General features: G+C 37.7%; 94 protein-coding genes and 1 tRNA gene (1 of these 95 cut by a window edge). 80 read left to right on the top strand and 15 right to left on the bottom strand.

Annotated elements, in window-relative coordinates; translation table 11 throughout:
- From BW727_RS00830 to BW727_RS00840, 3 genes are all read left to right on the top strand, one after another.
- Positions 1-1,329, top strand: the 3' portion of a protein-coding gene (locus BW727_RS00830) for an MATE family efflux transporter (protein WP_062467940.1). 51 nt of this gene lie to the left of the window's left edge; the window shows 1,329 of its 1,380 coding nt (coding positions 52-1,380); its start codon lies off the left edge, out of view; it ends in the stop codon at positions 1,327-1,329.
- A 249-nt stretch (positions 1,330-1,578) separates the two neighbouring features.
- Positions 1,579-2,439 carry a nuclease-related domain-containing protein gene (locus BW727_RS00835; protein WP_062467942.1) on the top strand — a complete coding sequence of 287 codons (861 nt, stop codon included), beginning with the start codon at positions 1,579-1,581 and terminating at the stop codon, positions 2,437-2,439.
- Between the two features lie 37 nt (positions 2,440-2,476).
- Entirely contained in the window at positions 2,477-2,950 is a 474-nt protein-coding gene (locus BW727_RS00840; RefSeq protein WP_062467944.1) for a SixA phosphatase family protein, read from the top strand.
- A gap of 47 nt (positions 2,951-2,997) precedes the next feature.
- Here BW727_RS00840 and ftsH read toward each other — a convergent pair whose 3' ends face one another.
- Entirely contained in the window at positions 2,998-4,845 is a 1,848-nt protein-coding gene (ftsH, locus tag BW727_RS00845) for an ATP-dependent zinc metalloprotease FtsH (protein ID WP_062467946.1), read from the bottom strand.
- Positions 4,846-4,970: 125 nt separating this feature from the next.
- Here ftsH and BW727_RS00850 point away from each other — a divergent pair, with 125 nt between their 5' ends.
- Complete coding sequence (locus tag BW727_RS00850) at positions 4,971-5,447, top strand: methylated-DNA--[protein]-cysteine S-methyltransferase (RefSeq protein ID WP_149025701.1); 477 nt, start codon at positions 4,971-4,973, stop codon at positions 5,445-5,447.
- Between the two features lie 69 nt (positions 5,448-5,516).
- Here BW727_RS00850 and BW727_RS00855 read toward each other — a convergent pair whose 3' ends face one another.
- The 4 genes from BW727_RS00855 to BW727_RS00870 form a co-directional block, all read right to left on the bottom strand.
- Positions 5,517-6,197 (bottom strand): amino acid ABC transporter permease, encoded by a 681-nt coding sequence (locus tag BW727_RS00855; RefSeq protein ID WP_062467950.1) that lies wholly within the window; start codon positions 6,195-6,197, stop codon positions 5,517-5,519.
- 3 nt (positions 6,198-6,200) lie between these two features.
- Entirely contained in the window at positions 6,201-7,043 is an 843-nt protein-coding gene (locus BW727_RS00860) for a transporter substrate-binding domain-containing protein (protein WP_062467952.1), read from the bottom strand.
- Positions 7,044-7,175: 132 nt separating this feature from the next.
- Complete coding sequence (locus tag BW727_RS00865; RefSeq protein WP_062467954.1) at positions 7,176-7,835, bottom strand: hypothetical protein; 660 nt, start codon at positions 7,833-7,835, stop codon at positions 7,176-7,178.
- Between the two features lies 1 nt (position 7,836).
- A complete protein-coding gene (locus BW727_RS00870; RefSeq protein ID WP_062467956.1) occupies positions 7,837-9,321 on the bottom strand; it encodes a DUF1538 domain-containing protein in 1,485 nt (494 codons plus the stop codon).
- Between the two features lie 98 nt (positions 9,322-9,419).
- Here BW727_RS00870 and BW727_RS00875 point away from each other — a divergent pair, with 98 nt between their 5' ends.
- The 12 genes from BW727_RS00875 (at position 9,420) to BW727_RS00925 (ending at position 23,890) form a co-directional block, all read left to right on the top strand.
- On the top strand, positions 9,420-10,268 hold the full coding sequence (locus tag BW727_RS00875; protein WP_062467958.1) for a metallophosphoesterase: 849 nt from the start codon (positions 9,420-9,422) through the stop codon (positions 10,266-10,268).
- Positions 10,269-10,374: 106 nt separating this feature from the next.
- A complete protein-coding gene (locus BW727_RS00880) occupies positions 10,375-11,937 on the top strand; it encodes a response regulator (protein WP_062467960.1) in 1,563 nt (520 codons plus the stop codon).
- Positions 11,934-13,682, top strand: coding sequence for a cache domain-containing sensor histidine kinase (locus BW727_RS00885; RefSeq protein WP_062467961.1), 1,749 nt, complete (start codon positions 11,934-11,936; stop codon positions 13,680-13,682). Before BW727_RS00880 ends, BW727_RS00885 begins: the two co-directional genes overlap by 4 nt.
- Before the next feature lie 95 nt (positions 13,683-13,777).
- Positions 13,778-14,830 carry a galactose ABC transporter substrate-binding protein gene (locus tag BW727_RS00890; protein WP_062467963.1) on the top strand — a complete coding sequence of 351 codons (1,053 nt, stop codon included), beginning with the start codon at positions 13,778-13,780 and terminating at the stop codon, positions 14,828-14,830.
- A 73-nt stretch (positions 14,831-14,903) separates the two neighbouring features.
- Positions 14,904-16,394, top strand: coding sequence for a sugar ABC transporter ATP-binding protein (locus tag BW727_RS00895; protein ID WP_062467965.1), 1,491 nt, complete (start codon positions 14,904-14,906; stop codon positions 16,392-16,394).
- 13 nt (positions 16,395-16,407) lie between these two features.
- Positions 16,408-17,469, top strand: coding sequence for a galactose/methyl galactoside ABC transporter permease MglC (mglC, locus tag BW727_RS00900; protein ID WP_227807204.1), 1,062 nt, complete (start codon positions 16,408-16,410; stop codon positions 17,467-17,469).
- 14 nt (positions 17,470-17,483) lie between these two features.
- Positions 17,484-17,624, top strand: coding sequence for a hypothetical protein (locus BW727_RS10590; RefSeq protein WP_156179548.1), 141 nt, complete (start codon positions 17,484-17,486; stop codon positions 17,622-17,624).
- 142 nt (positions 17,625-17,766) lie between these two features.
- Positions 17,767-18,750, top strand: coding sequence for a Gfo/Idh/MocA family protein (locus BW727_RS00905; protein WP_062467967.1), 984 nt, complete (start codon positions 17,767-17,769; stop codon positions 18,748-18,750).
- A gap of 15 nt (positions 18,751-18,765) precedes the next feature.
- Positions 18,766-20,025, top strand: coding sequence for a DEAD/DEAH box helicase (locus BW727_RS00910; RefSeq protein ID WP_062467969.1), 1,260 nt, complete (start codon positions 18,766-18,768; stop codon positions 20,023-20,025).
- 108 nt (positions 20,026-20,133) lie between these two features.
- Positions 20,134-21,138, top strand: coding sequence for a LacI family DNA-binding transcriptional regulator (locus BW727_RS00915; RefSeq protein WP_062467971.1), 1,005 nt, complete (start codon positions 20,134-20,136; stop codon positions 21,136-21,138).
- 12 nt (positions 21,139-21,150) lie between these two features.
- Entirely contained in the window at positions 21,151-22,584 is a 1,434-nt protein-coding gene (locus BW727_RS00920; RefSeq protein ID WP_062467972.1) for an FAD/NAD(P)-binding protein, read from the top strand.
- A 172-nt stretch (positions 22,585-22,756) separates the two neighbouring features.
- A complete protein-coding gene (locus BW727_RS00925; protein WP_062467974.1) occupies positions 22,757-23,890 on the top strand; it encodes an AI-2E family transporter in 1,134 nt (377 codons plus the stop codon).
- A 44-nt stretch (positions 23,891-23,934) separates the two neighbouring features.
- Here BW727_RS00925 and BW727_RS00930 read toward each other — a convergent pair whose 3' ends face one another.
- A complete protein-coding gene (locus tag BW727_RS00930) occupies positions 23,935-24,579 on the bottom strand; it encodes a YczE/YyaS/YitT family protein (RefSeq protein ID WP_217994404.1) in 645 nt (214 codons plus the stop codon).
- Between the two features lie 196 nt (positions 24,580-24,775).
- On the opposite strand from BW727_RS00930, the gene BW727_RS00935 reads away from it, so the two are divergent.
- The 9 genes from BW727_RS00935 (at position 24,776) to BW727_RS00975 (ending at position 36,609) form a co-directional block, all read left to right on the top strand.
- Complete coding sequence (locus BW727_RS00935; RefSeq protein WP_062467976.1) at positions 24,776-25,606, top strand: aldo/keto reductase family protein; 831 nt, start codon at positions 24,776-24,778, stop codon at positions 25,604-25,606.
- 109 nt (positions 25,607-25,715) lie between these two features.
- Positions 25,716-27,479, top strand: coding sequence for an ABC transporter ATP-binding protein (locus tag BW727_RS00940; protein ID WP_062467977.1), 1,764 nt, complete (start codon positions 25,716-25,718; stop codon positions 27,477-27,479).
- Entirely contained in the window at positions 27,469-29,265 is a 1,797-nt protein-coding gene (locus BW727_RS00945) for an ABC transporter ATP-binding protein (protein WP_062467979.1), read from the top strand. Before BW727_RS00940 ends, BW727_RS00945 begins: the two co-directional genes overlap by 11 nt.
- Positions 29,255-29,854 (top strand): ribonuclease H1 domain-containing protein, encoded by a 600-nt coding sequence (locus BW727_RS00950; protein WP_062467981.1) that lies wholly within the window; start codon positions 29,255-29,257, stop codon positions 29,852-29,854. Before BW727_RS00945 ends, BW727_RS00950 begins: the two co-directional genes overlap by 11 nt.
- 259 nt (positions 29,855-30,113) lie before the next feature.
- Positions 30,114-31,643, top strand: a complete 1,530-nt coding sequence (locus BW727_RS00955; protein ID WP_062467984.1) for an AbgT family transporter — start codon at positions 30,114-30,116, stop codon at positions 31,641-31,643.
- Between the two features lie 27 nt (positions 31,644-31,670).
- Positions 31,671-32,870, top strand: coding sequence for an amidohydrolase (locus BW727_RS00960; protein WP_217994405.1), 1,200 nt, complete (start codon positions 31,671-31,673; stop codon positions 32,868-32,870).
- Between the two features lie 100 nt (positions 32,871-32,970).
- Positions 32,971-33,597 carry a GntR family transcriptional regulator gene (locus tag BW727_RS00965; protein WP_062467986.1) on the top strand — a complete coding sequence of 209 codons (627 nt, stop codon included), beginning with the start codon at positions 32,971-32,973 and terminating at the stop codon, positions 33,595-33,597.
- A 101-nt stretch (positions 33,598-33,698) separates the two neighbouring features.
- The gene (locus BW727_RS00970) at positions 33,699-34,886 is read left to right on the top strand and encodes a quaternary amine ABC transporter ATP-binding protein (RefSeq protein ID WP_062467988.1); all 1,188 of its coding nucleotides are present in this window, start codon (positions 33,699-33,701) and stop codon (positions 34,884-34,886) included.
- A 1-nt stretch (position 34,887) separates the two neighbouring features.
- The gene (locus tag BW727_RS00975; protein WP_062467990.1) at positions 34,888-36,609 is read left to right on the top strand and encodes an ABC transporter permease/substrate binding protein; all 1,722 of its coding nucleotides are present in this window, start codon (positions 34,888-34,890) and stop codon (positions 36,607-36,609) included.
- Between the two features lie 38 nt (positions 36,610-36,647).
- On the opposite strand, the gene BW727_RS00980 is transcribed toward BW727_RS00975, so the two are convergent.
- On the bottom strand, positions 36,648-36,908 hold the full coding sequence (locus BW727_RS00980; protein WP_062467992.1) for a metal-sensitive transcriptional regulator: 261 nt from the start codon (positions 36,906-36,908) through the stop codon (positions 36,648-36,650).
- 167 nt (positions 36,909-37,075) lie between these two features.
- Here BW727_RS00980 and BW727_RS00985 point away from each other — a divergent pair, with 167 nt between their 5' ends.
- From BW727_RS00985 to BW727_RS01015, 7 genes are all read left to right on the top strand, one after another.
- Entirely contained in the window at positions 37,076-37,390 is a 315-nt protein-coding gene (locus BW727_RS00985) for a rhodanese-like domain-containing protein (RefSeq protein WP_062467994.1), read from the top strand.
- A 1-nt stretch (position 37,391) separates the two neighbouring features.
- Positions 37,392-39,050 carry an FAD-dependent oxidoreductase gene (locus tag BW727_RS00990; protein WP_062467996.1) on the top strand — a complete coding sequence of 553 codons (1,659 nt, stop codon included), beginning with the start codon at positions 37,392-37,394 and terminating at the stop codon, positions 39,048-39,050.
- Positions 39,043-39,342 (top strand): rhodanese-like domain-containing protein, encoded by a 300-nt coding sequence (locus tag BW727_RS00995; protein WP_062467997.1) that lies wholly within the window; start codon positions 39,043-39,045, stop codon positions 39,340-39,342. The genes BW727_RS00990 and BW727_RS00995 overlap by 8 nt, the downstream gene beginning before the upstream one ends.
- 130 nt (positions 39,343-39,472) lie before the next feature.
- On the top strand, positions 39,473-40,711 hold the full coding sequence (locus tag BW727_RS01000; protein WP_062467999.1) for an EAL domain-containing protein: 1,239 nt from the start codon (positions 39,473-39,475) through the stop codon (positions 40,709-40,711).
- 41 nt (positions 40,712-40,752) lie between these two features.
- Complete coding sequence (locus tag BW727_RS01005) at positions 40,753-41,493, top strand: SDR family NAD(P)-dependent oxidoreductase (protein WP_062468001.1); 741 nt, start codon at positions 40,753-40,755, stop codon at positions 41,491-41,493.
- A 75-nt stretch (positions 41,494-41,568) separates the two neighbouring features.
- Positions 41,569-42,405, top strand: a complete 837-nt coding sequence (locus BW727_RS01010) for a Cof-type HAD-IIB family hydrolase (protein WP_062468003.1) — start codon at positions 41,569-41,571, stop codon at positions 42,403-42,405.
- Positions 42,406-42,407: 2 nt separating this feature from the next.
- The gene (locus BW727_RS01015; RefSeq protein ID WP_062468005.1) at positions 42,408-42,812 is read left to right on the top strand and encodes a GtrA family protein; all 405 of its coding nucleotides are present in this window, start codon (positions 42,408-42,410) and stop codon (positions 42,810-42,812) included.
- Positions 42,813-42,942: 130 nt separating this feature from the next.
- On the opposite strand, the gene galT is transcribed toward BW727_RS01015, so the two are convergent.
- The gene (gene galT / locus BW727_RS01020) at positions 42,943-44,415 is read right to left on the bottom strand and encodes a UDP-glucose--hexose-1-phosphate uridylyltransferase (protein WP_062468176.1); all 1,473 of its coding nucleotides are present in this window, start codon (positions 44,413-44,415) and stop codon (positions 42,943-42,945) included.
- Positions 44,415-45,578 (bottom strand): galactokinase, encoded by a 1,164-nt coding sequence (locus BW727_RS01025; RefSeq protein ID WP_174446765.1) that lies wholly within the window; start codon positions 45,576-45,578, stop codon positions 44,415-44,417. Before BW727_RS01025 ends, galT begins: the two co-directional genes overlap by 1 nt.
- A gap of 237 nt (positions 45,579-45,815) precedes the next feature.
- Between BW727_RS01025 and BW727_RS01030 the strand changes: the two genes are divergently transcribed.
- Entirely contained in the window at positions 45,816-46,850 is a 1,035-nt protein-coding gene (locus BW727_RS01030; protein WP_062468010.1) for a GMP reductase, read from the top strand.
- 109 nt (positions 46,851-46,959) lie between these two features.
- The gene (gene nagA / locus BW727_RS01035; protein ID WP_062468012.1) at positions 46,960-48,108 is read left to right on the top strand and encodes an N-acetylglucosamine-6-phosphate deacetylase; all 1,149 of its coding nucleotides are present in this window, start codon (positions 46,960-46,962) and stop codon (positions 48,106-48,108) included.
- A 398-nt stretch (positions 48,109-48,506) separates the two neighbouring features.
- On the opposite strand, the gene BW727_RS01040 is transcribed toward nagA, so the two are convergent.
- The 4 genes from BW727_RS01040 to BW727_RS01055 all read right to left on the bottom strand — a co-directional run bounded on the left by BW727_RS01040 (position 48,507) and on the right by BW727_RS01055 (position 49,977).
- A tRNA-Arg gene (locus BW727_RS01040) sits at positions 48,507-48,579 on the bottom strand.
- A gap of 61 nt (positions 48,580-48,640) precedes the next feature.
- On the bottom strand, positions 48,641-48,898 hold the full coding sequence (locus BW727_RS01045) for a hypothetical protein (protein WP_062468014.1): 258 nt from the start codon (positions 48,896-48,898) through the stop codon (positions 48,641-48,643).
- Positions 48,899-48,929: 31 nt separating this feature from the next.
- On the bottom strand, positions 48,930-49,307 hold the full coding sequence (locus BW727_RS01050) for a RidA family protein (RefSeq protein WP_062468016.1): 378 nt from the start codon (positions 49,305-49,307) through the stop codon (positions 48,930-48,932).
- A 109-nt stretch (positions 49,308-49,416) separates the two neighbouring features.
- Positions 49,417-49,977 (bottom strand): DUF937 domain-containing protein, encoded by a 561-nt coding sequence (locus tag BW727_RS01055; protein ID WP_062468018.1) that lies wholly within the window; start codon positions 49,975-49,977, stop codon positions 49,417-49,419.
- 137 nt (positions 49,978-50,114) lie between these two features.
- Here BW727_RS01055 and BW727_RS01060 point away from each other — a divergent pair, with 137 nt between their 5' ends.
- From BW727_RS01060 to BW727_RS01075, 4 genes are all read left to right on the top strand, one after another.
- Entirely contained in the window at positions 50,115-50,606 is a 492-nt protein-coding gene (locus BW727_RS01060; RefSeq protein ID WP_062468021.1) for a PH domain-containing protein, read from the top strand.
- Positions 50,599-52,032, top strand: coding sequence for a PH domain-containing protein (locus BW727_RS01065; RefSeq protein ID WP_062468022.1), 1,434 nt, complete (start codon positions 50,599-50,601; stop codon positions 52,030-52,032). Before BW727_RS01060 ends, BW727_RS01065 begins: the two co-directional genes overlap by 8 nt.
- A gap of 144 nt (positions 52,033-52,176) precedes the next feature.
- Positions 52,177-54,294 carry an alpha-galactosidase gene (locus BW727_RS01070; RefSeq protein WP_217994407.1) on the top strand — a complete coding sequence of 706 codons (2,118 nt, stop codon included), beginning with the start codon at positions 52,177-52,179 and terminating at the stop codon, positions 54,292-54,294.
- Positions 54,295-54,365: 71 nt separating this feature from the next.
- Positions 54,366-54,731 carry a hypothetical protein gene (locus tag BW727_RS01075; RefSeq protein WP_149025704.1) on the top strand — a complete coding sequence of 122 codons (366 nt, stop codon included), beginning with the start codon at positions 54,366-54,368 and terminating at the stop codon, positions 54,729-54,731.
- A 14-nt stretch (positions 54,732-54,745) separates the two neighbouring features.
- Here the strand turns inward: BW727_RS01075 and BW727_RS01080 are convergent, their stop codons facing one another.
- Together BW727_RS01080 and BW727_RS01085 are read right to left on the bottom strand one after the other, a co-directional pair.
- Positions 54,746-55,444, bottom strand: coding sequence for a class A sortase (locus BW727_RS01080; RefSeq protein ID WP_062468029.1), 699 nt, complete (start codon positions 55,442-55,444; stop codon positions 54,746-54,748).
- Positions 55,441-56,991, bottom strand: coding sequence for a helix-turn-helix domain-containing protein (locus tag BW727_RS01085; protein WP_062468031.1), 1,551 nt, complete (start codon positions 56,989-56,991; stop codon positions 55,441-55,443). The genes BW727_RS01080 and BW727_RS01085 overlap by 4 nt, the downstream gene beginning before the upstream one ends.
- Positions 56,992-57,184: 193 nt before the next feature.
- On the opposite strand from BW727_RS01085, the gene BW727_RS10515 reads away from it, so the two are divergent.
- The 42 genes from BW727_RS10515 (at position 57,185) to BW727_RS01350 (ending at position 115,327) form a co-directional block, all read left to right on the top strand.
- Complete coding sequence (locus BW727_RS10515; protein WP_062468033.1) at positions 57,185-66,763, top strand: Spy0128 family protein; 9,579 nt, start codon at positions 57,185-57,187, stop codon at positions 66,761-66,763.
- 886 nt (positions 66,764-67,649) lie between these two features.
- Entirely contained in the window at positions 67,650-68,768 is a 1,119-nt protein-coding gene (locus BW727_RS01150) for a DegT/DnrJ/EryC1/StrS family aminotransferase (protein ID WP_269466550.1), read from the top strand.
- A 16-nt stretch (positions 68,769-68,784) separates the two neighbouring features.
- The gene (locus BW727_RS01155; RefSeq protein WP_062468179.1) at positions 68,785-69,393 is read left to right on the top strand and encodes a sugar transferase; all 609 of its coding nucleotides are present in this window, start codon (positions 68,785-68,787) and stop codon (positions 69,391-69,393) included.
- A 30-nt stretch (positions 69,394-69,423) separates the two neighbouring features.
- A complete protein-coding gene (locus BW727_RS01160) occupies positions 69,424-69,945 on the top strand; it encodes a GNAT family N-acetyltransferase (protein ID WP_062468037.1) in 522 nt (173 codons plus the stop codon).
- Complete coding sequence (locus tag BW727_RS01165) at positions 69,938-70,879, top strand: 1-aminocyclopropane-1-carboxylate deaminase/D-cysteine desulfhydrase (protein ID WP_062468039.1); 942 nt, start codon at positions 69,938-69,940, stop codon at positions 70,877-70,879. Before BW727_RS01160 ends, BW727_RS01165 begins: the two co-directional genes overlap by 8 nt.
- The gene (locus tag BW727_RS01170; protein ID WP_062468041.1) at positions 70,872-71,846 is read left to right on the top strand and encodes an ATP-grasp domain-containing protein; all 975 of its coding nucleotides are present in this window, start codon (positions 70,872-70,874) and stop codon (positions 71,844-71,846) included. Before BW727_RS01165 ends, BW727_RS01170 begins: the two co-directional genes overlap by 8 nt.
- An 8-nt stretch (positions 71,847-71,854) precedes the next feature.
- On the top strand, positions 71,855-72,955 hold the full coding sequence (locus BW727_RS01175; protein ID WP_062468044.1) for a glycosyltransferase family 4 protein: 1,101 nt from the start codon (positions 71,855-71,857) through the stop codon (positions 72,953-72,955).
- Between the two features lie 81 nt (positions 72,956-73,036).
- Complete coding sequence (locus BW727_RS01180; protein ID WP_062468046.1) at positions 73,037-74,074, top strand: glycosyltransferase; 1,038 nt, start codon at positions 73,037-73,039, stop codon at positions 74,072-74,074.
- A gap of 126 nt (positions 74,075-74,200) precedes the next feature.
- Positions 74,201-75,238, top strand: a complete 1,038-nt coding sequence (locus BW727_RS01185) for a glycosyltransferase family 2 protein (protein WP_062468048.1) — start codon at positions 74,201-74,203, stop codon at positions 75,236-75,238.
- 104 nt (positions 75,239-75,342) lie between these two features.
- On the top strand, positions 75,343-76,380 hold the full coding sequence (locus BW727_RS01190) for a glycosyltransferase (RefSeq protein WP_062468051.1): 1,038 nt from the start codon (positions 75,343-75,345) through the stop codon (positions 76,378-76,380).
- Positions 76,381-76,389: 9 nt separating this feature from the next.
- On the top strand, positions 76,390-77,520 hold the full coding sequence (locus BW727_RS01195; RefSeq protein WP_062468053.1) for a polysaccharide pyruvyl transferase family protein: 1,131 nt from the start codon (positions 76,390-76,392) through the stop codon (positions 77,518-77,520).
- 55 nt (positions 77,521-77,575) lie between these two features.
- Positions 77,576-78,835, top strand: a complete 1,260-nt coding sequence (locus BW727_RS01200; protein ID WP_062468055.1) for an O-antigen ligase family protein — start codon at positions 77,576-77,578, stop codon at positions 78,833-78,835.
- Positions 78,836-78,970: 135 nt separating this feature from the next.
- Positions 78,971-80,509, top strand: coding sequence for a lipopolysaccharide biosynthesis protein (locus tag BW727_RS01205; RefSeq protein WP_227807207.1), 1,539 nt, complete (start codon positions 78,971-78,973; stop codon positions 80,507-80,509).
- A gap of 65 nt (positions 80,510-80,574) precedes the next feature.
- The gene (locus BW727_RS01210; protein ID WP_062468057.1) at positions 80,575-81,588 is read left to right on the top strand and encodes a nitroreductase family protein; all 1,014 of its coding nucleotides are present in this window, start codon (positions 80,575-80,577) and stop codon (positions 81,586-81,588) included.
- A gap of 67 nt (positions 81,589-81,655) precedes the next feature.
- Positions 81,656-82,402, top strand: a complete 747-nt coding sequence (locus tag BW727_RS01215) for a YveK family protein (RefSeq protein ID WP_062468059.1) — start codon at positions 81,656-81,658, stop codon at positions 82,400-82,402.
- 11 nt (positions 82,403-82,413) lie between these two features.
- Positions 82,414-83,151, top strand: coding sequence for a CpsD/CapB family tyrosine-protein kinase (locus tag BW727_RS01220; protein WP_077795685.1), 738 nt, complete (start codon positions 82,414-82,416; stop codon positions 83,149-83,151).
- A 5-nt stretch (positions 83,152-83,156) separates the two neighbouring features.
- Entirely contained in the window at positions 83,157-83,927 is a 771-nt protein-coding gene (locus tag BW727_RS01225) for a tyrosine-protein phosphatase (RefSeq protein ID WP_062468060.1), read from the top strand.
- 19 nt (positions 83,928-83,946) lie between these two features.
- The gene (locus tag BW727_RS01230; RefSeq protein WP_062468062.1) at positions 83,947-85,761 is read left to right on the top strand and encodes a polysaccharide biosynthesis protein; all 1,815 of its coding nucleotides are present in this window, start codon (positions 83,947-83,949) and stop codon (positions 85,759-85,761) included.
- A 163-nt stretch (positions 85,762-85,924) separates the two neighbouring features.
- The gene (locus BW727_RS01235) at positions 85,925-87,052 is read left to right on the top strand and encodes an LCP family glycopolymer transferase (protein ID WP_062468064.1); all 1,128 of its coding nucleotides are present in this window, start codon (positions 85,925-85,927) and stop codon (positions 87,050-87,052) included.
- 18 nt (positions 87,053-87,070) lie between these two features.
- Complete coding sequence (locus BW727_RS01240; protein WP_062468066.1) at positions 87,071-88,033, top strand: LCP family glycopolymer transferase; 963 nt, start codon at positions 87,071-87,073, stop codon at positions 88,031-88,033.
- Between the two features lie 14 nt (positions 88,034-88,047).
- Positions 88,048-89,061 (top strand): UDP-glucose 4-epimerase GalE, encoded by a 1,014-nt coding sequence (gene galE, locus BW727_RS01245; protein ID WP_062468068.1) that lies wholly within the window; start codon positions 88,048-88,050, stop codon positions 89,059-89,061.
- 181 nt (positions 89,062-89,242) lie between these two features.
- Positions 89,243-89,851 (top strand): class D sortase, encoded by a 609-nt coding sequence (locus BW727_RS01250; RefSeq protein WP_062468071.1) that lies wholly within the window; start codon positions 89,243-89,245, stop codon positions 89,849-89,851.
- 48 nt (positions 89,852-89,899) lie between these two features.
- Positions 89,900-90,934: a hypothetical protein gene (locus BW727_RS01255; protein WP_062468073.1), complete on the top strand. Its 1,035-nt coding sequence runs from the start codon at positions 89,900-89,902 to the stop codon at positions 90,932-90,934.
- Between the two features lie 151 nt (positions 90,935-91,085).
- Entirely contained in the window at positions 91,086-91,967 is an 882-nt protein-coding gene (galU, locus tag BW727_RS01260; RefSeq protein WP_062468075.1) for a UTP--glucose-1-phosphate uridylyltransferase GalU, read from the top strand.
- A gap of 65 nt (positions 91,968-92,032) precedes the next feature.
- Complete coding sequence (locus BW727_RS01265; protein ID WP_062468185.1) at positions 92,033-93,199, top strand: nucleotide sugar dehydrogenase; 1,167 nt, start codon at positions 92,033-92,035, stop codon at positions 93,197-93,199.
- Between the two features lie 100 nt (positions 93,200-93,299).
- Positions 93,300-94,391: a glycosyltransferase gene (locus tag BW727_RS01270; protein WP_062468077.1), complete on the top strand. Its 1,092-nt coding sequence runs from the start codon at positions 93,300-93,302 to the stop codon at positions 94,389-94,391.
- Positions 94,392-94,395: 4 nt separating this feature from the next.
- The gene (locus tag BW727_RS01275) at positions 94,396-95,172 is read left to right on the top strand and encodes a glycosyltransferase family A protein (protein WP_062468079.1); all 777 of its coding nucleotides are present in this window, start codon (positions 94,396-94,398) and stop codon (positions 95,170-95,172) included.
- Positions 95,169-96,476 (top strand): O-antigen ligase family protein, encoded by a 1,308-nt coding sequence (locus BW727_RS01280; RefSeq protein ID WP_062468081.1) that lies wholly within the window; start codon positions 95,169-95,171, stop codon positions 96,474-96,476. The genes BW727_RS01275 and BW727_RS01280 overlap by 4 nt, the downstream gene beginning before the upstream one ends.
- 9 nt (positions 96,477-96,485) lie before the next feature.
- Positions 96,486-97,517, top strand: a complete 1,032-nt coding sequence (locus BW727_RS01285) for a hypothetical protein (protein ID WP_062468083.1) — start codon at positions 96,486-96,488, stop codon at positions 97,515-97,517.
- Between the two features lie 48 nt (positions 97,518-97,565).
- Positions 97,566-98,552: a glycosyltransferase family 2 protein gene (locus BW727_RS01290; RefSeq protein ID WP_062468086.1), complete on the top strand. Its 987-nt coding sequence runs from the start codon at positions 97,566-97,568 to the stop codon at positions 98,550-98,552.
- A 17-nt stretch (positions 98,553-98,569) separates the two neighbouring features.
- Positions 98,570-99,442, top strand: coding sequence for a glucose-1-phosphate thymidylyltransferase RfbA (gene rfbA / locus BW727_RS01295; protein ID WP_062468089.1), 873 nt, complete (start codon positions 98,570-98,572; stop codon positions 99,440-99,442).
- Between the two features lie 12 nt (positions 99,443-99,454).
- Positions 99,455-100,027 carry a dTDP-4-dehydrorhamnose 3,5-epimerase gene (gene rfbC, locus BW727_RS01300; protein ID WP_062468091.1) on the top strand — a complete coding sequence of 191 codons (573 nt, stop codon included), beginning with the start codon at positions 99,455-99,457 and terminating at the stop codon, positions 100,025-100,027.
- Positions 100,024-101,016 (top strand): dTDP-glucose 4,6-dehydratase, encoded by a 993-nt coding sequence (gene rfbB / locus BW727_RS01305; protein ID WP_062468093.1) that lies wholly within the window; start codon positions 100,024-100,026, stop codon positions 101,014-101,016. The genes rfbC and rfbB overlap by 4 nt, the downstream gene beginning before the upstream one ends.
- Before the next feature lies 1 nt (position 101,017).
- Complete coding sequence (gene rfbD, locus BW727_RS01310; protein WP_062468095.1) at positions 101,018-101,866, top strand: dTDP-4-dehydrorhamnose reductase; 849 nt, start codon at positions 101,018-101,020, stop codon at positions 101,864-101,866.
- Between the two features lie 6 nt (positions 101,867-101,872).
- Positions 101,873-102,799: a glycosyltransferase gene (locus BW727_RS01315; protein WP_062468098.1), complete on the top strand. Its 927-nt coding sequence runs from the start codon at positions 101,873-101,875 to the stop codon at positions 102,797-102,799.
- A gap of 93 nt (positions 102,800-102,892) precedes the next feature.
- A complete protein-coding gene (locus BW727_RS01320; protein ID WP_227807209.1) occupies positions 102,893-104,317 on the top strand; it encodes a lipopolysaccharide biosynthesis protein in 1,425 nt (474 codons plus the stop codon).
- A gap of 144 nt (positions 104,318-104,461) precedes the next feature.
- On the top strand, positions 104,462-107,152 hold the full coding sequence (locus tag BW727_RS01325; protein WP_062468101.1) for an N-acetylmuramoyl-L-alanine amidase: 2,691 nt from the start codon (positions 104,462-104,464) through the stop codon (positions 107,150-107,152).
- A 26-nt stretch (positions 107,153-107,178) separates the two neighbouring features.
- Positions 107,179-109,125, top strand: coding sequence for a glucosaminidase domain-containing protein (locus BW727_RS01330; RefSeq protein WP_062468103.1), 1,947 nt, complete (start codon positions 107,179-107,181; stop codon positions 109,123-109,125).
- A gap of 160 nt (positions 109,126-109,285) precedes the next feature.
- Positions 109,286-110,176 (top strand): Ig domain-containing protein, encoded by an 891-nt coding sequence (locus BW727_RS01335; protein WP_062468105.1) that lies wholly within the window; start codon positions 109,286-109,288, stop codon positions 110,174-110,176.
- Between the two features lie 58 nt (positions 110,177-110,234).
- Positions 110,235-112,061, top strand: coding sequence for an LTA synthase family protein (locus tag BW727_RS01340; protein WP_149025705.1), 1,827 nt, complete (start codon positions 110,235-110,237; stop codon positions 112,059-112,061).
- A 105-nt stretch (positions 112,062-112,166) separates the two neighbouring features.
- The gene (locus BW727_RS10860; protein ID WP_062468109.1) at positions 112,167-114,296 is read left to right on the top strand and encodes an Ig-like domain-containing protein; all 2,130 of its coding nucleotides are present in this window, start codon (positions 112,167-112,169) and stop codon (positions 114,294-114,296) included.
- Between the two features lie 80 nt (positions 114,297-114,376).
- Positions 114,377-115,327: a glycosyltransferase family 2 protein gene (locus BW727_RS01350; protein WP_174446764.1), complete on the top strand. Its 951-nt coding sequence runs from the start codon at positions 114,377-114,379 to the stop codon at positions 115,325-115,327.
- Positions 115,328-115,343 lie beyond the last annotated feature (16 nt).

The following is a 115,343-nucleotide window of genomic DNA, read 5'->3' on the forward strand; positions in this document are numbered from 1 at the left end:
GACATTATTAAAATAGCCTGGCCGGTCTTATTAGAGCTAATATTGAGTTCTGTTTTCGGAATGATTGATATGATGATGCTTGGAAATATAGCTGATCCTAGTTATGCAGCGACTGCCGTTGCCTCAGTAGGGATAACCAACCAGCCTCTCTTTCTCGGCTTAGCAGTTGTTCAAGCCCTGAACGTCGGTGGTACCGCCATTATTGCGCGCTATTTTGGTGCCGGGAAAAAAGACAGAATGGAAAATATCACAAAACATGTCTTAATTATTAGTATGGTTTTAGCGCTTCCTATAGCAGCGTTTGGATTTATTAATGCTCCTGCGATTCTTTTGTTTATGGGCGCAGAGCCAGGGCTGCTGGATATTGGAGTCGATTATTTCAGGATTATCTGCATTAGTTACTTATTCCAATCTTTTAACTTTGGTGTTACAGGTTCCTTACGTGGAATTGGTGAAACTAAAGTTCCTATGAATATCAATATTCGTGTGAACTTCCTAAACGTATTAGGAAATGCGATTTTAATTTATGGTCTGTTTGGTGCACCAGAATTACGTATTGTTGGGGCAGCGATTTCAACTATGCTAGCTAACTTTGTCGCAAGTATTTTTATGGTTCGCTACTTAATGTCCGGAAAGAGTGAGTTACGCTTTTCCTTTAAAAATAAATTTAGATTTTCAAAACATACACTTAAAAACTTAATTCGAATTGGATTGCCTTCAGCCTTGGAACAATTAGTCATTCGAGTAGGTGTTATCTTGTTTGTTCAAGTCGTTTCCGGTCTAGGGACAGTCGTCTTTGCGGCTCATCAAATCGGTATGAGTATCTTATCTCTGACTTTTGTTATCGGCCAAGCTTTTGGGATTTCTGCTTCTGCTTTAGTCGGTAGAGCTTTAGGAGCCAAGGACGCTAACCGTGCTGAAAAGTATGCCCATAATAGTTCCATGATGGGGAGCGCCAGTGGGTTTCTTGTAGGTGTTATCCTGTTTATCTTTTCAGATTTCTTCGTTGGGTTATTTTCGCAAGATCCAACGATTATTGAAAATGCTTCAGCAGCTTTGAAAATTGCAGCAGTTATTCAACCTTTCCAAGCCAATCAACTGATTGTCGCAGGCTCTCTACGCGGAGCGGGAGATACACGTTTCCCGCTTGTATCTTCAATTGTAGGGATTTTGGTTATTCGGGTTGTCTTAGCCAATATCTTTATTGGCGTATTCGGCTGGGGCCTAACTGGTGCGTGGATAGCTGTTGTAATCGATCAATTTGTTCGTTGGATTCTGATTCGTTTCCGTTTTCGTTCTGGAAAGTGGAAAAATATTCATTTCGCTTAACGTTTTAAAGCCACTTGTCTCTGACAAGTGGTTTTTTTCATCACTAGAAATAGACATACGTGTTGGGATGATGAAATAAAGGTAAATCTCATCATAACTAGTCATTTGTATGTTCCTTATGATGAAAAACGCTCTAATTTCATCATTAGCCACCTAAAATTTTAAAAAAATGATGAATCTAAAAGAAAAAAATGGATTTAGCTTCTTTTTGCACATATATATGTAGAAGACTCGGGGAGGAGAATAGAAATGCTTATTAAAGAACGGAACGAACCGATTAATCTTAAAATTATGACAGCTTTGAATACGCGGATGTCTTTGTCAAAGGAACACCAACGGTATTATCACAATTTAAAAAGTGGCTATGAAGGAGAGTGTCTATTTGATCAATATGTTAAGGAATATGTGCCTCTTTCTTGCGACATTTTAAATGATCTTCAATTAAAAATCTATACAACTGACTTTCAGATTGATGCCCTAATTATTCATGACCAAACGATTAGCATTTATGAAATAAAAAATTATCAAACCGATATAACCTACCACCATAATAATTTCATAACAAAATCGGGAACCATTATTACGAATCCACTTGGACAGTTAAACCGAACTGAAACTGCACTTAGAAACTGGTTGAAACTAAACCGTTTAACATATGAGGTAGAGGCCTATGTGTGCTTTATCAATCCAGAAGCCATGATATATGGCGCCCCTTATCATCCTAATATTATTTATGCCTGTCAATTAAGTCGTCATCTTAAAAACTTGAACCCCAACACCTCTAAGGCAGAACAATTAATGAAAACCTTAATGGAGAACCATATTGCAGATTTTCGTTCTGGAAAAGACTTGCCCGATTACCAAAAGGAAACGATAAAGAAAGGAGTTGCCTGTCGTTATTGCCACTCCTTTGAAACCAAGATAAAAGATCGAACCACTTACTGCTTAACGTGTGGGCAGACTGAATCGACTCAAGAAACCATGAACCGACAGATTGCGGAATTCCAAGTCTTATTCCCCGAAGAATTACTTGATACTGCTGTCCTCCATGATTGGTGCAAAAAACAGGTGAGCAAACAACGCCTGTACAGACAATTAGCCAAAGCATAAGGGGATAAGGTACAATAAAGAAAAGGAGGCGATGACTATGGAAGGAAGTTTGTACCTTATCCGTCACGGTAAAGCAGGGGCTGCACAACGGGGGAAAAATGATTTTTATCGTCCACTAACAGAGGTAGGTCAAACCGAGTGGCGTGAATTTTTACAGACCATGAAACCACTTATTGAAACAGAAGATTTACATGTATGGACGAGCCCGCTTCTACGTGCCAAACAAACAACAGATATATTTAATGAAACCTTTCAGATTGATAGTTCTACAGAAAAGGATTTCTTAGTAAATGGAGATTTACAAGCTTGTTTAAAAAATTTACAGGAATTAGAGCAACCGTTTCGTGTAGCCTGTATTGGGCACGAACCATATTTGACTGCTTGGCTATCTGAATTAACCGGTAAACGTGTAAAAGTAGACAAAGGAACAATTCTTAAAATCGATTTTAAAGATAACCGTGCCACCTTAGATTGGCGACAATCTTCTAATCGTAAAAGTTTATTCAATTAAGAAAGAGAGACCTCATTAAAAATGAGTGTCTCTCTTTCCATTAACTTTTAATCTTCTAATATATCCATAAACTGTTGCCCGCTAATTGTTTCTTCAACCAGTAAAAAGTGAGAGAGTTGATGTAATTTTTCAAGGTTTTCACTCAAAATTTTAACCGCTTCTTGGTGTGCTGTTTTTATTAAAGCAATCACTTCACGGTCAACACGTTCAGCTGTCCCAGAAGAAACATTCATGGTCATGTCACCGCCAAGGTAAGGATTTGCTTGGCTCTCAATCTGCATCATGCCAAAGGTATCGCTCATGCCGTAGCGCGTGATCATAGCACGTGCAATTTTAGTCATCTGTTCAATGTCATTAGAGGCACCAGTTGTCATGCGGCCAAATATGATTTCTTCAGCAGCACGTCCACCCGCTAGTGTAATCAGCTTGTTGGTTAATTCCTCTTTACTCATCAAACTTTTTTCGCCTTCTTCAATCTGCATGGTGTAGCCTAAAGCACCAGAAGTTCGCGGAATAATGGTGATTTTGTGAACAGGCGGCGAATCGGTTTGTTTAGCCGCAACGAGGGCATGGCCTATTTCGTGATAAGAAACAATTTCTTTTTCTTGCGGAGAAATAACCGCATTTTTACGTTGGTAGCCCGCAATAACTGTTTCAACTGATTCTTCTAAATCTGATTGCGAGACACGAGCGCGCCCCTCACGAACCGCTCGCAGAGCACCTTCGTTAATAATATTAGCCAGTTCAGCCCCTGAAGCACCACTGGTAGCACGGGCGATGGTATTGTAGTCAATATCGTCTTCCATTAAATAATCTTTACTATGAACTTTTAAAATGTCTTCGCGTCCGCGAATATCCGGCAATTCAACGGGCACACGGCGGTCAAAACGGCCAGGACGTAGAAGCGCAGCATCCAAAGTTTCCGGACGGTTAGTCGCTGCTAAGACAACGACCCCTTTATTGGCTTCGAAACCATCCATTTCAGCCAAAAGTTGGTTGAGGGTTTGTTCGCGTTCGTCGTTACCGCCCACCATACCACCACCATCACGTTTTTTACCAATCGTATCAATCTCGTCAATAAAAACAATACAAGGTGCTTTTTCATTCGCTTCTTTAAATAAATCACGGACTTTGGCAGCACCGCGACCGACAAACATTTCTACAAATTCAGATCCGGAAATACTAAAGAAGGGAACGTCTGCTTCACCAGCAACTGCTTTTGCCATCAAGGTTTTACCTGTACCAGGAGGGCCTACTAAGAGAACACCTTTGGGGTTTTTAGCACCGATATCTTTATATTTCTCAGGTTGATGTAAGTAATCAACAATTTCCGACAAGGCTTCTTTGGCTTCATCTTGTCCGGCTACGTCTTTAAAAGTTTTAGAGTCTGTTGCTTTTACATAAACTTTGGCATTGGATTTTCCAAAAGACATTGGACCGCCTCCACCAGCGCCACCCATTCGTTTCGCTAGTTGACGGCCTAATAAGGAGAAGAGACCCCAAATAATGAGCACCGGAACAACCCAAGATAATAATAACGAAAGGATAGGGGAAGCTTCCGTGGGGATGTCAGTCGCAAAAACAATTTCTTTTTCTTCTAAGCGAGAAACAAGTTGCGGATCATTAACGATACCAGTTATATAAACTTGACGCTTATCATCTTCATCCGTTGCGACATAGGTCAATTGGTTATTTTCAATTTTAACTTCAGAAACGGTTCCTTTATCAACTTCTTCTATAAAAGAACTATAAGGAACTTCTTCCACGCTACGATTGGCAATAGATGGGAAAAGGAAAGAATTCCAAAATACCGCACCTAATAGTACAAGGAGAATATAATATATCCATGATTTATTATTTGGTCCTGTAAACTTTGATTTGTCTTGATTATCCATATTCAGATTCGTCCTCTCTTATTAACTAATAATTATAAGGATTAATAGTGTGTTACTATTGTACCGGATAAGTTTGAAGAATATGTGAAATTAAGCAGATAACTCTAAAAAAAGGAGAAATAAGGATGAATTATTTAATCTACCAGTCCCCCATCGGCGCCTACTTGATTGGAGCGGATGATACTAATATTCTGGCTATTGATCGAATCGATGAAACGGAAACGATTATCCAAAAAGAGACACCGCTTTTACGAGTAGCTAAACAACAATTATCAGAATATTTTGCAGGGCAACGGACCGTATTTGATTTGCCAATTAAAACAGCAGGGACAGCTTTTCAACAGCAAGTTTGGCAAGCTTTAAAGGCTATACCATATGGTGAAACAAGAAGCTATAAAGAGATCGCCACTGCCATAGATAACCCTAAAGCAGTACGCGCAGTCGGGGGAGCGAATAATAAAAACCCTATTTCCATCGTCATTCCGTGCCACCGGGTCATTGGATCAAGTGGACAGTTAGTGGGATACGGGGGTGGGCTGGACGCCAAAGTTTTTTTGTTGGCACTGGAAAGTCAAAACAAGAAAAACGACTCAGCTAAATAGCCGAGTCGTTTTTTGTGAGGTAACAAAAATCTTTCGATTTCTATTACGCTCTCCATTATATCAATAAAGTTAGTAAGAACCAAATTCTTTTTCTAATTTAGCTTGTAGCACTTCATAAAGCGAACAAATTGCCCAATATATAAGGGCTACCATAATATAAACCGTCATATAATCGTTTTCCCGGCCGCCGACAATTTTGGCCTTTTGAAAAATATCTGGGACCGTAATCATAGCCGCCAAAGAAGAACTCTTTACCAAATCTAAAACAACGTTCGATAGTGGCGGAACGGCAATGCGAAGTGCTTGCGGGACGATAATTCGCCATAAGACTTTACGACGTGACAAGCCAAGCGACATTCCTGCCTCCCATTGCCCTTGGTCAATCGCATTGAGGGCCGAGCGAATAATTTCTGCAATATAAGCAGCGGAACTTAAGCTAAACCCAATAATCGCCGCGACCACAGCTTGGAAATAAATCCCAATAAAAGGAAATCCAAAGTAGAGAATAAATAATAAAACTAATGTGGGTGTACCACGCATAAAAGAAATATAAAGCTTTGCAAACCGGCTAACTAATTTAATAGAAGAAATTCGCATGAGCGATAAAAGGAAACCTAATACCAGCCCTAATAAAAACCCAACTGCAGAAATTAAAAGCGTATATCCAATCCCAGAAACAACGTAACCAAAGTTATCAATGGCTAAGCGAATGTTAAAAATATATTCCCACTTTATATCTGAAAAGGCCATTTCCTAATCCTCAGGTTGGAAAACAGGCAAATCATCAAGGTTGTCAAGAGGCTCAGAGACATTTTCTCCTCCAAAGAATTCAGCAGACAAATCTTTTAGAACGCCTTCTTCGCGTAATTCTACAAGAGCCGCATCAAATTTTTCTTTAACGGACTCATCACTATCGTTTAGTACAAATGCTTGTGAGGAAGGATTGTATTTCAAATCGTGCATTTCAACGCCCAAATCCTTATAAAATTGGACGGCGACATTGGACACATAGTAATCGTTGGGAATAAAATCCGTACGACCGCTTGCAACATCACGGAAGAAAACATCGTTAGTAGCATTATCATAAGTGACTGGCTCTGCTCCTAATGAACGAGCGATTCCCATATAAGTAGTCGTTGCACCACCAGCAGCTTTTTTACCTTCCCAATCATCAAAACTTTCAATACCCGACTGATCTTCAGAGCGAACAACAAGACCACCAAAGGAATATTTTACGGGTTCAGTAAATAAATAATCTTCTTTACGCGCATCGGTAATATCAAATCCATTAGCTGCTAAATCTGCTTGACCACTTTGCACAGCAGTTAAGATGCCATCAACGCCCATTTCGGTAAAGGAAACGTCTACATCTAATTTTTCAGCAACAGCTTTTACAATTTCAATTTCATAACCCGTTAACTCGTTATCATCGCCGTAGTAAGAAGTGGGAAAGAGTGTACCAGAAGTTGCTACAGTTATTTCGCCTTTTTCTTCTATTAAATCCCATGCTGTTTTTTCCGTATTACTTTCATTTGATCCACAAGCAGCTAAAAATAATCCCGATACAGCAAAAATAATACTTAATTTCTTTTTCAAGTCGATCGCTCCTTTTATCTTTAATTATGTAAAAGATTAACACGTTACTCTTTTTTATGCAACAGTTTTAACTTTCTGTTTTAGCTGGCAAAAAGTAAAAAAAGGGAGTAGGACAAAAGTCCCACTCTTTATTTAACCTTCATAGATACCGCGAACATTTTCAACGTCAATACTAAATAAAATCCCAGAATCCTTATCGCTGAAATCAACTTTCTTCACAAGGTGTCTTTCAATTGAATCGGCGAGGTGTTTACCAACTAAGTTTAAAACAATATCTTTTTCGGAACTAATTTCAATACCAAAGACTTTTGTCACGGTTTCAGCAAAAGCACCTAAGCCAGAAATGATAGTCCCACCAGCACCACCAGCTTCGCGTACCGCATCGACCACATTTTCACCTTCATCAGCAGAAACAATCGAGACGAAAAGTTCATGGGTTGCTTCAAGACTTGTATCATCCATATGCATATCATAACGTTGCCCTTGTGTCCCGACTAAAGAAGAGACACGCGTGGAGAAGACAATACCACGATTCGACTCTTCTAAACGGAAGGTCTTTTTAATGTGAGCAATGGTGGGTAACGTAAGATCACGCTTACTCACCATTAAGAGGACTTCTTTACGAACTTCTGACAATCCCATACGTCTTAAAAGACCGCTATTAACGGTCCCATGACCCAGTGTAATGGTTCCACCTGTTATACCAATCTTTTTAGCTTCAGCTAGCACACGGCTGGCTTTACCGATGTTTACAATCACAAAAATCAAATCAAAGTATTTTTTTTCTGGCATCTTATACACCTTCCTTTTTTGTTCTTTTCGCATAAACTGCTCCAAGTAGTTGGAGAGAGAGAATTGGCATCATAGCCACCATAGCAATCATTCCAAATCCATCAATCAAAACATTTGCGTGTGGGGTAATTTCTGCCACACCTTGAATAAAAGCTAAAATAAAAGTAGCAGTCATCGGTCCGGAAGCAACGCCCCCTGCATCAAAAGCAATTCCTACGAAAAGATTTGGAACACGAAAGGCAAGGAATAAGGCAATGATGTAACCCGGAACCAAGTAGTGCCAAAGTTGGATGGCTGGCACTAGGACACGAACAACTGACAAGAAGACGGCCAAACCAACGCCTACTGATAAGAAAACTAAAACAATCGATCGCCGAACCGAACCGTTCGTGACGGATTCAATTTGGTGAGTCAAAACATAAACAGCCGGCTCTGCTAAAATAACCACCAACCCTAGTAAAAGTCCGATGAAAAGAACAGGTAGTTTACTATCCATTCCCGCAATCATCATCCCTAATTGACGTCCAACGTTTAGGAAACCAGCATTTACACCTGTTAAGAAAATAACTAATCCCACATACAAGTAGATAAGACCTAGTAATACATTTTTAAATTCCCGTGTATTCATTTTTCGCTTGGAAATATAGAGATTATAAACAACAAAAATAATTAAAATAGGGGAGATGGATAGAATGGTTTCAAAAGCCATATGCGGGAAGGTATCCGTAAAAGGTTTAAGCCAAGAGGTATAAGCACCCGCATCCCCATTTAAAGAACCTGAAATACCACCATTTCCGGTAAAAAGGCCAAGAATTAAAACAGCTAAAATGGCACCAGCCGAAGCAATCCCAACTAACCCGAAACTATCCACTTCAGCAGACTTTGAGTCCTTATTGAGAGAAGCAACCCCCCATGTCAAAGCAAGCATAAAGGGAACAGTTAAAGCACCAGTCGTTGATCCCGAAGCATCAAAAGCAATCGCGAACAAGTCATTGGAACTAAAAATAGAAATCAAGAAAATAGCGGCATAAATAATGGCGAAGAGATAACGAAGGGGAAAACGATAAACAATCCGAAATAGTCCCAATGTCATCATAAAGGCAATCCCCACTGAAACGACTACTAATAAAAGAGTACTGGGTATGGCGCCACTCGTGACTTCGCTTACCTGATTTGATAGAATAATTAAATCAGGTTCCGCGATTGAAATAAAAAAACCTAGAATCACACCCATAACTAATACAAATTTTAAGCTATTACTGCGTGCAATTTCTTTTCCCAAATAATTTCCAATCGGAGTAACACCAATATCAACTCCAAATAAAAAAATAGCGAGTCCTAAAATAATGAGCAAAGCTCCGAATAGAAATCGTGGAAACTCTATTCCTGGTAAAGGGGCAATGGTAAAATGAAGAATGACTACCAAAAAAGTAATCGGTAAGACAGATTGCAAGACTTCTTTCAGCTTGTCAACAAATACTTCCATATCAAAACTCCTTTCAGTCAAATGTTTCAATATTACATAAATATTAAGATATCACAACTATAACATATTTTACCCTTAAATTATAGGAGGAACCCTAAATGAAACTCAGAAAAAAACTCGTCCATACAGCTGCAACTGGCGCAAGTCTAGCAGCCTATCTCTATAGCCAAAACACACGCTTTCAAACCACTCACTATCGCATTCCAATCCATCAACTAGCAGTCGAAAATGTAGGAATAAAAGTTGCTCAGCTATCCGATTTACACTTTCCTTATATTAAAATTAACCAGAATAAATTAATCCAAAAATTGGTTCAAGAACAGCCTGATTTAATCTTTTTAACCGGTGATCAAATGGACGCGGCTGAACCAGAACGCTGGTATGAGCTACACACTTTCTTGAAGCGAGTGTCCGCAATTGCGCCTAGCTATGCGATTATGGGGAATCATGATCATGTTAATCCGAATAATGAAGCCATCTATCAAGGGACTGGTGTGACTTTTTTAAATAATCAAGCCGAATCGATTACCTTACCAGATCGTTTGCCTCTTTTGATTATGGGTGTATCCGAACCATCTTTTGTTGCCAAACGCAAAGCTAAAAATCTAATTAAAAAGGTATATGTGCGACCAGAGTGGCAAGAACAGACAAAGTTATTGCTGGCTCACCGCCCAGAACTATTTGAAAAGTACCAAGCTGATGCAGAAAAGGCACCTGATCTAACCTTTTCTGGCCATGCACACGGCGGACAAGTACGCATCAAAGGGATTGGAGGACTCTTTGCCCCGGGACAAGGACGGTTACCTAAGCACACGGCGGGTGTTTTTTCATTAGCGAGCGATACCCATAAAAAACTAGTCGTGAGTCGGGGCCTGGGACCTTCGCATTTTCCTCTACGGGTTAATAACCGTCCCGAGTTAGTTATAGTGACTTTAGTCAGAGAATAGAAAAAAACCGAGTGTTTATCTCGGTTTTTTCAGTATTGCAGAGTGAGTCAAGAAAGACTATGATAAAAGAAGTTTTTAAAGCGCTTTATTTTAGGAGGAATCCAATGTGTATACTGTTTTATTAGTCGATGATGAACGCTCGCTACGCGAGTCCATACAAGAACTAGTTGACTGGGAAGGGAATGGGTTTAAATTAATAGGAACAGCTGAAAATGGCTTAGACGCTTTGCAATTAATGGAAAAGGTCGGAAGCCCAGATTTACTTATTACGGATATTAAAATGCCAGTGATGACGGGTATTGAACTGGCCCAACATGTCAAAGACGAGTATCCCACTACTAAGGTTGTCTTTTTGTCTGGCTACGATGAATTTCAATATGCTAAAGCGGGAATTGAGCTGAATATTTTTCAATACCTTCTAAAGCCCATTTCAGAACAAGAGATTGAAAAGACCTTGGCAACAATCGAAAAACAAATAAGTAATGAGATAAGAGCAGCCAATGATTTAACGCAAGTTAAAAAAGAATACTTAGATCAACTCGAAGTTATGAAAATTTCTTTTCTTATCTCTTTGTTAACAGAAACCTACACGAATGTAACCCAGCAAGCCTTAGAAGATTTTATTGGCGAATACAAGCTTGATTTTTTGCAAAATGGCACTGTTTTATTAACAATCCAACTCAAAGAGGAGAGTCAGGATGTTGATCTCATTCGCTTTTCTTTATCCAATGTCATTCGTTCAATCTTAACCAAATACAGTGCTGCTGAAGTATTTCTCTTTTCTGGTAACATCGTCTGCTTAATGCCAGTTCATGTGCCACTAGAGACGATCAATAAAGAAATCATTGAAAGTGCGCTAAAAGTTTTAAATCAAGAAATCTATATAGGAGTAAGCGAAGCCTTTAGCGATATTCTAGCCACTAAAAAAGCCTACCGACAAGCAATAGAAGCTCTTGATTTTGCCCGTTATACAAGTGAAGGCAATATTATTCACGTCACCGATATAGAAGTAGGTAAAACAACTGCAGATACTTTTGAAAATTTAGATGAATACAGCTTACAACTGGCTATGAAAACAGGGGACATGCGGACGGTTCATGAACAGTTAGACAAATTGCTCAAAAAAAATAACAATCTAAACCTTGTAGCTAGCCTTCTCTATATTACAGCTATTCGCTCACTCTATGATTCTGGTGTAGAAATGCGTGATGACTATACCAATTGGTATCATGAGTTTGTCAGCCAATCTAAATACCATAGCGCTAGTGTAGCGGCAGAAGAAATTAGAAGTTTCTGCCAAAAGGTGGTAAATGAAATTGCTGGGTTACGCAAACGTTACACCAATACGATGGTCGCTCAAAGCCTAAATTATATGAACGGGAATTTTCAAGATGCCGATTTATCTCTGCAAACAGTCAGCAAACATTTGTCTTTAAGCCCCACTTATTTTAGTGCCGTTTTTAAAAAAGAAACCGGACAGTCATTTATTGAAGCCTTGACAGAGATGAAAATGAATCACGCAAAAAAATTAGTCCTAACGACTTCTCATAAAATGTTTGAAATCGCCCAAGCCAGCGGCTATAATGATCAGCATTATTTTTCTTATAGTTTTAAAAAGTATTTTGGTATTTCACCTACTCAAATGCGTCGGGAGTTGGCACAGGTATGATAGATTTGAAAAAGCGCTTGGCTAAACTGAAGAAAAAGCCAACTAAAAATTTAAATCAGATTATTCGCCTGGCGATGACCAGTGTTGCAGTTGTGACTTTGATTGTTTTTGCCACGACCATTACTGCGGTAATTAGAGATACCTTGATTGCTAATTCTAAAACAGCAACCGAACAAAGTGTGAACCTTTCTTATCTCTATTTGAAAAATTACCACGATCAATTACGCCAAAAAGGGTCCATCATTGCCGATGAAATCCAACAGACCGGCCCAAATAATCGGCTTGATAAAATGAGAGAAATTTATCAGATGAACCAAGACGTTGTATCTGTGAACCTGTATGAATTAGATGGAAAGCCGGTAATGCATGCTCCTTTGCATTATTTAACTAAAAATAAGAGCCCATTATTTGAAAAAGAATGGTACCAAGAAAAAGCTAGCCCTTATAGTTTCCAATTTTCACTTCCGCATTTACAAGATTTATACCAAACCGTTCCGATTCAAGTGGTGAGTATTTATCAACAAATTCGCTTGGACGGACAACCTTACATTCTCTTGGTCGATTATGATTTCGATAGTGTCAGCGATTTTTTAAGTCGGGTCGTCATTGACGATAAAGGCTATGTCTATATCGCAGATAACGAAGGAAGGGTTATTTACCATCCCTTTCCTGTTCGCCACGCATCCGAAGAAAAGACTAGTGTAGAGGAGCTTATCCATAAAGGGGATGGAACCTTTGTAACAGAGAATGAACGGTATACAGTGGGACACCGCACGATTTCCAATTTAGGTTGGCATATTGTAGGTGTGTCTTATTTAGAAGATTCTCTTGATCCGGCTTTAAATAGTTTGTATCTCAATACCATGATTATTCTGATTGTAATGTTAGCTATTGTTGCAATTGCTAGTACGATTGTTTCCAAGTATATTGCCAAACCAATCACCAACATGGTTACCTTTATTGAAGGAACGCAAACGGAGAGCTTAGATGAAAAAATTACGGAACAAGGTTTTGATGAAGTTAAACGTTTGTCCTTTGCATATAACAATTTGCTGGGGCGTGTTACCGATCTCATGACACAAGTTAAGGAAGAACAGGCGGAACTAAGAAAAGCTGAGATGAAAATTCTGCAAGCCCAAATTAATCCCCATTTCCTTTATAATACCTTAGATTCTATTTTATGGATGTCAAATCGCAACGATAACCAAGGCGCTGCTGCTATGACGAATGCACTTGGTCGCCTCCTGCGTATTTCACTCAGTAAAGGAGAGCACCTTATTTCTTTGGAAAAAGAGTTGGAACACGCTAAGAGTTATTTGGAAATCCAGAAAATAAGGTACGACGATCAATTTACTTATGCCTTTGAAGTAGATGAAGGATTGGAGAATTGCCAAACTGTTAAACTTATTATTCAACCTTTTTTAGAGAATGCTTTGTATCATGGCATTGAACGAATGGTGGATGAAGGTCACATCAATATTCGAGTTAAAGACAGAAAAGATCATATTCTGATTGAAATAGCCGACGATGGCGCCGGCATGACTGAAGAAAAATTAGCTCAAATAAACCAACCAAAAGGATTAAAGCAAAGTGGACAAGGAATTGGAATCAGTAACGTAAACAGACGTCTTAAAATTTATTTTGGTGAGCAGTATGGCATATCAGCAGAGAGTGAGCTTGATGAAGGAACCTGCGTCAGCATTCGCTTTCCTAAAATTTGCGATGGAAATTTTGAAAGCACATAAAATATCCCACATTTAACGTAAGAAATCACATAGAGCTGAAAGCGTTACCATGATAACATACAGATAAAGCAAGACAAATCAAAGGAGGATTTTAAATGACTAATTGGAAAAAACGATTATTCCATACAATGACAATCAGTTCAGTTGCACTACTAGCAGCTTGTGGCGGGGCAAGTGATGAAGCTGTTTCATCAGAAGTGACAAGTACAAATGAAGTTGTGAGTGGCGCACCGACTCTAGGTGTCACTTTCTACCAATATGCCGATACTTATATTTCATCGGTACGTCAAGCACTTGAAAATGTTGGAAATGAAGCAGGCGAATTAAACCTCGCTTTAAACGATGCCCAAGGGGACCAAGCAACTCAAAATGACCAATTAGACGTTATGATTGAACAAGGTGTAGACGGCTTAGCAGTTAATATTGTGGATGTAGGTGCTGTTCAAACCGTGATTGATAAAGCTTCAAATAATGAATTACCAATTATTTTCTTTAACCGTGAACCGGATCAAAGCATTTTATCTTCTTATGATCATGCTCGTTTCGTAGGGACAAAACCAGAAGAAGCTGGTATTTTACAAGGAGAAATGGCAGCAGAACTATGGAATTCAGATGATAGCTATGACAAAAATAATGACGGTGTTATGAACTATGTGATGTTGACAGGTGATGCTGAAAACCCTGAAGCCATCGCTCGAACTGAATATTCAGTGAAATCAGTAGAAGAAGAAGGCATTGAAGTAAAAGAACTTGGGCAACAAGTAGCTAACTGGAATGCAGACCAAGCCTATACAGCAGTATCCGCATGGATTTCTCGTGAAGGCGATAATATTGAAATGATCTTTGCTAATAATGACTCAATGGCATCAGGTGCGATTTCTGCTTTACAAGCAGCAGGTTACAACACCGGTGACGGTCCATTTATTCCTGTATTTGGAGTCGATGCAACCGATGAGGCAAAACAATTAATTTCTGATGGCTACATGTCTGGAACCGTTGAACAAGACGGTGAAGCAATGGCACAAGCGATTCATGCGATGGGTAAAAATGCACTTGAAGGAAAAGAATTCCTTGATGGTACCGACTTAGAGTATGACGAAACAGGAATTTCAGTTCGTATTCCTTACCAAAAATATAGCGGTGAATAATTTAATACGATAAGAATATTAAAGGAGAGTGGACACGATCCATTCTCCTTTTTATGGAAGAGAGGGACAGCCAATGAATTATTTGTTAGAAATGACTGATATTGTCAAAGAGTTTCCCGGCGTCCGTGCCCTAGACAATGCACAACTTCAATTGAGACCTGGAACCATTCACAGTTTGATGGGTGAAAATGGTGCGGGGAAGTCAACGCTCATGAAATGCTTGTTTGGAATTTATAATAAAGATGCCGGAATTATAAAAATAAGTGGCGAAGAGACAAATTATGACAATCCAAAGACTGCCTTGGAACAAGGGGTATCGATGGTTCACCAAGAGTTAAATCAAGTTTTAAAACGTAATATTATGGAAAATATTTGGCTGGGTCGTTTTCCTAAAAAAGGCTTTATTATTGACGAGAAGAAAATGTATGAAGATACACAGGAAATTTTTGAACGCTTAGGAATTTCTTTAAATCCCAAGAAAATTATCGGCGAATTGTCTGTTTCCCAACGGCAAATGGTAGAGATTGCTAAAGCAGTAAGTTATGGCGCACGTATACTAGTTTTAGACGAACCCACTTCATCACTTTCCGATACCGAGATTGAGCACTTATTCCGAATTTTAAATCAGTTACGTTCTGAAGGTGTGGGAATTATTTATATTTCACACAAAATGGAAGAAATTTTACGGATTTCTGATGACGTAACAATTATGCGTGATGGAAAATGGGTCGCAACCTATCCAGCCGAAGACTTAACTACCGAAAAAATAATCAACTTAATGGTAGGACGTAAATTGGAAAACCGTTACCCCAAACGCGAACATACGCCAGGTGAGGTCTTGTTAGAAGTCAAAAACCTAACCGGTCTTTACCAACCAACGGTAGAAGATGTGTCATTTAATCTACGAAAAGGTGAAATACTAGGAGTTTCGGGCTTGGTTGGTTCTAGAAGAACTGAATTATTGGAACTTCTCTTCGGTACCGCGACGGTCAAAACAGGAGCGGTTTTATTAAACGGTGAACCGCACCGTAATAAAAACGCGCGAGAAGCAATTGGAAACAAGTTTGCTTTTGTGACTGAAGAAAGACGGTCGACCGGCATTTTTGAAAAAATGGATATTACTTCCAATACCGTTATTGCGAATTTAAAGAGTTACGTAAAAGGTGGTTTAATTGATAACAAGCAAATGGTAACCGATACGGCAGGAATTATTGAAAGTATGAATGTCAAAACGCCAAGCCAAGAAACCAAAATCGGTAACTTATCCGGTGGGAACCAACAAAAGGTCATTATCGGCCGCTGGCTCTTAACTGAAGCAGATATTTATTTGTTGGACGAGCCTACTCGAGGAATTGACGTTGGGGCAAAATATGAGATTTATCAAATTATTTTAGAGCTTGCAAGCCAAGGGAAATCCATCATCATGGTCTCAAGTGAAATGCCAGAATTACTCGGTATTTGTGACCGAATCATGGTCATGTCGAATGGGCGTTTAGCTGGAGTAGACGATGTTGAAAACTTGGATCAAGAAAAGATTATGACTTTAGCAGCTAAATACGTTTAAGAGGTGAAAGAAAATGTCTGAAAACAAAGTCAATGAGGCAGCCATGGAAGAAGAGGCGCTGAAAAAAGAACGTCGTGAGAAAACACGTAATTTTCTATTGAACTACTCGCTTTATATTATTTTAGGTATTCTAATTATGGTTATTATCATTGTGGAACCATCCTTCTTGTCCTTGACCAACTTAACGAATATCTTAAGTCAAGCATCGACTCGGATTATCATTGCTCTTGGAGTAGCGGGCTTAATTGTTCTACAAGGAACCGACTTGTCAGCGGGTCGTATTCTTGGATTGTCAGCAGTTGTGGGGGCTTCCTTGTTACAAAATCCCGATTTTGCATCGCGGATGTATCCAGATTTACCGGTTCTACCGATTGTGATTCCTTTACTCGTTTCTTTAACGATTGGGGCTATTTTCGGTATAATTAACGGGTTTGGTGTGGCTGTTTTGAAAGTCCATGCCTTCATTATTACTTTAGGAACTCAGTTAATCGCCTACGGAATATCCTTAATTTATATCGACCGTCCACCTTTGGGAGCACAACCGATTGGATCATTGGATTCACGGTATACTGATTTGGTGCGGGGTTCTTTTAATCTTGGTCAAGTAAAAATTCCTTATTTAGTACTTTACGCATTAGTAATTGCGGTAATTATGTATATTGTTTGGAATAAAACGACTTTAGGTAAAAATATGTTTGCGATTGGTGGGAATATGGAAGCAGCCGAAGTTTCTGGTGTGCGCGTTATTCCAACAATCATGATTATTTTCCTTATCTCTGGTCTCTTATATGGGCTAGGTGGTTTCCTTGAAGCAGCTCGGGTTGGTTCAGTCACATCTAATACCGGTTTGAACTACGACTTAGATGCGATTTCAGCCAGTGTTATTGGTGGGGTTTCCTTCTCTGGTGGTGTCGGAACAATCCCTGGTGTTTTAATCGGGGCCTTAATCTTACAAGTTATTAACTATGGGTTAACCTTTATTGGTGTCAATCCTTATCTACAATATATCATCCGTGGACTAATCATCATCATCGCTGTGGCCCTTGATGTACGTAAATACATCAAACGTAAATAAAAGGATGGATTAAAATGGAGAATAAAGAAGAAAAACCACGTTTCAAACGGTACAATATGTACGACCAGATGAACATCAATGAAAAATGGCTGGACGTCTTTATTATTGCCATGATTGTCCTACTAGTAGGGGTCGTTATTTGGGGTTCTTTATAGAAGAATAGATTATTAAAAGGCGGATAACAGTTCCGCCTTTTTTTTATATGCAAGACTTATTTAGCTCAAAAAGGAAGTTCGGTTTAATTGCCAACAAAAGTGTAGTAAAATAGACCCAATACGAATAAAAAGGAGGAGTTCGATGTTAAACGTAGGAATAATTGGAACAAGTGGCATTGCACATGAGTTCGCTAAAGCCTTACAAATGACAGAAGATTATCAAGTCAAAGCCATCTACAGTCGTACAAAATCAAAAGCGCAGTCTTTTGGGGAAGCCTATGGGGCGGATTTGTTTTTTGATGATTTAGAAGAAATGTTGGCCCGACCAGAAATTGATGTGATTTATATCGCCTCTCCCAATAGTCTTCATTTTCAACAAGCCATGTCCGCACTTGACCACCATAAACATGTTATTGTGGAGAAACCTGCTTTTTCGAATCTCTCTGAGTGGGATCAAGCTTTTGCGCGTGCAGAAGAAGCGGGTGTCAAACTGTTTGAAGCAGCTCGTCATTTACATGATCGCAACTTCCAAGTAGCCAAGGACCAAATAAAGAAATTTGATAAAATTGATAATGCTGTCTTATCATATGGTAAGTACTCAAGTCGTTACGACCAAGTTCTAGATGGACAAGAGCCCAATATTTTTTCTCTAAAATATTCAGGTGGCGCCTTAATGGATTTGGGAGTCTATTTACTTTATGCCGCAATCGGTTGGTTCGGTGAACCGGAATCAGCTACCTATCAAATGAAGAAAGTATCAACAGGAGTAGACGGTTCAGGTGTCATCCTTTTCCAATATCCTACTTTCAATGTCACCATGCATGTATCCAAAACGTTTAATTTACATGTAAGCAACGAAATCAATAATGGCCATCAAACGATTATTTTAGATGAGCTAACCGGAACGAAGGAAATTATTCTAGAGAACACGCGCACGAATGAACGGACCGATTTAGCCTACCAACCAGATGCGCATTTAATGTTGGCAGAAGCTTTAGCTTTTGCCCGCGAAATCAACCGCCCTTCCGATGATTATGAAGAATGGAAACAACTCAGCCGCAAAGTGACTGCTTGGTCTGAAAAATTACGAAAAGAGGCGGGAATTTACTTTACTGCCGATAAATGAAAGAGGCCAAAAAATATGATGATTGAAGAAATAAATGATCGATTTAAACGCTATTGGAAAGCGATGAGTTTCCAATTACCAACCCCCATTCAGGAACGTTCCTACCAACCCCTTTTAAATGGAGAAGATGTTGTCGGGTTATCACCAACTGGAACTGGTAAGACTCTAGCCTATGCCATTCCCTTGTTAAGTAAATTAAAACGTAATGGTGAGTTGCAGCTGGTGATTATCACTCCGTCCCAAGAGTTAGGTGTACAAGTAGGCCGTGTTTTAGAAGAGTGGGCTGGTTTATTAGATTTAAACTCGCAAACCCTAATTGGTGGTGCGAGCTCCAAACGTCAAATTGAAAGTTTAAAAACCAAACCAGAAATTGTGGTCGGAACAACTGGCCGCATGTTGGAACTTTCTAATCAACGGAAACTAAAGTTGCATACAGTTAAAACCGTTGTCTTGGATGAGGCGGATTATCTCCTACAACGGGAACACTTGGACAATGTCCGCGAATTTGTTAAGAAAATGCCGGGACAAAGACAAATGGCATTCTATTCAGCTACTGATAGTGAGAACCTACGAAATATTTCACGCTGGTTCAATACAGATCCGATTATCTTGGATACTGCTGACGCCAGTGTGAACCAAACGGAACATGGCTATGTCTTAACGGATAACCGTAAACGTGCAGAAATGTTGCGCCGAATTGGAAATGTCAAAGGGATGAAAGCTTTAGTATTTGTGAATGCGGTTCAAGAACTGGACTATTTAGCAGAAAAACTGAAGTTTGAAAACCTTAACGTCTTAATGCTTCATAGTGAATACGGAACAAGTCAACGTAAACATGCTCTTGAAACTTTTAAAAACGATGAAGCGGTCTTCCTGTTAACGACGGATTTATCGGCACGTGGCATTGATATCCCAGACCTTCCCTATGTGATTAATTATGATTTGCCTTTATCTAAAGAAGTCTATCAGCACCGCTCGGGTCGAACCGGCCGGATGGGTAAAGAAGGCCGCGTTTTATCTTTAGCCAATGAGCGTGGTATTCGCGAAGTTAAAAAATTAATTCCGCATCCAAGCGAGTTAACAGAATGGTTTATTTATGGGGGACAATTAGTGGACCAATTGCCAGAAGTAGAGGTAGAAACGGTTAAAGCCCCGCCCAAAAAAGTAGTTCGTTCAAAAGAAAAACCCGAAGCAAAACCTACTTCTAAACCAAAAAAGAAAAAGCGCAACAAATCACAGAAAAATAAAGGTGCACGTCGCAAAACAAAGGATTAAAATGAGGCGATTCTCTATGAAGAGGGTCGCTTTTTTAATCGCTAAGTCCTATACTAAAGAGTAATAAAGTATAATTTAGTAAAATTTTACCAGAATGAGGAATGTAAAATGGCGACTCTAAAAGATATTGCCAAGCTGGCCCACGTGTCGACTGCAACGGTTTCACGTGTCCTGAACGAGGATGAAACGTTATCAGTCGCTGAAGAGACACGCTTAAAAATATGGGCCATCGCCGAAGAACTTCAATATAAAAAGACCCCTAAAAAGGTGCTGAATCGTCATATCCAGCTTATACAGTGGTATAGCCAAGAAGAAGAATTAGATGATATTTATTACCAAGCCATTCGATTGGCTGCTGAAAAAACGGCTGAAGCCAATCATCTAACCGTCACAACTAGCTTTCAAACGATTCCTAACTCCCTGGAAGAGAATGTTGCAGGTATTTGTGCAATTGGAAAATTTTCTGCCCACGAAGTAGACCAGTTACAAGCCTTTCACAGACCGCTTGTCTTTATTGACTCCGATCACATGCAGCATGGGTCGGATAGCGTCGTGATTGATTTTCAATATGCGATTGGTTTACTTCTTTCCGAAATAACCAGTCTTGGCCACCAGAAGATAGGCTTTTTAGGTGGAAAAGAATACACGCAAGATGGCAGAGAAAAGCTGATAGATCCAAGGGAAAGTTTCTTTCGCCAGATGTTAAGCGAGAAGGGCCACTACCAACCTGATTATTTCTATAAGGGGACCTTTTCGACCGAATCTGGTAAAGAGATGATGACGCAAGCTATAAAGGATCTTGGGCAAGAACTACCAACGCTTTTCTTTTGTGCCAATGATGCGATTGCCATTGGAGCCATGCGAAGTTTGCAAGATGCTGCAATTGATGTTCCCAAAAGAGTGAGTATTATCGGTTTTAACGATAGTAACGTCGCGCGCTATGTCTATCCTACTTTATCGACGATTCGAGTGGATACAGAAGCGCTTGGTAAAAATGGCATCAGTCTATTATTAGAGCGAATAAATCAAGATCAAACGATGACGAGAAAAGTTTCCATTGCAACCGAATTTATAGCACGTCAATCAACACAGACTTTTTATCACGAAGATTAAGAGGAGAGAAGAATGAAGAAACGAATTGCAATTGTCGGCATGGGTCCAGCAGGAATTAGTGTTTTGCGAGCGATGAGTCAGTATGACGCCTATCAAGCTTGCCAAATTGTTATCTACAATAATACCCAAACATTTGGAACGGGCATGCCTTATCAGAAGGATTCTGATTTACTTTTAATTAATCAAACGGCTGATACCATGAGTATCGATCCGAATAATAAACTTGATTTTGTGAACTGGGTCAAGGAACATAAAGACTCAAACCAAGGACCTAAATCCTTTTTACCCCGTACTTGGTATGGTGAATATTTAAAAAGTAAACTGGATGAAGCCATCGAAAAAATGCACCCTGAAATTATTTATGAAGACGCTAGAGCGATTCGTGTTCAAGAAGACGGTCGCTACCAAGTTGAAACGGATCAAACCTCTCAGAGCTTTGATATCTTACACCTTTGCATTGGACATCTTGCTTACCAAGACCCTTATAACTTAAGAGGGCATAATAATTATATTCATCATCCCTATCCCGTTCAAGAAAAGCTAACCACTTTTCCAGAAGGAAGCCATATTGGAATTATTGGGACCGGCTTGACGAGCATTGATCTCATGCGTTTTTTAAGGAATCAGCCTAAGCATTATGACCTGTCTTTTATTTCTCGTAGTGGGGGCTTCTCCTTGTACCGAGAGCCAGAAACGGATTTAACCTTGCGCTATTTAACGTTAGAAAATTTAGAAAAGAACCGCAAAAATGGCTTCGTTCCTTTGGAGAAAATGATTGAATGGTTCCGTCTTGAATGCCAAGAACATGGCGTGGACTTCGATCGTTTAGTCGAGCGGTTTGGTACTGGAACAACACCACAATTACGGGAACAACTCGAAACGCAAACCGACTTGGATATTGTTCAAACTATTATTGGTAAAATGGATCCCTATATAGCTGATTACATGACTGCTTTAAAGGTATCCGATCGGCGGTTATTCTATTCAGAATATGAATCCCTATTCCACCATCTGCGTGCACCTATGCCTAAACAATCAGCAGAACGCCTAATTGAAGGCGTTGATAATCAAGAAATATTCGTATATGCCGGCATCCAATCAATCGAACCACTAGAGGATGGGTTTACCATTCAGCTAGCGAATAAAAGTGTAACGATTGATTATTTAATTAATGCAACCGGTCATGAGATGAGTCTTTCTGAACCGGAAAGACAATTACCATTAATTGCGCAATTAGTGGATGAATATATCCTAGAAGCAGAATATAATGGTGGGGCGCAAGTAATTTGGCCGAGTGCAGAAGCGGTTAGCCAGAAATATGGTATTCTAAACAATTTCTACGTCCATGGGCAACTGGTTCAGGGCATTCAATATGGAAATAGTGCGCACCTCTTAATGCAGCAAGCTACGAAAGTCGTAGCACTCGATTATTTTAAGAACTTTTAATCACTAGCCTGACCAGTTTAACTTCTAGTGATGAAATTCTTGGTATTTTCATCATTAGCAGACTAAAAATAATTTGGTGTGATGAATTTTGCCCAAATTTCATCACTAGAAGCGGTTAGGAGTTTTCTGGTGATGATTTTATGAATTATAGGAAATCGAATGGGGGGTTTAGATGAGCAATAAATTAGATATTAAAAAAGTTTACTATATTTTAATTATTTTTGGCTTGTTATTAATTTATAACTATTCAGAAACCATCATTATGTGGGGTCGCATTTTTGTCAGTGCGATGCGTCCTTTAATAATTGGGGCTTTGGTCGCTTATTTATTAAATATTATTGTCGTCCGTTTAGAAAGACGATTCTTAGTAAAAATTAAGCAAAAAAACTTATTGATTGCCCGTTTGATCAGTATCGTCATTTCTGTCCTTGTGATTTCTGTTGTTTTATATTTGATTATAAAACTAATTTTCCCACAAGTTGTTACAATTATTACGAGTCTGATCAATGGCATTCCAGTCTTAATGAATCAAATTCAATTAATCCTTGAAAATAAAGAGGTCGCTGCTGTTGTGAATTCCCTTGGTGCTAATCTAGTAAAAGACTTCAATGATTATGGCCAACGGTTAATTAGCTTTGCAACATCTAGCGCCAATCAGGTACTCAATTCTTTTCTACAAGTTATTGGGGGTGCCACTTCGGCTTTGTTTACCTTTGTTATTGCCTTCTCTTTTGCTATGTATTTATTATTAGGAAAAGAGAGACTGACTCAGCAGATGCGCACCATTGGGGTAGCCTTTCTCCCGGAGAAAACCTATAATCGCTTCACGAGACTGTTGACAATGAGTCATGAAATTTTTTCGAGCTTCTTCGTCGGTCAAACTTTGGAAGCTATTATTTTAGGCGTTTTATGTGTCTTGGGGATGCTGCTCTTCCGTTTCCCGTTTGCTTTAACAATTGGGACTTTTACTGGTTTTACAGCATTAGTACCCTTAGTGGGTGCTTGGCTAGGTGCAGCAGTTGGATTTTTACTCATTGCTTCGCAAAACCTAACCCAATCTCTATTTTTTATTGTTTTTATAGTGATCCTTCAACAAATAGAAAGCAACTTAATTTATCCACGAGTCGTAGGAACCAGCATCGGAATTCCAGGGATTTGGGTTCTGGTTGCGATTACGATTGGTGGCGGAGTCGCTGGAATTCCTGGTATGCTCATTGGCGTTCCAGCTGTAGCAACCATCTATCAAGTTGTCCAAATCATTACAGCCAAACGTCTGCAGGAAAAAACCATGAGGCAAACCCAATAAAAAAACTGGTCAAACCTTAATGGAATAAAGTCTGACCAGTTTTTTTAAATAAGTGGCAGATTGTATTTTTTAATTAATTTCATTAGCCAATTCAATATGCGCCCAACTGAAACGGCCGCAACAACGGTACCAATTCCAATTGATCCTAAGGAACCAAGAAAAATAAAGCCAATTGCTAAAGCTAAAAGGACATTAGAAACATCGCCAACAATTCTGGCATGTCCATAAGTCATATGGAAATGCTTACTAATAACATTGGTCAATTCATCATAGGGCATCAGAGTAAAGTTTACATTTGTATAACCGGTTAGACCCATGGCTATTAAAAACAAACTAATAATTAAATAAAGCCATTGGATAGCTAGATTGGTTGGTGCAGGCAAAACCAGTTGGACGAGAAATAAAGAAGCATCAATAAAAAATCCAAATAAAAAAGCAATCGCGAGTTGGATAGCCGCGTCTTTTATATCAAGTACTCTGGTAATTAATACTTGCACACCAATATAGAAGAAATGCGTAAAGACCGTGATGGTTCCGACTGAGATTCCAGTTACTAAGGTGACGGCATATGACAAAGATGAAACGGGTGAAACGCCCAAATCAGCATAAATTGAAAAGCTGATTCCTAGCGACATAAAAAAGACTCCGACGACATAAATAAGAGAACGTCGCATAATATTTTTATTCAATTGTCTCCCTTCAAGTTTGTACTCATACGTTCATTATAGCATGAACCCATTCACTATTCTCACTAACTATTAAATAATTGCCTAGCAAAATGGACAGTTTATGACTAATCATTTTATAACCTAGAAGGTGTAAAAACTACAAGTTTTCAATGGAAATGATATAATAAACATACTATAAAAATTCGGAGGCGAGACAATGGAAACGATCACCTTGAACACAGGAATTGAACTACCAATTGTTGGAACCGGAACAAATACGTATGGAAAAGAAAATAATGATTATCAGGGTAAAATAAATGGAGATACGACTGAACTGGACCAGGCAATTTCCTTAGGCTATCGCCATATCGATACAGCTATTTCTTACCGCAATGAATCTGTAATCGGCGATGCCGTAAAAAAAAGTAAGCTTCCCCGAGAAGAATTTTTCTTAACCTCTAAAATTCCGGGACGTCCGGAATATATTGAAACAACAGAAGCAGTTCATCAAGCGGTTGCTGACAGTTTAAATGCTTTAAAAACAGATTATATTGATTTGTATTTAATACACCACCCATGGGATAACAATGAGGAAATATTTACAGTCTGGCGTATTCTTGAAGAATATGTGGACAAAGGTGTCTTAAAAGCCATTGGTGTTTCAAATTTCAATCAAGAGCAACTCGGCTTCATTCTAGAGCGCGCTCGCATCAAACCTGCAGTCAATCAAATCCAATCGAACACGAGTGAGTGGAATCATGCTATAATAGAATACTGCCAGGAACACGGTGTGGTTCCAGAAGCGTGGGGACCGCTATCACGTATCGATGCTTCTTGCCGTCAAGCTTTAACAGAAATAGGCCAGCGTTATGGAAAAACCTGGGCACAAGTTATTCTGCGCTACCAAATTCAACGTGGTGTAGCAGTTATTCCTAAGTCCCATAACCCAGAGCGCCAACAGTTAAATATTGAACTGTTTGATTTTTCGCTCACCGAAGAAGAAATGACGACGATTGGTCATTTAAAAAATAAAGAGCAAAATAATTAGAAAAATGAACATGTTGGCTTATAATGATTAAATAATACTTTACATAAGAGGAAGGAACTTTCCAAGTATTCGGAAAGTTTCTTTTTAAGTACAAACACAGGGGGAAATTATGTTTGATATATTAAAAAAATTAGGTTGGTTTTTTAAATTACGTTGGAAAACTTATACATTTGGCGTGTTTGGACTGATTGCCGTTGCCTTACTATCAGCGGTCACACCCCTTATTTTAGGGAATATTATCGATGAAATTGTAACCGGCAGTCTGACTTATCGAAGTCTCATCATTCAGTCTGGTACGATTCTCGTCTTTGCCATTTTTATGTACGGACTTCGTTTTGGATGGCGAAATGCAATTTTTGGTAATTCTACCTTATTAGAATCCATCATGCGTAATCGTCTCTTTACACATTTTACCAAAATGGACAGTCAGTTCTTCCACCACTACCGAACTGGTGACTTGATGGCACATGCCACGAATGATTTAGCAGCCTTACGGTTTGTAGCCGGAGGGGGAATTTTAGCCATGACCGATTCGGTGTTCATTGGTGGAACGACCCTCTTTTCAATGATTTTCTTTGTCGACTGGCAGTTAACTTTAACGACCATTTTGCCTTTTCCAATCTTGATTTTTGCAGCGCGTTATTTAGGGAAAGCCATTAACAAGCGCTACCGCGGTTCGCTTGAGTCTTTTTCGCAAATGAATAACCACGTTCAAGAAAGTGTTGGCGGTATGAAAGTCATCAAAACCTTTGGAGAAGAAGAACCCAACTATGTTGACTTTACCAAAGACATTCAAAATGTTTTTGATAAGAACAAAGGGGTTTATATTGTTGAGTCTGCGTATACGCCTATTATTGAAGGAATTACTGGCTTAACCTATGTCTTAACGCTCCTTTTTGGAACTTATTTTATTAAGATTGACCGAATTACGATTGGACAATTGGTTGCCTACTTTAGTTATTTATCTATGATGGCATGGCCTTTACTTGCAGTCGGTCGTGTGGCAAATACCTTAGAACGCGGCGATGCCAGCTACAAACGGGTTGCCAATCTCTTGTCACAAACATCTGCCTTAATGGAAGTAAAAAATCCAATTCAAGCTCCTGTTTCTGGCGATATCCACTTCAAAATTGATAGTTTTACCTATCCAGACTCCGCCGAACCAGTTTTAACCGATGCAGAGTTTCGCTTAAATGCAGGGTCTACTCTAGGAATTGTAGGGCATACCGGTTCGGGAAAAAGTACGATTTTCAAACTTTTAATGCGTGAATATGATCCTAATAATGGCTTTATTACCTATAACGGACATAATTTAAAAGATTATAGTCTGGATGCTATTGCACAAGGAACCGGCTATGTTCCTCAAGGATCCTTTTTATTTTCAACCAGTGTGCGCGAAAATATTCGTTTTGTAAATCCTGACTTGACTCAAGACGAAGTGGAATACTTTGCTAAATTAGCCGATGTTCACGAGGACATTATGCAATTTCCACAAGGCTATGGAACCGAAGTAGGCGAGCGCGGCGTTTCGCTTTCCGGTGGGCAAAAGCAACGGATTGCCATCGCACGGGCGCTCGCAACTAAAGCTGAATTTTTAATTTTAGATGATGCCTTATCAGCGGTAGATGCGCAGACAGAATCGCGTATTTTAACGAACTTGCGTGATATTCGTAAAAATGAATCTACTATTATCGCCACCCATCGGATTAGCTCAATTATGCATGCCGATGAAATTATTGTTTTGAAAAAAGGTCGAATTGTCGAACGTGGTCAGCATGCGGAGCTCCTCGCTAAAGATGGCTGGTACAGCCGTATGTATAAAGAACAACAATTGCAACAAAAAATGACCGAAGGAGGCGAGGATATTGGCTGATAAAAAAACAAACTTCACTTTGCGTGAACAAGCAAGTATCCTAGCGGGTCTGTTCTCCTTTACCAAGAAATATTGGAAATTATTTACCGTTTCTGTACTCAGTATGGCAGCTGTTTCAGCAATTAGTGCTTATTTACCGGTCATTGTACAACGCTATATTGATAACTATTTAGCAACAGGTGACGCAACCATTGGCATCGCCATTCGTATGTCCTTGTTCTACTTAGTATTCGTTATTTTGAAGATGGTTTTGGTTTATTTGAAAAACTATACCTTTAAAATTGCTTCTGAATTAACCGTTGCAACCATGCGGAACAAACTTTATGGAAAAGTTGTCGGGCTAGGGATGCGGTATTTTGATCAGACTCCGACCGGTTCGGTTGTGTCCCGTGTGACAAATGATACGGAAACTATTAAAGAATTTTGGAACGTTTTCCTCACTTTCTTAGATGGACTGTTAAATGCCATTTCAATTGGGATTGCTATGTTTGCTTTGAATGCCCAGTTAGCTTGGATCTTTATGGGCTTTATTCCGATTGTGTTTGCTCTTATCTATATTTACCAAAAATATAGTACGATTATTTATGGACGGATGCGCAGTGCCCTAAGTCGGGTTAATGCTAAACTGAGTGAATCCATTACCGGAATGACTATTATCCAACACTTTAACCAAGAAGAACGGATGAAAAGAGAGTTCGACGTTGTGAACCAAGAGTATGTAACTGCACGTAAAAATATGTTCAAGATGAATGCCTTACTCTTGATGCCAGCCGTGAACCTGATTGAAGCCATTGCGCTCTTTATCGTTTTATGGATATTCGGGATTCGCTTTTTAGAAAATTCCATTGCCAACGTCGGGATGATTTATGCCTTTACTTCTTATGCCAAATCCTTTTTCCATCCAATCGGAAATATGCTAGATAGTTTGAGTGTCTTCCAAGATGGTCTCGTTTCAGGATCGCGCGTAATGGAAATCATCAATCTAGACGAGAAAGCACCACACTCAAATCCAGATGCAACGGGTGAAATTACAGAAGGTAAAATTGAAATTAATAATTTATCATTCTCATATGACAATGAAAACGACGTGCTTCATGATATTTCTATTTCGGCTCAACCAGGTGAAACAATCGCTTTAGTAGGTCAAACTGGTTCAGGGAAGAGTTCTATCATTAATATCTTGATGCGCTTTTACGACTACCAACGTGGCGAAATTCTGATTGATGGTCAATCGATTCGTGACATTCCCATGAAAACTTTGCGCCAACAAATGGGCTTGGTCTTGCAAGACAGTTTTATGTTCTATGGTGATATGGCAGATAATATTCGTATGCATGGAATGTACACCGATCAAGAAATAAAAGCCGCTGCAGAATTTGTAAATGCCGATGATTTTATTGAAGAATTAGACGGTGGCTATCATGCTAAAGTGATTGAAGGCGGCGCGACTTTCTCAACGGGTGAGAAACAGCTTATTTCGTTTGCTCGAACCATTTTGCGCAGCCCCAAAATTTTAATTTTGGATGAAGCAACGGCTAATATTGATACAGAAACTGAACAGAAAATTTCTAAGGGACTTGAAAATATGCGACGCGGTCGAACAACCATTATTATTGCGCACCGTTTGTCGACGATTCGTGATGCAGATAAGATTTATGTTTTGCGTCAAGGACGGATCATTGAAGAAGGAAAACACGACGAGTTGATTGAACAAGGCGGCGTTTACTACGATATGTACCAACTTCAAAGTTTCCAAGAAGAAGAGGGCGATTATCTTGGCGAGTAAATTTTATGCCGTAAAAAAAGGGCGCAAACCTGGTATTTACCTCACTTGGCCGGAAGCGCAAAAACAAATTAGTGGCTTTTCAGGAGCGCAATTTAAATCCTTTCCTAGTAAAGAAGAAGCCTTGGATTTTATTAATCCTCCCGAAGAATCTCAGATTGATTGGTCAGCTAGCGATACAATCGAAGCTTACGTAGATGGGTCCTTTGATCGAGTCAACAACCGCTATAGTTATGGGGTTGTGATTGTAAAAAATGATCAGATTGTTACTACTTTTAATCAGGCTGCTGCGGATCCGCGTTACACGGAAAGTTTTCAAATAGCCGGTGAAGTCTTCGGTGCTCTAGCAGCAATCCGTTGGGCAATCCAAGCAGGTTATGCGGCTATCAATATTCGCTATGATTATCTGGGTATCGAGCAGTGGGCACGCGGTTTGTGGAAAACCAATAAGCCAGTCTCAAAAGATTACGTACAAGCTTTTAAAGAATTGGCACCCCATATTACGGTTCGCTTTCAAAAAGAAAAGGCGCATACGGGTGTGGCGTATAATGAAATGGCTGACCAACTAGCCAAACAAGCTTTAAACAAGTAAAATTCTTACTAAAAAGGTCGAGATACGTTCTCGGCCTTTTTATTATGATCATAAATAGCTGAAAAAGCTCCGCTAGTGATGAAAAACAGCCCTTTTTCATCACTAGCCGAATAAAACCCTCGTCTTATGATGAATAATCATGAAATTTCATCATAAGAGCAAGATTCCTTTCAACTTATGATGTTGGAAATAAAAAATGGCTAGAATTATAAGAATCCAATATGGTATATTAAGAGGAATATATTAAGGAGGGATAAAAATGGAGATGAAAAATAAAAAGGGGTTCATCACTCGTTTTTTAAATTGGGTAGAACGAACGGGTAATAAAATGCCTGCGCCTTTAATTATTTTTATTATACTAACAGGGCTCATTTTGTTAGCATCCTGGCTATTTTCTGCCATCGGGACACAAGTGGTTAGCCCTGCTACCAATGAAATTATTCGCGTTGAAAATTTATTAACGCCCACAAATTTGGTGCGCATACTAGAAGGAACGATTAGTAATTTTACATCATTTCCAGCCCTAGGATTGGTGTTAGTGGTGATGCTAGGAATCGGAGTTGCCGAGCAATCTGGCTATTTTGAAGTTTTACTCACTTCGGTTATTAAAAAAGCGCCAATTAATCTCGTCTTATGGATAATTATATTTGTAGGAATTCTGGGAAATATTGCGGGGGATGCCGCACCGATTGTTATGCCACCATTAGCAGCTTTAATTTTTATAAAAATGGGTTACCATCCTATTGCTGGTGCGATTGTCGGTTATGTCGCACCAATGGGCGGCTTTGCAGCCAATATGATTCCAGGGATGTCCGATGCTTTAGTGTACGCTTTTACACAACCGGCCGCTCAGCTTATCGATCCGACTATTTCGGTTAACGTATTAATGAACTACTATTTTATTTTCCTATCTACGCCTATCTTAGCCATGGTTATTTTTTGGATTTTAAAAAAATATACCTTGCCACACCTAGGAACCTATACATCGGAAATAGGCAGCAACATTACAGCTGATCAAGATGAGATTTCAGAAGAAAAACGCGTAGCACTTAAATGGGCTAACTGGGGATTCTTTGCATTTATCCTTGTCATGCTTGCTCTAACGGTGCCGTCTAATGGACTTTTACGTAATGCTGAAACAGGTTCGATTGTAAATGATTCGCCGCTTATGAACGGTGTTGGCGTTTTAATCACCTTGATGTTTTTTGTACCAGGAATTATCTATTCTCTAAAAGCAGGCGAAATTAAAAACTCGCATGATTTCTCTAATATGCTCTCTAAATCCATGTCTGGAATGGGGAACTTTATTGTAATAGTCTTCTTCGCAGCCCAAATGATGGCTTACTTTAGTTGGAGTAATTTAGGAACCGTCATTGCTGTCAAAGGAGCCGAACTCTTACAAAATACTAATGGGATTGTGCTCATTTTAGGTTTTATCGCTCTGACTGGATTTGTTAATCTCTTTATTGGGAGTGCCAGTTCCAAGTGGGCCTTGCTAGCACCTATCTTTGTACCGATGTTTATGCTACTAGACTATCATCCTGCCTTGACACAAATGGCATATCGTATTGGTGACTCTATTACGAATCCATTATCACCGATGATGCCATATTTCCCAATCCTTTTGGCGACGATTCAAAAGTATGATAAAAAAGCTGGGATTGGTACTATGATGGCCAATGCCTTACCTTATTCCGTAGCGATTGGTATTATTTGGCCTATACTCTTAATTATTTGGTATACCTTTGGACTGCCACTAGGACCCAACAGCCCAATCTTTTTAAACTAATAAAGACTTAACTAAGGAGGAAAACCTGTGATAACTTATTTAAAAAAAGAATGGCTAGACGATTTAACTGCTCGAAAAGAACAAGTCATTGCATATCGGCGCTATCTTCACCAATTTCCTGAATTATCTTTCCAAGAGTTCAAAACCAGCCAGTTTATTTTTGATGAAATGAGTAAGCTGGAAAATGTCGTTGTGACCCGACCAACCGAAACGTCGGTTTTAGTAAAAATTAAAGGCGGAAAACCAGGCAAGAAAATCGGTTTGCGGGCGGATATTGACGCCTTACCTATTGAAGAAGACCGCGATGAACTTGATTTTAAATCACAAGTACCCGGTGCCATGCATGCGTGTGGGCACGATGGCCATACTGCAATCTTAATGGTCGCCACCCAATTTTTAGCGGAACATGCCCAAGAACTCCCAGGTGAGGTCTACGCGATCTTCCAACATGCGGAAGAAACGCCACCTGGTGGTGCTAAGGAAATGGTTGCTACCGGAATCTTTGACGATTTTGATTTTATTTATGGACATCACCTCTTTACACCATATCCACTAGGAACTATGGATATCAAAGCGGGCCCCAATACAGGAAACTCTGACTTATACGAACTGACCATTTATGGTAAAGGTGGACATGCTGCCATGCCGCATACGAGTATTGATCCGATTATTATTGGTGCGCAAATATTAGAAAAAATGCAAACCATTATTTCTAGAAAATTAAATCCTGTTAACGCAGCGATTATTTCAAATACTGTTTTCCAAGCCGGCTCGATTGATGCAAAAAATGTCATTCCAAGTACTGCTTTCCTATCCGGAAGTGTCCGCAGCAATAACGCTGAAGAACGCCAAATCATTGCCCAAGAAATTGACCGGGTTGCCAAAGCAACCTGTGATGCCTATGGCGCAAGTTATCAGCTTGACTATCAATGGGGTTATAGTGCGGTAAACAATGACCAAGCAACAACAGCGATTGTTAAGGAAATTGCCGAAGAATTATTCCCAGGCCAAGTGACTCAACTGCCCATCTCACTAGGTGGCGAAGATTTCTCTGCCTTTTCGGATTTAGTTCCCGCAACTTATATTTGGATTGGAGCTGGTAATGCTGAAAAAGGCTACGATTATCCGCACCACCATCCCAAGTTTGCCTTGGATGAAGACAGTTTTTTAATTGGCTTACAAATGTTTGTAGCAGTGGCCATGAATTATACTGAGTTAGCTAAATAAATATTCCAAAACGTCTCGCAACCCAACGAGGCGTTTTTTCTCTTGCTTGACGAAAACCTATTGCGTTAAGTAGACTAAGTAAAAGAAAATCTGGAGGCATGTGTCATTGAAATATAAAATTGAAAGACCTTTATACCAGCAAATCGCTTTAAAATTAGCCCAGCAAGTAGCGGATGGAACCTATGAAGAAGGAACCAAACTGCATGCCCGGTCTACATTAGCCCAATCGTTTGGAGTTTCAGCTGAAACGACTCGTAAGGCCGTACAAGTATTGGATGATCTAGGCATTATGGAATCTTATCACGGTAGCGGCACGCTAGTGGCATCGAAGGAAAAAGCACAAATTTATGTCCGTCAGTTTAAAGATAAAGAGACCATCGAAAATATGCGCAACAATCTCTTAAAGAGTGTCGACCGCCAACAAAAAGAGTGGCAGAATTTCGGCGAATTACTAAATGAATTGGTTGCCCATACGCGTCAATCTTATGATTTAAATAGTTTTTTACCTTATGAACTGGAGATAACCGAACAAGCCCAGCACTTAGACCGGACCATTGCGGATCTTAATATTTGGCAAGCGACCGGCGCAACCATTGTCGGGTTAATGCACAAAGAAAAGATGTTAGTATCACCTGGACCCTATGTAAAAATCGGCAAAAATGATTTGATTTATTTTGTTGGAAATGAGTATAGTCTGCAACGGATGCGCGATTTCTTTTACAAATAAACATTTTTTTAAGCAATTAAGTTTACAAAAGTGACCATTGGTGTTAGTATGTTAAGAGTCACTTTTCAGAAAACGAAAAATTTAAAGGAGTGTGTTGTAATTTGGCAAAGTTAAAAGTCGAAAATCTAACCAAAGTTTTTGGTAGACGGACGAAACAAGCCTTACAAATGGTTAAAGAAAATAAATCGAAAACAGAAATATTAGAAGAAACAGGCGCAACCGTGGGAGTAAACAATGCAAACCTAGAAATCAATGATAACGAAATATTCGTCATCATGGGATTATCTGGTAGTGGGAAATCAACACTCGTTCGTCTCTTAAATCGTCTCATTGAGCCAACATCTGGCGCTATTTATATTGATGGTGAAAATATTGCAGAATTGGATAAAGAAGGACTCCGCGAAGTCCGCCGTGAAAAAATCAACATGGTCTTCCAAAATTTCGCACTCTTTCCACATCGGACTATTTTAGAGAACACTGAATTCGGATTAGAAATCCGCGAGGTTGATCCTGCTAAGCGTAAAGAACGCGCTGAACAAGCCTTAGATAATTCCGGCTTACTTTCTTTTAAAGATCAATTTCCTAACCAATTATCAGGTGGGATGCAACAACGGGTTGGATTAGCACGTGCCTTGGCAAACGATCCAGAAATTCTATTAATGGATGAGGCTTTTTCAGCTCTAGATCCATTAATTCGTCGCGAAATGCAAGATGAACTAATTACCTTACAGGAAACTGTTCAAAAAACGATTATCTTTATTACGCATGATTTAAACGAAGCATTACGTATTGGTGACCGCATTGCCATTATGAAAGATGGCGAAGTGGTTCAAGTGGGTACAGGTGAAGAAATCTTGACCAATCCAGCCAATGATTATGTGCGTGATTTCGTTGAAGAAGTAGACCGCTCGAAAGTACTAACGGCAGCCAATATCATGATTCCAGCTATTGCAACACGTGTCGAAAACAAAGGACCGAACGTTATCCTGAATGAAATTCGTCACGAAAAGACAAGCTTGGTGATGGCTGTAAACAGTAAGCGTGAATTACTCGGCTTTATTACGGCAGACAAATTACTAGAAGCGAGACGAAACAACATCTCGCCAATGGATATTATTGATACCAATGTTACGCGTGTAGAAGCGGATACCTTGGTTGAAGAGCTGTTTCCAATTATGAATGATTCATCCGCACCGATTGCGGTTGTTGAAAATAACCGTCTACTTGGAGTAATTCGTCGTGGAACGATTATTGATGCACTAGCAAAAACGAATGGGGTGAATAATTAAGATGGATTTTTTAACACAAACAATACCAGTAGCAGACTGGATTGATGCTTTTACACAGTGGTTGACAACAACCTTCTCAGGACTCTTTGGTTTCTTGCAAACAGTCGGAAGTGTGGCAATGAATGCCATGACGGATCTCTTATTATTAGTTCCGCCGCTCCTCTTTATTGTTCTATTAACAGTAGGGATGTACTTCATAACCAAACGTAAACTCGGATTAACCGCCTTTGTCCTCATTGGCTTACTCTTCATCTATAACCAAGGACTTTGGGCCAACTTGATGAATACCGTCACATTAGTACTAGTAGCGAGTTTAATTTCAATTGTGATTGGGATTCCTTTAGGAATTATGATGGCAAAGAGCAAAGTTGCTCATAACATCATTACACCGATTCTTGATTTTATGCAGACAATGCCTTCCTTTGTGTACTTGATTCCTGCAGTTGCTTTCTTTGGAATCGGAATGGTGCCAGGGGTATTCGCATCCGTTATCTTTGCACTGCCACCAACCGTTCGCTTTACTAATCTAGGAATTACACAAGTTCCAGAAGATTTACAAGAAGCGTCGGAATCATTCGGTAGTACCGGATGGCAAAAACTAATTAAATTAGAGTTACCATTAGCAAAAGAAACTATTTTTGCCGGAATCAACCAAACAACGATGTTAGCACTTTCTATGGTTGTGACAGCATCCATGATCGGGGCACCTGGTTTGGGAGAAGGCGTACTCGCTGGATTGCAACGAGCAGAAATTGGTAAAGGGTTCGTAAGTGGGATTTCGCTGGTTATTTTAGCGATTATCATTGACCGCGTAACACAAAACTTAAACAGACCACGTAAGGCTAAAACAGCTGCAGAGCGTAAGACTAGCAAACGTAATACCCTGATTGGTACTGTTGTGGCGTTACTTGCTCTAGTCGGAGGTGTTTTCTACTACGTATCTTCACAAGATAAAGAACAAGATATTACCTTGAGTAGTGTGCAATGGGATAGTGAAATTGCCTCAACCAACGTTTTAGCTCTTGTTTTAGAAGACTTAGGATACAATGTTGATATTAAATACTTAGATGTTTCTGTTATGTACAGTGCGGTAGCAACAGGTGAAGCTGATGCAACGATTGCCGCTTGGTTACCAGTTACCCAAGGACCGATTTATGATAAATATAAAGATACTTTGGTAGACTTAGGACCTAACTTAACAGGTGTTCGAAATGGGTTAACCGTTCCAGCTTATATGGACGTTGATAGTATCGAAGATTTAACCGATGAAGCCGGTAAACAGATTACAGGGATTGAACCAGGAGCAGGTATTACTGGTTTAACCGAGACGGTTATTTCAAGTTACGACAACTTGGATGGTTGGACTCAAAAAACGTCCTCAACCGGAGCGATGACTGTTGAATTAGGTCAAGCTATTGAAAACCAAGAAGAGATTGTAATTACTGGTTGGACGCCGCATTGGATGTTTGAAAAATATGACTTGAAGATGCTAGAAGATCCACAAGGATTAATTAGTAAGGAAGAGTCTATTTACACCTTTGCTCGCGAAGGATTAGAAGAAGATATGCCTGAAGTTTATAATGTATTAGAAAACTTTAACTGGACGGTAGAAGACATGCAAAGTGTCATGGTAGAATTAAATGACGATGTTGATCCAGAAGTAGCTGCACGCAATTGGATTGCAGCAAATCCAGAGATGGTTCAAAGCTGGGTAAAAGAATAAAAAAAACAAGGAAGGGACAAGTTTAAGTTGTCCTTTCCTTATTTTTTTATGATCATTTGAATGGCTTGATCTAGTTTTTTTGATTGTTCTTCGGCATTATCGGCTGGATTTTGAATACAAGCCTTTAAGTTTTCTGCAACCAGAATTCCCATTACCCGGTCAATACTGGAACGTACAGCACTCAGTTGGGTCATAACATCCATACAACCTTGGTCTTCTTCAATCATTTTTTGAATGCCACGCAATTGCCCTTCACTCCGTTTCAAACGGTTTAATAACTTTTTATTGGTTTCTTCCATTATTTATCCTCCTCAAATTATCGCACTTATGCAAATAAATATACCCATGTACGGTATAGAAGTCAAGAAACAACTCCAATAGTTTCTCAATCCTAATAGTTGACAAGCGTATCGATATACGGTTTAATATACCCTATAAGGTATATTTGATTAGGAGGAAATAAATAATGTTTGGATTATTCCAAAGTATTCAAAGCGTTTCTACCAAAGAGTTAGAAACTAAATTAACTGATAATATCACGTTACTTGATGTCCGTACGCCGGATGAATACCGGTCAGGGCATATTAGCAAAGCAAAGAATGTCCCTGTTGATAAGATTGCTAGTCACTCTGGCAATAAAGACCAACCCGTTTATGTCATTTGCCAGTCAGGTATGCGCAGTAAACGCGCTGCTAAGGCTTTAAAAAGCAATGGCTATAAGCCAATTAATGTCCGTGGCGGGATGAGTCAATGGTCAGGTTCAGTAAGAGGAGGAAAATAAGATGAAAAAAATTGTTATTGTCGGCGGTGTCGCAGGTGGTATGTCAGCAGCAACCCGTTTAAGACGTTTAATGGAAGATGCAGAAATTATTATTTTAGAAAAAGGACCCTTTGTGTCTTTTGCTAACTGTGGGTTACCTTATTATGTATCGGGTGAAATTGATGACCGCAGCAAACTCTTGGTGCAAACACCAGAGTCGCTTCAAGCGCGCTTCAATTTAGATGTGCGTCCTAACCATGAAGTAACCGCAATTAACCGTGATGAAAAGACAGTCACTATTAAACATGGTGAAGCGATTTTAACAGAGAACTATGATGCATTAATTCTCTCACCAGGTGCTAGCCCATTTGTGCCACCGATTGAAAACTTAGACCAAGCAGACAATGTTTTTTCATTGCGCAATGTTCCCGATTTGGATGCGATTATGGAAGAAATTCATACTGAAGATCCAAAAAATGCTGTTGTGATTGGTGCTGGTTTTATCGGCTTAGAGATGGCTGAAAACTTACACGCTCGCGGCATGACCGTTACGATTGTCGAACGTGCGCCACACGTTCTACCACCCTTGGATGAAGAAATGGCAGCCTTTGTTAGTCAAGAACTAGAAGAAAAAGGGGTTAAAGTTTTGACTTCTCAATCTGCTCAAGCATTTGAAGAGAAGGGTAAAAAAGTGATTTTAGAAGACGGAACGACTTTAGACAGTGATTTAACCATTATATCCGTTGGTGTTCAACCAGAAACCAAGCTAGCAAAAGAAGCAGGACTAGAATTAGGCTTGCGTAATGGTCTCGTTGTTAATGATAAATATCAAACCAGTGACCCAAATATTTATGCCGTTGGGGATGCAATTGTGGTGAAACAACAAATTACCGGAGAAGATGCACTTATTTCATTAGCGTCTCCTGCTAACCGTCAAGGTCGCCAAGTAGCTGACGTGATTGCTGGATTGGACCGTACAAATAAAGGTAGTATCGGAACAGCCATTGTACGCGTTTTTGATCTAACCGCTGCTTCAACTGGATTGAGTGAGCGTCAAGCACGTCAAGCTGGTTTAGAAGTAGACGTGATTCACACATCTGGTAAAGACCATGCCGGCTATTACCCGGGAGCAACTGATGTAAACTTGAAACTGGTATTCAATCCAACTACAGGTGACATTTATGGCGCACAAGGAATTGGTCAAAAAGGAATCGACAAACGGATTGATATTCTGGCTACAGCTATTAAAGGTGGATTAACTATTTTTGATTTACCAGAACTTGAATTTACCTATGCACCACCATTTGGAGCAGCTAAGGATCCAGTCAATATGATTGGTTACGCAGCTATGAACGTAGTGGAAGGATTAAGTGATTCCATCCAATGGTATGACTTGAAAGATGAAGTTGCTAAGGGTAAAGTCATTTTAGACGTTCGTAACGAAAGCGAACTCGCCTCAAATGGTCGTTTCAAAGATGCACTTAATATCCCTTTAAATGAATTACGCGACCGTATGGATGAATTGGATCCAGAACAAGCTTACATTGTGAGTTGCCACTCGGGACTACGAAGCTATATTGCTGAGCGCCAATTAAAACAAGCGGGCTTTAACGTTGAAAACCTAGACGGCGCATTTTCACTATACAAAACAGTAAGAGGAGAGGAAATCGAATATGTATAATTCAATCGGAGTTGCTGAATTTTACCAGGCTTCAAAAAAAGAAAAATTACCAATTATTGATGTGAGAGAGAAGGAAGAGTATGCGCGTGGACATGTTCCCAATGCGATTAACATGCCTTTGAGTAGCTTAAGTGAAAACTATCAAGAACTTGATAAAGATACTGATTACTACCTTATTTGCCAGACCGGTGGACGATCAGCAACTGCTAGCCGCTTTTTAGCAGAACAAGGCTATGACGTCACTAACGTTATGGGTGGAACTTCTGCTTACCAAGGTGCCTTAGAAAAATAATTAAAAAACTCCTGAAAGAGAAATTTTCTTTCAGGAGTTTTTATTTGGATGCGGTAGAGGAAAGAATACTGTATAATTAAGGAGTATTCCGTTACATGATTATAAGATAGACAAAGCAGGAGCTAAGAGCATGATGATTCAAATAGAATCTTTAGAAGAAATTATTCGTAACAAACAAATAAAGCCTGTTTTCCAGCCCATTATTTCCCTTAAAGATGGAAGCGTTTATGGCTATGAAGCTTTAAGCAGAACCACAGGTCATAATCAAATTGCTGATATGGAAGAGCTTTTTTCGTCAGCAAAAATTCACAATAAAAACTGGGAATTAGAGGCGCTTTGCAGAGAAAAAACTATGGAGAGTGCCTATACTTTCATGAATTTGTCTCCGCAAATAAAATTATTCATCAATGTCTGTCCGGGGGTCATTAGCCAAGATGCTTTAAAAGAGGAAATTAACCAAGAGAATCTTAGTCATTACGGGATTGAGTCTCATCAGCTCATCCTTGAAATAACAGAAAGACGCGTAATAGAAGATTCAAATAGTTTTGAAAATAAAGTTCTCTATTACCGCGATAAAGGTTTTCAATTAGCTCTAGATGACATTGGTTCGGCTTTTTCAGGTTTGACACGGATTAAAGATTTACAGCCCGACTTTGTCAAAGTTGACCGTGGACTGATTCAAAATATTCACAAAGAAGATATCAAAAAAGCCCTCCTAAAAGGAATGGTAGCTTTTTCGAAAGCTTCTCATACGAAAATTATTGCGGAAGGAATTGAAAGCTACGAAGAGCTAAAAGTCTTGGTTGAATTAGGTATTGATTATGCACAGGGCTACTTTATCCAACGACCTGCGGAAACCATTGCGCCTATTGATGAGAATCTGGTCGCAGCGATTAAAGGTATTCATACCGAGTTAAAAAAGCAAGCTCAAATGACTAGTTTCTATCCTCCTGTTAAGTATCTCTGCAACTTAGGTGGTGCGGTTCCTTATGATCAGCCCATGGTAGAGGTTTACGAATGGTTAGCGGCTAATCCGGGTATCAATAAAATATGCCTGATTAAAAACCAGATTCCAGTTGGCATTGTTGATAAAGCACAATTAATAGAGAAGATGGCACATAAGGATTTCTATCAAAATAAACCCATCCATCTTCTAGCAAATAGGGAAATGGTTTTAGTTGATAAAGAGCTGCGATTAAACGAAGTCTTAGCGCTGACAGCAGATTTAGAAAAAGAAGTATTAATTGTTGTTACCGACCAAGGAAATTATTTTGGCAAGATTAGTCATAAAAAATTACAGAAAAAATTTAAAAAAATAGAATTAAAACGGACAAAAAGCGCCCATGTTCACTTAAAAAATGACTTATGATACAATAAAGCGAATGAATCATAAAAAAGGAGCGGATCGTAATGAAGGGTAAAACAGCGATTATTACTGGTGGCGGAAGTGGCTTTGGACAAGAAACAGCCATTAAACTTGCCCAGCAAGGTGTCAATATTTGTGTTGTTGATATTTCAGACGAAAATGGTCTTAAAACTGTTGAGCTTTGCGAAAAAGAAGGTGCACAAGCAATTTTTGTAAAAGCAGACGTCAGCAACCTGGACCAAGTGAAAAATTACGTAGCCAAAACAATCGAGGCCTTTGGAAAAATCGATTTATTTTTCAATAATGCCGGTATTTCAGGTTCAGGTGTGCGCACGTTAGAATGTTCTGAAGACGAATTTGAAGCGATTGTAAATGTTAACTTGAAAGGGGCATTTTACGGCCTCAAGTATGTGGTCAATGAAATGCTCAAAACAGGTGGAGGTTCCGTTGTGAATACAGCCTCATTAGGTGGCGTTGTGGGAATGCCAACATTAGGTGTTTATTCAGCAACGAAACACGCGATTGTGGGCTTAACAAAAACGATTGCCGGCGAATACGGAAGAGATAATATCCGAATCAATGCGATTGCGCCGGGAACCAATGAAACACCAATGGTCAAAGCATTTCCAGCTGATGCAATTGCAGCTATGGCTGATGCGGTTCCTATGGGCCGACTCGGACAGCCGCATGAAGTTGCGGACGTTGTTGTTTTCTTACTAAGTGAACAAGCGTCTTATATTCATGGTGCCGTTATATCCATTGATGGCGGATCAGCAGCACTATAGGATTCTTTCGAGTCTGATTTGTGTGCGCACAAGTCAGACTTTTTTGATGACAAAAATTAAAGATGGAGGATGTAAATGAATATAGAAGCAATTGTACTCGATATTGATGGCACACTGTTGACATCAAAAAAAGTGATTAGTGAAAAAACAAAGACGGCACTCTTAGCGGCCCAAGAACAAGGAATCAAAATCATTCTAGCTTCTGGTCGTCCAACTCGAGGGATGTGGCACCTCGCTGAAGAATTACAGCTCGATAAACATAATGGTTACTTAGTTTCCTTCAATGGTGCGCGGGTAACCGATTGTCAAACAAAGGAAGTTTTATTCAACCAAACACTTTCAACTGAAACCAGTCAAGCAATTTTAGAACACGTTAAAACATTTGATGTCATCCCTATGATTTACGGCGATACACATATGTATGTAGAAGATGTATACGCCAATGAAATAAACTATCCAGCAGGTAACACCACTAATATTATCGAATATGAAGCGCGTATGTGTCGCTTTCAATTAGCTGAGGCAGCTGATTTAGCAGCATTTGTCGACCGCCCTCAAAATAAAATTTTAATGGCGGGTGACCCAGAATATTTACAAACGGTTTATAAAGATATTCACCAACCGTTTGCGGCGACAACAACAGGTGCTTTTTCAACACCATTTTATTATGAGTTGACCGACAAAAATATTAATAAGGCCTTTGCCTTAAATACCGTTTTACAAGCACAAGATATACACCCTCAACAAATTATTTCATTTGGTGATGCGCAAAACGATCGCTCCATTATTGAATACGCCGGCACCGGTGTGGCCATGGGGAACGCCATGCAGGAAATTTTGGACGTTGCCGACGCAGTCACACTATCGAATGATGAAGATGGGATTGCTGTCTTTTTAGAAAAGGTTCTATAAAGATGAATCAGTGGTACCATAAATATCGCCAAGCCATCCAATATTTGCTATTTGGAGTGCTGACGACGCTAGTAAATATAGTTGTTTTCTTTTTACTAGAAAAGATGCTTCCGTATTTAATGGCTAACGCTATTGCCATTGTGGTTGCGATTCTTTTTGCCTTTTATACGAATAAAAGATTTGTTTTCCAATCAATTAGCGAAACTAAAAAGGAACATATAGACGAACTGATTCGTTTTGTGGGATTTCGACTTTTTTCTGGTTTATTAGATATGATGAGTATGTGGATTTTAATTGGCATCTTTAAAAGTGACACTAGTCTCGCCAAAATCTTAACCCAGATTCTAGTTTTCGTCTTAAATTATGTATTTAGCAAATTTTTTGTATTCAAAAACGTATCTTCCTGAGCGAAGATACGTTTTTTTCCCACTTTAATACTTTTAAAAAGTTGAAAGTGGTCATTAAATTGCGATAATGACCACATTAGGCCAAGCTAAATATGCGAAAGTGGGAATTAAACCAATATAATGACCACTTTTACAAAGAATCCACAAATCGTTTAAAGGCACTCAATCCTTGCTCGGTCATTTTGTAAACCCCGGCATCTTCTAAAACGCGTTGGAAGACTTGTCCAACTGCTTTTTCAACAGTTCCTTGGTAATCCTCATCAGTGACAGTAATTGTATCGGCCCACGGTTGGTGAATACTAGCTATTTCATGAGGTCGGCCTGCCAAATACTTCTTGACTTCGATTAATTCATCCTTCAAACGAGGCGGTAAAATAGCTAAACCCATTACTTCAATCAAACCAATATTTTCCTTTTTAATATGTTGAACATCTTGATGCGGGTGGAAAATACCATCTGGATATTCTGCGGTCGTTCGATTATTACGCAAAACAATATCGCAAACAAATGCTGCTCCTTGGCGGCGAGCAATAGGAGTCACCGTATTATGTGGTTTCCCATCCGAAAACGCCTCAATCGACACGGACGCATCGCTATAACCGCGCCATTTTTCTAAAATATGGACGGCGGCCTCTGTTAAAGCCTCCTTATCGTCACTTTGAATACGGATGACCGACATCGGCCAATTTACAATCCCAAAGGAAACCGTTTCAAACCCCGTAACTTCAAAATTAAAAAGGATATCAGCTTTTTCCATTGCAAAAGTATGTCTACCACCTTGATAGTGGTCGTGGGACAAAATAGAGCCCCCGACAATCGGCAAGTCCGCATTCGATCCCACAAAATAATGTGGGAACTGATCAACAATCCCAAATAAATTTTCAAAGGTTTTCTTCTCAATCTGCATCGGGCGGTGCTTAGAGGCTAGGAAAATACAATGTTCCTCATAATAAGCATAAGGAGAATATTGGAATCCCCACGTTTCACCTAACATCGGAAAACGAACAATCCGATGGTTAAAACGAGCTGGATGCGTTAAGGTACCCGCATATCCCTCGTTTTCTAAACACAACTGGCAAAGAGGGTAGGAGCTCTCCTTAGCCATCAAAGCAGCTGCAATAGCTTTCGGATCTTTTTCCGGTTTAGAAAGGTTAATCGTAACTTCTAAGTTTCCATAATCCGATTGATAGTTAAAGGCAATATTTTTGGCAATCGCCTCTGTTTGAATATAATCATTGTCCTGACTCAGTTGATAAAAATAGTCCGTTGCATCAATGGGATCCGTTTGATAGTGCAACCAGAATTCACGGTTTATAACCGAAGGGTCGGGCGTAATAATCGCCATTATCTTAGCACTAAAAATCGCACGGTCAGCCACACTGTCATCAACCAATTCCTGAGAAACAGCATAATCTAAGAAAAGTGGTAAAAGAGTCTTGGCTTCTGGTAGAGGATAAGTAGGGGCTATACCTATTTCTAAACTATCTTTTCCTAATAAATCCAACAGTTGGTTTTGTTTTAAAATAAGGTCCAGTGGGTCAATATAACCTTTTTCTAATCCAAAGGTTAGCAAATCAACAATTGCCTGCTCGACACGCGCCATCATAGAGCACGTGCTCCGTTTCCAATTTCTGCAATATAAAATTCAGCTGGATAGCCGATAACTTCCTGATAGTGATCACCAACTGATTGAATAAAATCATCGGTTTTATCTTTATCCACAATAGCAATAGCACATCCCCCAAAGCCAGCACCTGTCATGCGTGCACCAAGGACGCCATCTTCTTGCCAAGCCTTTTCCACTAAGGTATCCAATTCCACGCCACTCACTTCATAATCATCTCGCAAAGAAACGTGCGATGCATTCATCAATTTACCAAACGCTTCCAGTTCCCCAGCCTTTAATTTCTCAGCCGCAACCAAAGTTCGCTGGTTTTCTGTAACGGCATGACGCGCACGACGCACCAAGGTCTCATTGGAAAGAAGGTCTGTATGAGCCTCAAAGGTAGCCTCATCCAATTCGCCAAGCGATTCGATATCAAGCTCTGTCTGTAGCTCCTTCAACGCTTGTTGGCACTCAGATAGGCGCTCATTGTATTTTGAGTCGACCAGTTCGCGCCGTTTTTTTGTATTCATAATGACAATGACCCGATCGCCTAATTCAACGGGAATTTTTTCGTATTCCAACGTATTCGTATCTAACATCAGTGCATGATCCTTTTCGCCCATCCCAATTGCAAATTGGTCCATGATCCCGCTGTTTAAACCGAAGTAGTCATTTTCTACTTTTTTACCCAATTTGACGAGTTCTAACCGTTCAATATCCAAACCAGCCATTTTTTCAAAAATAATTCCGGCTAATAATTCCAAAGAAGCAGAAGAGGAAAGACCAGAAGCATTAGGAATATTACCCTCAATTAAAATATCTAAGCCCACGTCCAATTTATATCCTGCTTCTTTTAAATACTTGGCCATTCCTTTGACATAATTCCCCCAGCTATCTTCTTTACGGTATTCTAAGTCATCCAAATCAACTACTAAAATTCCCGTTTCTGGAAAGTTAGTTGAAAATAAACGCAAGGTCTGATTGCCGTTTTTTGCGACCAAAGCATAGGTTCCTAACGTAATCGTTGCCGGGAAAACGTGTCCGCCATTATAATCTGTATGTTCCCCAATCAAGTTAATCCGTCCTGGTGAGAAAAAGGTATCCGTTGCTTCTAGGAAAAAAATATCTTTAAATGTTTGGTATAAATGATCCAAATTAATCACTCCTTCATTTTCTTCTATTGTAAACCTTTTCAGTTGACTACTCAATCATAAAAAATATTTATTTAGTAAACATTTACTAAATAAAAGACCGAACGCATCCTTTGACAAATATTTTCTTAAGGTGTAATATACTTAAGGGAGCAAAACATTAAAGCTTATCCAAGCTTTAATGTTCGCTTCTTGTGTCTGTGTAAAGCCAAAAAGGTGCACTAACAGAAAGGAATTTAATAAAAAATGAAAATATTTGATTACGAAGACGTTCAGTTAATACCCAATAAGAGTATTGTACAGAGCCGTTCAGAATGCGACACCTCAGTAGAATTTGGTGGACGTCGTTTTAAGATGCCCATCGTTCCAGCAAATATGCAAACGATTCTCGATGAATCCTTAGCTGAGCAACTCGCTGCCAATGGTTACTTCTATATTATGCATCGTTTTGATGAGGCGGCACGTCTGCCATTTATACAAAGCATGCACGAAAAAGATTTATTTGCTTCCATTAGTTTAGGTATTAAGGAAACGGAATTTGATTTTGTTCGTGAATTAGTAGAAAAGAATGCGATTCCTGAATACACAACGATTGATGTGGCACATGGCCATTCGGATCAAGTCATTAAAATGATTAAACACGTAAAAGAAATTATGCCCGAAACTTTCTTGATTGCCGGTAATGTTGGTACCCCAGAAGGTGTTCGTGAACTTGAAAATGCCGGAGCAGATGCCACAAAAGTTGGAATTGGCCCTGGTAAAGTATGTACCACTAAAATTAAAACCGGTTTTGGTACCGGTGGCTGGCAACTGTCAGCAGTTAGCTGGTGTTCAAAGGCAGCTCGAAAACCAATGATTGCGGACGGTGGTGTTCGAACAAACGGTGACATTGCAAAATCGGTTCGTTTCGGTGCTAGCATGGTTATGATTGGTTCACTCTTTGCCGGTCACGATGAATCACCAGGTGGCATTAAAGAAATCAACGGGCAAAAATATAAAGAATACTTCGGTAGTGCCTCTGAATATCAAAAAGGCGAACGTAAAAACGTCGAAGGTAAACGCATTTTAACGCCTTACCATGGTCCTTTGATGGATACTTTAACTGAAATGCAACAAGACCTACAGTCATCCATTTCTTATGCAGGTGGTAAAGATGTTGCGGCTATTCGTAAGTGTGATTACGTTTTAGTGAAGAACTCTATCTATAACGGAGATAGCTCCAATCAAACGATTATCGAAGCCGGTCGTTCAACTTACGGCGAAGGCGACACAATTTTATAACCATTTCCGGCTGAGACTTTTGTCTCAGCTTTTTCTATGTCAATTCCCTTTAATATTAAGGCAATTTGATATAAAATGGAGATATATCAAAGAAAAGAAGGCGAAATAGTTGAAAAAATTTATTTATGCAGATCTTTTTTACCTACCAGAAGGGGTCCAAGGACCAGGTTATTTAGAAATTAAAGATGGAAAATTCGGAGCTTTTACCAATGAAAAACCAGAAGGCGATATCATCGATTACACCGGCAAACAAATTGCACCGGGGCTTGTTGATACGCATATCCACGGTTTTAAAGGGCACGATGTCATGGATAATGATGTTGAAGGCTTGAATGTTATCGCAGAAGGGATCTTGCAAGGGGGCGTTACCTCTTTCTTACCAACAACCTTAACAGCCTCAACGCAAGAATTGAATGATGTGTGCCAAACAATTGGTGAGCATGCGGAACAAATTAAAGGGGCTAAAATTCAAGGGATTTTCTTGGAAGGGCCGTTCTTCAGTGAGACCTACAAAGGTGCACAAAACCCTAAATATATGGGAGATCCAGCAATTGATAAGTTGGCTAAGTGGCAAGAACTAGCACAAGGGTATGTGAAGAAAATTGCTCTGGCACCAGAACGAGATGGTGCAGTAGAGTTTATTGAATATGCGAAAGAAAATGATATTTATACAGCTATTGCTCATACCGATGCAACTTACGATCAATGTAAGGAAGCGGTTGATCATGGCGCGAATATTTTTGTCCATACCTTTAACGGTATGCGTGGACTTCACCACCGCGAACCAGGAGTAGTAGGGGCAGCGATGAGTTTGAAAGACGCTTTTTCAGAACTTATTTGTGACGGTCACCACGTTCATCCTGTTTCTGCAGGAATTGTTATGGATGCGCATGGACGCGATAAAACCATGTTCGTAACTGATTGTATGCGTGGTGGTGGCTTAGGCGAAGGCGACTCCATGCTAGGAGAATTTGAAGTAACCATTAAAGATGGTGCAGCCCGTTTGAAATCAAACGGTAGTTTAGCAGGTAGTGTCTTGGAATTAATCGATGCCGTTCGTAATGTTGTAGAGTGGGGAATCGCTACGCCAGAAGAAGCCATTCAAATGGCAAGTATTGTTCCAGCTAAGAGTGTAGGGATTGACGATCGTTGTGGTCAAATTAAAGCGGACTATTCAGCTGATTTTATTGTTCTGGATGACAAGTTGAACCTAGAAGCGACTTATTTGGATGGAAAAGTAGCTTATCAAGCGGAATAGACAGAAATTCAGCTATTATGTTGACAACATTTTTATTAAGTAGCTAATATATGAATAGTTTTATTCTCATTATTTTTTAATAATCGTAAAATCGATTGCATATAACAAAGGGTTTTCAATTAATTGATAGCCAATTGACTCATATTAATAACAATTAAACTAACATTTTCATAAAACGTCTTATTTGTAAGAACTTGAAAAATAGCTTAAAATAGAAAGACAACAGAAAGACATAAAACCGGTAGTAACCGAGTAGTGGAACACCTTGCTTTTTCAAATGAATAGATGTTCCTCGCAAGTTAGCTTAACCTCTTTCATAAGTGTTAAAATCGTTCCCTACCGGTGCTTTTTATAAAAAAAGAGTCTGCAGCCTTTGCTGCAGACTCTTTTCCTCGTTACGGTCCCGAGAGGGATTGAACCTCCGACACCTCGTTTAGGAAACGAGTGCTCTATCCACTGAGCTACGGAACCAAATCCACCTAATTATTTCATTAAAGTAAAAAAAAGTCCAGCAGAATTTTCTGCTGGGCTTTTATGCTTCTAAATCTTCGACTCGTTGTTCAAGTTCTAAAATCGTTTCTTTCATCTCTTGGACTTCGTTATCTAATTGCTGAAAGCTACTTGGATCAATCGTTTCACTTGGTGCATCGTTGAATTCTTGGAAAAGATAGGTCAACCCAAAAATAAGCACGATTCCTATAAAGATATAAAGCCACGTTCGTTTAGGAGATTCGTTTTCAGGTTTGGGCTTCATATATTCAAGCCGCTCTTTGGCCGTCTTTTTTTCCACTATTTCTCACCAAACTTTCTCATCCAAAAAATCACTTCTTAGCGACAATTTCAATTTCAACTTCAGCGCCTAGTGGCAACTCTAAAACTGCTACACAGGTGCGTGCCGGATAAGGTGCTTGAAAGAGTGTTTTATAAACTTCATTCATTGCATCAAAGTTCTTCATAGTTGTTAAATAAACATTTACTTTAACCACATCTTCCGAAGTGACATCCGCTTCTGCCATCACCTTAAATAAATTATTAAAACATTGTTCCGTTTGAGCAGCGATATTACCGGTCAAATCGGGACCGTCAATGGTGTTCATAGCGGTTTGTCCTGAAAAATAAACAAATTCCCCTGCATCCACAGCGTGAGAGTAAGGACCTGATGCTGCGACACCTTCTGCGTTATAGACTTTTCTTACCATTCTACATTCCTCCTTTAATGATTATCTATTAGTATACCTGAAATAGGCTTAGAATAATTTATTAAAGACATCATCTAAAATGCCGGTCTTGCGGTCTGAGTCATTTTTTTTAATCAGGAGAGCTTAAACCACCTAACAAAGATTTTAAAATACCACCATGACTCGAATCAGCCATCGTTTGGGTAACCGAATCGGCAATACTGGATGTTTCTTTTTGAAGCTGTTGCTTGTCTAAGTTTTTACTCTTTTTTTGGTCAGCAAGGTATTTCAAGACAACTGGCGCTAATAAGACTAATACCCGTTTAACGGCAGCTGGTGACATGCCGACTGAATCCGCAATTCGATCAATAATTGAGTCTTTATCCTTAAAAACATGACCCAGAATCTTGTCGCCTTCTTGTGGATCAACGTTTTGCGACAGTTCTTCAACCGATTGATATTTTTGTACATCTTGATGTTGGTCTAAGGCATTATTCAATGAGTCTAACCCCGCTTCATCTTGCGAGTTACGTTGAATCCCTTTTAATATAGCTGGTAGTCCTAGCGAAGCGACTTTTCCAAAGTCAAATGAACTCACATCAGCACGATTAGCCAGGTTTTTCGTTTCTGGTGTTTTTTTATCATCTACAAATAAACTCACTAGATTACTTACATTATCAAATAGTCCCATAATATCTCCTCTTTCTTAGTTAGTTCTGAATTCATTTTATTGGTTTACTAGGAGATAGACAACTAAAAACCCTTGCTACTAATCCCTGACTTTTGGTATTGTTAAGCAAGTGAAACAGATAACGAAGGAGGAAAATAATGGAATACCCCTTACTACCTAAGCAAATGCCGGAGACGATTCAGTCGGTCTGGCGTAAAACAGCTCTTTTAACAACAATGACTTTTATTTTAATTGGCATTGCTTTTACTGGTTTTTTAGTGTGGTTGGATGCACTAGAAGGTCTTTGGTTTTGGTTGATTGTCGGTTATTTTGGACTCGTTGCGATTGGACTGGCAATATCTTTAGCACTGGTTCCTTACCGCTACCACTATTACCGCTTTGAGGTGACACCAGAAGATTTGGCCTTTCAAAAAGGTTTTATTTTCCGTTCTATTACTTATGTTCCCATGAACCGGATTCAACATGTGGAAACCGAACAAGGGCCCTTTTTGCGGAAGGAAGGTTTGATGGAAATTGTTATCCATACCGCGGCAACGAGTCATCGAATTGCTGGGTTAAAGATAGATGAAGCAATGACCTTGCGGGAACAAATTGTTGCTTTAGTGAAGGTGGCGAAAGAAGATGTCTGAACGTCAACACTTCCATCCCATGGCCATCGCTATTTATTGGCTTCAGTTACTGCGTGCCTGGCTCTTTTATATCGTAATTATTATTATTAACGGTGGAATTAAAGAAAGATTCGGTATGATTACGCTCTTAGTTATCTTTATTTTTTCTTTTGTCTTAGCCATGATTCGCTACAAAACCCGCTCTTACACCATCAACGCGGATAAAATTGTGATTTATCATGGTGTCTTTCGAAAAAAAGAAACCGATATTCCCTATGAACGCATTCAAACGATTAAACAGCGCCAATGGTTTTTCCTTAAACCCTTCAATCTCATTCAGATTTTGATTGAAACAGCAGGGGGAAATAAAGCGACTGCGGAGGGGAGCTTGCCCGCAGTGGATGCTGGGGTTCTTGAAACTTTGGAAAATTTCCGTTATGGGAGAGGGCAAGGAGAAAGCGACCAAGAAGTAGACACAACGGGTCAAGAATCCACCAATCGCTATCGTGTTACAGATGGACAGATTGTTTTATATGGGATAACCGATTTAAGTATTTTAGCGAGTCTAGCCGCTCTAGTAGCCTTTGCGACGGAGATGATTCCTGATTCTTGGTTTACAAGGGTAACTACTACGGCTGAAAATCTCTACCGCTTAGGTTGGATTGTCTTTTTAGGTGCGGCCTTTGTCCTATTAATCTTATTGATTTTGATTTCTTTAGCAAAGAACTTTATTCAATTTTATAATTTTACGGTTTCACGAACCAATCAGACGCTAACGATTGAAAGTGGGCTCTTCGAACGGAAGGTTCAAAAAATTCCTACCAACAAAATTCAAGGCATCCGCATTCGCCAACAAGTCTTACGCAAACTCTTTAAAATTTCATCGGTAGAAATTATTTTAGCCGGAGGACAAGAAACCACAGGAGAAAATAATGTTCCTAAAAAGTTATATATTTTACCGATTGTGCCGGATCAGCTGCTCTATCCCACCTTGGCGCGTCTCATTCCCGAGTGGGAGATTCATGAACCAGAAATGACCTTCGCTTCTTATTCTTCGATTTGGTATTTCTGGCGCTGGCACTTGTTATGGCTACCGGTCTTGGTGGCAGGATTTATATGGAATCCCTTTGTTGGAATAGCACTAGTTCTCTGGATTGGTTTTTTATTTTTTTACTCTTGGCTCGATTATCGTTACCAAGGTTACGCTATCCAGACCCAAACAAGGGTATGCATTCAAAACTACCAAGCCTTAACTAAGGTGCAAACCTTTATCGAACGCCCAAAAATTCAAGCCTTTTCCAATCATGCCAGTAAGTGGCTCTACAATAAGAAATTAGGTCACAGTCGACTCACCTTAAAAACCGGATTAGGTTCTGAAACCATTGGTCTGAAGTTTATTAAGCGAGAAGATCAAGAGACACTCAAAGACTTTTATTTATCGCGTTAAAAAGGCAAGGTTCTGATTTAAAAAGAACCTTGCTCTTTACTCGAAACCGTTGTAAGCGTATGCAAAAAAAATATGAAATGAGGCATCATTGTGGCAATTGTCTATTCAGAAAACACCCAAACCTTTCATCTACAAAATGACCAGATGAGCTACGTTATTGGTCTAAAGGAAGGGCGTTATTTAACCCATCATTATTGGGGGAAGAAGTTAGAAAATATCCATTCAGAACCCGATTACCAACAAGAAAGTCCGTCTTTTTATGCCAATCCCAATGAAAAAACAGTTCAACCTTTTTCTTTAGGAACCCTTTTACAAGAATTTCCCGGGACGGACACCGGTGACCATCGGGAAGCAGCTTATACTTATACCGATAAAGATGGCTACCGTGCCAATCAACTTATCTATAAAAGTTACCAAATCATCCCAGGGAAAAAAGAATTGGCCGGTTTACCGCACACCTATGTGACCGATCCCGGGCAAGCCGAAACACTAGAACTTACCCTAAACGATTCAATAACTGGGATGGAAGTGATCTTATCCTATACCATTTTCCAAAACCTTTCAGTCATCACACGTTCGGTCGTTTTCACCAACACCAGTCAAGCACCGCTTCGTCTGGACCGTGTATTAAGTATGAATGTAGACTTTGATGAGTCGGATTTTGAGCTGATTCAATTACCTGGTGCTTGGGCGAGAGAACGAGAAATTGTGCGCTCACCCCTTGTGCGCGGAATCCATAAAATCGATAGTAAGCGTGGTACGACGAGCCATACTTATCAACCTTTCTTAGCTCTAGCTAGACCAGACACAAGAGAAGAAGCGGGCGAGGTCTATGCCTTCCATTTCGTTTACAGCGGCGAATTTGTAGCGCACGTGGAAGTGGACACCTATGCTCAAACGCGTGTTCAAATGGGAATCAACCCTGAGCATTTCGAGTGGACACTGCACCCTCAAGAAACCTTCCAAACACCAGAAGTGGTGATGGTCTATAGTGATCAAGGCTTAAATAATATGTCACACCAGTTCCATCGTCTTTACCAAGATCATTTGATTCGTGGCCAACACCAATACCAAGAACGTCCGGTTCTAATTAATAACTGGGAAGGAACCTACTTTGATTTTACGGAAGAGAAAATATTAGCCATGGCAGATCAGGCAGCTGAGGTAGGAGTAGAGCTCTTTGTTCTGGATGATGGCTGGTTTGGAGAGCGTAATAACGATGACTCTTCGCTAGGAGATTGGTTTGTGAATGCACCAAAATTACCCAATGGTTTAAAAGCTTTGAGTCAGGCTATTCATGAAAAAGGCATGAAATTTGGTCTTTGGTTTGAACCGGAAATGATTTCGGAAAACAGTGAGCTCTACCGGGCGCACCCCGATTGGGCCATTCAGACACCAAATCGACCGCCTTCTCGCGGACGGGATCAGTTGATTTTAGATTTCAGTCGCAAAGAAGTTCGGGATAACATCCTAAATCAGATGAAAGCCATATTGGATGAGGTTCCCATTGATTATATAAAATGGGACTACAATCGCAACATGACTGAACTCATGAAAGGTGAAAATACCCACCGTTATATGTTAGGTCTCTATGAATTGATGAAAGATTTGGTTACCACTTATCCGAATATTTTATTTGAAAGCTGTTCGGGTGGTGGGGGACGTTTTGATCCGGGTATGCTCTATTATATGCCACAAACCTGGACTAGTGACAATACCGATGCGCCATCCCGCTTAGAAATTCAATACGGAACCAGTTTGATTATGCCGACTTCTTCCATGGGAGCACACGTTTCCGCTATACCTAATCATCAAGTGAACCGCATGACTAGTCTCGAGATGCGCGGACACGTAGCCATGTCTGGGAATTTAGGTTATGAACTGGATATTACGACGCTTTCTGAAACAGAAAAGAAGCAAGTTAAAGATCAAATTATTTTTTATAAAAGCCACCGCAAACTTATCCAATTTGGTGATTTTTACCGGATTTTAAGTCCCTTTAATAAGAAAGAAGAAACAGCTTGGATTGTAGTGGCGCCGGATAAGAGCGAAGCCATCTACAGTTACTTCCAAATTCGAGATCAAGCTAATAAAGCTAATAAACGGGTTAAATTGCTGGGATTGGATCCGAAGCGTCGTTATCAGTCCGATGATGGGATGATACTAGGCGGAGATGAGTGGATGTACCGCGGATTTTATATTCAACCACATTTATTTGGTGATTACCAAAGCAAGCAACTTTATCTCAAAGTAGTTGATTAAAGCAGCCTAACTCATTAAACTAGAGTTAAGACAAGAATCCAACTCTAAAAGATGAAAGAAGCGTGCTGAGTATGAAAAAGAGAATAATGTTCTCCTTAATGGGCTTATTATTTCTGACTGCTTGTGGGAATACAAGTGACACACCAGAAATGGAATCAAGTGCGGTCAACATGAATCAAGAAGAGGTTTTATACCAAGGAATGGTTGCGGAAGTTTTGGAAAATGGTCTCTTAGTTTCAGAATTAAACCCAATTGACCGCGAAGATGCGGCGGGATTTTCTGAAGTCATTTTATTAATGGAAGACACATCTGCTTATTCCGATTTACAAGTCGATGATTTAGTTGAAGTGACCTTGATAGCAAATGCGCCGACAACCATGTCGATTCCCCCACAAATTCCAGGCAATGCGATTATTAAAATAGAAGCAGTAAAATAAATACCAAAAAGCAGTTACTCCGATAAGGGAGCAGCTGCTTTTTCTACGTCAAGAATATCTAATAAATCGTCTGATGCGTTTTCGAACGACACGACCTCTTTTAAATGCCCCTGAGAAACCCAGCGATTTAAAATGTCATCGCTACAGGTAATTAAGGTCAGTAGTTTTTCCCCAGGAACTTCGGCAATCACATCCACACGGTCCGGACTAACCATTTCAACAGTGTCCACTTGATAGATATAAATATCCTTTAAATCTGTTAAATAAACCAAATCTCCAGCTGACATATACTGTAAATCCGAAAACAAGATACCAGTTTTAGCATAGTTATGGCTCACTAGGGAATAATTAGCTTGGCCAAGTTCTTGTGTAGGCGTCATCGTGCCAGCCCCCGCTACTAAATTTTCTTCGGCCAAACCATTCAAAATAGGTAGTTGCAGTTTCAATGACGGAATCGTTAACCCACCAATAACAGGTAAGTCTGTTCGTTTTTGGTGGCTTTCTACGACGGATTCCCAAGTTACTGGTCTCGTTTGATCAAAGTCAAATTGAGCCGAACGTTGCTTATTTTCTTCAAAAATCTCTGTCGTGTATATGTCAATTGGATTAGCAACCGCTACTTGTTTGATCAAATGGGTTTGAATCGGATTTTTTAATAAAAAAACCATACCAATAAAAATGAGTATTAAAGAAAGATGTTTCCTTTTTTTCACTCGATTTGAAACTCCTTTCTTTTAGATAGTTGAGAGAGGATCTTTTGTTTTCGGTTTTCTTTTTTAATTTGGCTCACTTCATTAATCAGTTTCTCAAAATTATTAAAGGAGCCCGTCATATTATAGGGATAGAGAAAGAAAATGGGTTGCGGAATCTCTATATTCAAGCTAACACTCGTAATTAAAATATCGAAATTTAAATGAGATAAATCTGCTGCACAGATATCAGGATGCTCTAATTTTTTAAAAGAAATAAACTTATTAAATTTAGATTCCAGAATATCAATAATAAATTTTGTGTAACTAGTATGTTGATGGCTATAAACTAACACATCTAATGATTGAATAGAAAGGTTGAGGTCATAATATAAGTCGGGCCATTTAGATAAAAAAACAAATAATAATTTTTCGATTATAGCATCATTTAAGTAAAGGTTCTGTTTTTTTAGTATATGGATAAATTTTTTTTTAGCAATTTCATAAAAAATTGGGAACTTTTCTCTGAAAGTGGTCAGTAAAAATGCACTTTGTGAATCGAATAAAAAAAAGTTTCGATAACTGGCTGGGATAGGATACAAAGAATAAAGTTCCAAGATGTTATTTAGTTCAAAGATGAGATAGGTATGATCTCTTTTGGGAATTTGAAATATCTCCGTCAAAAATGTTATCGTTTCTAAAAAGTCATGATAACGTCGAGCTGCTACCGGGTTAGATTGGATGCGTTCTTTTAAAAAAGGCAAAGAAAAATAGAATTTCCAATTAATGATTTGGCTAAAATAAATCGTTAATTCTTCATGTGAAAGATTTAAACGTTGACTTATTTCTTTCGACTCTAGCATAAAAGCAGAATATTGACTCTGTCTCGTTTCAGTACTTTCTATAAAAACTTCTTCTATAAAATAACCTTTCTTAGCACGACTAATTTCAACGGCATGTCGAAAACGGAATTTGTGAAATTCATAGAGATTATCGCTCAATTCATGGTAATCGATGACGGAGTTAATACAACTGGTAAGAAATTTACGCGAAACATCAGGGAAAGGCCATTCATTAATGTTATAGGCCTCTGCGAAGTAAGTCGCATAGAAATTACGAATAAGCATCTCATTCCCAACCACTTTAAAAGGTTGGGAGCTGAGGTCTAACCCGTATTCATTTAAAGCTAAACGTACCTTAGCAATCAGCCGGCATAAAGTAGCGGAGCTTGTAAAGAGGAGTTCCGCTAATTCATCGTCATAATAGGTCTCATTAAAAAAAATGAGTTCCAACAAATTAAAACCAGGGGATGTTTTATAGAGTTGTCTTTGGAAATAATCCATCCCGACGTGAAAAGGAAGGTTTAAGCTAATTCCATTTGGAGAAGACTTAATTTCTCCACCAAGATCATTAATGGTAATTTTTAATTCATTTAAGTCGTATTGAACGGTACGAACTGAGGAAGAAGTTTCCTTTGCTAAAAAAGCAATGGTTACTGGTTCATTCGCTTGAAATAAATAGCTTAGAATTTTAAACTTTCGTTTATCTTTATCTGATATTAGTGAAAACATAGATGAATTCATCCCTTATCACATTATTTATTTTCTTGTGATTATAATAACATATCGTAATAGGGATATAAAATATTTTGAGAAGTGCATACCTGTAGGCAAAAAATGATTATAACTTACTGTCCGTAATTGATAACATGAAGAAGTATATTCCAAAACCGAACTATTAGTTAGAAAATGGAGGAGTCAATTAATGAAACGAAAGTTTAGTGTTGTGATGGTTATTATGTTACTCATGCAAACATTTTTGAATACATTAGGAGTCGTAGTAGAGGCGGCTACAAATGATATGGGAGAAGTTTCTTCTATATTATCTTCAAACGTGAATTACGTGGATCAAGCAGGTAACCAGATTAATGTAACTGATTATTCAGGAGAACTAGAAGCAAAAGTTACTTGGTCTATTGAAGGTCAAGAGGTTCTGACCGGTCAAACCGAAGAATTGCAGTTAGATGAACAAGTTATCTATGAAGAAGTAGAGGGTGAAGTCTTAACGTCGAATAATCTGATTGTTGGGACCTATGAGATGACACAAGCGGGACACTTATCAGTTTTGTTTAATGATGACAGTCAAGGGGATTTACAAGCAGCAGGTGTCATTACCTTAAAGGGGTATGTACCCGAAGTAGATGAGGGCCAAGCAGAAGAGGAATCCGAAATAGAGTTGGAAGTTGAAGAATCAGAAGAGATAGAGTCGAAAGAAAAAGAAGTAGAAGCGGAGTCTTCAGAAGTTATCATTCCAGAAGAAGCAGTGGAACAACCAACTGTATTTGCACTTATTAAACAAAATTTATTAACCGATGTTTTTTTAAGCTTTATTAATAATGACGGTGTTAAAACTGAAATTATTAATGGTAGCAACATAGAAGTTGACGTCGATACATTAAATAGTGCTGAATTGAGATTTGAGTTACAACGGCCCAATGATTTGATCATTTCAAGCGGTGATACCTACACTATTGATCTTCCCGATTTTATATTAGCTTCTACAAAAGGAAGCCAACCAATCATTATTGAAGACGGTGTTGAAGTGGCCTCTTTTATTATTGAAAACGGGCAAGTTATCATTACCTTTAATGAACGTGTTGAAGAATTTGATAATTTCGAGGCATTTATTACTCTAACCGGTGAATTTGACAAAACAATTTTTGAAACAGAAGAAGAGGTAGAAATAGAGATTCCTTATGGCGAAGAAGAAACCTTCCAAGTCGTTGTCAAACCCAAACGTGAGCAATACCAAGGAACGGATAAAAAAGAAGCTGGAAAACCCTATACTATCAATGAGGACGGTAGTAAAAAGGAGACCACTCATAATCCAACTCACCTTGATTGGACTGTCCGCGCAAACGATAGCGGTGCGACTTATCAGTCAGCAACCATTATTGATGATTTAGGAGAAAATCTAGAGATTATTGAGGATAGTTTCCAAGTTTACAAAATTATTAGAAATTATAAAAATGAAGAAGTATCAAGAGAGCTTGTTGAAATTGCTCCAACCATCACCGCGAGTGGGTTCGAATTAGCCCTAGGAAATGTATCGAATGCTTATGATATTTCTTATTCAACGCGTTTGATTCGTCCCGATGGTGGCGGTAAACGAACAGTAAACAATAAAGCCCGCATTATTTTAGATGGTAAGGAAACCAAAATAAGTGACAGTATTAACGCAACTTGGTCAGGTGACATCCTAACCATCACAAAAAAAGGGAATGTCCCAAGTAATCGTAAAGATATTATTAAATGGCAAGTCGCTTATAACTATGGTAAAGAAAATTTAGGAACGGTTACCCTAACGGACCAGTTAAATAAAGGTGAAGTCATAGCTGATAGTGTCTTGATTTACCAAGTTGAAACCGATAAAGACGGAACGATCATTTCACAAAGTGACACACCCCTTGCATTGGTGCCGGTTGTTGATGCAGATGGAAATATGACCTTCCCTGGTTTGGACGCTAATGGTAAAGCCTACTTAATAACCTTTGATTCAAGTGTTGCAGCTGGCTTGAACGAAGAGATAACCAATGAAATTTCTGATAATTTAGGTAACGAAGCTGAGGATTCTGTTCTAGTCAACACCATTCCGAATGCTAAAAAATCAGGTAATCAGAAAATTGACAAAAATGGAAATCCTTATATCGAATGGACTATCACCATAAATAGTGAGAAAGTTGATGTTTCGGAAATTATGTTAACCGATCAGTTTAATTCTGATTACCTCTCATTTGATGCATCCGACACCAGTTCTTATGAGTTGAAGCGCGATGGTAATAAAGTTAATAGTCGTTATTTCACGATTGAAAATAATGATAAGGGTGGGTTTGATCTTACGATAACTGAAGCCGGACCACATGAATATCACTTCGTTTATAGAACCCCTTATACATTAGAAGGAATGAAAGAAGCACAATTGGCTAATCATGCGGAAGTGACCTTCAAAAATAAAGAAGGCGGTACAATTGGGCAAGGAAATAAGATCGATGCAACAGTTAAAGGACCAAAAGCAGGTATTAGTAAATCAGGTAAATATGTACTAGAAGCACAAGGACGACAAGTAATTGAATGGACTATTGAATTCAATAAAAGTAAACTTTTGCTTGAGAATCCATATATAACTGATACCTTTACAAGTGAAAATTATGAATTTATCGATGGTTCGCTAGAGGTATACAAAAATAATCAAAAAGATAACAATTATGAATTCACACTAAATAGCGACGGAAATGGTTTCATCATTGTAATTAATGAAACTACTAATGCTACTTACCGAGTCGTTTATCGAACCAGTGCAGATGATAAAAAAAATACCGAACAAAAAAATAAAGCACTCTTGACCTGGCAAGGTGGCAAGGAAGAAGCAAACGCCTCTGTTAGCAAACGTGACCCAGGAATAAGTAAGTCAGGGAATGTTAAAACAGATGCAGATGGGAATAAAACGATTGATTGGAGCATAGACTTCAACCTTAAAAAACATGTCTTTACGAATGGTATTAAACTAACTGATACGCTTTCGCCAGGTAGTTCAACTATTTCCAACATTCAAGTTTACCGAGATGGCAACCTTCTACCAGCAGATGCCTATATGTTAGAAGGACCAACAAATGGTGTCTTTACGATTGAGCTAGCCAAACTTGATGCAGTCCCATATCGTGTAATCTATACGTCCACCTTGTCGCCAACTGAAGAAATGACTGCAGTAAAAAATACTGCAAACATAACTTATACAGGTGGTAACCAAGTAGCAACTAAGGAAATACCAAATCCTAAGATTCAAGTTGAAAAAGCTGCTCTTAACCTTAATAAAGAGCCAGAAAAACCACTAATTACGTGGCAAATAAGAGCCAATACAGATTCCAAAAACCATTTTGTCAATTTAGTAGATGCGATTTTGGCAGATACGATTCCAGGAGACCAAGCTTTAATTGAAAACTCTATTAAGGTTATCCGTGAAAATGATAAAAAAGACGTCACGGCTGGATTAACGATTACAACGAGCAAACAAGATTTCCAAATTGGACTACCAGATGGTCCTTATACCTACGTGGTAACCTTTGATACAGAAATATTGGAATATCCATCTTTTGATGGGAAAGAATTAGATAAGTACAACAATGCCACAACACTAACCAATCAAACGAAAAATGATAGTTTGAAGTCATCTGCTAATGCAGCGGCGTCGATTCGTTACTTCAAAGACGGCACTAATAATAATACTGCTAAAACCGGTAGCCAAAATGAGGAAACAGAAAATATTGATTGGCAAGTGAAGGTTAACCCGCTGGGATTAACCATTAAAAACACAAAAATAAAAGACCAACTAAATGATCGCCATACTTATATTCAAGAATCATTAACGGTAAAAGATAGTAAAGGCAAGGTGTTAGCAAAAGATGCCTATACCGTTTCCTTTGCCGACGACAACCGTAGTTTCGAGTTAATGATTGGGAACGGTACGATTAATGAATCCTACCAAATTACCTATTCCACACGTTTGAATCCAGAATTAATTGGGTTCCAAACAGTCACAAATAGAATCTCCTTACTAGGTGGTCAAGAAGGAAAAGTAATTGAAGTGAAAGAAAGTACCACACGCTCACAACAATGGTTTTACGGTGGTGGTGGGAGTGGAACCAAGGTTAAATTCGATCTTAAGAAACAAGATAGTCAAGGAAAAGCCATTGAAGAGGTGACCTTTAAATTAGACAAACAAGAATTTAACGGCTCCACAACAAATCTTGGCACAATCCAAACAGATCAAAATGGTTACTACCAATCCGAAGAGATTCGGGCAGGACGTTACGTCCTAACAGAAGAATCTGCACCAAAAGCTTATGCGGTTTCAACACAACCGATTTACTTCATGATTGGGTATGCCAAAGGATCTAAAACAGAATTTACGGTAACTCTCACCGATTCTAGTTGGAAACCAAAGACATATAATCAAGTAGCTGCAGAGAAAAATATCTTAACGGTTACTAATAATGTCAAAGTCGGATCCGTCACAGCAGAAAAAAATTGGGCTGACAAAAAAGCACAAACAAAATATCCAAACACTTGGTTTAAACTCTTCCGCCAAGAACCAGGCGGCAAAGTGGAAGCTGTACCAAATGCTCCTATTAAGAAACTAAACGGGATATCTGCAAAAGAACAAGTGGTTTGGGACAAAATTGATTTGTATTCTCCAAGTCGTCAAGAATATACATTCTCTGTAAGAGAAGTAGATGCAGAGGGAAATGATTTTGTACCAACAGGTTATGTAAAAGAAGAAAAAGACTTAACCGTAACCAACTTACCGCTAGAAGCACTGACCATTCAAGCAAACAAGAAAATAACTGGGCGTGACTTACGTGATGGTGAATTCTTGTTTGAGTTAAAAGATGCAGCAGGCAAATCGATTGCCCAAGCGCGTAATAATAAAAAGGGAGATATTACCTTTACGACTGGATTAACTGCTGAGCAAGTTGCCACACTTCAAAAAGACGGGCGTATCGAAATTCCTTATACCCTTTCTGAAACAAAGCAAGAAATTGGTGGAGTGAGTTTTGATGAAACGATCTACCGTGTGAATGTGACGGTTTCAATTGACTCCAAGAAGGGAACTCTGGTGACCGACTTTACTTATCCAGATGGGCAACCAGTCTTTACAAATATTTACCAAACTCAAGCAGGTAAACAAACTCTTGAGGCTCGTAAACGCTTAGAGGGTCAAGCGATAGAAGCAAATCAGTTCTCCTTTGAATTGCTGGATGAAGAGGGCAACATTCTTCAAACTGTTCAAAATAAAGCAGATGGTCATGTGGTATTTGAAGAATTAACTTATACCAAGCCAGGCGACTACACCTATACCATTCGAGAAGTCCTCGGGGAACAAGGTGGGATGATCTATGATGATGCGACCTATGGTGTACGAGTCACTGTCGTTGACGATGGAGAAGGAAAATTACTGACAGAAGCCATTTACCAAGATGGACCCGCAAGCTTTACAAATAAATATGCTTCTGCACCTGGTGACTTAGTTTTAGAAGCAAGCAAAATTTTAACTGGTCAAGAACTAACCGCTGAGCAATTCAGCTTTGAATTGTTAGATGACCAAGGAGAGGTTCTCCAAACCGTTCAAAATAATGGCAATGGCCAAGTTATCTTTGATGCCTTGCATTATGATCAAACAGGTGAATTTGATTATCGTATCCGTGAGGTGAAAGGCCAACAAGGCGGCATGACCTACGATACACGTGAATTCGCAGTTAAAGTCATTGTTCAAGATAACCGTCAAGGGCAATTAATTGCGGAAGCTGTGTATACGGATGGACCGGCAGTCTTTAAAAATGACTACCAAGCAGCTCCTGATCGGGCAGTTATTGAAGCCAAAAAAATTCTCGAAGGACAACAATTAGTAGCGGATCAATTCGCATTTGAATTAGTCGATGCTAAGGGAGATGTTCTTCAAACGAAATACAATAATGAAAATGGTCAAGTCATCTTTGATGAATTAACCTATGACAAAACGGGTGAATTTACCTATACCATTCGTGAAGTAAAAGGGAGCCAAGGTGGCGTGACCTATGATCCGACCAATTATCAAGTGGTTGTCGTGGTAACTGATGATGGTCAAGGGCAACTAACCGCTACTGTTAATTATAGTGATGGTCCGGCTGTCTTCACTAATATTTATGTGCCGGCACCAGACAAACGTGTCTTTACCGCTGAAAAAATACTCCTAGGTCAAGAGCTAGTCACAGGGCAATTCACCTTTGAACTCGTGGATAATCAAGGACGGATTTTACAAACGGTTAAAAATAACGGTGAGGGTCAAGTGATTTTTGATGAAATAACTTATGACCAAACAGGTGAATTTGACTACACGATTCGTGAAGTTAAGGGCAACCAAGGTGGTATGACCTATGATGGACGGATATTCAACTTCCATGTTGTGATTACCGATAATGGTCAGGGTCAACTAGAATCAACACTTGTATCGGTAGACGGTCCGGCTGTCTTTACCAATACTTATACAGCGGCACCAGACAGCGTAGTTCTTGAAGCAGAGAAAGTATTAAAAGGTCAAGAATTGAGAGCCGGTCAATTTAGCTTTGAACTCTTAGATAAAGAAGGAAAAGTTTTACAGACTGTTTCAAACAATGCCAATGGTCAAGTGATTTTTGAAGAGATGACTTACCAAAAAATAGGGACGCACGACTACGTGATTCGTGAAGTCAAAGGGAGCCAAGGTGGAGTCGTTTATGATGCAACTACTTACGCGGCACGTGTCATTGTTACGGATGACGGACAAGGTCAATTAGTCGCCCGTGTTGACTACGAACAAGGTCCCGCAGTCTTTACAAACACTTATTCCACAGCACCTGACAGCGTCGTAATTGAAGCAGAAAAAATGTTGCACGGTCAAAAATTGGTCAACGGCCAATTTAGTTTTGAATTAGTGGATCAAGCAGGTTCTGTTCTTCAAACTGTAACCAATAACGCCAACGGCCAAGTGATTTTTGATGAAATTACCTATGAAAAAACAGGTGAATATAACTACACAATTCGTGAAGTCAAAGGCAACCAAGGTGGCGTGGCTTACGACGAAGTAAAGTATCCAGTCAATGTATCAGTTGTTGATGATGGCCAAGGTCAATTAGTCGCAACACTCAATTATTTAGATGGTCCCGCAGTCTTTACGAATACTTACACTGCAGCACCTGATCATATCGTGTTGGAAGCTGAAAAAGTATTAGAAGGTCAAAAAATTAGAAATAGCCAGTTTAGCTTTGAACTTCTCGATGAAGAGGAAACCGTTCTTCAGACAGTGAAAAATGATGCGAATGGTCAAATTGTTTTCGAAGAAATGACTTATGAAGAAGTAGGCGTTCACAACTACTTCATTCGTGAAGTTAAAGGGAGCCAAGGTGGTGTAACTTACGACGAATCGGTTTACCAAGCGATTGTCTCCGTTGTAGATGATGGTGAAGGAAAACTTATCGCAAATGTTACCTATCCAGATGGCCCCGCTGTTTTTGAAAATACTTACGTATCAAAACCAGATCAAGTTACGATTGAAGCAACAAAAAGATTAGAAGGTCAAAAACTTGCCAATGGGCAGTTCACTTTTGAATTAATTGATGAAGAAGGACTTGTCCTTCAAACAGCAGAAAACAATCAGAATGGGCAAGTTATTTTTGATGAATTGACTTACCAAACAGTTGGTAACCATTCGTATACTATCCGTGAAGTTAAAGGGATACAAGGTGGCGTGGCTTATGATGAAACAGTTTATCAAGCGATTGTCTCCGTTGTAGATAATGGTGAAGGACAACTCATCGCAAATGTTACGTATCCAGATGGCCCGGCTGCCTTTAAGAATACCTATGTAGCCGCACCAGATCGTGCTGTTTTCCAAGCAGAGAAAGTTCTGCATGGTCAAAAGTTGGTCAATGGTCAGTTTACCTTTGAATTAGTAGATGAAAAGGATAACGTTCTTCAAACCGTAACTAATGATGTCAACGGTCAAGTCATTTTCAATCAACGAACCTATGAAGAAACTGGTGACTATAGCTACACCATTCGTGAAGTGAAGGGTAGTCAAGGCGGTATGACTTATGATGAAAAGACTTATCGCGTCAATGTTTCAGTTACCGATGATGGTCAAGGTCAGTTAGTAACTTCAGTTACGTACCTAGACGGTCCAGCTGTTTTCAAGAATAGCTATCAAGCAGAGCCTGACAGTGTCGTTCTTGAAGCAGAGAAAACTTTAAAAGATCAGGAGTTGAGAGATAAACAGTTCAGCTTTGAACTTCTTGATGAAGAGGGCAGTGTGCTACAAACTGCAACAAATAAGGCTAGTGGTCAAGTGATTTTCGACCAATTAGTCTACGAAAAAACGGGTAACTATCATTACACCATTCGCGAAGTGAAGGGTAACCAAGGTGGGATGACTTACGATGAAACAACTTATCCAGTTCATGTTTCCGTTAGTGACGATGGTGAAGGTAAGTTAGTCGCAACCGTTGTTTATCCCGATGGTCCAGTCGTTTTTGAAAATAAATATACGTCAGCGCCAGACAGCGTGGTTTTTGAAGCAGAAAAAGTTCTACACGGTCAAGAAATTGTGAAGAATCAATTTGCTTTTGAATTGGTAGATGAAGAAGGTCACCTCCTTCAAACGACAACCAACAATGCCAACGGTCAAATTATTTTCGATCAACTGACTTATGAAAAAGTTGGAAGCTATAGCTACATGATTCGTGAAGTTAAAGGGGATCAAGGTGGGGTCAATTATGATGAGGCGACTTATCGGGTTACGGTCTCTGTCGACGATGACGGCCAAGGCCAACTCGTCGCAACAGTTAATTACCTAGATGGTCCTGCTGTATTTGAAAATACCTACCAATCAAATCCAGATAGTGTCATATTAGAAGCTCAAAAACTCCTTCATGGTCAAGAACTCAAAAATAATCAGTTTACTTTTGAACTCTTAGATGAAGAAGGAAATATTCTTCAAACAAAGAAAAACAATGATCAAGGGCAAGTGATTTTTGAAGCTCTAACCTTTGAAGAAGTGGGTAGTTACGATTACATCATCCGTGAAGTTAAAGGCAGTCAAGATGGCATCACTTATGACGAGACGACTTACCCAGTAACCGTATCGGTTGTAGATGATGGCGAAGGACAACTCCTTGCAGCAGCTGAATATACAGAAGGATCCGCTGTTTTTGAAAATATCTATGAGTCAGCACCAGACAGCGTGGTTTTCGAAGCAGAGAAAATCCTTCACGGTCAAAAACTAGTTAATGGGCAATTTAGTTTTGAATTACTGGATGAAGCGGGTAAACTTCTTCAAACAGTAACGAATAATACAAATGGTCAAATTATCTTTAATGAACTTACCTTCGATGAGATAGGGGATTATACATTCTTGATCCGGGAAGGAAGAGGAAATCAAGAAGGGATTACATATGATGATACAGAATATGCTATTCAGATTTCTGTAACCGATGATGGTCAGGGAAACTTGGTAGCAAAAATAAAAGACGCGCAAGAACTCGTCTTTAATAATACCTACCACGCACCAACAATTCCTACAGAACCTGACAAAGAAGAACCGCCAAATGATGGTACCACACCTTCTGAACCTGAAAAGAAGAATCCAGAAAAAGAAGGAACTTTACCATTTGCCGGTATAGAAGATAATACGCTTCTCTTTACTACAATTGGTTTACTATTAATTGGTTCAGGATTGTTTGTATTCTTCAATGGAAAACGAAAAGAAGATAATTAGTTAGAATTAAATAAGCATGGAGTGAGCACATACTCATTCCATGCTTATTTGATTTGCCTACAAGAGAGAACGTAACTATAGCAAATATAGTAAAAAATCTCATGTTATTACTGATAGGTCTAGCTTTATTCCATTAGGTAGAATAGAGAGTAGATAAGAAGGGGATAACTATCCTAGCCATGAAGCTATTAATTTCTGTCGCCGCTATAAAGAGTACAGTGCAATGTTTGCTGAAAAAGATTTAAGATTATTTGAACTTCAACTGCATGGAGCTGAAGGTTTCCTTTAGAAGATGAAACAGAACCGGATGAAGAGGGGTTTAACATTGACTAACTCGGAGAAGAGTTAGAAATACTTTACCAAGGCACAGTTGATTGTATTGGTCTGAGTACTATATGTCTAACACAGTTACTGACTTAGACATTATCTCTGGTTGGGGAGGGTCAGTAGCCCCCAGTAGGAGTACGAGATATTTTAAATGTTTTATACCAACGCTATAAATTACTCTTAACGTATTCAGATTTTTTATTTCTTCTCTGTCTACGATAAAGGGAGCATATCAGGAAGTAATCGTTTTTTTGAAAATGTAAAAAGTGGTTAGGATGTAATTCATATAATTATTTAGATAGTACCTAGAAGATGCTAACTGGTATGCGTTAAACATTTGTTTGGCACATGCTAATATACTAAGCAAATAAATAACAATATGACTAAAAGCGTCTTTTATTAGTAAGAATTAAGTAAAATATCATTTTATTATTACATTAGTTATTTATTTAATGGTATTATAGTAATTGGTTTGTGAATAAATTACGTCTAGATTGTTATTTATGTTTAATAATATATAAAAAGTTATTTTTGTATAAAGAAAGGTGAATGCTATATGATTAAAAATAAAAAAATATGGCTTTCCTCACCCCATATGAGTGATGAAGGATTTGAGAAAGAATATGTAAAAGAAGCGTTTGATAGCAATTGGATTGCACCACTTGGAACAAATGTTAATGAATTCGAAAAAGAACTAGCAAATAAAGTAAATTCGAAATATGCTGCAGCATTGGTTTCAGGAACGAGTGCTATTCATCTTGCCCTAAAAGCTTTGAATGTTGGCCAAGGAGATATAGTCCTTTGTCAGACTTTAACGTTTTCAGCGACGGCAAATCCAATTATCTATCAGAATGCAACGCCTGTTTTTATAGATAGTGATTATGAAACATGGAATATGGATCCAAAAGCCTTAGAAGAAGCTCTTGAAAAATATGGCGATAAAGTAAAAGCAGTTCTCGTCGTACATTTGTATGGCTTTTCCGCAGATATGGATAAAATTATGGCTATCTGTGATAAATATGACGTTGCAGTCATTGAAGATGCAGCGGAATCGTTAGGTACTTACTATAAAGGGCAACACACCGGGACCTTCGGAAATTATGGGATATTCTCATTTAATGGAAACAAAATCATTACCACTTCAGGTGGTGGAATGCTCGTATCTGATGATGAGGAACGCATTCAAAAGGTTCGTTTCTGGTCCACCCAATCAAGAGATGCTGCTCGTCACTACCAACATAGTGAATTAGGCTTTAATTATCGCTTGAGTAATGTTTCAGCCGGGATTGGTAGAGGACAACTGAAAGTACTGGACCAAAGAGTCGCCAAGAAAAAATATATTTGTGATTATTATAAACGAGAGCTCAGTGATTTAGAGGGGGTCGAGTTTATGCCTGTCAATGATTGGAACACCCCTAACTTTTGGTTAAGTGTGATGACTTTAAGAGGAAGTGTCAGACCCATTGATGTGATGGAAGCTTTAGAAGCTGAGAACATTGAATCACGACCAGTTTGGAAACCAATGCACCTCCAACCATTCTTCGCAGAATATGATTATATAGGTGGAAACGTTAGTGAGGACCTATTCGAAAACGGAATTTGCCTGCCTTCTGACACAAAAATAACGGATGAAGAACTTGAAAAAGTTTGTACAGTTATTAAATCATTATGGAAATAAACAGGGTGGTTATTTTATGAAAAAATGGAATTTTATTTTAAAAAGATTTATTGATTTGTTTGGAGGTCTTTTTGGGCTAATTATTATTTCACCCATACTGTTTATAATTGCACTATTAATAAAATTTACGTCTAATGGGCCTATCTTGTTTAAACAAGATAGGCTTGGAAAAGATGGGAAGATTTTTAAAATTTTAAAATTTAGAACTATGGTTTTAAACGCTGAAAAAATAGGTAACGGTCTGTTTGTAAAGAACGAGGCTGACGATCGTATAACGATTGTTGGAAAATACTTAAGAGCGACAAGTTTAGATGAACTACCTCAGTTGTTTAATGTAATCAGAGGTGAGATGAGTTTAGTAGGACCAAGACCGCCCGTTCCACATCATCCGCACAGTTATGATGACTATACAGATTTTCAAAGAAGAAGATTTTCTATGAAACCGGGTATAACTGGTTTGGCTCAAGTAACAGTGAGAAATTCAGTTTCTTGGGCTGAAAGAATTCCTTTAGATATTGAATATGTAGATACATTTAATATCTGGTTGGATATGAAAATACTTTTTAAGACAATAATGAAAATATTAGTAAGAGAGAGTATATATACTGATTCGAAAAATATATAAATAAATTTATTTAAATGAGTAGGAGATAATATGGTTAGGATTAGAAGATTCAGGAAGGAAGATATTCCATACAAGGTAAAATGGGTCAACGATAGTGAGAATAACAAGTACTTGCATTACCATTTACCTCTTGAGGAGGATAAAACACTTTTATGGTTTAATTCCACTAAAAATCAAAGCAATAGAAGAGACTACACTATTACATACAGCGAGGTACCTATTGGATTAATAGGTTTACTAAATATTGATTATCAAAATAAAAAAGCAGAATATTATATTATGATAGGTAATACTAAACACAAAGGCAAAGGGATTGCTAAAAAAGCATCAGAGCTATTAATTGAAATCGGCTATAGAGAAATTAAGTTAAACAAAATTTATTTGTACACAGAGGTAGAAAATAATTTAGCTCAAAAATTATTCGAATCAATTGGTTTTTCGAAAGAAGGTGTATTAAAAGAAGATTTAATTGTAGAAGGCGTTAAAATAGATAGATTCATATATGGTTTGCTCATGGAAGAACACTTCAAACAGGAGAATAATAATGATTAAAGAAATTAGTCCAACACCTATTCAAAAAATGCGAACTCAATGTAATGGTAATGAACTATTTATTAAGAGGGATGATTTGATACCATTTTCGTTTGGTGGGAATAAAGTAAGAAAAGCAATTCATTTTTTAAAGGAAATAGAAGAACAGGAGTGTAACTATATTGTAACATATGGAAGTGATTCCTCAAACCATTGCAGAATAATTGCTAATATGGCTGCTTCTAGAGGAATAAATTGCACTATTATTACACCAAATGATACAAATAAGATTACGTATAATAGTAGAATGATTAGTTATTTTGGAGCGGAAATTATTAATTGTGACTTAACTTATGTTAAAGAGACGATAGAAAACACTTTAAGAAAGCTTAAGGATGATGGTCATAAACCATATTTTATTCATGGTGGCGGTCATGGAAATGTTGGCACAAAAGCCTATGTAGAAGCATATGAAGAAGTTTTTTCTTTTGAATTGGAAAATAATATCAAGTTTGATTATATATTTCACACATCAGGAACAGGAACAACGCAGGCTGGCCTAATATGTGGCAGTTTATTAAATGGAAACCGAAGTAAAATAGTAGGGATCAGTAATGCGAGGAAAAACCCATATGGTAGCAAAGTTGTGTTAGAAAGTGTTAATTCGTACTTGAAATTGCTAGGGGAAAAAGCTGTGGGTCTGGAGGCCGTAAATTTCATAGATGAGTATGTATTAGGTGGATATGGTTCTTATAATTACGAAGTAATGGCAGTAATCGAAGAAGTATTATTCACAGATGGTATCCCTCTAGATCCTATCTATACAGGGAAAGGCTTTTTTGGAATGAAAAAATATATAGAAAAAAATCAAATAACTCAAAAAAATGTTTTATTTATTCATACTGGTGGAACGCCGCTGTTTTTTGATAATTTGGAGGTAGAGAAAAATGATTGAACCACTGAACATCTTGATACTTAGTTGTGGAACAAGAAATAAAATTGTCCAATATTTTAAAAATGAGCTAGGTGATACAGGACAGGTCATGGCTACTGATTCTAGTAAACTAGCACCAGCACTTTATGATGCAGATAAATACTTTATTGTCCCAAAGATGAGTGACGAAGGATATTTAGATATTATTTTAAGTATTTGTAAAGAGAATAACATTAAGGGAATATTATCTTTAATTGATCCTGAATTGAGCTTATTATCCAAAAATAGAGATGCTTTTCTAGCAATTGGAACAATACCTATTGTTTCTAATTATGATGTAGTAGAAATGTGTTTTGATAAATACCGCTTCTATGAATTTTTGAATAAAAATAATGTTAAAACGGTACGAAGTTACATAGACAAAGAAGTATTTTACAGAGATGTTGAATCTGGAATTATTGAATATCCTGTTTTTATAAAGCCAGTCAGGGGTAGCGCTAGTAATAATATTAGTAAAGTAACAGCCAAAGAAGAAGTTGAACTTCTTTTCCAACAATTTGATAATTTAATGATACAAGAATTTATGGATGGAATTGAGATAGGTGCAGATACCTATATTGATATGATAACTAATGAGCCGGTTGCGATTTTTACTAAAGAAAAAATTAAAATGAGAGCCGGAGAAACAGATAAGTCAGTATCCATCAAAGATGAAAAACTATTTGAGTTAATTAAGAGTTTTGTTAAAGTAGCAGGTTTCAAGGGAATAATAGACATTGATATTTTCAACGTAGGGGATGAATACTATATATCTGAAGTAAATCCTCGCTTTGGAGGGGGATATCCACATGGATACGAGTGTGGGGTAAATATACCAAAATTGATTATTGATAATCTGAAAAGCAAGAAGAATAAGGAAATTATAGGCCAGTATGAACAAGATATGTACATGATGAAATATAATGAAGTGAAAATTATAAAGAAGTAGGTGTAGATATGAAAATTTTATATGTATCTACAATTTCAAATACGATTAATACATTTTTAATACCCCATATCAAAATGTTAATAGAAAAAGGGCATACTGTAGATGTTGCTTGTAATATTCAAAGAGAAATTGATCCGTTATTATTAGAATATGGATGTAAAATATATGATTTAAGTTTTAGTAGAAGCCCATTCGATAGAGGCAATTACAAGGCGTATAAAGAGCTTAAAAAAATAGTGACAGGAGAACAATATGATATTATTCATACACATACTCCAATAGCATCTGCAATTGTAAGAGTAGCATGTAAAAATATCAAACAAACAAGAGTATTTTACACAGCTCATGGATTTCATTTTTATAAAGGGGCTCCAATTAAAAGTTGGATGATTTACTATCCAATTGAGAAAGCTTTATCTAGGTATACAGATACATTAATCACAATAAATAAAGAAGATTATAAGACAGCTAAGAATAAATTTAATGCAAAAAAGACAGAGTATATTGCTGGTGTTGGGTTAAATATGGAGAGATTTGAACATATAGTAGTTGATAAAGAAACCAAAAAAAAAGAATTGGGTGTACCAGTTGATTCTCAGGTTTTACTATCAATAGGAGAGCTAAATAAAAATAAAAATCATGAAATCGTAATTGAAGCCATAGCAAAATTACATAATGAAAAAATACATTACATAATTTGTGGGGAAGGACCACTGAATGATTATTTAATAAATTTAAGTGAAAAATTAGGTATAGAAAGACAAATACATTTAACAGGCTTAAGGAAAGATATACCTGAAATATGCAAGGCTTCAGATGTATTTGTCTTTCCATCAATTAGAGAAGGGTTATCTGTGGCATTGATGGAGTCTATGGCATCCGGATTACCGGTTATATGTACAAATATTAGAGGCAATTCTGATCTTATTGAAAATAAAAAAGGAGGTTTTTTAATTAGATCCGGAGATGCAGATGCCTGGGCAAAGTATATTAATGAGTTAACTAGTAGTAATGAATTAAAAAAAAAGTTTAGTTGTTTCAACTTAGAAAAAATAAAAAAATTTTCAATTGTTAATATTCTATCTTTTACAGAAAAAATATATAGCTGAGTTAATGTTTTTTTAATTTTGTAAACACTAAAATAATAGTGTATTGAAGTATGAGAATGCTTAAAAAAGGATGTTAATTTAATGAAGAAAATCTTACATGTTCTCAACACTGCAAAATTATCCGGCGCAGAAAATGTTGCTGCTGATATTTGTATGATGTTTGACGGCGAATATGAAATGTATTATTGCTCTTTGCAAGGTGAGGTTAAAAAAGCACTAAAAGATCGTGGAGTAAATTATATACCGTTAAATAAATTAACCGTAAGCGAGTTGAAAAGAGTTATTAGTAGAATTAAGCCAGATATAATTCATGCGCATGATGTTAAAGCTACACTTGTTTCAACAGTAGCAACAAAAAAGTTACCCATTGTTTCCCATCTACATGTGAACCAAGACAATATGAAGAAGAAAACGCTAAAAGCTAGCTTATTTCTGCTATCATCACTTAGGGTGAAAAAAATTGTAGCAGTATCTGAAGGATCCGTAAATGACTTTGCTTATAAAAGATTTATAGTGAATAAAAGTACTATATTGCAAAATATTATCCATACAAATAGGGTTGGAAAATTAATTGTTAAAGATACGAATGAATATAACTTTGATTTTATATTTTTAGGTAGACTATCAAATCAAAAAAACCCTCAAAGAGTTGCTAAAGTTGCTTCAAAAGTATTAGAAAAAAGAAAAGATGTCCGGTTTGGAATAATTGGTGAAGGTGAGTTTAAGGAAGAAATGATAAATATATTTAAAAAGGAAGGGGTCTTAGAAAGGGTGACCTTTACGGGAGGACTATCTTATCCTTATAAGGCTATTATGCAGTCTAAATGTATGCTGTTCTGTTCAAGATTTGAAGGGACACCGATAGCAGGACTTGAAGCAATGTCTTTAGGTGTACCTATAGTATCCACACCTACAGATGGAATGAAAGAATTAATAATTAATAATCAAACAGGTTTTCTATCTGATGATGATGATACTTTGGTACAGTCAATTATTAACCTTATTACACAAAAAGATCTAAATGATAAAATGTCGAAAAATGCTAAAGAAAAATTTGAAAAAATAAATGATGAGGAACAATATAAAAAAAGTTTAATTAAAATATATGAAGAACTATAAAAAAATGGTTTTTAAATATTTTTTTGAAAATATAAAATTATAGTTGGGTTTATTGGGCTATTCTGGGTGTAATTATATGCATACCAAAGTGCGAGATAATTATAGAAATGAAAGGTTGTATAGTTTATGTTGATTAGTATTATCATTCCTGCATATAACTTAGAAAGTCAAATCACAGAAACTTTAATTTCATTGGTAAATCAAACTAATAATGATTTTGAAATTATAGTTATAGATGATGGTTCGACGGATAATACTTATAATGTTGCTTTAAGTGTTTTAAAGGACTGTTCTTTTTGTAATTTCTCTGTATTAACTCAAAAAAATTGCGGAGTAAGCCAGGCCAGAAACGTTGGTATATCAAAATCGAAAGGAGAGTATATTTTTTTCTTAGATGGTGATGATTATGTGAGTAAGGATTTAGTGCAGACTATTAAAACACATGTTGATAAAACCGATGAAAAACTAGATGTTATATGTTGGGGTTACAGTAAAGTTAACAGTGATGGGGTTGAAACCTTAAACTATTTCAAACGTTATGCAGATGAAACTATTGTCATAAAAGGTATTGAAGTAATAGAAAAGATAGCACTAGAAAAGTCATTAAGCATTGCAGTAGGCAGTGCTGTGTATAGTAAGGAACTTTTAAAAAAACATGGAATTAGTTATACTGTAGGATGCAAAAGTGGAGAAGATCAAGAGTTTTCAATTAAGGTACTAGCAAAATCTGATAATGTTTTATTTATAAATAAAACATTATCTTATTATGTTAGTAGAAAAAATTCAATTTCAAATTCATATAATGTTAATAAATTTGATGCAGTTCATGCAATGGAAAGTATTTCAAAATATTTATTAGCACAAGGAGAGGAATACAGTAGCTTATCGCATAATTTTGGTAATGATAAATTAATTGAAAGTTACCTAGTAAACTATAGTTCTTGTCTTCAAAATATGGATAACAAAAATACTAGTCAATTAAATAATGAAATAGAAAGAAAATATCCCGGTTTGAATAAAAAAGTTCTGAAAATGATGAGAAGTAATAATTTTCATGATAAACAACTTATTATGAAAATTATACTATTTCAGATACATCCGAAATTATTTAATTTTATTTTAAATTCAAACATCAGGAAGAAGTTAAAGTTTAGAAAGTTATAATGTACTTTTAAAAAAATTAGGTTTTATACGAATCATCACATCATCTATTTTAATAATAAATATATTAATGTTCGTAGTAATTATTATGTACAGGGAGTTTCTTAATGGTAAAAGTAACGGTAGTAGTACCTATTTATAATGTCGAAAAACACTTGCAAAGAAGTATTGAAAGCTTATTAAAACAAACTTTAAAAGAAATAGAAATTATATTAGTTAACGATGGGTCTACAGATAATAGTATATCAATTTGTAAGTATTATGAAAAAAAAGATTCTAGAATTAGAGTTATTGATAAACTTAATGGTGGAGTTTCATCAGCTAGAAATATAGGAATAGATTTAGCTTTGGGAGAATTTGTAGGTTTTGTTGATCCGGATGATTGGGTTGAACCTGATATGTACGAAAAAATGTACAAAAAAATAAAGATATCTAGTTCGGATCTATGTATTTGTAATTATGTAAAAGAAAATAATGAAAAAGTAATACCAGTAATTTTACCCATAAAAAAAGAAACGCTAGTTAAATGCGATGTACAGAAGGAAATAATTCCAAATATGATAGGCCCATCGAATTTAGATAGTAATTCCCAAACAATAATGGGTAGTGCATGTAGACTTTTAATTAATAGAGAATTTATCAATTCCGACTATTATAGGTTCCCCGAAGATATACCTCTAATGGAAGATTTAATATTTTGTATAAAGGTTTTTTTAAATTCAGAAAAAGTAGTTATTGAAAGAGGCATATACTATCACTATATGACAAATGATAACTCTGCAATTAGAAAGTATAGAAATAACATGCTTGAAATGCAAAAAAACGTTTTTAATGTAATAATTAATATTTTGATGGATTATAAACTTTATGAACTATATATAAATAGGTTAAATATAAGATATGTGGAAATGTTTTTAACAGCAATTGCAAATGAAGTAAATAATGATAACCGTAATAAATACCTGCAGAAGATAAAAACAATAAAAAAAATGAGTGCTGATGAAAAGTTAAAAAAAATAATTAGTGAAATAAACACAAGTAGTTATTCAATGAAAAAGAAATTAATTTTATTTGCTGTACAAAGAGATTGGGCTATATATCTATATATGCATTATAAACTTATGTTTAAAATAATTAATAAATAGGAGGAAATTATGAGGAAAGTTGCTATACTAACTTTAAACGGGTATTTTAATTATGGAAATAGATTACAAAATTATGCACTACAAGAAGTTATAAAGTCTTTAGGTTTTGAAGTAGAAACTATAATTAGTACTACAAAAAATAGAGAGGAACAAGTGACATATCCATCCAAGATATATAATTCAATAAAAAAAGGTCCTAAATATGTTAAAAAGCTAGTTATAAATAAGATTAATAAGAAAGAAGTCATGAAATCAGCGGCAATAAGAACTAAGACATTCAAATATTTTACCAAAGAATATATTAAAGAAACAAATTATTCAATATCAGATGGAAATATTCCAAATGACTTATCAGATAAATATGATTACTTCGTAGTTGGTAGCGATCAAGTATGGAACCCTAATTTTCGAGAAGTCTCTTCACTTTATTTTTTGTTGTTTACAGAAGAAAATAAAAGGATTGCTTATGCTCCCAGTTTTGGAGTTTCGGAAATATCACTAGATTACAAAGAAAATTATAAAAAATGGCTTTCTGGTTTCAGTAAGTTATCCGTAAGAGAAGACGATGGAGCAAAAATTATTAATGACTTGGTAGGAAAAAAAGCTCCTGTGCTAGTAGATCCTACCTTATTGCTAACAAAAGAAAGATGGTTGTCACTTTCTAAAGAAGCAGATAATAAACCCCAAAAAAACTATCTGTTGACATACTTTTTAGGAGGAGTACCTACTAAATATCAAAAAAGAATAAATAGAATTGCGAATGAAAATAATTTAGAGGTTATTAACTTAGGGGACGTAGGGGAAATAGAAACCTATAAGACAGGTCCTAGTGAATTTATTGATTATATTAATTCTTGTGATATTTTCTGTACAGATTCTTTTCATGGGTGTGTATTTGCAATATTAATGGAAAAACCTTTCATAGTTTATGAAAGGCAAGGAAGTTCGCTTTCAATGTATTCAAGGATTAATACATTACTTAATAAATTTGATTTAGACTCTCGAAAAATTGAAAATATTAAAACTAACAGTGAGGTATTCAACACAGATTATTCCAATATTTCCAGTCTATTGGAAACAGAACGTTCAAAATCATTAACCTTTCTAAAGGAAGCATTGAACGTCGAAATTAAAAAGTAAAAGTTACATAAAAAGCAGTTTTATATAAGATTATATTCAAAATGGAGGTGATTATTTGGGAAAAAAATCAGATTACTTCTTCTCAATAATTGGAATAGTTTTAGCTATTAATATCTATGTATTTGCTATAGATAATATACAATTCTCCTACTTATTATTTTTTGTTCTTTTACTAAATATACTATTCCTTTTGGTTGTTTTAAAAAGAATAAAATTTGGTAATGAAATATTTATTCCTGTTAGTTTTTCTATCTATGCATTATTGTCATTAATTTTCAGTTATGATTTCACTAGAACATTTAGATATAGTTTATTTGTAGTTGTTTTTTTGTCAATCTATGTCATTTTATCTAGAGTAAATGTTTGGCATGATGCTTTTTTAAAAGCTTTGCTTTTTGGGTCAATAATCATTGTTTTTGGAACCTATCTTTCTTTTATATTCCCTGAACTATATAGAGAAATTATTTTCCCGTTTTTTACCTCCGAAAATCAAATTGTCATGGATGGACTTATTAGGATGGGAGCACATACGGGTTTTACTAATCAAACTGCCCCCAATGCATTTTTGATTTCAGTGGGAATAGCGCTTCTATTTAGTCGTCTATATTCTAAAATAGATTCGAAGCTAGTTACAAAATTGTTTTTCGTGCTCTACTTGTTAGCTTTATCGATGACATTAAAGCGGTCATTTATCCTTGCAAATGTGGGTAGTGTTTTAGTTTTAACCTATTTGTATTATAGGGCTGAAAGTAATAAAATAAGTGTTCTGGTTAAAATACTAGTTGGGACTGTAGGGTTAGTATCAATATTATTCATGATAAGCCCATTTATCCCAACTATTCAAGATACTGTTGCTAGATTTGGACTTACAGAAGCAGGCATTGATTCTTCAGGTAGAGATTGGATTTATAAACTTGGATTAAGAATGTTTTTATTAAGCCCAATATTTGGACATGGAATGGATAGTGTACCAGTTTTTTATGCTAATAACTATGGTGTGTTTGAATTGCAGCAAATGCATAATATTTATATTCAAATGTTAGCTGAAGTGGGTATGTTTATTACTTTAATAGTACTTTTTTTGTTTGCAATAAATTATCGGGTAGCTTACAAAATGGTTAAAGAATCACTGAAAAAGGATGACAAAAAAGCTACTTATGTACTCAGCTCCTCTCTGTATATACAAACTTTTTGGCTTATATATGGTTTTTTTGGAAACCCATTAACAGAACATACTTATCTTTTAATATATTTGCTTTTCTCTTCGATTACTTTGTTTTATTTTAAAAATTCAAAAAAGGAAATACTAAATTAACTGTTAGCAAATAAGATGTAACCTATAAAAAAAGTAATAAATAATCTTAAAGACATTAAATTATATTGGTATCAAAATATATTAATGGTTGTAGAATTGTTTTTAATTTTATAAAGGTTAGTTAAGGTGGAAAAATTGGAAGAAAAAAGAAATGTTAATCAATTAAAAGTAGGTGCAACTTTATCTTATATTTCAATGGGACTAGGTTATCTAGTTTCAATTGTATATACACCAATAATGTTACGATTGCTGGGACAAAGTGAATTTGGGCTATATAATTTAGTGTCTTCAGTAGTTGCTTATCTAGGCGTTTTAAATTTCGGATTTGGCAGTGCATATATGCGCTACTTTTCGAGATATAAAACTAAAGAAAACCATGAAAAAATTGCAAATTTAAACGGAATGTTCTTAATTATTTTTTCGCTGCTAGGTTTAGTAGCTGTTATTGCTGGGATACTACTGGCGTTGAATACTGAGACTATATTTGGATCAGAACTAACCAATATTGAATTGTCAAGGGCAAGAACGTTGATGATTATTTTAGTAATTAATTTAGGGGTTTCATTTCCAAGTATAGTTTTTACATCGCATATAACTGCAAACGAGAAATTTATATTCCATAAGCTTGTTCAAATGGTAAAAACTATAGCCAATCCGTTTGTAGTATTACCTCTTTTATTATTAGGATATGGGTCAGTAGGAATGGTCCTGGCAACAACATTGTTAAACATTGTTATTGAAACAATTAATATAGCCTATTGTTTAAAGAAATTGAATATGAAATTTTCTTTCAAAAAATTTGATTATAAATTAATGAGAGAAATGACAGTTTTTTCTTCTTTTATTTTTATAAACTTATTAATTGATCAAATAAATTGGAACGTAGACAAATTTGTTTTAGGACGATTTCATGGTACTGCTTCCGTTGCCTTGTATGGTCTTGCAGCACAATTAAATACTTACTATTTATCAATTGCCACAGCTGTGTCCAGTGTGTTTATTCCAAGAGTACACAGGCTAGTGGTCAACTCTAATGATGATGAATTATTACAACTTTTTACTCGAATTGGCAGAATTCAATTTATTATACTATCATTGATTGCCAGTGGGCTAGTGTTTTTTGGCCAACCATTTATTAGTATGTGGGCAGGTAACGATTATAAAGGGTCGTACCCAATAGCATTATTACTCATTATTCCTGTTACCATACCTTTAATTCAAAATATAGGTATCGAAATCCAACGAGCAAAAAATATGCATCAATTTAGATCATGGGTATACTTTTTCATGGCTATAGGAAATTTGGCATTAACCATACCACTATCAAAAGAGTATGGAGGTATAGGAGCTGCATTTGGAACAGGCTTATCACTTATACTAGGTAATGGTTTGATTATGAATTGGTATACTCACGTTAAACTCGGACTTAATATGAAGTTTTTTTGGAAACAAATATTAAAGTTAATACCAGCACTAACTATATCATTGGTTGTAGGAGTACTAATTAATATATTTATTAATATTAACAATGCTTATATGTTTGTTTTTTTCATTATGATATATGCAATAATATTTAGCGTTTCTATGTGGTTTATTGGAATGAATGATTATGAAAGAGAGCTAATAAGTAGTCCGCTTAATTATATTCATAAAAAAATTACGTTAAAAAAATGAAGTCGAAAATTTTTTTGTAAGTAAAAAACTATTAGTTACAACATTAATGAAAAGAGGATTTAATTGTGAGATCAATCGTTAAAAAAGTACTACCAAAGATAATAACTGATTCAATAATAAAATGGAGAGTCAGAAGAAGCATCACAGAGTTATATAAGTACGATAAAAGGAGACTTCTTAAATATACATATAATGTTAATGATCATTTAAGTATGGAAAACCTTAGGGCTAAGATAACATTCCACTATCATTCAATTGAGAAAGGACTAAGTAATGCCAATTTAAGATTAGGATTTGGAGAAAAAGCATTTAAAGAACTTTTTTGGGCCATGGATAAATATGTCATGGAAGGTTTTGAGGTTAAAGATTTTCGATTCCAAAATGCTATTAGCGTTATAAATTCCTATGTAGAGTTACATCGTACCTATGGATATGATGTTAGAGAAATAGAGTCTTATTTAAAAAAATATCAAGACTATCTCCTGAAAGAGAATGAAAATAGTGGGGGTTATATGATAATAGATAAAGCCACTCTTCCTAATTTCAAGGAGCTAAGATTTAGTGAATTAGCATTTAATAGGCACAGCGTTAGAGATTTTGGTATTAAAGAAGTGGATGACAATAAAATATATGAGGCAATTAATGTCGCCGCTAAATCCCCTTCAGTATGCAATCGACAATCATGGAAAGTATATTTAATTAAATCAACTAAACTAATAAAGAAAGTACTTAAACAACAAGGGGGCTTAACAGGGAATGGAGATAACTTAAAAAAACTTTTACTAATTACATCTGATAAGCAGTATATGACTGGTGGAACAGAAAGGAATCAGACGTATATTGATGGTGGGCTTTATACAATGAGTTTACTATATGCATTAGAAAGTGCTAATATTGCGACTTGTACGCTAAATACAAGCTTTTCTTTAGAGAAAGAAAAAAAAATACGTGAATTATTAAATATAAACGAATCGGAAGATTTTATAGCTTTTGTAGCAGTTGGAACATATCCTGAATTAGTTAAAGTGGCTAAATCACCTAGAGATAATTATTCGTCATTTTTGACTGTAATTGAGTAGTAAGGAACACAACAGAGAGACACTACTTGCCATACGTCTAAGTATTAAAAAATTGTAGGAGGAAATTATGAAAGAAGAGCTATCATTAAGTGAACTGTTCGATACATTAAAGCGGCATATAGGAAAAATTATAATCTGGTCTTTAATAGGTTTAATTACATTAGGAATTTATACATTCTTTTTTGTTGTACCACAATATCAATCGACATCCAAAATTGTTGTGAACCAAACCCAACAAACTGGTCAAGCTATTACTAATACAGATATTCAGACAAACTTAAATTTGATCAATACTTATCAAAGTATCATAAAGGAACCAATTATATTAGAAGAAGTTATAGGAAAAATAAACTCAGTACTAACAACCCAAGAATTGAGTAACAAGTTAAGTATTCAAACAGACAGCGCCTCCTTGGTTTTTGGAGTGACGATATCAGATGCTGATCCTTATGTGGCATCGGAATTGGCAAATGCGATCGCAGAGACTTTCCAAGAAAAAATTGGCGATATCCTAGAAGTAGAGTCTGTGACGATTCTGTCTCAAGCCATTCCCAGTGTGAATCCGGTTTCGCCTAATATTCCTATGAACCTAGCAATCGGTTTAATTCTAGGGTTAATGATAGGTGTCGGTACGGCATTCCTAAGTGGATTTCTGGACAAACGTGTCAAAGACAGCAAGCTCATTGAGGATATGGGCTGGACAAATTTAGGTTCTGTTCTGGAAATGTCTCATGAAGAATTAAAAGATACCCGCATGATGAAACAAGTCAGAGTGAATATGGATAATAAATCGCAGCTGCGTAGAAGGGTCTAGGGGTGACAATCATGTTTGGAAGAAAACAAAAGAAAAAAATCCAAAAGATGGATCAAGAACAAAAACAAGGAACATCGCTAGTAACAGTTACAAAACCTAACTCAGTCGTTGCGGAGCAGTTTCGAACGATTCGAACCAATATTCAGTTTTCGATGATTGATAAGGAATTAAAAACAATCATTTTTACATCATCAGGTCCTTTTGAGGGCAAATCGACGGTCGCTGCTAATATTGCTTCGGTATTTGCTGATCAAGGAAAAAAAGTATTGTTGGTTGATGCTGACATGCGTAAACCAACTGTTTTTAAAACCTTTAAATTACAAAATACGGTAGGCCTAAGTACTTTGATTTCTTCAAGAAGTACGAAGATTGAAGACGTGGTCCAACGTGTCGAAGAGGCCGACTTAGATATTATCGCCAGTGGTCCAGTACCTCCGAACCCTTCTGAATTATTGAATTCTAATCGCATGAATGAATTGATTGAAGAATTAGAAAAGACTTATGATTTGGTCTTATTCGATATGCCACCCGTTGTTTCTGTGACGGATGCGCAAATTATGGCAACAAAGACAGATGGCGTTGTGTTTGTCGTCAGAAGGAACATTGCACACACGGAAGATGTGAAACATGCCAAAGAATTACTCGATATGGTTCAGGCCAATGTCTTAGGTGTTGTCTTCAATGGAGCAGAGAAAAAATCTGATCGCTCTTATTCTTATTATGGCTATGGCTATACGGACGAGGAGTGAAAAGAATGATTGATATTCACTGTCATATTCTACCTGGAATTGATGACGGCGCACGTTCGATGGAGGATTCCTTAGCAATGGCTGAATTGGCCGTTGCGGAAGGGATTACTCATATACTGGCGACTCCGCATCATAAAAATGGCAAGTTTGAAAATAATAAGAAAGATATTGTGAATTTAGTTCAAAAGCTACAGAAAGAACTGGATGATCATAAAATTAACTTGACGGTTTATCCGGGACAAGAGGTTCGGTTATATGGAGAACTAATCGAAGATATTAACAAGGACAGTATATTATTTACTGATGAAGGGAATACATATCTTTTAATTGAATTTCCTACTATGTCGATTCCACACTATACAGAACCACTGTTTTTCCAGTTAATGCAAGCTCAGATTATACCGGTTATTGTTCATCCAGAGCGTAACCAAGCGATTATAGAAGAACCGGAAATTTTAAAGAACCTTATCGAAAAAGGCGCGCTCGCCCAAGTAACCGCCAGTTCCTATGTGGGGGTATTCGGAAAAGAGATTGCCAAGCTATCCAGTCAGTTAATTGAAGCTAATTTGGTTCATGTCTTAGCATCAGACGCTCATAATACACGTGGAAGAGCCTTCCATATGGAAGAAGCTTTTGAAAAAATGGCCATAGAATTCGGTCAGGGTAAAGTGGACCAATTTAAAGAAAATGCAAAAAATATTATTAATGGTGATTTATTTTCACCGCCGAATCCAAGCGAAATAAAGAAGAAAAAGAAATTTTTTGGTTTATTTTAATTAAAAAGGAGGTCATTAAATGGAACTATCTCGTAAACAAAAGGCAGTCATTCTCATGCTCCTTGATTCCACGTTTATATTGTTCTCAGCCTTTTTAGCACATTATATTGTTAAGGAATATGTTCGACCTGAAGACCAGTTTTATTACCTCATGATTGGAATTTCGATCTTGATTTATCTCGCTTTTGGGTTGCGTCATCACTTATTTAATCATATTAGTCGCTATACGAGTGTTTATGAAATTACCCGAACATTTATTTTTATAACGGTCTCTTTTGCGGTTTCTGGATTTGTAACCTTAGTCTTTATGCAATCGCTCAGTTATCGCTATATCTTTTTAATGTATGTATTTAGTCTGTTATTAATTCCCGGTTCGCGCGTCTTATGGCGCTTCTATCATGAATATAAAAGCGGTCAATTTTTTGTAGAATCTTCTAAGGAAGAAAAAATTAGAACCTTAATCGTTGGAGCAGGTGATGGTGGAAATCTTTTCATCAGTAACTTAATCAAACGACCTGGTGAAGTTAAAATTATTGGGATCGTGGATGGGGATCCGGGTAAACAAGGTTCACTTCTTTATAATATTCCCATATTGGGTAAGGAAGAAGATATTCCAGCACTTATTAAGAAGTACCAAATTGATCAAGTGACCATTGCAATTCCTTCTGCTAAACCAGAAGATTTAGAACGTATTTTAGAATATTGTTCTACTAGTGATGTCAAGGTTAACCAAATGCCAAGTATCGAAGATGTTTTAAAGGGAAAATTAAGTGTCAATCGTTTCCGAGAAATCGATGTGGTTGATTTATTAGGGCGTGCGGAAGTTAAATTAGACAGAAGCATGATATCAGATCATCTTGAAGGTAAGGTTGTGCTCGTATCTGGCGCTGGTGGTTCAATTGGATCGGAAATTTGCCGCCAAGTTGCTAAGTTTGATCCTAAAAAGCTTATTTTATTAGGACATGGAGAAAACTCTATTTACTTAATAGATAAAGAATTAAAAAACTTATATGGACGTTCAATAGAAATTGTGCCGATTATTGCAGATGTCCAAGATCGTGACCGCATTTTTAAGGTCATGGCTAAGTTCAAACCTGACCAAGTTTATCACGCGGCCGCTCATAAACATGTTCCTCTTATGGAGTATAATCCCACAGAATCCATTAAGAATAATGTCTACGGAACCAAGAATATTGCTGAAGCAACCAAGGCAGCAAATGTAAAAAGCTTTGTAATGATTTCAACTGATAAGGCCGTTCGACCAACAAATGTTATGGGTTCAACAAAGCGAATGGCGGAAATGATTGTAACGGCTTTAAATGAAGAAGGCCATACAAAGTTTGCAGTCGTTCGTTTTGGAAACGTTCTTGGAAGCCGTGGGAGTGTCATTCCAGTTTTTCGTGAACAGATTGAACGAGGAGGCCCGGTTACTATCACAGATTTTCGGATGATCCGCTATTTTATGACCATTCCGGAAGCGAGTCGATTGGTTATTCAAGCCGGTGTACTAGCACGAGGTGGGGAAACCTTTATTTTAGATATGGGTGAACCGGTCAAAATTTATGATCTTGCCAAAAAAATGGTTAAATTATCTGGGTTTAGGGAAAGCGAAATACCTATTATTGAAACAGGAATTCGTCCTGGTGAAAAGCTTTATGAAGAGTTACTAGTGGATGGACAATTAGCAAAAAAACAAGTTTTTGAAAAAATATTTATTGGAAAAAATAATAAGTATGATATCAATCAAATCTTAGATTTCTTGAAATCACTGGAGTCTAAAACAGATGATAAAATTCGTAAAGAAGTAGTCGCGTTTGCGAATGCACATCAATAAAGAAAAAAAACTGAATCTTACGGTTCAGTTTTTTTCTTTACATTTTTATTAAACTCATCATTCGCTACTTTTTAATTTGGATCAAATCCTATATACTTAAGAGCAATGAGGTAAAATGCAACTATTTACTTCTTTCACAGCTGAGGAAAGAGGATCGCCAATAATGGAAGAGAATAAACGTAATAATAAGAAAAAAAAACGGAATAGAAGGCTGTTGTTCTTAGCAATGGGAATCTTCTTATTCGTATATGGTTGGTTTTGGAAAGTGTATTATGATGTAAATGGTACCGGAAATAACATTTTTAATCACGTCAATATAAATGATAAACGTGATGGGCAGTTAGCTTCTATTAGTGCTTCTGAACCGATTTCTTTTGCTCTTCTCGGAGTAGATAACGGTGTTGTTGATCGTGCGGATGAACCAGGCCGTACTGATGCCATTATTGTTGGTACCGTTAACCCTAAAACAAAGAAAACGACTTTAATCAGTATTCCACGCGATAGTTATGCTCTAATGGAAGGCTATGAAACGTCGTGGGGTGACCCTTACTATGATAAACTGACGCATGCCTATGCTTTTGGTGAAGCTGAAATGGCCATTGATTCAATCCAGGAGTTATTAAACATCCCAATTGATTATTATGTCGAAGTGAATATGCAAGGATTAATGGACGTAGTAGACGCCATTGGTGGCATCCAAATAACCAGTCCTTTAACTTTCGACTATCAGGGTAATTATTTCGTTGAAGGTAAAAAACAGAAACTTGACGGTAAGGAAGCATTGGCTTTCTCGCGGATGCGTAAAACAGACCCAGAAGGAGACTTTGGTCGCCAAAAACGTCAAAAAATGGTTGTAGAAGCCATTATTAATAAATTATTGAGCTTTTCTACATTAACGCGTTATCAATCTGTACTTAAAACCATGCAAGACAATGTTAAAACGAATATCCCTTTCCGCGATATGGGTAACATTGTGGCGGGTTATCGTAACGCACTTGATAACATCCAACAAGACAGCTTATACGGAGAAGAATTATGGTTAGATGAGGTATACTATTTATACATTGATCCTTATGACCGCTTGGAAGTATCCAACCATTTAAGAGAAGAGTTGGAACTTGATACAGTGGAACTGGCTGATTTAAACCTATCAGATACTGATTACTACTATCTAGATGATCCTTATTATTATACGGATGATACCTATGAAGAATCATATTATGAAGAGTCTTACGATGAAACGCTCTACCAAGAACCAGAAGTGTACGACGAAGAAGAAAGTGACTTTTAGAAGGAGATAAGGAAATAAATGTCCGAAAAACAAACACGCCATCAAAAAAAGAAAAAAAGAACAGGCTTAAAGGTATTTTTAGGAATCGTTCTAGTATTTCTTGTAGCCGTTGGGCTTTATATTGCCAACGTCTATCGTAATGTAAATAGTACAACCAAAGAAATCTATGAACCCATTGCTTTAGAAGAAGTCAATCCTTTTCGTCCAGGTCAAGTTGACTTATCAAGAGAAGAACCGATTTCGATTTTACTCTTAGGAATTGATACTGGGGATTTAGGTCGCACCGAGCGCGGACGTTCTGACTCGATGATTGTCGCAACTATTAATCCCAATACTGAAAAAACAGTCCTAACCAGTATTCCACGTGATACGTATACTGAAATTGTCGGGTATGGGACTATGGATAAACTCAACCATGCTTATGCCTTTGGTGGAACATCGATGGCCATTAATTCCGTTCAAAACCTCTTAGATATTCCGATTGATTATTATGTCTCAGTCAACATGGCTGGTATTAAAGAAATTGTGGATGCTGTAGGTGGGATTGATGTGGAGAGTCCCTTGACTTTTACTCAAGATGGGTATGATTATTACCAAGGAGAAGTCACTCATATGGACGGCGAATCTGCCTTAGCCTTTTCACGGATGCGTTACCAAGACCCGGAAAATGATATTGGCCGTCAAAGTCGCCAACGTTTAGTCATTGAAGGCGTTATTAAAAAAGCAGTCAGTGCCTCAACTCTTTTAAATTACCAAGAAATATTAGGCACGCTTTCGAATAACGTCCAAACGAATTTCCAAATGAAAGATTACTTAGCCTTACAAGGCAATCGCTATATGAAAGCGGCTCGTAATATTGAATCCCAACAGATTGGCGGTACGGGTGAAATTGCTGAAGATGGTATTTACTATCATTATATTCCTGAAGAAGAGTTAACGCGTGTACAAAGCTTATTGGACCAAGAACTAGAAATCGACTAAAAGGAGCAGATACAATGTCAGTTTTAGTAACAGGTGGCGCAGGCTACATAGGAAGTCATACCGTTGTAGAATTGTTGAACCAAAATTATGAAGTGGTGATTGTTGATAACTATTCCAACAGTAAACCCGAAGTTTTAAATCGGATCAAGAAAATTACGGGTAAGGACATTACCTTTTATGAAGCAGATTTACTAGACCGTCCGGCACTAGAAGCGATTTTTGAAGCAGAAAAGATTGACTCGGTCATTCATTTTGCTGGCTTTAAAGCAGTAGGAGAATCGGTTGACAAGCCACTTGCTTACTATCACAACAACATTACTGGGACTTTAATTTTACTAGATGTAATGCAAGCCTACCATGTTAAGAATATTGTCTTTAGTTCTTCGGCTACTGTTTATGGGATGAACAACCCGTCGCCTTTGAAGGAAGATTTACCAACCAGTGCAACAAATCCATATGGTTACACAAAAGTCATGATTGAACAAATTTTGCGTGATTTATACGTGTCGGATGAGGAATGGAATATTGCGCTCTTACGCTATTTCAATCCAATCGGTGCGCACGAATCTGGTTTAATTGGCGAAGATCCTTCCGGAATACCTAACAACTTGATGCCTTATATTACCCAAGTAGCCGTTGGAAAATTGCCGGAATTAAGCGTCTTCGGAGATGATTACGATACACCAGACGGTACGGGTGTAAGGGATTATATCCATGTGGTCGACCTATCTAAAGGCCATCTTAAAGCACTTGAAAGTTTCGAGAAACACAAAGGAGTCGGAACGTATAACTTAGGAACAGGGGTAGGCTACTCAGTGTTAGATCTTGTCCATACGTTTCAAACAACCAATGACGTGAAAATTCCTTATCAAATTGTGGAACGCCGTCCTGGAGACGTGGGTACTTGTTATGCGGACGCTAGTCTAGCTGAGGAAGTGCTCGGATGGACTGCTGAAAAAGGCCTAGCCGATATGTGCCGTGACTCTTGGAAATGGCAAAGTAATAATCCTAAAGGGTACGACCAATAGTACTAAAAAAATGCAGTGATTCGCTAAATGCGGATCACTGCATTTTAATTTCTATGGCTTAAATGAAAATAAGCAAAAGGATGTGTATAATGATAGCAAGAAACAAAAATTTCGATTACCAGATCTCATGTGCTGATGGATTGAAAAAAAGTTGCAAGTAAGCTTAAAGGGGAGACAGCCAATGAAATGGATCAGTCGCATGCTCATTTTAATAGGCGTTTTAATGATTGGGATCGCTGGGTTTTCATTGTATGACCAAACACAGAGACACTCCTTCACCTTAGAAGAAGCTCAAAACACCTTAGAAAAAAATCGTCTTCTCACTATGGAAGAGGATGTAAAGATAAATGGAAATGAAAAAAGAGAAAGCAATCAAGCTCTTTCGTTTGAGGCTGATTATGGAGAGGTTTTAGGTGTTTTAACAATTCCCAAATTAAATCGTAGCATCGGCATTATGGAAGGTTCGGATGATGACGCCATGCGGAACGGCGCAGGTCACGTGGAAAGTACAGCTTTCCCAGGCCAACGCGAACAAATTATTTTTTCTGGGCATAGAGAAACAGTATTTCGTGATTTTGGGGAATTAGAAATTGGCGACCAACTTTTTGTTGAGATGACTTATGGAAGGTTTGCTTATGAAATTAAGGCGTTTGAAATTGTTGATAGTGAAGATACGAGCGTCATCAAAAAAATGGGAGAAGAAGTGTTGGTGGTTTCAACCTGTTACCCCTTCAATGTGTTTGAAGCAGCCCCGCAACGTTATTTGGTCTATGCTTATCCACTAAAGTAATGTAAGCGCAATCTTTTTTTGTGAAAGTGATTAAGAGGAGTGAAAACGATGCTAAGAAAACATAAGCAACAGCAGCAAATTTGGTTTAAGTTAGGGAAAATGTGTCTGGGTATAATCATCCTTTTATTAGGGAATATGTTATTTAATGGCTCTGTCGTTCTAGCAGAAGAAACTGACACTGAGGATTTTACGCTTATTTTTCAAGTAAGGGATGGAGAAGATGATTATGAGCTGATTTCAACCCAAGTCTACAATGAGTTGACTCGAGAAGCGTTTGAAATACTTGCCAATGAAAAAGCAGAAGATGAAACAAGTAATTATGGTGCGTATTCATCTACTCGCAATGATAATCAATATCTGTATTCTTTTGAAGGAATTGAAGAAGCGGTTCTACCGGTAGAAAATACTTATTATTTAACCTTTCAAGTTAAAAATGAACGTGGTGATTATGACATAATCGAATCCATTATTTACGAAAATATAACGGAAGAAGAAATGGTGATAATAGGAACTGAATTAGCCGATTCGAAAACGGAATCTTATGGGCCTTATGAATTAGTTGTCGAGGGTTCGAATTGGGTTTTCTACTTTGAAGGTTTAAATCCTTCTCTCCCACTTACACCGGTAGAACCCAGTGAACCTAGCGAACCAGTAGAGCCTGAAATACCCGTAGATTCTCCGGATTCAAGTGAACCCGAACAACCTGAAACACCGCTTGAATCAGAAGAAGCGATTACACCAGTGGTTCCTGAAACAACCGTCGTACCATCGGAGCCAAACGATATTGTCATACCAGAAGTACCTGAAATAAATATACTACCGATTGATTTAAACACGTTCAATATTCCTGAAATCTCATTTGATCAACCAGAACCAACTAACTCTGAACTTGAGTTCTCAGCTTATTTAACAGATGCATCACAAGCCAGTAACTATGTTGCCTCTTTAAGCCCAAATAGTATTACAAAGGGAGAAAAGTTGCCAGTGACTTCTACCCCCGTTTGGTCGCTAGGGCTTGTTGGATTCATCAGTTTGACGAGTGGACTAGGAGTAGAGGTATTGCGTCGTAAGAAGAAAGAATAAACGAATTAACTGATTGGTTGATAAAAGGACTCGGTTTGTCCGAGTCCCTTTATTTTTTGTCTAGTTGCGCTTAAACTCTAACAGCCACTAGATTTTTATTTGGCAGAAAGTTTGCTATAATAGAAGGAAATGGATTGAGAGGAAGGCTTATATGCAGAAAATTAGGAAGGCGGTTATTCCAGCTGCCGGGTTAGGAACGCGTTTCTTGCCTGCAACCAAGGCAATGCCTAAGGAAATGTTACCGGTTGTGGATACACCTAGTATTCAATTTATTGTTGAGGAAGCGATCAACAGTGGTATTGAAGAAATACTAATCATTACCGGTAAAAATAAGAATGCGATTGAGGATCATTTTGATTCTAACTTTTCTTTAGAGTCGAATTTACGTGAAAAAGGGAAGGATAAGCTTTTAAACATTGTGCAATCAACGACTATCCCTTCGATTCACTATGTACGCCAAGCGTACCCAAAAGGTTTAGGAGATGCGGTTTTACAAGCTGCCTCATTTGTGGGGAATGAACCTTTTGTTTTGCTTCTGGGAGATGACATTATGCCGGATGCCCTTCCTCTAACTAAACGATTGATGGATGTATACCAGGAATACGGACAAGGTTCTGTTGCGACGATGCGTATTCCAAAAGAAAAAACACCATATTTTGGTGTAATTGACCCAGGCGATCAAGTGAGTGATCATGCTTATGCCATCCAACACCTTATTGAAAAACCCAGCCCAGAGCAAGCACCCAGTGATTTAGGAATCATTGGCCGTTATCTGTTAACTCCAGAAATTTTTGATATTTTACGCCAACAGGAACCAGATGCCGGGAATGAAGTGCAGTTAACCGATGCGTTAGAAAGTTTAAACCAGATTAAGCCACTATTAGCTTATGAGTATACGGGTAAACGCTATGATGTGGGCGATAAGTATGGGATGCTATTAGCTAATATAGAAGTTGGATTGGAACACCCCGATACTTCTGAAAAAATGACTGATTTTGTCATTGCCTTATCCAAACAACTTAAAGAAAATTAAATTTTAAAGAAATGGTTTTGTGATATTATATACTTATCTAAATAGAGAGAGAGTTGTTGTTAAAAATGAATATTACTGTCGTTGGAACCGGTTATGTCGGTTTGTCGAATGCCGTTTTATTAGCACAACATAACAAGGTAAAAGCTTTAGATATTATTGAAGAAAAAGTTGATTTAATTAATAAAAGAATCTCACCTATTGCGGACAAAGAAATTGAAGAATACTTATCCAATCATGAATTAGATTTAGTTGCGACTATTAACAAAGAAGAAGCGTATAAAGACGCAGATTTTGTTGTGATTGCAGCACCTACAAATTATGATGACAAACTTAACTTCTTTGATACTTCCAGTGTTGAAGCGGTTATTGAAGATGTCTTGAAATATCGCCCGCAAGCAACGATGATTTTAAAATCAACCGTTCCAGTTGGTTATACAGAAGAAACAAAAATCAAATATGGTGTGGATAACATTATCTTCTCACCCGAATTCTTACGCGAAGGAAAAGCACTCTATGATAACCTCTATCCATCACGTGTCATTGTGGGTGAAAAATCTGCACGCGGGCAGAAATTTGCTGACTTACTCGTTGAAGGTGCTATAAAAGAAGACATTGCTGTTCTTTTTATGGACTCAACGGAAGCAGAAGCGGTCAAATTATTTGCTAATACTTATTTAGCACTACGAGTTGCTTATTTTAACGAGTTGGATACATATGCAGAAGTGCGTGGTTTGGATTCCCAATCCATTATCGAAGGAGTAGGACTGGATCCGCGTATCGGGTCACATTACAACAATCCATCCTTTGGTTACGGGGGGTACTGCTTACCAAAAGACACCAAGCAACTACTTGCCAACTACGATGATGTTCCAAACAATTTAATTCAAGCCATTGTCGAATCCAATCGAACACGTAAAGATCATGTTGCTGAAATGATCATGCAGAGACAACCTAAAACAGTGGGCGTTTATCGCTTAACCATGAAGTCAGATTCAGATAATTTCCGCTCGTCATCTATTCAAGGTGTCATGAAGCGGATTAAAGCTAAGGGAATTGAAGTAGTGGTCTATGAACCGGTTTTAGAAGAAGAAACCTTCTACCATTCACAAGTTATTCGTGATTTAGAAGAATTCAAGAAAATGTCAGATGTGATTATTTCCAACCGAAATGACCGTGAACTAGTAGACGTACAAGACAAGGTTTATACACGTGATCTCTTTAACGAAAATTAATAACCTTGAGCAAGCTGTCTAGTACCTAGACAGCTTTTTAAATGGTATAAATGTGGAAGCTATTTTGCTATACTTGATAAGAAATGAAAGGAGCATGAACTTGAAAGTACTCCATTATATTCCTGGTTTTAATACAGGCGGTATCGAAGCAGTTTTTCTAAACTGGTACAAAAACCTTGATGACTCAGATGTAACTTTTGAACTACTCGTTAGAAGTTATGATCCTCAGTCACCAATGCTAAAGGAATACCTGGCGTTAGGAGGCAAACTACACAGTTTAGATATGCCATCTTTAAATCCTAAGACACTTGTTACTTTTAGGAAAAAAACAAAAGCTTTTTTCTCTAATTATAAAGACTATGATTTTTTACATGTACACGTAGCGGATGATCCCTTTGTAATTTCAAGTGCCAAGGCAGTGGGAATCAAACAAGTAGGGATTCATGCTCATACAATTGGCTACAATGAAACCTATAAGAGTCAAGGTATAAAAGGGCTAATACGCGATTATAATATTAAACAGGCATCTCACTACTTTGCTTGTTCCAACCAAGCAGCTAAATGGATGTTTAAAGGTCAATTAGACAAGGTGCAAATTATTCACAATGGTATTGATGCTCATGCTTATCAATTTGATGCGCAAAGACGCCAATTGTATCGTGAAGAATTAAAGTTAGGCGATTCTCTTACATTAGTGCATGTGGGACGTTTTTCTGAAGTGAAGAATCATGCCTTCATGCTTGATTTAGCAGCAAAACTCGTAGAAGTAGAACCCAGTTTTACTTTACTCTTTGTAGGGGACGGCCCTTTGTTGGAAGATATAAAGGTGAAGAACCACTTAGCTAATGTGCAATTTTTAGGAGCTCGTCTTGATATTGCTGATATTTTGCAAGCAGCTGATGTTTTCCTGTTGCCTTCTAAATTTGAAGGACTCGGAATGGCTGCAATTGAGTCTCAAGCAGCTGGATTGCCAACGTTGGTCTCTGATGGTGTTCCTGAAGAAGTTACTATTACGGACTTAGTGGAATTTTTATCTTTAGAAAATAGTTATGAAGTCTGGGTAAATAAAATCATGGCACTCAAAGGGCAAAAAGAAAGAAGAGACACCTACCAAGAGATTATAGATGCCCATTACGATAGTAAACAGACAACCAAAGATTTACTTGATTATTATAGAAGAGTTGGGAAGTGATTGTTTGCGTTTAGAAGTACTTGTTGCAACTATGAATCAAGAAGACACACAGTTAATCGAGCGAATGAACTTACAGTCGGATGCAATTATTATCAACCAAACCAATCATCATGACTTTCAGGTTGTTCAAAAGAACCGACATACTTATAAAATTTACTCTTTTGCGGAAAGAGGGGTGGGTTTAAGTAGAAACACTGCTTTAATGCGAACCCAGGCAGATTTTGCACTTATTGCCGATGATGACATGGTTTATGTAGATGGTTATCCTGAATTAGTGAAGCAACAATTTGATGATTATCCGGACGCTGACTTAATTATTTTTAATCTAGAAGAAGTTGATTCTTGGCGTTTTATCACTAAAGAAGCTTTTACGGTAAACAAGTTTAATTATATGCGCTTCGGTGCAGCTCGAATTGCCCTACGACCTAATCGAATTAAAGAAAAAGGGATTTGTTTTCATCTCTTATTTGGCGGTGGAACACCCCATAGTAATGGAGAAGATACAATATTTTTAAAAGACTGTTTGGATAAAGGCCTTAAGATTGTAGCTGTGCCGGTTACACTAGCGCAATTAACTGAAGTAAGAGAATCAACTTGGTTTAGTGGTTACACTGAGAAATATTATCGGGACCGAGGTGCTTTATTTAAAGCATTATCGCCAAAACTTTACCCATTTCTGATCTTGCAATTTATAATACGCAAGTATAAAAAAGATCAAGGGATGCCATCACGGAAACAGCAACTCCACTATATGTTATCCGGTGCGAAGGAGGACGTATGAAGAAATTAATTGCAGGAATGGTTTTTTCAGTTTTCTTGGGAACACAAATATTAGCTTTTAATGTCGGAATCAAGTTATCCATTTATCGTATTTTATTTTTAATAGTCGTATCACTCTTTTTAATGATGGTTGCTAATAACGATGCGCGTTTGCGTTTCTATCCGAATAAGCTATCCCATTCCATTTCTCTGTTTTATGGTGTCTGGTTTTTATACTCGCTTTTGTCACTAATTTGGGTCGAAAATATTGCGGGTTGGGCCAAAGCAAACGTTTTTATAGGCATTGGTGTCGTTTCAATTTTCTTTATTCAACTTTTTATGAATAGAAAACGTGACATCCTAACACTCATTAAAGCTATTGTTCTAGGGACAAGTCTGCATATTGCCATTGGACTTGTAGAATTGTTGACGGGAAAATACGCATGGGCGAGTGAGCATTTTATGACTAAATATCGACCTGCTTCGCGTCATTTCTTTACACGGCTGCCAATTTCTATTTATCCGAATGAAAATGATTATGCAACAGTCTTATTAATGGGTTCTTTCTTTATTTTAATGCTACTTAATAATGCAAAAACATTTTATTGGAAAGTTATTTATGGAGTTCTCTGGCTTTTGTCCATCTTTTTGATCAATCAAACTGACTCTAGAGCTAACGTGGTAGCGTTAGTTATTGGATTCTTGGCGATGTTACTTGCATATATTCTACCTTTAATTACCAAACGGATGGTTACTTATGTTGGTGTTTTGGGTTTAGGTATAGTTAGTGTCTTACTCATTGTGAGCTCCACAGTAAGAAGTCAACTAGATTTTGTACGTGATCTATTCTCGACTAGTACAGAATTTGGAGGAACCTCTAATGAAATTCGTGTTAACCTCATTCGAAATGGTTTCAGGTTCCTAAAAGAATCTTTTGGTTTTGGGGTAGGCGCAGGGAATATTGAGTACTTAATGAAGCACGAACCACCTTACCAAACTGGCGGGATTAGTAACATGCATAACTGGTGGATGGAAATTTTGACAAGCTATGGCATTTTTGTATTTGCGGCATATTTATTTATATATGTGTCCCTTATTTTGAAAGCTTATAGTTATTACAAAACGAGCCGAGAACGTTTTGTTCGTCAAACTTCACTGCTTATTATTGGCTACTTAGCAGCTTTTATTTTATCCTCAATATCATCAGCAAATAATATTATTAATGAGTGGCAATGGCTCATCTTTGGATTCATTATTGCTTTTTATTCTTATTGTGAACAAAGAGAAATAAATGTGAAACCCCAAGTGAAAAACTTGGAGTATTAGGAGGAAGTTATGGATAGTCATACTTTATTAAGTGAATTAAAACGGTTGGTAAAAAATAATAAAAAACGAATGTCTATTTTATTTATTATTTTTACCCTGGTACTCTTATTCTTGCAAATGTTGCCAGTTATTTTAACCAATTTTGGGACCGATGGCGACGCATCAAACAAAACTGCTCAAGAAAACAAAGAAAACCCAGCTATTTTTGAGGTTTATATTGAATACGATTCGGGTAGTACCTTTACTAATACTCTCTTACTAGAACAAGCGATGAAGAGTGCTGAAAATATTACAGAGGTAGAAGCAATCACTGGAGTCGACATTTCATCACAGCTGGAGCAGGAAGAAGAAATGAAATATCCTAAGACAGCCCGGGATCGAGGTGTCCTAGGAGCAGCTCGAGACGATGCTTCTAATATATGGGCATTTAATGCAAGAATTGGAACTGAAAAAGAAAATTTAGCGGCGATGACTTATTTTTATGATTTAGTCATGAATGATGGGATTCCGCTTTTAGATAATAAACACACTTATTCCATGTCACAACCGCGTATTTTGACGGATGAAGAGTTATTATCACCAAACAGCCAAATCGAACAAGATACTAGTGGGGAATTTTCGCTTAAGGGCTTGGTAATGGCATTGGTCATTTCAATTTTTGGAGCAACTGTCCTTGCTGCTCTTTATATCTTAGTTAAAAGTTTTATAGGAGATAAAATTGCTTATGCGTTCAACTATAGTTGGGGTGAACAAGATGTATTCATACTAGCCTCTGAACAAGAAGCAAATGAACTGAAAATTATTAGTCAGCTTCCACAGGGGACGCAGAAAATTTATTTAGCTCAAGAACCAGATAAGCTAAGATTAAATGCGGATTTAATAATTCAAACGTCACTCGTTCAGACCTCCGTACAAGCACCGGTTGATGAAGTAATTGTCTATATTCAACCAGGAATAACTGATAAGAACTGGTACAATCAGCAACGCGAACTACTAAAAGCTTATCAACAACCACTTAAAATCATACAAGTAAATCAGTAACTCTTTTGAAGCTACTGTCAATGAAAAAGGTAGAAAGTCGAGGAGAACATGGAGAATTTAGTTTCAATCATTATTCCCGTTTACAATGCTGAAGCCTATTTAGCTGAGAATATTGATTCTGTTTTAAATCAAGCTTATGAGAGCTTTGAACTCATTTTAGTAGATGACGGCTCCACTGATAAGTCTGCCCAAATTATGCAAAATTACTCTGAACGTGAGCCTCGAGTAGTAGCACTTTACCAGGAAAATAGTGGCGCACCAACTGCCAGGAATTATGGCTTATCAGTAGCAAAAGGGGAGTATATCCAATTTATTGATTCAGATGATTTTATGGCTAAACAAGCATTAAATAGAATGGTTACTGCTTTAGAGGAAACTGGTGCGGATTTAGTAGTAGGTGCTTATGATACAGTTGATGATAAAGGTAATTTTATTAAATCAGTCCCACATCCAATTGAAAGTGGGTTCTATATTGTTCAAGAGAATCGAGAAGATTTTTCTTTGATTCCACCTATGCCAGGTAATAAATTGTTTCGGGCAAGTGTTATTCGTAACAACCATTTAAACTTCCAACCGTCACTCAAACAAGCGCAAGATTTAAATTTTTATTTGAAGTTTTTACTTTTTGCAAAAACGGTTATTGTCATGGATGAGGTCGTTTATCATTACCGGGTACGAACTGGTAGCATTAGTCACACATATTCTTTAGTTATTTTGGAAGTAATTAGAAGTATTAATGACGCGGCTGACTTTTATAGCGCTCATGGTATGATTAATAAAGAGTTATTTATGAATATCAAATTCCATCACTATACTTTCCAGATTCAAAAAACACCACAAATAAAAAACCGTGCTGACCGAGAAGAAGCGATTGAAGCCTTTAAAAAGGAATTTGCTGATATCAATCGCGTGCAACTTCTGCCTCGCTATCAAGGGAAGCTGTATTGGATGAATCGATTGAAATTATTGGCCAGTCCTTTATTTATAAGTGATTTCTACGCTAATTATCAACGTAAAAAAGCAAAAAATAAGTAACAGAAGGAGCGACAAACATGAAAGGTATTATTTTAGCAGGGGGAAGTGGAACGCGTTTATATCCCTTAACAAAGGCTGTTTCAAAACAATTGATGCCCATCTATGATAAGCCGATGATTTATTATCCGATGTCCATTTTGATGTTGGCAGGCATTAAGGATATCTTGATTATTTCAACGCCGACGGATACGCCCCGTTTTGAACAATTATTTGGCGATGGCTCTGAACTCGGTTTAAATATTGAATACAAAGTCCAAGCATCACCCGATGGCTTGGCACAAGCCTTTATTATCGGAGAAGAATTTATCGGAGACGACCCGGTTTGTTTGATACTGGGTGATAATATTTTTTATGGATCCGGTCTTTCTAAGATGGTCCAACGCGCAGCCAGTAAAGAAAGTGGCGCAACGGTTTTTGGCTACCACGTCAATGATCCGTACCGCTTTGGTGTGGTGGAATTTGATGCCAATAAAAAAGCTGTATCCATTATTGAAAAGCCGGAAGAACCTAAAAGCAACTATGCCGTTACCGGTTTATACTTCTACGATAACGACGTGATTGAGATTGCTAAAGCCATTCAACCCTCCGAACGTGGGGAACTCGAAATTACGGATATCAACCAAGCCTATTTAGACCGCGGAAAACTCGATGTGGAGATTATGGGACGCGGCTTTGCTTGGCTCGATACCGGCACACATGAATCACTTCTAGAAGCCGGCATGTTTATTGAAACCATCGAAAAACGTCAAAATTTCAAGGTGGCTTGCTTAGAAGAGATTGCCTACCGGATGGGATATATTAATCGTCACCAGCTTATTGAACTGGCGCAACCTTTGAAGAAAAATGCCTACGGTCAGTATCTCTTGCGTCTGGCTGAAACAGAAAAATAAGGAGAATCTAGAATGAAGGTATTCGATACACACTTACAAGACGTTAAAATCATTGAACCAGCGGTCTTTGGGGATCATCGTGGTTTCTTTACAGAGAGTTATACGAAAGAAAAATATGAGGCAGCGGGAATTCACCATGATTTTATTCAAGATAACCACTCCCTTTCCGTTGAACCTGGTGTCTTACGTGGCATGCATTTCCAGACACCAGATAAAGCCCAGACGAAACTCATTCGTGCCACAACCGGCGTGATTTATGATGTTTTAGTGGATATCCGTGTTGGCTCCCCGACTTATGGCAAGTGGGAAGGTCATATTTTGAGTGAATATAACCACCGCCAACTTTTAGTTCCTAAGGGCTTTGCCCATGGGTTTATGACCTTGACACCCAACTGTAACGTGCAATACAAGGTGGATGCCTATTACTCCAAAGAACACGATGGCGGTATTGCCTTTGATGACCCGGCGATTGGCATCACCTGGCCCATGCCGATTGAAAAAGCCATTCTATCGGAAAAAGACACGCAGCATCCAACTTTAGCAAACTTTGATAATCCATTTGTATGGGAGGAAACCAATTCATGAACTTACTTGTAACCGGTGGCGCTGGCTTTATTGGCAGTAATTACGTCCACTACCTATTAGAAAACCATCCCGATGACTTTGTGGTCAACTTAGATTTACTCACTTATGCTGGGAACTTACCAAACTTAGCCGATATCGAAGGCAATCCTAACCAGCTCTTTGTACAAGGAGATATTCAAAATACCGAACTGGTGCGTCATTTAATTAAAACCTATGACATCACGCATATTGTGAACTTTGCGGCAGAGTCGCATGTCGATCGCAGCATTATAAACCCAGAAGTGTTTGTGGAAACCAACGTTTTGGGAACTTTGAACCTGTTGAATGTCGCAAAAGAACTCGACATTGAAAAGTTCTTACAAGTGTCAACCGATGAAGTATACGGTTCGCTCGGAGCAGACGGCTACTTTACCGAAGAGACGCCGCTTGCACCCAACAGCCCTTACTCGGCTTCCAAAGCCAGTGCCGATATGCTGGTTCATTCCTACTATGAGACCTTTGGAATGAATGTCAATATTACCCGCTGTTCCAATAACTATGGCCCGTATCATTTCCCAGAGAAATTGATTCCTTTAATGATTACGAATGCCATGGATGGTAAACCACTCCCTATTTATGGCGACGGGTTGAACGTGCGTGATTGGTTACATGTCAAAGACCACTGCCAAGCCATTGACTTGGTGCTTCGAAAAGGGAAAAAAGGCGAAGTTTATAATGTTGGGGGCCACAATGAGCGCACCAACAACGAAATTGTTGACATCATTGTGGATTACTTGGGTGTCTCACGCGATTTAATCACCTATGTCGATGACCGTTTAGGCCATGATCACCGCTATGCGATTGATCCAACCAAGCTCGAAACCGAATTAGGCTGGCAGCCGGAATATACCTTTGATACGGGTATTATTGAGACCATTGAATGGTATTTGAACCGTGAAGACTGGTGGCGTCCACTCAAAGAGCGCGCTGAACTAACAGGAGGAAACTAAGATGTCGCTTTTAATAACCGGTGCAACCGGACAACTGGGAAGTGAATTGGTTCATTTACTAGATGCGAAGGGAATGGCTTACACCGCAACCGATTCAGATGATATGGATATTACCGACTTACAATCGGTTGCCCGTGTATTTTCCCGGGTGAAACCAACCTTTGTTTTCCATTGTGCTGCTTATACGGCAGTCGATGGAGCCGAAGATCAAGGAAAAGCGCTTAACTGGGAAGTCAATGTCACCGGAACCCGCCATGTGGCGGAAGCGTGCGAGAAAGTCGGTGCCACACTCGTTTACATTAGTACCGATTATGTTTTTGACGGCGAGAGTTTGGATGCATACACGGTTGATGCCCCGGTAAATCCTCAGAACCAATATGGGAAAGCGAAATTAGCCGGAGAGCGATTAGTGGAAGAGATTTGTTCCAATTATTATATTGTCCGCACCTCGTGGGTTTTTGGTCAGTACGGGAAAAATTTTGTCTTTACCATGTTGAAACTAGCAGAAACGCATGACCAGCTAACCGTTGTGGCGGACCAAATCGGTCGCCCAACATGGACACGAACTTTGGCAGAATTCCTCTTGTATCTCTATCAAACGCGTCCGGAAAAAGGTGTGTATCAGTTGTCTAATGATGGGTCGTGTTCTTGGTTTGACTTTGCGCGTGAGATCTTAAAAGACAAAGCCGTTGCCGTTGAACCAGTTACTTCGGATCAATATCCGCAAAAAGCTTATCGTCCCAAACATTCGATTATGGATCTATCGAAAGCGAAGGCAACGGGTTTTGCCATTCCTACTTGGCAAGAAGTCTTGGCGCAATTTCTTAATCAGATTGATGCAAAGGGGTGAGGGTAGATGGAAATTGGCATTGTGATTCTCAATTATTTAAATTGGACCGATACGGTAGAATGTATCGATTCTTTAAAAAATCAGACCCACCAATTCTTTCAGGTGGTGGTCGTGGATAATGCTTCAAAAAATGAATCTTTCGCTGAATTGACGAGTCGTTATGAAAACAACGAAAAGATTCACTTGTTACAAACAGAAGAAAATTTAGGGTTTGCCAAAGGAAATAATACTGGGATTATTTATTGTAAGTCAGTTCTTGGTTTAGAAAATATATTGGTCATTAATAATGATGTCATTTTTACCGATGTCAATTACCTCGCTTTTTTAAGTGAATTTGATTGCGGGGAGGACATTGGTGTTGTAGGCACAAAAATTATTGGATTGGATGGTTTGAATCAAAATCCACACTATTTTAATCCCACACATAAGGCGGTCTTACGTGAGTATGCACTCCCTTTGATGCGTAAGTATCATCTAGGCGGTCTGTTAGTATTAGGAAGTAAGATAAAAAATCGTGGCCGAATAAACACGCCAACCCGGCTACCAGAAACCATCCCTAGTGAAAGACCTTATGTCTTACATGGCTCTGCTATTTTTCTAACTAAAAACTATGTAAAACAGTTAAATGGTTTGTATCCAGAAACCTTTTTGTACTATGAAGAAGAAATATTAGGGTTAGTTTGTAAGAAAATCGGACTAAAAATGCTTTATACAGATGAAGTAGAAATTTACCACAAAGAAGACCAGTCTTCCCAGATGAGCTTTCAAAACCTTGAAGGTATTAAGCAAAAATTTGCGCGTAAAAGTGTCAAAATTGGTTTGCGAGTGAGCCGTATGAATCCGGAAAAAATTACTGCAATAACGAATAAGCAATCTTATAGTTTCATCTTAAAGAAAGACGGTAAAGTAAAAAAATATACTTTTCATCATTAGATTTGTAAGTAAGTTTTAACGATTATTTAAGGCCTTTAAAGCGTCCAATATGGTAGAATGCTACTATTGATTAAGTAAAATGAGGTGAACAGATTGGCCGCTAATGAATTTCGTTCCGGGATGTTTTTCAGTGCCCTAGGAAAGTATTCCAATGTGATAATTCAGTTGTTTGTAAATGCAATTTTATCACGTATTTTGACCCCCGCTGATTACGGGGTTGTCTCTATTGTTCAAATTTTTATTGAGTTTTTTAACTTGCTAGCGGACATGGGCTTTGGTCCCGCAATTATTCAAAATAAAAAATTAGATGAGACAGATATTCAAATTATTTTTAAATTTTCTATTTTCTTGGCTGGCGTTTTGTCTTTGGTATTTATGACATTGGGCTACCCAGTAAGTCTTTTTTATGGCAATCCGGTCTATGTTCCAATTTTTATCATACTGGGTTTTGCAGTGTTCTTCTTTGCCTTATTAGTGGTTCCCAAAGCTGTTATTCAAAAACGAAAAGATTTTAAAACCGTTAATACTATTCTCGTTTTTACTGGTATTGTCAAAGGGATTGTTTCAATTATTCTAGCTTTTTTTGGCTTTAAGTATTATGCAATCATTCTAGGAAGTCTGGTACAGGCTCTAATGAACTTCCTTTTCTATTACAGTAAGACCCGGATTTCTCCTAAGGTAAAGTTTTCATTTGGTCCTATTAAAAAAATATGGGCTTTTTCCCGAAATCAATTTTCTTTTAACTTTATAAATTATTTTTCACGGAATTTTGATAGTATTTTAATTGGACGTGTCTTTACCGCTGGGGCCTTGGGGTATTACAATAAATCTTATCAGTTGTCACTTTATCCCAACCAGATATTGGCCGGGGTCATTACACCTGTCATTCAGCCCATTCTTTCTGAATATGAAAAAGATATTGCAGTTATTAGAAATACCTACTTGAAGATTACGCGAGTCCTTGCCAATATAGGTGTTCCCTTATCGGTTTTCTGTTTCTTTGTAGCGAGTGATATAATTTTATTTATATTTGGTGATCAATGGGGTGCCAGTGTATCTTCTTTTCAAATTTTGTCATTGTCCATTTGGTTACAAATGATTGCTAGTAGTTCTGGTGCATTTTATCAATCGGCTAATCGGACAGATTTACTACTCTTTTCTGGTGTACAATCAATGATTTTGAATGTGGCAGCAATTGGAATTGGTGTATATCTGGGGAGCATTGAATCGGTAGCAACTATGGTGACGATTTCCTTTACAGTTAACTTTTTAATTAATAACTATCTTCTTATGTATCGTATTTTTGAATCAGGTTTTGGGGAATTACTTAAAGAATTATCGAAACCATTTTTAATGGGAGCCGTTCAAGTTTTAGTTTTTCTCTTGTTGCCTCAATTACCCTTCAATGTGTTTTATAGCCTCTTAATTAAAGGTGTTATTTTTACACTAACCTTTTTGTTAGGGTTGGTTATAACAGGACAAATGAAAGAAATGCTTCAGGTTATTCGAAAAAAATAATGTGGGGAGCTTGCAATGAAAAATTGCAAGCTTTTTATTTGCGTATTATTAAACAATTGTTTAAAAATACTATAACATTTCTTAAGTTTTGTGTTAGAATAATCCTGTTGTGATTATATGATCAATTGGAGGGGAAAGGCTCACATGCAGTGGAAAATATTAGTCACTTTCATGAGTGCACTTGTTTTAGGCTCAAATGTTTCATTACCAGTAATGGATACGCATATGAGTAATGAAGAGGAAATAAAAAGTGAATTGGTAGAAGAGGTTGAAACCCTATCAAATACTTATTACCAACTGAAATATGATGGTAGTAAGCAAACGGTTTCATTAACAGAGGACTTAGAACTTCTTCTATTTAGTTGGAAAGATGAGAAGGAAGATACAATTCTTGCTGAAGTTTCGGGTGAGCAAATTGAAATACCGGTAAATAAAGAACGAAAAATATACAAGCTAGTAGATGACGCTGAGATTGACTTAGCAGCTGAAAATAGCAAAACTTTTATTTTTTCTACAGTGGTTTCCGAGCAAAAAGTTGAAACCTTTATTCCAGTAGAAGTAAATGAAAATTTATCTTCTAAAGAGCAAATCGCTATTATAGATGAATTTGGGACTATTTTAGAATGGGTTGAAACGTTTCAATATCTAGATGCCACAGGTACAATTATTTCTGAAGAGGAATACCAAAAACTCAACACAGTAGGAGAAGAAGAACCTGATTTAGAAATAGAAGAGTCACAAGAAGAAAGTTCCGAAATAATTGAAGAAGGACAAAATGAGATAAGTTCTGAAGAAGAGCCAATTGCTGACGTGGAGTCATCAGAAGAAGAGGAAAAAGCATCAAATTCTGAAGTGACTACTTTTTCAATGAGTAAAGTAGCTGTCACAAAACCTACGCTAACATACCAAACCCATGTAGAATCTCATGGATGGATGCCAGCAGTAAAAAATGGGGAGATGGCTGGAACTTCTGGACAGAAAAAAAGACTGGAAGCTATCAAGTTAAATATAGCAGGTATAAAAGGTCTAGAAATAAGCTATGCTACACATATTCAATCCAAGGGTTGGACTAAATATGTTTCCAACAACCAAATCAGTGGTACTGTAGGCAGCGGTAAACGTTTAGAAGCAATTAAGATTAAGTTAAATGGTGTACAAGCGAGTAAGTATGATATCTATTATCGCGTCCATGTAGAAAAATTTGGCTGGCTTGATTGGGCAAAAAATGATGAGCCTGCTGGAACTGCGGGTTTAGGACGACGTGTAGAAGCGATTGAAGTTAAATTACTTTATAAAGGTACAAATAAACCAACTGATACAAGCAATTATTTTGTTGAACAGCCAATTGTCACTTATCGTTCTGATATTAAAGGACAAGGTTGGCAACCGTACGTTTCAAACGGCGTTTTGAGTGGTAGTGTTGGTAAAAAAAAGGCAATCCAGGCTATTGAAGTTTCTATTCCTTCGCAGTCTGGTTTACAAGTCAGCCAGTCTATATATGCTAAAAAAGGTGGCTGGGTAGATGGTTTGTCCTCTAATGGTCAACAAATTGAAGCAATTAAATTGAATTTAACTGGTAAAAATGCACAGTTATTTGATATTTATTACCGTGTCCATGCTCAAAAAATAGGTTGGTTAGGCTGGGCTAAAAATGGTGAAAGTGCTGGAACAGAAGGCTATGATTACAGGTTAGAAGCTTATGAAGTAAAAGTAGTCCCAAAATGGCAGTATGTAAATCGTGGTGATGAATCCTTTAAATATAAAGATAAATCCTCTGTTACCTATAGTAGTCATGTACAAAGCCTAGGCTGGTTAGCTGATGTGACAGATGGTCAGGTGAGTGGAACAGAAGGTCGCTCATTACGAATGGAAGGGTTAAAAATAAACTTAAACCATGACAAGTATTCAGGTGATATTTCATATGAAACCCATGTACAAAGTTATGGATGGTTAAATCCTGTTTCTAATGGTTCGCTAAGTGGAACAACGGGTCGAAGTAAACGTTTGGAAGCAGTTAAAATTAATTTAACAGGCGAAATTGCGGACTACTATGACGTTTATTACCGTGTTCATGCAGAAAGTTATGGCTGGCTAGGTTGGGCTAAAAACGGAGAACCAGCAGGAACAGAAGGGGTAGCAAAACGTTTAGAAAGCCTTCAAGTACAATTAGTCGAAAAAGGATTACCAGCTCCAAGTGGTAACAAAAAAGAAGCATTTATAAAACCAGTACCAGTAACAAAACGCGTTGTTTTTCTTGACGTCGGACATGGCGGATCAGATTCTGGTGCACAATATTATGGAATTAAAGAAAAAGATTTAAATTTACGAATGGGGAAAAAAATGCAAAAAGATTTAGAAAAAGCAGGTTATACCGTTATTATGTCTCGAACTGATGATACTTACATGGATATCCGGTCAGAACGTTCAGAAATGGCTAATAACTCAGGTGCAGAAATTTTTATTAGCTTGCATAATAATGCGATGCCTGGCAACTCCTATGTAAATGGAATTGAAACTTATTACTACGAGTATGACCCGAATTATCAACCGGTTATTAATCAAGCGATGCATAATAACCCTGATCGATTACTTAAGAGTGCTGCTTTAGCAAAAGCGGTTCACAGTAACTTAATCAATCATACAGGGGCAACAGACCGTGGTGTACGCCGTGAAACCTTTGCAGTCCTAAGAGAAACTGCACTGCCATCGATCCTACTAGAATTCGGCTATATGAGTAACTATGATGAAGTGCAAAGATTGCTAACTGATAAATATCAACATACTTTGTCAAAAGCCTTATTAGAAGGCGTTAATGCTTATTTCAAAACCTATTAAAAATTGATTGGAGGTTTTAACTACAAATGAAGAAAAATAAAGGTAATCGTTATTCCATTTTCACACTCTTGATGGTCACGAATCTATTATTTAGTTCGGTTTCGTCTATATTTGCAATCGAACTTGAACCGGCTGAGCAAGTAGAGTCAGTGGAAGTCATTGAGAGTAAACCAGTTGAAGAAGAAGTTGAATCTGAATCATCTTCTCAAGAAGAGAGTGAAGAATCGGTTCAAGAAGAAATTGTTGAAGTAGAAGAGAGTAGTGAAGAATTAATAGAAGTAGAAGAAGAGTCTACACCAATTGAAACGGAAGAAGCCGTTTCAGAGAGCACAGAAACTGTAGAAGAACCTCAATCAGAAGTAGAATCACAAGAGAGTGAAGAGCCTGTTGAGGAAGAAGTCGACGAAACAAAAGGCTTGGAAGAATATAACCGTGAAGAAATTCATGCTTTAGCAATGGAGTTAATGGAGGAAGATTTACAAGGGAAGAATTCAGAAATGATGCAAATTAGTCTTTTCTCACGTTTTTCTTCATCTACTGGTATTGGACATGTAGATAACTTTTTAAACAAAATTGTTCCATATGCGATTGAAGATAGTAAAACATCAGGCGTCCTGCCATCCATTACCATCGCTCAGGGAGCCTTGGAATCGGCATGGGGATTGAGCGGTTTAACCGTGAATGCCAATAACTTGTTTGGTATTAAGGCATCCAACGACTGGAAAGGGCCTGTCTATAACGTGGTGACTGGCGAATATTCAGCACCTGTTTACGATTCTTCTGGTAAACTTATCAAAGATGGTTACTGGTATGAAACAGTTGCTGGTTTTAGAAAATACGATAGTTGGTTAGGCAGTATTAAAGACCATGGTGCTTTTTTTACTGGGACCGAATGGCGGAAAGAAAACTATAAGCATGTAGTTGGAGAAAAGGATTACCGGAAAGCAGCTCAGGCTTTGTTAAATGCGGGTTACGCAACCGATCCAGGTTATGCAAATAAGCTCATTGCCATTATTGAAAGTTATCAACTTTATGAGCATGATGCTGCAGTGATTATAAAAGAACCTGTTTTAAACGCGGAATACCATGTTCAAAAGAAAGGCTGGTTATCTAAAAAAGGTAGCCACCTCTTATTAGGAAATGTGGGAGATGATTTAAGAGTAGAAGATTTCCGTTTCCGTCTTCCTGAGTTAAAAAATGTCGAAATTAGTTTCGATGCACATATTGAAAAACGTGGTTGGATTAATAATATTAAAGAAGGCCGGTCTGCTGGAAACCAAGGATTTTCGAGACGTCTCGAAGCGATTAAATTAAACTTAACAGGTAGCGAAGCTCAAAATTACAATATTTATTATCGTGTCTACTCGGACACTATTGGCTGGTCTGGCTGGGCTAAAAATGGACAGCCAGCAGGGACAGAAGGGTATGCTAAGAAAATTCAAAGTTTAGAAGTAATGGTGACTGGAAAGGGTGATGCACCTGTCAGTATGTCAGGAACATCTTTCCGTACTTACCAAGAGCCAAGCATTCATTACGCCTCGCAACTTCAATATAGCGGTTGGATTGACACAGTTAAAAATGGTCGCTTATCAGGAACGATTGGCAAGGCGCGTCGATTAGAAGCTTTAACTGTAAATCTATCATCTCAACCTTATTCTGGTGGTCTTTCTTATCAAACTTATGCCCAAACTTATGGCTGGTTACCGACTGTTTCAGATAATATGGTCTCTGGAACAGTTGGTGAAGGTAAACGTTTAGAGGCTATCAAAGTAAGCTTGACAGGGGCGATGGCTCAGGAGTTCGACGTTTATTATCGTACACATATCCAGACGTATGGTTGGACGGGTTGGGCTAAGAATGGACAGCCTTCAGGCTCAGAAAACCTCTCACGTAGACTAGAAGCAGTAGAAATTCGTCTTGTTAAAAAAGGACGTTCTGCTCCTGGTACCCAAAAAAACTATTTCTATAAATAAATATTAGATTAAACTCTTCCGTTATAATGGAAGAGTTTTTTTATAAGTGGAAATTGTATATAGTAGTCAAAAGTAGTATAATAAAATTAAGAAAACGCTTACAAGGAATGGAGGGGTAGCTGATTGGTCGATTTAATATTGAGATATGGAGGAGAAAATTATGAGAAAAACATGGTCTGTTTTATTACTCGTTATTTTGTCACTCGTCACTGTCCCTCATACGGTTGCTGCTAGTGAACTCCCAGTATTACAAATTAATGCATTGTCTGTTTCTCATCAAGAAGTTTCAGTTGGTGACTACGTAACTATTACAGTTGAACTTGATGAAATTCGGGAAGGTGAATTAATATTTATTGAATATGTTGACCCTGTATACGGCTATTATGAAGAAGTTTATTTAACGAATTTTGATTATTCAACTACTTATGAAAGAAGTCTTGAAATAACTGAAGAACGCAATCCAGGTAGATGGGTTATTGACTCTATCCATGCGATTGACGCTGCTGGAAATGTCACAGCTTCCGTTTTTAACAATTTAGCTGATTATGGTAACACGCGTGATTTATCAAATGCAGCCTTTTCTGTTGCTCAATCTAAACCTACTCTTCAATATGAAGCTCATGTCCAAAAAGTAGGTTGGCAAGGTTACCGCAATGAGTACGAACTAAGTGGGACTACAGGACGAGTACTCCGATTAGAAGCGATTAAAATTTCTTTAGATGCACGGAATTATGGAGGAGGAATTTCTTATTCCACTCATATTCAAAAAATAGGTTGGCAAGCACCGGTTTCTGACAATGCTGTAAGTGGTACTTCTGGACTATCCCGGCGGTTAGAAGCGATTAAAATTAATTTGACTGGACCAGTAGCAGATCACTTTGATATTTACTATCGCGTTCATGCCCAAAAGTATGGCTGGTTGAGTTGGGCCAAAAATGGACAGCCGGCAGGAACACAAGGATTAGCTAAACGGCTTGAAGCAATTGAAATCATGTTAGTACCCAAAGGACAAGTAGTTGAATTAGACCAAAGTCAATCATTTATTGACTAAATGTAAGTAATATGCCAGAATAATAGGGATGTTTAGGTTTAGAAAGGTTTGAATAAATTTGGTTATAAATAAACAATTAAAGAAAATATTATGTGTAATAGGGGTTGGCGCATTAATATCGCTCAGTTCGGTATTTGTGCTTCAACTTTTTCATTTTCAATATGACTGGGAAAAAGCTTTTACTTTTTTTGATCTTCATACACGTTTGAGTTTACTGCAAGCTAGTATCGTTTTTTTGATTTTTTTATGGCTCTACTTAATAACAACTTCTTTGAGCGTTACTTCATTGCTATTTTTAGTAGCTGTTAGCTTTTTAGGTGTGGCTACCCAGCAAAAAATGTTTTTTCGGGGAGAACCGGTTTATCCATCTGATGTCTACTTTCTTAAAGATTTTCAGTTTCTTTTAGAAATGGTCGGTTTACCTATAATGATTGCTTTTTTTGTTATCGTCGCTTTAGTTATTATTGGTATTTATTTAGCGATAAAAAATAAAAGCAAAATTGAACGCTCCAAAGCTATAAGGATCGGGCGCTTGGTAGGAGTTTTTTTGACGACTTTTGCCTTGTTCTACGTCTATCAGTTCAATCAACCAGGTAATAAGGTGAGAGCGGTTTTCAATCGTTATACGAGCTGGATCGCTTATAGCCAAGAGAAAAATTACAATGAAAATGGAGTGGTTTCTGGGTTAATGTACAATTTCAAGTCACCTGCTGTAGATAAACCAGAAAACTATAGTAAGGAAAAGATTACTGCGCTTTACGAAAAATATCGAGAGCAAGCGGATGTTTTAAACAAGGAACGCCTGAATGAACTAAGTGATTATAATCTTATTTATATTATGAATGAAACGTTCTCTGATCCTACACGGATAGAGGGAATGTCTATTTCAAAAGACCCTATTCCTATCTATCGAACGATAGAAGCTCAATACAGGAGTGGTATGATTTTGTCGCAAGGATATGGTGGTGGAACTGCTAATATTGAATTCGAAGCTTTAACGGGTGTTTCGCTTGAACCCCTGTCGGCAAATGTAACGACACCATTTATACAATTAAGTGATAAAATGCAAGACTTTCCAAGTATTGTTGATTTGATGGGAAGAAATGGGCATACATTAACAGCTATTCATCCTTACAACTCAAGTATGTATAAACGATTGGAAAACTATCAAGCACTCGGTTTTGACTCTTTTCTTTTTGAAGATGATTTAACTTACTCTGAACGAATTGATGGGAATAATTTTATTTCGGATGCATCTGCATATCAAGAAGTGTTAGATAAAATTGATCAGACGGATACAATGGACTTTGTTCATCTGGTAACCATGCATAATCATAAACCACATGTTAATAAATATAATGAAGTGGAATTTAACGTTGAAGGGGCGCCTTACAATAAAGAGGTGGCTCATTATGCCAAAGGTCTGCAGTATAGTGACCGTGAACTCGAAGCGTTTTTACAAGAAATTGACCAGTTAGAAGAGAAAACAATCGTTGTCTTTTGGGGAGATCATTTACCAGGTTTTTATGGGGAAGAACTCTACGAACTGAACGGACCTGTTCGCATGCACCAAACCCCTCTACTCTTTTATACTAATTTTACTCGTGAAGATCGTGATGTTGAGACAATTAGTCCAATCTATTTTATGAATCATATTTTAGAAATTGCAAATGCCCCAGTTACGCCCTATATCGCTTTATTAGAAAGCTTAGAAACTGTCTTACCGGCATTTGAAAAAGGTATTTACCTTGAGCGTAATTCAGAAGAAAAATATGTGCGTGCAGACTTGGAAAAAACAACTCAAGATGCTCTGGCTGAGTATGACTTAATTATGTATGACATGACCACTGGTAAGAATTATAGTAAAGAACTAGGTTTTTATTAATAGAGGAAGACGTAACTTAATACAAGTTACGCCTTTTTTTATTTTTAACCCTAGGGTATACTTATGACAGTGTAAAAAAGTGAGCAAGAGAAAGAGGTAAAAAATATGAAGAAGGCAAGGTTATTACTGGCATTACTATTATTACAAAATGTTGTTATGCCAACAGTTGTATCCGCTACAACAACTATTGGTGACGAGGAAATAGTGGTTGAGGAAGAAATTGACACGCCGCTTTTGGCAGTCGAAGAATTGCAAGTAGACAAAGTCGTCCTTAAGGAAGGCGAGGAAGTAACGATTAGTCTCAGTCTGTCTGGGAACGAAGCAGTGGAAAGTGTTTCGTTAAACTATCTCACACCAGTGACACAAACGGTTCAGGCAATTGAGCTGCGCTTAAACCCTGAAAACAATCGCTATGAATTTACTTGGTTGATGACTGAGGAATTTGAAAAAGGAACTTGGAAAGTTCAATCCATTGAAATTATGGATACTGAAGCAAATCAAACTATTTTTCAAAATAGCAGTTTAGATGCAGAAGCAGCAAATGGGATGGACTTGAGTGGTGGAAGTTTTTCTTATGGGCAAGTTCCAGTTTTAACAGTGACGGAGCCTGATCAAACAATTCTTATCAATACCGTGTTTGACGAAATGACCGGTGTGTCAGCAAGCGACGAAATTGACGGCGAAATTACCGATGCTATTACTGTTCAAAGCTCAACTGTTGATATGACACAACGTGGCGTTTACGAAGTGGTCTACTTTGTTGAAAACTCTCTAGGCATGAGTACGACTGCGACTCGTAAAGTTGAAGTGCTGGATCCACAAGTGATGGGAATGACGGTAATACCTAGAGAAGTCACTTTGAAACCAAATGAGACTTATCAATTAGAGTATGAGCTAGATTTACAGGATGCTCCCGAATATACACTGGAGTGGTCAAGTAGCCAACCAAGTATTGTTTCGGTCGATGAAACTGGAAAGCTGACCGCTTTAAAGGCCGGACAAGCTGAAATTACCGTGTCAGCAGGAGGAAAAACTGCTCAGGTAAAGGTATCAGTTTCTGCTTCATTAGAGACCATTACTTTTAAAGAAAAATCATTGGCGTTAGATAAAGGACAAACGCATAAATTAACACTTGTCTATAGTCCAGAGGGTACTGGAACGAACCAAAAGGCAGTTTGGAAATCATCAAACGAAAAAATTCTATCTGTGAGTCAAGATGGAACCGTAACAGCAATTGGTGCAGGAAAAGCCATGATTACCACTACTGTTGGTGATAAGGAAGCTAAGTTAGAGGTTGAGGTTAAAGCGCCAGTTGTAGGAGACTTATCTGTTGCTTACCAAACCCATGTGGAAAGTTTTGGATGGCAAAAAAAGGTAGCGGATGGACAATTAAGTGGTACGGTTGGTTCAGCTAAACGATTAGAAGCCATTACCTTAGAACTTTTAAATAAAAATGTCAGTGGTTCGATTCATTATCAAACCCATGTCCAAAGTTATGGTTGGATGGATTGGTCAGAAAACGGGCAAATGAACGGGACTGAAGGAAAAGCGAAACGTCTCGAAGCCATTCGAATCCGATTAAATGGTGAAGTCGCTAAAAAATACGATGTTTACTACCGCGTCCACGCGCAAAGTTTTGGCTGGCTAGACTGGGCTAAAAATGGTGAGTCAGCTGGAACCGAAGGACTTGCTCTGCGTTTAGAAGGAATTGAAGTGGTTCTTGTTGAAAAAGGAAAAGCAGCTCCCGGTAAGACAACTCGTAATTTTGTCTACAGCGATCCAAAAGTAAATTACTCAACTCACGTAGAAAAAGTCGGCTGGCAAAATACGGTTTCCAATGGTGCTATGAGTGGAACTTCTGGTAAAGGTTTACGTCTAGAAGGTATTCTAATGAATGTACATACACAATCATTAACAGGTAGCATTCAGTACCGGACACATATTGAAAAAGTAGGTTGGCAAGAATGGAAAGAAGATTGGCAACTGAGCGGCACACAAGGAAAAGCTTTACGCCTTGAGGCCATTGAAATTCAATTAACCAGTGAAATGGCTAAATTCTATGATGTTTACTACCGCGTTCACGCACAGACCTATGGTTGGTTAGGCTGGGCCAAAAATGGTCAGTCAGCGGGAACAGAAGGTTTAGCCAAACGTTTAGAAGGCATTGAAATCAAGCTTGTCCGAAAAGGTCACCCAGCACCGGGTAGTACACAAAATACGTTTGTAAAAAAATAAATAGATGAAGATACAACCTAATAAAGGTTGTATCTTTTTTTATATGCTAATATAAGCTTATAAGTATTTTACGGGAGCTGATGGGGTTGGAGAATGATTTAATATCAATTATCATTCCATGTTTTAATGAAGAAGAAATGGTACCGCTCTTTTATAATAAAATGGCCGATATTATGGCAGCGACTCAAATCGTGGACTTTGAACTGATTTTTGTAAACGATGGATCCGTAGATGAGACGCTGGACGTTTTGCGTCAATTATCAGAAGCCGATGAGCGTGTTCGCTATTTATCCTTTTCACGTAATTTTGGGAAAGAAGCCGCAATGTTTGCAGGTTTGCAGCATGCAACGGGGGACTATGTAGCCGTTATGGACGTTGATTTGCAAGACCCGCCTGAATTGTTACCGGTAATGTATAAAACTTTAAAAAGTGAACAGTGGGATTGTGTGGGAACCAAGCGCGTTAATCGCAATGGTGAGCCACGGATTCGCTCGTTTTTTGCGGCTAGCTTTTATAAAGTCATCAACCGAATTTCTGATAACTACATTGTGGATGGGGCACGAGACTACCGGTTGATGTCCCGGCAAATGGTAGATGCTATTTTAGAAATGACGGAATATAACCGTTTTTCTAAAGGTATTTTTACTTGGGTAGGTTTTGATACCAAATACATTGAGTATCGAAATGTCGAACGGCCCGCTGGCAAAACTTCTTGGTCTTTTTGGGGTCTATTCAAATATTCACTAGATGGGATTGTAGCTTTCAGTGATGTTCCTTTAGCAATTGCTTCTTGGGTGGGATTCGCTTCATTTATTGTTGCTATTATTCTAGCCATCTTTTTTGCAGTTCGAACCTTAATATTTGGAAACGCTACAGAAGGTTGGACCTCCTTAATGGTTATGATTCTCGGCATGGGTGGCTTACAATTATTAAGCTTGGGGATTGTTGGGAAGTATCTCGGTCAGACCTTTTTAGAAACAAAAAAAAGACCCATTTATATTTTAAAAGAGACGGATAAAGATAAGAAATAATTTTTAATTTGGGGGA

Source organism: Jeotgalibaca dankookensis (genome assembly GCF_002005405.1).
Taxonomy (GTDB): Bacteria; Bacillota; Bacilli; order Lactobacillales; family Aerococcaceae; genus Jeotgalibaca; species Jeotgalibaca dankookensis.

Bases quoted from the DNA above. Each gene is read 5' to 3' on its own strand.
- BW727_RS00835 (WP_062467942.1), top strand. From the start codon at position 1,579: ATGCTTATTAAAGAACGGAACGAACCGATTAATCTTAAAATTATGACA.
- BW727_RS00840 (WP_062467944.1), top strand. From the start codon at position 2,477: ATGGAAGGAAGTTTGTACCTTATCCGTCACGGTAAAGCAGGGGCTGCA.
- ftsH (WP_062467946.1), bottom strand. From the start codon at position 4,845: ATGGATAATCAAGACAAATCAAAGTTTACAGGACCAAATAATAAATCA.
- BW727_RS00850 (WP_149025701.1), top strand. From the start codon at position 4,971: ATGAATTATTTAATCTACCAGTCCCCCATCGGCGCCTACTTGATTGGA.
- BW727_RS00855 (WP_062467950.1), bottom strand. From the start codon at position 6,197: ATGGCCTTTTCAGATATAAAGTGGGAATATATTTTTAACATTCGCTTA.
- BW727_RS00865 (WP_062467954.1), bottom strand. From the start codon at position 7,835: ATGCCAGAAAAAAAATACTTTGATTTGATTTTTGTGATTGTAAACATC.
- BW727_RS00870 (WP_062467956.1), bottom strand. From the start codon at position 9,321: ATGGAAGTATTTGTTGACAAGCTGAAAGAAGTCTTGCAATCTGTCTTA.
- BW727_RS00875 (WP_062467958.1), top strand. From the start codon at position 9,420: ATGAAACTCAGAAAAAAACTCGTCCATACAGCTGCAACTGGCGCAAGT.
- BW727_RS00885 (WP_062467961.1), top strand. From the start codon at position 11,934: ATGATAGATTTGAAAAAGCGCTTGGCTAAACTGAAGAAAAAGCCAACT.
- BW727_RS00890 (WP_062467963.1), top strand. From the start codon at position 13,778: ATGACTAATTGGAAAAAACGATTATTCCATACAATGACAATCAGTTCA.
- BW727_RS00895 (WP_062467965.1), top strand. From the start codon at position 14,904: ATGAATTATTTGTTAGAAATGACTGATATTGTCAAAGAGTTTCCCGGC.
- mglC (WP_227807204.1), top strand. From the start codon at position 16,408: ATGTCTGAAAACAAAGTCAATGAGGCAGCCATGGAAGAAGAGGCGCTG.
- BW727_RS10590 (WP_156179548.1), top strand. From the start codon at position 17,484: ATGGAGAATAAAGAAGAAAAACCACGTTTCAAACGGTACAATATGTAC.
- BW727_RS00905 (WP_062467967.1), top strand. From the start codon at position 17,767: ATGTTAAACGTAGGAATAATTGGAACAAGTGGCATTGCACATGAGTTC.
- BW727_RS00910 (WP_062467969.1), top strand. From the start codon at position 18,766: ATGATGATTGAAGAAATAAATGATCGATTTAAACGCTATTGGAAAGCG.
- BW727_RS00915 (WP_062467971.1), top strand. From the start codon at position 20,134: ATGGCGACTCTAAAAGATATTGCCAAGCTGGCCCACGTGTCGACTGCA.
- BW727_RS00920 (WP_062467972.1), top strand. From the start codon at position 21,151: ATGAAGAAACGAATTGCAATTGTCGGCATGGGTCCAGCAGGAATTAGT.
- BW727_RS00925 (WP_062467974.1), top strand. From the start codon at position 22,757: ATGAGCAATAAATTAGATATTAAAAAAGTTTACTATATTTTAATTATT.
- BW727_RS00935 (WP_062467976.1), top strand. From the start codon at position 24,776: ATGGAAACGATCACCTTGAACACAGGAATTGAACTACCAATTGTTGGA.
- BW727_RS00940 (WP_062467977.1), top strand. From the start codon at position 25,716: ATGTTTGATATATTAAAAAAATTAGGTTGGTTTTTTAAATTACGTTGG.
- BW727_RS00955 (WP_062467984.1), top strand. From the start codon at position 30,114: ATGGAGATGAAAAATAAAAAGGGGTTCATCACTCGTTTTTTAAATTGG.
- BW727_RS00975 (WP_062467990.1), top strand. From the start codon at position 34,888: ATGGATTTTTTAACACAAACAATACCAGTAGCAGACTGGATTGATGCT.
- BW727_RS00980 (WP_062467992.1), bottom strand. From the start codon at position 36,908: ATGGAAGAAACCAATAAAAAGTTATTAAACCGTTTGAAACGGAGTGAA.
- BW727_RS00985 (WP_062467994.1), top strand. From the start codon at position 37,076: ATGTTTGGATTATTCCAAAGTATTCAAAGCGTTTCTACCAAAGAGTTA.
- BW727_RS00990 (WP_062467996.1), top strand. From the start codon at position 37,392: ATGAAAAAAATTGTTATTGTCGGCGGTGTCGCAGGTGGTATGTCAGCA.
- BW727_RS00995 (WP_062467997.1), top strand. From the start codon at position 39,043: ATGTATAATTCAATCGGAGTTGCTGAATTTTACCAGGCTTCAAAAAAA.
- BW727_RS01000 (WP_062467999.1), top strand. From the start codon at position 39,473: ATGATGATTCAAATAGAATCTTTAGAAGAAATTATTCGTAACAAACAA.
- BW727_RS01005 (WP_062468001.1), top strand. From the start codon at position 40,753: ATGAAGGGTAAAACAGCGATTATTACTGGTGGCGGAAGTGGCTTTGGA.
- BW727_RS01010 (WP_062468003.1), top strand. From the start codon at position 41,569: ATGAATATAGAAGCAATTGTACTCGATATTGATGGCACACTGTTGACA.
- BW727_RS01015 (WP_062468005.1), top strand. From the start codon at position 42,408: ATGAATCAGTGGTACCATAAATATCGCCAAGCCATCCAATATTTGCTA.
- galT (WP_062468176.1), bottom strand. From the start codon at position 44,415: ATGGCGCGTGTCGAGCAGGCAATTGTTGATTTGCTAACCTTTGGATTA.
- BW727_RS01030 (WP_062468010.1), top strand. From the start codon at position 45,816: ATGAAAATATTTGATTACGAAGACGTTCAGTTAATACCCAATAAGAGT.
- BW727_RS01050 (WP_062468016.1), bottom strand. From the start codon at position 49,307: ATGGTAAGAAAAGTCTATAACGCAGAAGGTGTCGCAGCATCAGGTCCT.
- BW727_RS01055 (WP_062468018.1), bottom strand. From the start codon at position 49,977: ATGGGACTATTTGATAATGTAAGTAATCTAGTGAGTTTATTTGTAGAT.
- BW727_RS01060 (WP_062468021.1), top strand. From the start codon at position 50,115: ATGGAATACCCCTTACTACCTAAGCAAATGCCGGAGACGATTCAGTCG.
- BW727_RS01065 (WP_062468022.1), top strand. From the start codon at position 50,599: ATGTCTGAACGTCAACACTTCCATCCCATGGCCATCGCTATTTATTGG.
- BW727_RS01070 (WP_217994407.1), top strand. From the start codon at position 52,177: ATGAGCTACGTTATTGGTCTAAAGGAAGGGCGTTATTTAACCCATCAT.
- BW727_RS01075 (WP_149025704.1), top strand. From the start codon at position 54,366: ATGAAAAAGAGAATAATGTTCTCCTTAATGGGCTTATTATTTCTGACT.
- BW727_RS01085 (WP_062468031.1), bottom strand. From the start codon at position 56,991: ATGTTTTCACTAATATCAGATAAAGATAAACGAAAGTTTAAAATTCTA.
- BW727_RS10515 (WP_062468033.1), top strand. From the start codon at position 57,185: ATGAAACGAAAGTTTAGTGTTGTGATGGTTATTATGTTACTCATGCAA.
- BW727_RS01155 (WP_062468179.1), top strand. From the start codon at position 68,785: ATGAAAAAATGGAATTTTATTTTAAAAAGATTTATTGATTTGTTTGGA.
- BW727_RS01160 (WP_062468037.1), top strand. From the start codon at position 69,424: ATGGTTAGGATTAGAAGATTCAGGAAGGAAGATATTCCATACAAGGTA.
- BW727_RS01165 (WP_062468039.1), top strand. From the start codon at position 69,938: ATGATTAAAGAAATTAGTCCAACACCTATTCAAAAAATGCGAACTCAA.
- BW727_RS01170 (WP_062468041.1), top strand. From the start codon at position 70,872: ATGATTGAACCACTGAACATCTTGATACTTAGTTGTGGAACAAGAAAT.
- BW727_RS01175 (WP_062468044.1), top strand. From the start codon at position 71,855: ATGAAAATTTTATATGTATCTACAATTTCAAATACGATTAATACATTT.
- BW727_RS01180 (WP_062468046.1), top strand. From the start codon at position 73,037: ATGAAGAAAATCTTACATGTTCTCAACACTGCAAAATTATCCGGCGCA.
- BW727_RS01185 (WP_062468048.1), top strand. From the start codon at position 74,201: ATGTTGATTAGTATTATCATTCCTGCATATAACTTAGAAAGTCAAATC.
- BW727_RS01190 (WP_062468051.1), top strand. From the start codon at position 75,343: ATGGTAAAAGTAACGGTAGTAGTACCTATTTATAATGTCGAAAAACAC.
- BW727_RS01195 (WP_062468053.1), top strand. From the start codon at position 76,390: ATGAGGAAAGTTGCTATACTAACTTTAAACGGGTATTTTAATTATGGA.
- BW727_RS01215 (WP_062468059.1), top strand. From the start codon at position 81,656: ATGAAAGAAGAGCTATCATTAAGTGAACTGTTCGATACATTAAAGCGG.
- BW727_RS01220 (WP_077795685.1), top strand. From the start codon at position 82,414: ATGTTTGGAAGAAAACAAAAGAAAAAAATCCAAAAGATGGATCAAGAA.
- BW727_RS01225 (WP_062468060.1), top strand. From the start codon at position 83,157: ATGATTGATATTCACTGTCATATTCTACCTGGAATTGATGACGGCGCA.
- BW727_RS01230 (WP_062468062.1), top strand. From the start codon at position 83,947: ATGGAACTATCTCGTAAACAAAAGGCAGTCATTCTCATGCTCCTTGAT.
- BW727_RS01235 (WP_062468064.1), top strand. From the start codon at position 85,925: ATGGAAGAGAATAAACGTAATAATAAGAAAAAAAAACGGAATAGAAGG.
- BW727_RS01240 (WP_062468066.1), top strand. From the start codon at position 87,071: ATGTCCGAAAAACAAACACGCCATCAAAAAAAGAAAAAAAGAACAGGC.
- galE (WP_062468068.1), top strand. From the start codon at position 88,048: ATGTCAGTTTTAGTAACAGGTGGCGCAGGCTACATAGGAAGTCATACC.
- BW727_RS01250 (WP_062468071.1), top strand. From the start codon at position 89,243: ATGAAATGGATCAGTCGCATGCTCATTTTAATAGGCGTTTTAATGATT.
- BW727_RS01255 (WP_062468073.1), top strand. From the start codon at position 89,900: ATGCTAAGAAAACATAAGCAACAGCAGCAAATTTGGTTTAAGTTAGGG.
- galU (WP_062468075.1), top strand. From the start codon at position 91,086: ATGCAGAAAATTAGGAAGGCGGTTATTCCAGCTGCCGGGTTAGGAACG.
- BW727_RS01265 (WP_062468185.1), top strand. From the start codon at position 92,033: ATGAATATTACTGTCGTTGGAACCGGTTATGTCGGTTTGTCGAATGCC.
- BW727_RS01280 (WP_062468081.1), top strand. From the start codon at position 95,169: ATGAAGAAATTAATTGCAGGAATGGTTTTTTCAGTTTTCTTGGGAACA.
- BW727_RS01285 (WP_062468083.1), top strand. From the start codon at position 96,486: ATGGATAGTCATACTTTATTAAGTGAATTAAAACGGTTGGTAAAAAAT.
- BW727_RS01290 (WP_062468086.1), top strand. From the start codon at position 97,566: ATGGAGAATTTAGTTTCAATCATTATTCCCGTTTACAATGCTGAAGCC.
- rfbA (WP_062468089.1), top strand. From the start codon at position 98,570: ATGAAAGGTATTATTTTAGCAGGGGGAAGTGGAACGCGTTTATATCCC.
- rfbC (WP_062468091.1), top strand. From the start codon at position 99,455: ATGAAGGTATTCGATACACACTTACAAGACGTTAAAATCATTGAACCA.
- rfbB (WP_062468093.1), top strand. From the start codon at position 100,024: ATGAACTTACTTGTAACCGGTGGCGCTGGCTTTATTGGCAGTAATTAC.
- rfbD (WP_062468095.1), top strand. From the start codon at position 101,018: ATGTCGCTTTTAATAACCGGTGCAACCGGACAACTGGGAAGTGAATTG.
- BW727_RS01315 (WP_062468098.1), top strand. From the start codon at position 101,873: ATGGAAATTGGCATTGTGATTCTCAATTATTTAAATTGGACCGATACG.
- BW727_RS01325 (WP_062468101.1), top strand. From the start codon at position 104,462: ATGCAGTGGAAAATATTAGTCACTTTCATGAGTGCACTTGTTTTAGGC.
- BW727_RS01330 (WP_062468103.1), top strand. From the start codon at position 107,179: ATGAAGAAAAATAAAGGTAATCGTTATTCCATTTTCACACTCTTGATG.
- BW727_RS01335 (WP_062468105.1), top strand. From the start codon at position 109,286: ATGAGAAAAACATGGTCTGTTTTATTACTCGTTATTTTGTCACTCGTC.
- BW727_RS10860 (WP_062468109.1), top strand. From the start codon at position 112,167: ATGAAGAAGGCAAGGTTATTACTGGCATTACTATTATTACAAAATGTT.
- BW727_RS01350 (WP_174446764.1), top strand. From the start codon at position 114,377: ATGGGGTTGGAGAATGATTTAATATCAATTATCATTCCATGTTTTAAT.